111 protein-coding genes and 8 pseudogenes (1 of these 119 running past the window's edge) are annotated in these 115343 nt (G+C 52.0%); 24 read left to right on the top strand and 95 right to left on the bottom strand.

Going from position 1 to position 115343, the window contains the following annotated elements; genetic code table 11:
* Positions 1 to 1512, bottom strand: partial view of a hybrid sensor histidine kinase/response regulator gene (locus LIZ87_RS08650; RefSeq protein WP_178313688.1) — the 5' portion only. Its footprint begins 1422 nt before the window's first position; the window shows 1512 of its 2934 coding nt (coding positions 1-1512); its start codon is at positions 1510 to 1512; its stop codon lies beyond the left edge, outside the window.
* A gap of 191 nt (positions 1513 to 1703) precedes the next feature.
* On the bottom strand, positions 1704 to 2048 hold the full coding sequence (locus tag LIZ87_RS08645; RefSeq protein ID WP_178313686.1) for a winged helix-turn-helix transcriptional regulator: 345 nt from the start codon (positions 2046 to 2048) through the stop codon (positions 1704 to 1706).
* Between the two features lie 177 nt (positions 2049 to 2225).
* On the opposite strand from LIZ87_RS08645, the gene LIZ87_RS08640 reads away from it, so the two are divergent.
* Positions 2226 to 3161 carry a radical SAM protein gene (locus LIZ87_RS08640; protein WP_178313684.1) on the top strand — a complete coding sequence of 312 codons (936 nt, stop codon included), beginning with the start codon at positions 2226 to 2228 and terminating at the stop codon, positions 3159 to 3161.
* Between the two features lie 33 nt (positions 3162 to 3194).
* On the opposite strand, the gene LIZ87_RS23070 is transcribed toward LIZ87_RS08640, so the two are convergent.
* Both LIZ87_RS23070 and LIZ87_RS08630 read right to left on the bottom strand, forming a co-directional pair.
* On the bottom strand, positions 3195 to 3452 hold the full coding sequence (locus tag LIZ87_RS23070; RefSeq protein ID WP_178313682.1) for a DUF1810 family protein: 258 nt from the start codon (positions 3450 to 3452) through the stop codon (positions 3195 to 3197).
* A gap of 142 nt (positions 3453 to 3594) precedes the next feature.
* Positions 3595 to 4683, bottom strand: coding sequence for an NAD(P)H-dependent amine dehydrogenase family protein (locus tag LIZ87_RS08630; protein WP_178313680.1), 1089 nt, complete (start codon positions 4681 to 4683; stop codon positions 3595 to 3597).
* A gap of 148 nt (positions 4684 to 4831) precedes the next feature.
* On the opposite strand from LIZ87_RS08630, the gene LIZ87_RS08625 reads away from it, so the two are divergent.
* Positions 4832 to 5671, top strand: a complete 840-nt coding sequence (locus LIZ87_RS08625) for a MerR family transcriptional regulator (protein ID WP_227146439.1) — start codon at positions 4832 to 4834, stop codon at positions 5669 to 5671.
* A 226-nt stretch (positions 5672 to 5897) separates the two neighbouring features.
* On the opposite strand, the gene LIZ87_RS08620 is transcribed toward LIZ87_RS08625, so the two are convergent.
* Positions 5898 to 6260, bottom strand: a complete 363-nt coding sequence (locus tag LIZ87_RS08620; RefSeq protein WP_178314686.1) for a VOC family protein — start codon at positions 6258 to 6260, stop codon at positions 5898 to 5900.
* 206 nt (positions 6261 to 6466) lie between these two features.
* Between LIZ87_RS08620 and LIZ87_RS08615 the strand changes: the two genes are divergently transcribed.
* On the top strand, positions 6467 to 6886 hold the full coding sequence (locus tag LIZ87_RS08615; protein ID WP_227146436.1) for a hypothetical protein: 420 nt from the start codon (positions 6467 to 6469) through the stop codon (positions 6884 to 6886).
* Between the two features lie 57 nt (positions 6887 to 6943).
* Positions 6944 to 7156 (top strand): annotated as a pseudogene (locus LIZ87_RS23065) (hypothetical protein); the annotation flags it as partial.
* A gap of 74 nt (positions 7157 to 7230) precedes the next feature.
* Here LIZ87_RS23065 and LIZ87_RS08610 read toward each other — a convergent pair.
* The 14 genes and pseudogenes from LIZ87_RS08610 to LIZ87_RS08545 form a co-directional block, all read right to left on the bottom strand.
* The gene (locus LIZ87_RS08610; RefSeq protein ID WP_227146433.1) at positions 7231 to 8376 is read right to left on the bottom strand and encodes an SIS domain-containing protein; all 1146 of its coding nucleotides are present in this window, start codon (positions 8374 to 8376) and stop codon (positions 7231 to 7233) included.
* 73 nt (positions 8377 to 8449) lie between these two features.
* On the bottom strand, positions 8450 to 9304 hold the full coding sequence (locus tag LIZ87_RS08605) for a carbohydrate ABC transporter permease (RefSeq protein WP_178317411.1): 855 nt from the start codon (positions 9302 to 9304) through the stop codon (positions 8450 to 8452).
* The gene (locus LIZ87_RS08600; RefSeq protein WP_227146431.1) at positions 9301 to 10209 is read right to left on the bottom strand and encodes a carbohydrate ABC transporter permease; all 909 of its coding nucleotides are present in this window, start codon (positions 10207 to 10209) and stop codon (positions 9301 to 9303) included. The genes LIZ87_RS08605 and LIZ87_RS08600 overlap by 4 nt, the downstream gene beginning before the upstream one ends.
* Before the next feature lie 95 nt (positions 10210 to 10304).
* Positions 10305 to 11729 (bottom strand): ABC transporter substrate-binding protein, encoded by a 1425-nt coding sequence (locus LIZ87_RS08595; RefSeq protein ID WP_227146429.1) that lies wholly within the window; start codon positions 11727 to 11729, stop codon positions 10305 to 10307.
* 98 nt (positions 11730 to 11827) lie between these two features.
* Positions 11828 to 12658 (bottom strand): HAD family hydrolase, encoded by an 831-nt coding sequence (locus tag LIZ87_RS08590; RefSeq protein ID WP_178315359.1) that lies wholly within the window; start codon positions 12656 to 12658, stop codon positions 11828 to 11830.
* Positions 12659 to 12662: 4 nt separating this feature from the next.
* Positions 12663 to 13568: a sugar phosphate isomerase/epimerase family protein gene (locus LIZ87_RS08585; protein ID WP_178315357.1), complete on the bottom strand. Its 906-nt coding sequence runs from the start codon at positions 13566 to 13568 to the stop codon at positions 12663 to 12665.
* A 35-nt stretch (positions 13569 to 13603) separates the two neighbouring features.
* On the bottom strand, positions 13604 to 14008 hold the full coding sequence (locus tag LIZ87_RS08580; protein ID WP_178315355.1) for a secondary thiamine-phosphate synthase enzyme YjbQ: 405 nt from the start codon (positions 14006 to 14008) through the stop codon (positions 13604 to 13606).
* A 29-nt stretch (positions 14009 to 14037) separates the two neighbouring features.
* Positions 14038 to 15177 carry an SIS domain-containing protein gene (locus tag LIZ87_RS08575; RefSeq protein ID WP_178315353.1) on the bottom strand — a complete coding sequence of 380 codons (1140 nt, stop codon included), beginning with the start codon at positions 15175 to 15177 and terminating at the stop codon, positions 14038 to 14040.
* Positions 15178 to 15346: 169 nt separating this feature from the next.
* Entirely contained in the window at positions 15347 to 16057 is a 711-nt protein-coding gene (gene deoD, locus LIZ87_RS08570) for a purine-nucleoside phosphorylase (protein WP_178315351.1), read from the bottom strand.
* 17 nt (positions 16058 to 16074) lie between these two features.
* A pseudogene (locus tag LIZ87_RS08565) lies at positions 16075 to 16281 on the bottom strand (adenine deaminase C-terminal domain-containing protein); the annotation flags it as partial.
* A 63-nt stretch (positions 16282 to 16344) separates the two neighbouring features.
* A complete protein-coding gene (locus tag LIZ87_RS22570; RefSeq protein WP_227146427.1) occupies positions 16345 to 17463 on the bottom strand; it encodes a nucleoside 2-deoxyribosyltransferase in 1119 nt (372 codons plus the stop codon).
* Between the two features lie 15 nt (positions 17464 to 17478).
* Positions 17479 to 18444 carry a nucleoside hydrolase gene (locus LIZ87_RS08555; protein WP_178315345.1) on the bottom strand — a complete coding sequence of 322 codons (966 nt, stop codon included), beginning with the start codon at positions 18442 to 18444 and terminating at the stop codon, positions 17479 to 17481.
* A 412-nt stretch (positions 18445 to 18856) separates the two neighbouring features.
* Positions 18857 to 19882, bottom strand: coding sequence for a LacI family DNA-binding transcriptional regulator (locus LIZ87_RS08550; RefSeq protein ID WP_227146426.1), 1026 nt, complete (start codon positions 19880 to 19882; stop codon positions 18857 to 18859).
* Between the two features lie 231 nt (positions 19883 to 20113).
* Positions 20114 to 20857: a hypothetical protein gene (locus LIZ87_RS08545; RefSeq protein ID WP_227146424.1), complete on the bottom strand. Its 744-nt coding sequence runs from the start codon at positions 20855 to 20857 to the stop codon at positions 20114 to 20116.
* A gap of 261 nt (positions 20858 to 21118) precedes the next feature.
* On the opposite strand from LIZ87_RS08545, the pseudogene LIZ87_RS22375 reads away from it, so the two are divergent.
* The 3 genes and pseudogenes from LIZ87_RS22375 to LIZ87_RS08535 form a co-directional block, all read left to right on the top strand.
* A pseudogene (locus LIZ87_RS22375) lies at positions 21119 to 21298 on the top strand (response regulator); the annotation flags it as partial.
* Positions 21299 to 21316: 18 nt separating this feature from the next.
* A complete protein-coding gene (locus tag LIZ87_RS08540) occupies positions 21317 to 21682 on the top strand; it encodes a LytR/AlgR family response regulator transcription factor (RefSeq protein WP_264467946.1) in 366 nt (121 codons plus the stop codon).
* A gap of 619 nt (positions 21683 to 22301) precedes the next feature.
* Positions 22302 to 23081, top strand: coding sequence for a sensor histidine kinase (locus LIZ87_RS08535; RefSeq protein WP_227146421.1), 780 nt, complete (start codon positions 22302 to 22304; stop codon positions 23079 to 23081).
* 82 nt (positions 23082 to 23163) lie between these two features.
* Here LIZ87_RS08535 and LIZ87_RS08530 read toward each other — a convergent pair whose 3' ends face one another.
* From LIZ87_RS08530 to LIZ87_RS08520, 3 genes are all read right to left on the bottom strand, one after another.
* Entirely contained in the window at positions 23164 to 23850 is a 687-nt protein-coding gene (locus tag LIZ87_RS08530; RefSeq protein WP_227146420.1) for a hypothetical protein, read from the bottom strand.
* A gap of 96 nt (positions 23851 to 23946) precedes the next feature.
* Positions 23947 to 24564, bottom strand: a complete 618-nt coding sequence (locus LIZ87_RS08525; protein WP_227146417.1) for a class I SAM-dependent methyltransferase — start codon at positions 24562 to 24564, stop codon at positions 23947 to 23949.
* 615 nt (positions 24565 to 25179) lie between these two features.
* Positions 25180 to 25527: a hypothetical protein gene (locus LIZ87_RS08520; protein WP_227146414.1), complete on the bottom strand. Its 348-nt coding sequence runs from the start codon at positions 25525 to 25527 to the stop codon at positions 25180 to 25182.
* Positions 25528 to 25597: 70 nt separating this feature from the next.
* Between LIZ87_RS08520 and LIZ87_RS08515 the strand changes: the two genes are divergently transcribed.
* Positions 25598 to 26197, top strand: coding sequence for a TetR/AcrR family transcriptional regulator (locus LIZ87_RS08515; protein ID WP_227146411.1), 600 nt, complete (start codon positions 25598 to 25600; stop codon positions 26195 to 26197).
* Here LIZ87_RS08515 and LIZ87_RS08510 read toward each other — a convergent pair.
* The 4 genes from LIZ87_RS08510 to LIZ87_RS08495 all read right to left on the bottom strand — a co-directional run bounded on the left by LIZ87_RS08510 (position 26169) and on the right by LIZ87_RS08495 (position 29388).
* Entirely contained in the window at positions 26169 to 26753 is a 585-nt protein-coding gene (locus LIZ87_RS08510) for a hypothetical protein (protein ID WP_227146408.1), read from the bottom strand. The two genes, LIZ87_RS08515 and LIZ87_RS08510, sit on opposite strands and share 29 nt — an antisense overlap.
* Positions 26754 to 26802: 49 nt before the next feature.
* Positions 26803 to 27663, bottom strand: a complete 861-nt coding sequence (locus tag LIZ87_RS08505; RefSeq protein ID WP_227146405.1) for a DegV family protein — start codon at positions 27661 to 27663, stop codon at positions 26803 to 26805.
* 78 nt (positions 27664 to 27741) lie between these two features.
* Positions 27742 to 29097 carry a radical SAM protein gene (locus LIZ87_RS08500; protein ID WP_227146403.1) on the bottom strand — a complete coding sequence of 452 codons (1356 nt, stop codon included), beginning with the start codon at positions 29095 to 29097 and terminating at the stop codon, positions 27742 to 27744.
* Positions 29098 to 29136: 39 nt separating this feature from the next.
* Positions 29137 to 29388, bottom strand: a complete 252-nt coding sequence (locus tag LIZ87_RS08495; RefSeq protein ID WP_227146400.1) for a hypothetical protein — start codon at positions 29386 to 29388, stop codon at positions 29137 to 29139.
* A 963-nt stretch (positions 29389 to 30351) separates the two neighbouring features.
* Here LIZ87_RS08495 and LIZ87_RS08490 point away from each other — a divergent pair.
* The 8 genes from LIZ87_RS08490 to LIZ87_RS08455 all read left to right on the top strand — a co-directional run bounded on the left by LIZ87_RS08490 (position 30352) and on the right by LIZ87_RS08455 (position 36290).
* A complete protein-coding gene (locus tag LIZ87_RS08490; RefSeq protein WP_227146398.1) occupies positions 30352 to 30783 on the top strand; it encodes a hypothetical protein in 432 nt (143 codons plus the stop codon).
* A gap of 206 nt (positions 30784 to 30989) precedes the next feature.
* Complete coding sequence (locus LIZ87_RS08485) at positions 30990 to 31556, top strand: hypothetical protein (protein ID WP_227146395.1); 567 nt, start codon at positions 30990 to 30992, stop codon at positions 31554 to 31556.
* Between the two features lie 91 nt (positions 31557 to 31647).
* Entirely contained in the window at positions 31648 to 31989 is a 342-nt protein-coding gene (locus LIZ87_RS08480) for a hypothetical protein (protein WP_227146390.1), read from the top strand.
* Positions 31990 to 32382: 393 nt separating this feature from the next.
* The gene (locus tag LIZ87_RS08475) at positions 32383 to 33009 is read left to right on the top strand and encodes a DUF2975 domain-containing protein (protein ID WP_227146388.1); all 627 of its coding nucleotides are present in this window, start codon (positions 32383 to 32385) and stop codon (positions 33007 to 33009) included.
* Positions 33006 to 33215, top strand: coding sequence for a helix-turn-helix domain-containing protein (locus LIZ87_RS08470; RefSeq protein ID WP_227146385.1), 210 nt, complete (start codon positions 33006 to 33008; stop codon positions 33213 to 33215). Before LIZ87_RS08475 ends, LIZ87_RS08470 begins: the two co-directional genes overlap by 4 nt.
* A gap of 128 nt (positions 33216 to 33343) precedes the next feature.
* Complete coding sequence (locus LIZ87_RS08465) at positions 33344 to 33685, top strand: hypothetical protein (protein WP_227146382.1); 342 nt, start codon at positions 33344 to 33346, stop codon at positions 33683 to 33685.
* A 233-nt stretch (positions 33686 to 33918) separates the two neighbouring features.
* Complete coding sequence (locus LIZ87_RS08460; RefSeq protein ID WP_227146380.1) at positions 33919 to 35604, top strand: recombinase family protein; 1686 nt, start codon at positions 33919 to 33921, stop codon at positions 35602 to 35604.
* Between the two features lie 284 nt (positions 35605 to 35888).
* Positions 35889 to 36290 carry a hypothetical protein gene (locus LIZ87_RS08455; protein WP_227146460.1) on the top strand — a complete coding sequence of 134 codons (402 nt, stop codon included), beginning with the start codon at positions 35889 to 35891 and terminating at the stop codon, positions 36288 to 36290.
* Here the strand turns inward: LIZ87_RS08455 and LIZ87_RS22860 are convergent.
* The 19 genes and pseudogenes from LIZ87_RS22860 to LIZ87_RS08360 form a co-directional block, all read right to left on the bottom strand.
* Positions 36202 to 36611, bottom strand: a pseudogene (locus tag LIZ87_RS22860) (DUF1349 domain-containing protein). The gene LIZ87_RS08455 and the pseudogene LIZ87_RS22860 sit on opposite strands and share 89 nt — an antisense overlap.
* A 39-nt stretch (positions 36612 to 36650) precedes the next feature.
* Positions 36651 to 36884, bottom strand: a pseudogene (locus LIZ87_RS08445) (DUF3795 domain-containing protein); the annotation flags it as partial.
* A 366-nt stretch (positions 36885 to 37250) separates the two neighbouring features.
* A complete protein-coding gene (locus LIZ87_RS08440; RefSeq protein ID WP_227146377.1) occupies positions 37251 to 38417 on the bottom strand; it encodes an iron-containing alcohol dehydrogenase in 1167 nt (388 codons plus the stop codon).
* 14 nt (positions 38418 to 38431) lie between these two features.
* Entirely contained in the window at positions 38432 to 38752 is a 321-nt protein-coding gene (locus LIZ87_RS08435) for a carboxymuconolactone decarboxylase family protein (RefSeq protein WP_227146375.1), read from the bottom strand.
* Between the two features lie 14 nt (positions 38753 to 38766).
* Positions 38767 to 39171 carry a cupin domain-containing protein gene (locus LIZ87_RS08430; protein WP_227146372.1) on the bottom strand — a complete coding sequence of 135 codons (405 nt, stop codon included), beginning with the start codon at positions 39169 to 39171 and terminating at the stop codon, positions 38767 to 38769.
* 21 nt (positions 39172 to 39192) lie between these two features.
* Complete coding sequence (locus LIZ87_RS08425; RefSeq protein WP_227146369.1) at positions 39193 to 40296, bottom strand: aldo/keto reductase; 1104 nt, start codon at positions 40294 to 40296, stop codon at positions 39193 to 39195.
* A 13-nt stretch (positions 40297 to 40309) separates the two neighbouring features.
* Positions 40310 to 40552, bottom strand: coding sequence for a flavodoxin (locus LIZ87_RS08420; RefSeq protein ID WP_227146367.1), 243 nt, complete (start codon positions 40550 to 40552; stop codon positions 40310 to 40312).
* Positions 40553 to 40915: 363 nt separating this feature from the next.
* Positions 40916 to 41413, bottom strand: a complete 498-nt coding sequence (locus LIZ87_RS08415; protein ID WP_227146364.1) for a hypothetical protein — start codon at positions 41411 to 41413, stop codon at positions 40916 to 40918.
* A 150-nt stretch (positions 41414 to 41563) separates the two neighbouring features.
* Positions 41564 to 42949, bottom strand: coding sequence for a recombinase family protein (locus tag LIZ87_RS08410; RefSeq protein ID WP_227146362.1), 1386 nt, complete (start codon positions 42947 to 42949; stop codon positions 41564 to 41566).
* A 101-nt stretch (positions 42950 to 43050) separates the two neighbouring features.
* Positions 43051 to 43473, bottom strand: a complete 423-nt coding sequence (locus LIZ87_RS08405; RefSeq protein WP_227146359.1) for a recombinase family protein — start codon at positions 43471 to 43473, stop codon at positions 43051 to 43053.
* Positions 43466 to 45091, bottom strand: a complete 1626-nt coding sequence (locus tag LIZ87_RS08400; RefSeq protein ID WP_227146356.1) for a recombinase family protein — start codon at positions 45089 to 45091, stop codon at positions 43466 to 43468. Before LIZ87_RS08400 ends, LIZ87_RS08405 begins: the two co-directional genes overlap by 8 nt.
* Positions 45084 to 46796, bottom strand: a complete 1713-nt coding sequence (locus LIZ87_RS08395; protein WP_227146353.1) for a recombinase family protein — start codon at positions 46794 to 46796, stop codon at positions 45084 to 45086. Before LIZ87_RS08395 ends, LIZ87_RS08400 begins: the two co-directional genes overlap by 8 nt.
* A 14-nt stretch (positions 46797 to 46810) precedes the next feature.
* On the bottom strand, positions 46811 to 48445 hold the full coding sequence (locus LIZ87_RS08390; RefSeq protein ID WP_227146351.1) for a recombinase family protein: 1635 nt from the start codon (positions 48443 to 48445) through the stop codon (positions 46811 to 46813).
* A gap of 100 nt (positions 48446 to 48545) precedes the next feature.
* Complete coding sequence (locus tag LIZ87_RS08385; protein ID WP_227146349.1) at positions 48546 to 48794, bottom strand: DUF6870 family protein; 249 nt, start codon at positions 48792 to 48794, stop codon at positions 48546 to 48548.
* A 186-nt stretch (positions 48795 to 48980) separates the two neighbouring features.
* A complete protein-coding gene (locus LIZ87_RS08380; protein ID WP_227146347.1) occupies positions 48981 to 49886 on the bottom strand; it encodes a radical SAM protein in 906 nt (301 codons plus the stop codon).
* 67 nt (positions 49887 to 49953) lie between these two features.
* A complete protein-coding gene (locus LIZ87_RS08375) occupies positions 49954 to 50733 on the bottom strand; it encodes a DUF6551 family protein (RefSeq protein WP_227146344.1) in 780 nt (259 codons plus the stop codon).
* A complete protein-coding gene (locus LIZ87_RS08370; protein ID WP_227146342.1) occupies positions 50730 to 51653 on the bottom strand; it encodes a hypothetical protein in 924 nt (307 codons plus the stop codon). Before LIZ87_RS08370 ends, LIZ87_RS08375 begins: the two co-directional genes overlap by 4 nt.
* Positions 51653 to 52126: a type II toxin-antitoxin system PemK/MazF family toxin gene (locus tag LIZ87_RS08365; protein ID WP_319638574.1), complete on the bottom strand. Its 474-nt coding sequence runs from the start codon at positions 52124 to 52126 to the stop codon at positions 51653 to 51655. The genes LIZ87_RS08370 and LIZ87_RS08365 overlap by 1 nt, the downstream gene beginning before the upstream one ends.
* Before the next feature lie 415 nt (positions 52127 to 52541).
* Positions 52542 to 52826 carry a helix-turn-helix domain-containing protein gene (locus LIZ87_RS08360; protein WP_161930639.1) on the bottom strand — a complete coding sequence of 95 codons (285 nt, stop codon included), beginning with the start codon at positions 52824 to 52826 and terminating at the stop codon, positions 52542 to 52544.
* 498 nt (positions 52827 to 53324) lie between these two features.
* On the opposite strand from LIZ87_RS08360, the gene LIZ87_RS08355 reads away from it, so the two are divergent.
* Positions 53325 to 53684, top strand: coding sequence for a helix-turn-helix transcriptional regulator (locus LIZ87_RS08355; protein ID WP_227146340.1), 360 nt, complete (start codon positions 53325 to 53327; stop codon positions 53682 to 53684).
* A gap of 64 nt (positions 53685 to 53748) precedes the next feature.
* Here LIZ87_RS08355 and LIZ87_RS08350 read toward each other — a convergent pair whose 3' ends face one another.
* The 19 genes from LIZ87_RS08350 to LIZ87_RS22565 form a co-directional block, all read right to left on the bottom strand.
* Positions 53749 to 53925 (bottom strand): cysteine-rich KTR domain-containing protein, encoded by a 177-nt coding sequence (locus LIZ87_RS08350; RefSeq protein ID WP_154465351.1) that lies wholly within the window; start codon positions 53923 to 53925, stop codon positions 53749 to 53751.
* Positions 53926 to 54005: 80 nt separating this feature from the next.
* Entirely contained in the window at positions 54006 to 54929 is a 924-nt protein-coding gene (locus LIZ87_RS08345) for a hypothetical protein (protein ID WP_074661661.1), read from the bottom strand.
* 4 nt (positions 54930 to 54933) lie between these two features.
* A complete protein-coding gene (locus LIZ87_RS08340) occupies positions 54934 to 55422 on the bottom strand; it encodes a DUF6935 domain-containing protein (protein WP_227146337.1) in 489 nt (162 codons plus the stop codon).
* Between the two features lie 18 nt (positions 55423 to 55440).
* Positions 55441 to 56178 carry a hypothetical protein gene (locus LIZ87_RS08335; RefSeq protein ID WP_227146334.1) on the bottom strand — a complete coding sequence of 246 codons (738 nt, stop codon included), beginning with the start codon at positions 56176 to 56178 and terminating at the stop codon, positions 55441 to 55443.
* Between the two features lie 333 nt (positions 56179 to 56511).
* Positions 56512 to 58110 (bottom strand): hypothetical protein, encoded by a 1599-nt coding sequence (locus tag LIZ87_RS08330; protein ID WP_227146332.1) that lies wholly within the window; start codon positions 58108 to 58110, stop codon positions 56512 to 56514.
* A gap of 23 nt (positions 58111 to 58133) precedes the next feature.
* A complete protein-coding gene (locus tag LIZ87_RS08325; protein ID WP_227146329.1) occupies positions 58134 to 59300 on the bottom strand; it encodes a hypothetical protein in 1167 nt (388 codons plus the stop codon).
* Between the two features lie 14 nt (positions 59301 to 59314).
* Positions 59315 to 60643: a TPM domain-containing protein gene (locus LIZ87_RS08320; RefSeq protein WP_177991333.1), complete on the bottom strand. Its 1329-nt coding sequence runs from the start codon at positions 60641 to 60643 to the stop codon at positions 59315 to 59317.
* 16 nt (positions 60644 to 60659) lie between these two features.
* Positions 60660 to 61772, bottom strand: coding sequence for a hypothetical protein (locus tag LIZ87_RS08315; RefSeq protein WP_227146327.1), 1113 nt, complete (start codon positions 61770 to 61772; stop codon positions 60660 to 60662).
* 32 nt (positions 61773 to 61804) lie between these two features.
* On the bottom strand, positions 61805 to 62335 hold the full coding sequence (locus LIZ87_RS08310) for a hypothetical protein (protein ID WP_074661642.1): 531 nt from the start codon (positions 62333 to 62335) through the stop codon (positions 61805 to 61807).
* A gap of 24 nt (positions 62336 to 62359) precedes the next feature.
* Positions 62360 to 63337: a DHH family phosphoesterase gene (locus LIZ87_RS08305; protein WP_227146325.1), complete on the bottom strand. Its 978-nt coding sequence runs from the start codon at positions 63335 to 63337 to the stop codon at positions 62360 to 62362.
* 71 nt (positions 63338 to 63408) lie between these two features.
* The gene (locus LIZ87_RS08300) at positions 63409 to 64290 is read right to left on the bottom strand and encodes a hypothetical protein (protein WP_227146323.1); all 882 of its coding nucleotides are present in this window, start codon (positions 64288 to 64290) and stop codon (positions 63409 to 63411) included.
* On the bottom strand, positions 64287 to 64604 hold the full coding sequence (locus tag LIZ87_RS08295) for a hypothetical protein (protein ID WP_227146321.1): 318 nt from the start codon (positions 64602 to 64604) through the stop codon (positions 64287 to 64289). The genes LIZ87_RS08300 and LIZ87_RS08295 overlap by 4 nt, the downstream gene beginning before the upstream one ends.
* A 143-nt stretch (positions 64605 to 64747) precedes the next feature.
* Entirely contained in the window at positions 64748 to 66604 is a 1857-nt protein-coding gene (locus tag LIZ87_RS08290) for a DUF5067 domain-containing protein (protein ID WP_227146318.1), read from the bottom strand.
* Between the two features lie 33 nt (positions 66605 to 66637).
* Complete coding sequence (locus tag LIZ87_RS08285; protein ID WP_227146317.1) at positions 66638 to 66979, bottom strand: DUF5640 domain-containing protein; 342 nt, start codon at positions 66977 to 66979, stop codon at positions 66638 to 66640.
* 30 nt (positions 66980 to 67009) lie between these two features.
* On the bottom strand, positions 67010 to 67909 hold the full coding sequence (locus LIZ87_RS08280; RefSeq protein ID WP_227146314.1) for a DUF4428 domain-containing protein: 900 nt from the start codon (positions 67907 to 67909) through the stop codon (positions 67010 to 67012).
* A 46-nt stretch (positions 67910 to 67955) separates the two neighbouring features.
* Entirely contained in the window at positions 67956 to 68363 is a 408-nt protein-coding gene (locus tag LIZ87_RS08275) for a hypothetical protein (protein ID WP_074661621.1), read from the bottom strand.
* 99 nt (positions 68364 to 68462) lie between these two features.
* Positions 68463 to 69878 carry an SPFH domain-containing protein gene (locus LIZ87_RS08270; RefSeq protein ID WP_154465349.1) on the bottom strand — a complete coding sequence of 472 codons (1416 nt, stop codon included), beginning with the start codon at positions 69876 to 69878 and terminating at the stop codon, positions 68463 to 68465.
* Positions 69879 to 69921: 43 nt separating this feature from the next.
* A complete protein-coding gene (locus tag LIZ87_RS08265; RefSeq protein WP_227146311.1) occupies positions 69922 to 70242 on the bottom strand; it encodes a zinc ribbon domain-containing protein in 321 nt (106 codons plus the stop codon).
* Positions 70223 to 70777, bottom strand: coding sequence for a zinc-ribbon domain-containing protein (locus LIZ87_RS22565; protein WP_081352012.1), 555 nt, complete (start codon positions 70775 to 70777; stop codon positions 70223 to 70225). The genes LIZ87_RS08265 and LIZ87_RS22565 overlap by 20 nt, the downstream gene beginning before the upstream one ends.
* Positions 70778 to 70962: 185 nt before the next feature.
* Here LIZ87_RS22565 and LIZ87_RS08255 point away from each other — a divergent pair, with 185 nt between their 5' ends.
* From LIZ87_RS08255 to LIZ87_RS08225, 6 genes are all read left to right on the top strand, one after another.
* Positions 70963 to 72597, top strand: coding sequence for a histidine kinase N-terminal 7TM domain-containing protein (locus tag LIZ87_RS08255; protein WP_227146309.1), 1635 nt, complete (start codon positions 70963 to 70965; stop codon positions 72595 to 72597).
* 152 nt (positions 72598 to 72749) lie between these two features.
* Positions 72750 to 73886: a sensor histidine kinase gene (locus LIZ87_RS08250; RefSeq protein ID WP_227146306.1), complete on the top strand. Its 1137-nt coding sequence runs from the start codon at positions 72750 to 72752 to the stop codon at positions 73884 to 73886.
* Positions 73883 to 74536 carry a response regulator transcription factor gene (locus LIZ87_RS22560; protein WP_177991370.1) on the top strand — a complete coding sequence of 218 codons (654 nt, stop codon included), beginning with the start codon at positions 73883 to 73885 and terminating at the stop codon, positions 74534 to 74536. Before LIZ87_RS08250 ends, LIZ87_RS22560 begins: the two co-directional genes overlap by 4 nt.
* Positions 74537 to 74691: 155 nt before the next feature.
* A complete protein-coding gene (locus LIZ87_RS08235) occupies positions 74692 to 75075 on the top strand; it encodes a hypothetical protein (RefSeq protein ID WP_154465347.1) in 384 nt (127 codons plus the stop codon).
* A gap of 45 nt (positions 75076 to 75120) precedes the next feature.
* Positions 75121 to 76470 carry an ABC transporter substrate-binding protein gene (locus tag LIZ87_RS08230; protein WP_227146303.1) on the top strand — a complete coding sequence of 450 codons (1350 nt, stop codon included), beginning with the start codon at positions 75121 to 75123 and terminating at the stop codon, positions 76468 to 76470.
* Positions 76471 to 76488: 18 nt separating this feature from the next.
* The gene (locus LIZ87_RS08225; protein ID WP_227146300.1) at positions 76489 to 78168 is read left to right on the top strand and encodes a helix-turn-helix transcriptional regulator; all 1680 of its coding nucleotides are present in this window, start codon (positions 76489 to 76491) and stop codon (positions 78166 to 78168) included.
* Between the two features lie 309 nt (positions 78169 to 78477).
* Here the strand turns inward: LIZ87_RS08225 and LIZ87_RS08220 are convergent, their stop codons facing one another.
* The 4 genes from LIZ87_RS08220 to LIZ87_RS08205 all read right to left on the bottom strand — a co-directional run bounded on the left by LIZ87_RS08220 (position 78478) and on the right by LIZ87_RS08205 (position 81169).
* Complete coding sequence (locus tag LIZ87_RS08220) at positions 78478 to 79893, bottom strand: relaxase/mobilization nuclease domain-containing protein (protein WP_227146297.1); 1416 nt, start codon at positions 79891 to 79893, stop codon at positions 78478 to 78480.
* Positions 79894 to 79917: 24 nt separating this feature from the next.
* Positions 79918 to 80586 (bottom strand): CHC2 zinc finger domain-containing protein, encoded by a 669-nt coding sequence (locus LIZ87_RS08215; RefSeq protein ID WP_227146294.1) that lies wholly within the window; start codon positions 80584 to 80586, stop codon positions 79918 to 79920.
* Positions 80587 to 80676: 90 nt separating this feature from the next.
* Positions 80677 to 80871, bottom strand: a complete 195-nt coding sequence (locus LIZ87_RS08210) for a hypothetical protein (RefSeq protein WP_227146291.1) — start codon at positions 80869 to 80871, stop codon at positions 80677 to 80679.
* Positions 80872 to 80875: 4 nt separating this feature from the next.
* Positions 80876 to 81169: a hypothetical protein gene (locus LIZ87_RS08205; RefSeq protein ID WP_227146287.1), complete on the bottom strand. Its 294-nt coding sequence runs from the start codon at positions 81167 to 81169 to the stop codon at positions 80876 to 80878.
* Between the two features lie 168 nt (positions 81170 to 81337).
* On the opposite strand from LIZ87_RS08205, the gene LIZ87_RS08200 reads away from it, so the two are divergent.
* Entirely contained in the window at positions 81338 to 81568 is a 231-nt protein-coding gene (locus LIZ87_RS08200; RefSeq protein WP_227146285.1) for a PF20097 family protein, read from the top strand.
* Between the two features lie 140 nt (positions 81569 to 81708).
* On the opposite strand, the gene LIZ87_RS08195 is transcribed toward LIZ87_RS08200, so the two are convergent.
* The 27 genes and pseudogenes from LIZ87_RS08195 to mobQ all read right to left on the bottom strand — a co-directional run bounded on the left by LIZ87_RS08195 (position 81709) and on the right by mobQ (position 115343).
* Positions 81709 to 82038 (bottom strand): plasmid mobilization protein, encoded by a 330-nt coding sequence (locus LIZ87_RS08195; protein ID WP_227146282.1) that lies wholly within the window; start codon positions 82036 to 82038, stop codon positions 81709 to 81711.
* Positions 82035 to 84578, bottom strand: a complete 2544-nt coding sequence (locus tag LIZ87_RS23060) for an SNF2-related protein (protein ID WP_330664572.1) — start codon at positions 84576 to 84578, stop codon at positions 82035 to 82037. The genes LIZ87_RS08195 and LIZ87_RS23060 overlap by 4 nt, the downstream gene beginning before the upstream one ends.
* Positions 84579 to 89494: 4916 nt before the next feature.
* The gene (locus LIZ87_RS08185; protein WP_319638575.1) at positions 89495 to 89779 is read right to left on the bottom strand and encodes a TnpV protein; all 285 of its coding nucleotides are present in this window, start codon (positions 89777 to 89779) and stop codon (positions 89495 to 89497) included.
* A gap of 935 nt (positions 89780 to 90714) precedes the next feature.
* Positions 90715 to 90924 (bottom strand): transposon-transfer assisting family protein, encoded by a 210-nt coding sequence (locus tag LIZ87_RS08180; RefSeq protein ID WP_227146279.1) that lies wholly within the window; start codon positions 90922 to 90924, stop codon positions 90715 to 90717.
* Positions 90921 to 91535 (bottom strand): YodL domain-containing protein, encoded by a 615-nt coding sequence (locus LIZ87_RS08175; RefSeq protein WP_227146277.1) that lies wholly within the window; start codon positions 91533 to 91535, stop codon positions 90921 to 90923. The genes LIZ87_RS08180 and LIZ87_RS08175 overlap by 4 nt, the downstream gene beginning before the upstream one ends.
* Entirely contained in the window at positions 91528 to 91833 is a 306-nt protein-coding gene (locus LIZ87_RS08170) for an immunoglobulin (protein WP_227146275.1), read from the bottom strand. Before LIZ87_RS08170 ends, LIZ87_RS08175 begins: the two co-directional genes overlap by 8 nt.
* Positions 91830 to 93095, bottom strand: a complete 1266-nt coding sequence (locus LIZ87_RS08165) for a DUF3848 domain-containing protein (protein ID WP_227146273.1) — start codon at positions 93093 to 93095, stop codon at positions 91830 to 91832. Before LIZ87_RS08165 ends, LIZ87_RS08170 begins: the two co-directional genes overlap by 4 nt.
* Before the next feature lie 4 nt (positions 93096 to 93099).
* Positions 93100 to 93510 carry an XF1762 family protein gene (locus LIZ87_RS08160; protein WP_442912185.1) on the bottom strand — a complete coding sequence of 137 codons (411 nt, stop codon included), beginning with the start codon at positions 93508 to 93510 and terminating at the stop codon, positions 93100 to 93102.
* 46 nt (positions 93511 to 93556) lie between these two features.
* Complete coding sequence (locus LIZ87_RS08155; RefSeq protein WP_227146268.1) at positions 93557 to 95668, bottom strand: DNA cytosine methyltransferase; 2112 nt, start codon at positions 95666 to 95668, stop codon at positions 93557 to 93559.
* Positions 95665 to 97767, bottom strand: a complete 2103-nt coding sequence (locus LIZ87_RS08150) for a DNA topoisomerase 3 (protein ID WP_227146266.1) — start codon at positions 97765 to 97767, stop codon at positions 95665 to 95667. Before LIZ87_RS08150 ends, LIZ87_RS08155 begins: the two co-directional genes overlap by 4 nt.
* A gap of 77 nt (positions 97768 to 97844) precedes the next feature.
* Positions 97845 to 98327 carry a hypothetical protein gene (locus LIZ87_RS08145; protein WP_227146264.1) on the bottom strand — a complete coding sequence of 161 codons (483 nt, stop codon included), beginning with the start codon at positions 98325 to 98327 and terminating at the stop codon, positions 97845 to 97847.
* 220 nt (positions 98328 to 98547) lie between these two features.
* On the bottom strand, positions 98548 to 99111 hold the full coding sequence (locus LIZ87_RS08140; RefSeq protein ID WP_227146262.1) for an MT-A70 family methyltransferase: 564 nt from the start codon (positions 99109 to 99111) through the stop codon (positions 98548 to 98550).
* A gap of 68 nt (positions 99112 to 99179) precedes the next feature.
* Positions 99180 to 100478, bottom strand: coding sequence for a CD1107 family mobile element protein (locus LIZ87_RS08135; protein WP_227146260.1), 1299 nt, complete (start codon positions 100476 to 100478; stop codon positions 99180 to 99182).
* Entirely contained in the window at positions 100465 to 100770 is a 306-nt protein-coding gene (locus LIZ87_RS08130; protein WP_227146258.1) for a DUF4315 family protein, read from the bottom strand. The genes LIZ87_RS08135 and LIZ87_RS08130 overlap by 14 nt, the downstream gene beginning before the upstream one ends.
* Positions 100771 to 100826: 56 nt before the next feature.
* A complete protein-coding gene (locus LIZ87_RS08125; RefSeq protein WP_227146256.1) occupies positions 100827 to 101216 on the bottom strand; it encodes a hypothetical protein in 390 nt (129 codons plus the stop codon).
* A 24-nt stretch (positions 101217 to 101240) separates the two neighbouring features.
* Complete coding sequence (locus LIZ87_RS22555; protein ID WP_319638573.1) at positions 101241 to 103160, bottom strand: C40 family peptidase; 1920 nt, start codon at positions 103158 to 103160, stop codon at positions 101241 to 101243.
* A complete protein-coding gene (locus LIZ87_RS08115; RefSeq protein WP_442912186.1) occupies positions 103153 to 105534 on the bottom strand; it encodes a VirB4-like conjugal transfer ATPase, CD1110 family in 2382 nt (793 codons plus the stop codon). Before LIZ87_RS08115 ends, LIZ87_RS22555 begins: the two co-directional genes overlap by 8 nt.
* Complete coding sequence (locus tag LIZ87_RS08110; RefSeq protein ID WP_227146252.1) at positions 105476 to 105949, bottom strand: PrgI family protein; 474 nt, start codon at positions 105947 to 105949, stop codon at positions 105476 to 105478. The genes LIZ87_RS08115 and LIZ87_RS08110 overlap by 59 nt, the downstream gene beginning before the upstream one ends.
* Before the next feature lie 18 nt (positions 105950 to 105967).
* Positions 105968 to 106243, bottom strand: a pseudogene (locus tag LIZ87_RS08105) (VirB6/TrbL-like conjugal transfer protein, CD1112 family); the annotation flags it as partial.
* Between the two features lie 102 nt (positions 106244 to 106345).
* On the bottom strand, positions 106346 to 108178 hold the full coding sequence (locus tag LIZ87_RS08100) for a reverse transcriptase/maturase family protein (RefSeq protein WP_227146249.1): 1833 nt from the start codon (positions 108176 to 108178) through the stop codon (positions 106346 to 106348).
* Positions 108179 to 108831: 653 nt separating this feature from the next.
* Positions 108832 to 109422: pseudogene (locus LIZ87_RS08095) on the bottom strand (VirB6/TrbL-like conjugal transfer protein, CD1112 family); the annotation flags it as partial.
* A 9-nt stretch (positions 109423 to 109431) separates the two neighbouring features.
* A pseudogene (locus LIZ87_RS08090) lies at positions 109432 to 109512 on the bottom strand (Maff2 family mobile element protein); the annotation flags it as partial.
* A gap of 91 nt (positions 109513 to 109603) precedes the next feature.
* The gene (locus LIZ87_RS08085) at positions 109604 to 111268 is read right to left on the bottom strand and encodes a recombinase family protein (RefSeq protein WP_227146246.1); all 1665 of its coding nucleotides are present in this window, start codon (positions 111266 to 111268) and stop codon (positions 109604 to 109606) included.
* Positions 111269 to 111274: 6 nt separating this feature from the next.
* Positions 111275 to 111472 (bottom strand): hypothetical protein, encoded by a 198-nt coding sequence (locus LIZ87_RS08080; protein WP_227146244.1) that lies wholly within the window; start codon positions 111470 to 111472, stop codon positions 111275 to 111277.
* 253 nt (positions 111473 to 111725) lie between these two features.
* Entirely contained in the window at positions 111726 to 113024 is a 1299-nt protein-coding gene (locus LIZ87_RS08075) for a virulence-associated E family protein (RefSeq protein ID WP_227146447.1), read from the bottom strand.
* A 13-nt stretch (positions 113025 to 113037) separates the two neighbouring features.
* Entirely contained in the window at positions 113038 to 113685 is a 648-nt protein-coding gene (locus tag LIZ87_RS08070) for a CHC2 zinc finger domain-containing protein (protein ID WP_227146242.1), read from the bottom strand.
* Between the two features lie 71 nt (positions 113686 to 113756).
* Positions 113757 to 115343, bottom strand: a complete 1587-nt coding sequence (gene mobQ, locus LIZ87_RS08065) for a MobQ family relaxase (RefSeq protein WP_227146240.1) — start codon at positions 115341 to 115343, stop codon at positions 113757 to 113759.

Here is a 115343-nt window from a genome sequence, read left to right as displayed (position 1 = left end):
ATCCTTAAGCCTTTCCTTATCATCAATATTCATAGCCGCTACGGCAGTCATACCCATAATAGCATTCATTGGCGTACGAATATCGTGGGACATCCTGGAGAGGAAATCACTCTTGGCATGATTTGCCGCCTCTGCTGCCTGAAATGCTTCTTTTAAAGCCGTCCGGTTTCTAAGCTCCTCCCTTTTTAATTCCGTTACATCCTGAATCGCATATAGGATAATGGTTGGAACACCATTTTCCCGTTCCAAGCTTAAAATTGATATATGTTCCCAACACTGGCTCTCCCGCTGAATCCGGTACTCAAATTGCAGATATGGGGTATTTTCGTCCATATGCAGCTGAATATAATCCTTCGATATGACAGTCGGCATATCCTCCGCACCGTCTTCTACAATATACCGGGGCGAGAAATAGGCCGCTAAATCCGAATACTTTCCCTTTTCCAGATGTTCCTTATCCCTGTTCTTAAGGTATTCATAGGTATCATTTTTCAGATCCACTACAACAAACCGGGTAAATAAATTTGTCACTCCATCAACAATACGGGACATTTCCTGCTTTTGTGATACCAGCAGCTTCTTTTGCTTCCAATTTAGAAAAATCAAGCCAAGGATATATATGCTAAACGCAAAAATCAGACAGCCTTCCATCTGTATTCCAGCAGCATTGGCTTTTTCTATCATATTATTTGTAACCGCAGACGGAAATGTCTGCATGAGCATCCAGTCATTCTGGGAAATTCCTGTAAGATACGCATTCCCTGTCCCCTGTTTGCCATCATACCTGTAACCGCAGGACTCATGTTTTTCAAAGGCCTGCCGGATGTCTTTAAGAGATTCCTCCGATACCTTTATGGTTCCTGGCAACGCATCAAGCATGTTTTTAGGAGCTTTATCATCACCGAAGCTGGAAATAACCGTTCCATCCCCTGTACAGAGATAGGTTTTTGCCTGTGTACCAAAAAATTTCGTAGAAAGAAGCCTCCGCATTCCTTCTTCCCCATATATTCCATTTAGCACTCCAATAATTTCATCCTTATAACGCAAAGGCGTATAGAAGCTCACCAGCGTTTCATTCGTAATTCTGGATTGAAGGGTCACAAATACACCAGAGTTCCCTTTCATTCCTTCTATATAATATTCTCGGTCTGAAACATCTGCCTTTTTACCTTCAAATGTAAGATCTATCCCGTTTTTGTCTACGAATTCCACATACTCAAAAACTGAATTCTCAGCCATATCCTTCAATGCGTTTGCATCTACCTCTGGCGATTCCAATGACTTTCCATACAAATACGCCATGGTATTAATACTATTCTGCGCGCTTGCCAAAATGTCATCAATCCGTTCTGCCATCTGAACCGTGACATCCTCCACATAATTTTCATTTTGCCGGATAATACGCTCGTTATTTTCCTTTGTAAAAATAACGGATATAAAGACAACAAACGCTAACAGAATACAGGCAAACAGAATCTGCATCCACATTTTTCGGTTATTATCAGACTGCATTTTTCATACCTCTTATCACTTTTTACGTTTTGAATTATTTTATAAGCGTTCTCCCTCTTACAACACGGGCTATATAACTCAGATAATTACTTGAATTATATATTAATTCATAGAAAATTTCCACTCTTCTGTCTTGGATTTTCGCTCATTTTCCGAACATTGGAACTGATGGAACCTTCTGAAACGTACACCTATATATCTGCCCCGTAAAAGGGCAGGTTCTCATCTCCCCAGGCCTTCATACAATCAAGGACGGACAAAAAGCTTTTGCCAAGCTCTGTCAGGCTGTACTCTACACGCGGAGGCACCTCACAAAAGTCATGGCGGACGATGAATCCATCAGCCTCCAATTCCCGAAGCTGTTTCGTCAAAGAGCTTTCCGATATCTCCCCGATCTGGCGGCGAAGCTGTCCGAACCGTCTAATATCACATTTGCCAATATACCAAAGAAGCTCAATCTTATACTTTCCGCCCAACAGCTTCTGCACCGTAGAAATTGTCTTGCACCGATTGACAGCAGATTCTGATTTCCTCATTTGCTTCATCTCCCTTGTATCATCAGCATAACACGTTTCACGCAAATTATAAAGGTACTTCAAAAAAGTACCGTACTTTTATTTTTGCTGCGTCCTGCTATAATATTCTCAACGAGACAGTCATGTGCAGGTTTGCCTCGTTGCCCGCACATAATCAATCCATATGAGGTGTTTATTATGCATTACACAGGAACTATTTGGCGCCCTCCCTATGAGGCAGAATCGCTTCTGCTGGAGGTGACAGCAGGCTGCACCCATCACAGGTGTAAATTCTGCACGCTGTACAACGATTTGCCCTTTAAATTCAGGATGTCGCCCATGGAAGACATTGAGAGCGATTTACTGGAAGCGCAGATGCTGCGCACAAATCCTTATTCAAGGATGCTGACCCGTCTTCAGGGAAAGGACAGACCGGAGCCATTCCGGCGTGTTTTCCTGACCGGAGCCAATCCCTTTGTCTTGAAAACAGAAAAGCTGCTTCAAATTGCAGAGCTCATCCGAAAGTACCTGCCTTCCGTTGAATCCATCGGCTGTTTTGCCCGCATTACGGATTCGGTAAAGAAAACAGATGAAGAGCTTATCAAACTTCGGCAGGCCGGATATAACGGGCTGACCATCGGAGTAGAAACCGGAGATGATGGGGCATTGGCTTTTATGAGGAAAGGCTATACTTCCCAGGACATTCTGACACAATGCAAAAGGCTGGAGCTGGCGGGAATCGAGTACGGCTTCTTCTACCTGACCAGTGTTTCCGGAAAAGGGAACGGTGAATCCGGCGCGAAAGCCACCGCGAAGATTTTCAATCAGCTGCATCCGTTTCTGGTAGGCCCCAACATGCTGACCATTTATCCCGACTCCGAACTGTATCAGGAAATTCAAAATGGAAGCTGGAAGGAGGAGGGAGAACTGGAAAAATACCGGGAGCTGCGAACTCTGGTAGAAAGCCTGAATATTTCAACATACTTCGCCGCGATGGGAGCCTCCAATGCTTTTCAGCTCAGAGGCAGGCTTCCGGAGGATAAAGAAAAGCTGCTGGCAGCTCTTGACGGGATTATTTCTGAAGTCAGCGAAGAAGAGCTCCGGCATTACAGAACGAATCTGCCGCACCTGTAAACAGCACAAAATAACTTGTTGATGACTTAAGCTTTAAGTTATCCGGATATCCCATAATCTGTCCCGGATCGCTGGATTCAAGCAAAAGCAATGCCCTCTTAAATAAGCATTCTCCATATATGCTTTTGCCTCCTCCATCGATCCAATCGCATAATATTGGGAAATGGAGCTGAGTCCTAGCTCTGCAATCTGAGGGAATATATACCAGATCCAGCGGCTTCTCTTGTGTCCCTTCCGGATTTCTCCCAATGCTGTTTCATAGTTTTTTGATGCGTATATCAAATGACGCATAAAAAGTAAAGCCGTAGATAATATTTTGCCGGACTATTTCCCTGCAATGTCGTATTTGACACAGGAAAAACGGTCCGGCATTTTAGTTGTCGGGCAGGCGGCTCCTTTACTGCAAAAGTCCGCCCGCCGGGCGCATGAAGGCTTACTTTGTTTTCACGTAAGTATTCAGATCATGGACACAATATTCATTGTAAGGATATTTGTCTGTCGTTACATAACCGGCAGGTGCGTCGATTAACTGCGGAATACGGTTCACAATGGTAGCACATGTCATTTCTACTGTGGCCGGGCGGTTTACAGAAACCGTGGTTTCCGGTTCTCCCATAAAGGTCCAGTCATTTCTGTCAAACTCATCCGGTGCAAACACTTTGCCCACACATTCTGTCACAAAGGTAATGCCCTCCTCTGTCTCAGTAGTAACGACTGCACGCATACCGGTGGGGTCTCCTGCTTTAATAACCGCATTTAACGTGGTGGAGAAAAGGTCTTCGGTATGGGTGGTGGGATAGCACTTCTGGGTCTGTGATGTAATATGCAGTCCCATTTTGCTGCAGAGCCAGCCGTTCTGATTCCACATGTAGGACGGAACATATTTGCCGCTTTCCACCAGCTCCTTCAGCTCATCGGCAGGCATATGATTGATGCTGGCGATTTCATTTTCAAAGCGCTCCTGAGTGAAGCCGGCGCCATGGCCTTCTGCCAGCGCAATGCCATAGTCCTCTACATTGTACCAGCTGCTTCCTAAAATCTTGGTGATCTTAAAGGAAGAACCAGCCAGATTGGTAACCATGGTGCCCCATACCAGATCACAGTAACCGACACCTGTTAAGGTACAATTCCCCTGCTTCGCCAGTTCGTCCAGCTTATGGGTGAGCGCCGGGGAGGAATTCCATGGATATAATGCTTCTTCACAGGTAGTGATGGCATTAACACCGTGTTTTGCGCAGATTGTAAAGATTTCTTCAAGCTCTGCCACCGTGCTTCTGGTTGCAACGATGCAGACATCCGGCTTGAGAGCCCCCAGCAGTTCATCTGCCTGGTCTGCAGATGAAATCATGATGCCGGTATCCGGATAACCATCGCCGACGATTTCAGCCGCATCCTTTCCTAATATGGCCGGATTCATATCAAAGGCTGCAACAAGCTCTGCACCTTTATCAATCGCATAACGGATCAGATATTTTCCCATTTTTCCACAGCCATATTGTGCAAACGTAATTTTTCTTTCCATACAGAATCCTCCTTGATTATTTATGCCTTTATTTTACACCTTATAGTAAGTATAAAGTCAACCAGAGAACCTGCCAATGACAGGTTTTCTGGTTGTAAATTCAGAGGATCCATTATATGATATATAATAGCAAAGGAGGAAATGATGTATGCAGGAAACTTTTTTGAAAATCGGGGAAATGGCGGAGCTGAATCATGTCAGTACTCAGACGCTTAGACTTTATGCTAAGAATAAACTTTTGGAGCCTCAATATCTGGATCCCGATACCGGCTACCGATATTACACTTTGGAGCAGTGTGCGAAGCTGGATCTGATCCGGGCACTGAAAAGCTGCCGCCTGTCGCTGGAAAAGATCAAAGAGATTTTTGAGCTTTCTTCCGAGGAAATGCTTCTGCAGGTATTGGAAGAACAGACAGGAGCTTTGACAGAGGAGCTTTACAATCTGTCTGTCAGCCGAAACAATCTGATCCGTATTCAGAAAAATTTGCAGGTTCTCAATGCATTGCCTCCATTCGGACAGGTATTTTTTGAATATGTCCCGGAGAGGAAAATCGATGTGCAGCAGACGGAATTTGACTTTTTTGCACAAGGCGATAAAGGATATGAGCATATGCTCCGCCATATGCAGAACTATCTGCATGAGCATCGGCTTCCTCCGTCTTATTTTATCAATGTTGGGACTATCATGGAAAAAGAATATTTTATGAAAGGGACCTATACCTCTCATTCAGCCTTCATATTTGTCGATGATCTGTATCCGGATACGGACAGTATTCGTCTGATTCCGCAAAGCATGTACATGTCAGTGGCTTCTGACAATACCTCCCTTGAGTTAGAATATGCCCAAAAACTATATGAGGAAATGAAAAAGCACGGCATGGTGCCATGCGGCGATTATATTTGCGAGGTGCTTACGCAGTTTCCGCTGCGTAATTCCAGAAAGCTGATTTATAAAATACAGGTCCCGATCCGGAGCCAGTCCGTCTGAAAGTAGGAGAAGCCTAAGGAGTGCGAGATTCCAAAAGCCCCAAAGCCTCGATATTCTCACTGGTAAGTTCATAGTCACCGTTCCGGTCCGCCGGCAGCCTTTGCCTCTGCACAACAGGATGGCGCGCTGATTAGGTCTTTTATTTTTTGCTCCTTACCTTTTCTATTAGCCTCCAATGCGTTTCAGCTCAGAGGCAGGCTTCCGGAAGATAAAGTTTGCTATCCCATTACATTGGTGTTCCCACTTCGATCAAATTACCATCAAGATCATAAAAACGGATCACTTTCTGCCCCCAGCTATGCGTCATAAGCCTGTTGACATATCTGATCGAGGGGTACAGCTTCTCAAGCTTTTGAACAAACGCTTCTATATTACGTTCTTCAAAATATAGTTCACAGGAATTGTTCTCCGGGATAATTTCCTTTTCGAGAAACCTTTTCCAGATTTTTTCATCCTGAAGCACAAGACCTTCTGTTAAAATCATATTGCCATCATTGTCCAGAACCATTTCAAGGCCGAACAAGTCATGATAAAATTGCTTTGATCTTTCAATATCTTTCACAACAATCAATATATTTTTTAGCCTCATCGCCTTTACCTCCTCACCAAATCCCGCCCTATTGCTCCAACTGCCTATGTCAGCTGATCCTGATTTTCTCATTTATCTCAACTTTCTCGTATAATCAGCATAACATATCCCACACAGATTATAAAGGTACTTCAAAAAAGTACCGATTAATAATTGTATCAATATATCCACCAGAACCAACCTCACAGGTTCTTTTATTTAGTCAAATGCAGGAACATACCACAGACCTTCGTCGGAATACGCTCCAATCAGGCAGACAATTCGGCTGGTCAGTTTTTCATGAATTAACTGTATTATGCAAGGTTGGTTTGGAATATCTAAGTTTAGGACAGCCTTTTGACTCCTTATCCGGAGGAGAATTACAGCGTTTAAAATTAGTCGTAGAGTTAAGAGAACCGAAGCCTATATATGTATTGGACGAACCTACGACTGGTCTACATTCCAAAGATATTCAAATGATGTGCCAGGCCGATCGGATTATTGATTTGGGATCGGGAGCAGGTGATGAAGGTGGACAACTGTTATTTCAAGGAACGCCAAAGGACTTTTTTAAATGCCAAAAGCCAGTTCCAGCAAAATACTTACAAAATTTTGTTAAAATGAATGAAAGATTATTGAGAAACTAAAATGAGTTTTCTGTCGGTTGTAAAGAAGCTGACAGGATGATATAGTTTAGGGACTGGTTAAGAACACATGAAGATGATCGAGAAAAATACGCTTCCGTAAAAAGAGCTCTTGCAGAAAGAGTGGCCGGGATTCTGTGCCGCTGTCTGTGTACCCCAGAAATTCCAGAAGATCTGCCGCATTCATCCGAACTTCAGGCCTGCCATCCCGGCCGGGGATATCCTTCCAATAGCAATAGGGGCAATCCTCTGTACAGCCATTATAAGGGTTGATGTATAGATACCTATGAGCTGTCATATGGACGAGCTCCTGCTCCGTTATGTGCGTTTCAATGATCTCCATACTCTCACTTTTCCTCTCTTCTGCCAAGCTCATCCAACAGATCGCTTCCGCTTTTCGTCGTTCCGCGCCCATCCTTAAAAATCTCCCAAGGCCCCCTAAAGCCCCTCGAATACTCCTCGCCCTTAAGCCTGCAATAGTATCCTGTAAGAAGCGATGGGACGGTCATCTGCAAAAGCCCTCCATTGACGGCATTTAAAGCAGGAAGATAAACGGACCGGCTATCCGGATCATTCAGTATGTCCCGGTCATCCGTGACAACACAGGCCGGCCGTTTTAGATGCTTCATATAGGAAAGCGCCTCCACAGCCCTTGAATATCCAGGAGAATTCTTTGCAAGAAAAAGAATGGTCCCGATCCTTTCCGGGGCAGCCATAAAAAAGTTGCAGTGCAGCCACTGCTCCGTATCCTCATCTACGGCCATAAGACCGGCCTGCCCCATCATCTCGATTTTCCCCAGAAAGGCCGCTCCCCTTTCATAGCCGGAGCCCACAAACTCAAACTGCTCCAGAGCAGGATTCAACTGTACATAATCCCAGGCCATATCATCGATCTCAGGAAGGGATGCCTCAAGCTCCTCCATGGAACCTGCCAGTATCCCGCGGACCAGCTCCCCCTGCCCAGCATTCCCCGTCAGGGCGCAGCCAACGGCTAAAAGGGCCGCTATCGTCATTGCGTAGCCTCTTAAGGGAAGGGGCCTGCCAAATTCAGGGCTGCTGATATCAAGACAGCTGTCACAATAGCGGATCAGCTCCCCGCGGGTATTTGAAGTTAAGCCAATCGCCGCCGCTCCCTGCTGCCTGCAGGTTGCCACCGCCTCATTCACCCTTGTGACAAGGCCGGAATTGCTGATGCCAATTACAAGGGTTCTCTCCCACTCTGACATTGGAAGCTGCAGAAAGCGGGCGGCCTCAATAGCGGGAAGGGCCGTCACCTGCCGTCCCGTCAATTCCCGGAGCCCACAGGCCACAGACAGACTGGCTGCATAGGAATATCCGCAGCCTGTCAAAATGATCTGGCCGATGTCTTTCTGTCTTAAAAAGGCCGCACTGTTCTTTGCCTCTTCAAATATGCGCCCAAGCTCATCCCCGATCAGGCCAGGTACTGAAAAGATGTGCTCACGTATTGGATTGTAAAACGCTTCCTTTTCCACTGCCACTGCCTCCTTGTGCTGAAAAAGAGCTGCCGGAGTCCGGCAGCCTCTTATGCTCTCATAATACCATTTCTTATCCCTTTACAGACCCGGACTGCATGCCTCCCACAATACGCTTCTGGAAGATTAGGAAGATTATAAGAGTGGGGATCAAAATAATCATCGCCCCTGCCATTGTTCCTCCGTAGGATGCCTCCTCCGCAAAGTTCAGTGTTTTTAAGCCCACCTGGACTGTGCGCATCTCGTTACTGGAATTGGCCACGATCAGAGGCCACAGATACATATTCCAGGTGCTGATAAACGAAGAAATAAACACGGTTACAAGGATCGGCGTAGAGATGGGCAGCAGGATATTGAAGTAAAACCGCAGATCGCCGCAGCCGTCGATCTCAGCCGCTTCATGGAGCTCCTTTGAAACAGTCATAAAATGCTGGCGCATCATAAAGACATTGTTCGCAGATACAAAATACAGCAGCATGATTCCCAGATACGAATTAACCAGTCCCAGTTGGGAGATCGTAAAATAGTTGCTTGTGAGGATCACATCTCCCGGAATCAGCATGGTTCCCAAAACCAGATAGAACAGCACCGTTTTGCCCGGAAAATCCAGAAAAGCAAAGCCAAACCCGGCCAGAGACGCCGTGATCAGGCGGACGATACTGCACACAAGGGAGATAAAGAGGGAATTCAGCAAAAACCTGGGGATCAACGATTTTGTCCAGGCAGCATTGTAGTTGCCCATATAAAGTCCCTTTGGCAGCAGCCTTGGCGGCCTGGAGAGAATCTCCGACACACGCATGAAGGACAGTGACAGGCAATAGAGAACAGGCGCTATGATCAGGAGGCCGCACAGAACTGCAATTACCTGAATCACGACGCTTTTTCCGTGGTTCTTTTCCCTTGATCCATTTGACCTTTGTTTCATCATGAGTAATGCACCTTCTTTCTCTCCAGAACAAAGCTGAGCAACAGCACGCCGAAGGCAATGATAAAGGCAAGTACGGCCGATGCATAGGCAGAGCCATAATTATAGATATAAAAGGCCTTGCGGTACATATAATAAATCATGGTTGAGGTTGCACTGTTGGAGGTTCCTCCCTGAGTCAGGGCAATCACCAGATCGGACATCATCATACTGGATGCCAGATTGGTGGCCAGCAGATAAAACAGAGTAGGAGAGGTCAGCGGGATATATACATTGATCACCTGAGCCCACACAGAGGCCCCATCCAGCCTTGCACTCTCAAGCAGATCCTCAGGCACATTCCGCACAGCGGCCAGGAGGAAGATAAAGGCCATGCCTACATGAAGCCATATACCAATCATGCACAAGGTATAGACCATGACATTTTTGTCTGTCAGCCATCCCACATTCAGGTTCAGATAATGGTTGACCGGGCCAATGTTAGGATTCAGCATCAGGTTGAATATAGTGGTCGCCACTGACATGGACACTGCCATGGGGAGCGCCAGACAGGTTTCATAGAACCGGGACAGCCTTCTTGTTTTACAGCAGAGCATTGCAAAGAAATAAGCCAGCGCCAGCGTCACCGGCACGGTGATCAGCGTGTAGCGCACCGTATTTTTTACAGATTGCCAGAACTCAGCGTCGGCAACTACCTTTGTGTAGTTTTTAAGGCCGGCGAATGCGACGACCTCGTTGTTGGCATTGATTGTAAAAAAGCTTAAAATGATCGTTTTTACAAACGGATAATAGCTAAATACAACGATCAGGATCAGCGCCGGAAGGAGGAAAAAATAGCCTTTCAGCTTTCTCTTTGATGATCCCCCATTCCATCTGCGCGTTTTACCGGAAATATGATCATTTCCCATGGTCTTCCCCTTTTCTTTTGGTGCGTTTTGCAGGATACCTCATGACCAGCACACTGCCGCCACATAAAGGTTCATGACGGCAGTATGCCATTCCACTAATTCAGAGGGTTCGCCTCATTATACTCATCCAGGGCTGCATTGCAGCGGGAAGCCATTTCCTCCACAGCCTCATCCACTGAGATCTCCCCTGCAGAGAACTTTGCACCGACCTCCTGGAAAATGGTTGTAAATTCCTGCTGGGTGGGAGCCAAATGCTCCTGAACCTTTGGATTGGAGTTCTTTAAGGCGTCATAGAATACTACAAAATATGGATTTTCCTCTACATACTCCTTCATTGGCTCATAGTCGAAGGTCTGTTCGTTTACAGGAACGGTTCCTGTCACAGAGCAGAATGCATACTGCTGCTCAGGAGCAACCCAGAATTTGATGAAGTCCCAGGCTGCCTGGATCTTTGCTTCGTCACCCTTGTTTAAGATGTAGACACTGGTGCCGCCAGGAGCCACGCTTCCGGAATCGGATTCGCTGACCTTCGGAAGCGGAGCAACGCCAAAGTCAAAGCCCATCTCCTTTGACATGGTGGTCACACTTCCCAGGGCGCTGTTGGAGGAGCAGAGCATTGCGCTTAAGCCGGAGCAGAATTCATCGCGGGCCTGGTTGCCGGACTCAATATACTGTACGGCTCCCGTATCCAGCACTTTCTTCCATTCGGTCAGGAATTTGGCCATGGTTCCGTCCGTATCAAAGGTAACCTTTGTCATGCGGCCCGCGCGGCCCGCTTCATTGTCGCCGATAAAGGAATACTCTCCCTGCCCGCTGATCCAATGGTTGAGATATACGTTTGAAACGGCCAGGGTGATCGCATACTGTGAAACGGTTCCGTTGCTCTCAACCTTTAACAGCTTTTCAGCCATTTTCGCCATGTCGTCAATGGTTGCCGGAGGGGTCTCAGGATCAAGGCCTGCCTCTGCAAAGGCTGTCTTGTTCCAGAAAAAGCCCATGGTGGAAGCGTGGAACGGCATGGAATACAGTGTGCCGTTGTAGGTATAGGTAGTCAGCAGGGATTCCAGGATATCTGCATCAAAGCTGTCATCCTTTGCCATCAGATCCCCAACGGGAACTACCGCCTCCACAGTGCTCATATACTCCACATCGCCGGCAAAAATCTGGATCAGATCCGGATAGTTGGACGTATCCTTTGCCTGTACCAGCGTTTTGAAGGCGCTGACTGAGTCGCTCTGATAAACTGCGGTGATATGAATGCCAAGCTCTGCCCCCGCATTTGCGTTAAAATCGTCCACGATCGTCTGCAGCACTTCCCCCGCAGATCCGCCGCGGTTATGCCAGAATACAAGCTCCGTTGTTCCTGAAGAGGCAGAACTGTCTCCTGAAGCGGCGGCTGTCCCACCGCTCTGTGCCCCGCCGGCAGCAGCCGTACCGGAAGAGGTGGAATTTCCACCGCAGCCTGCAAGAAGACTGGCACTCATTGCCACAGCCAAAATTGATGTCAAAAATCGTCTCATGTGTTTTCCTCCCTTATATGGATTTTTTATATGGAAATGCCTTCGCATTTCGTTTCGTTATTTCTCAGCGGTCTTCCTTAAGGAATGAGGGGACTTTCCTATGGTGTTCCTGCATGACTGCCTCCGTATTCCGAAAAGCACAGTGCTTTGATGGCCTCTGCCACTCCTAACGCATAGGAGTTCCTTGCAACGTAAACGGCTTTTTCCTTCACCTCAGGCAGCGCATTTGCCACCGCTACGCCATAGCCTGCCAGCTCAAGCATTTCAATGTCATTCCGGTAATCGCCGCATGCCATTACCTGTCGTAAGGGAATGTTCAGGATACCCGCAAGCTCTCTGACTCCTGTTGCCTTATTGCAGTTTTTAGGACCCAGCTCTACTGCTTTGCTGGAAAAGGTGGTAATCCAGTAAAGCTCCCTCATAGGCTCCAGACGCTCTGTAAATTCCTGTATCACCCCTGTTCGCTCCTCATCCATGATCATTACCTTTTGGAATCTTCCATGCTCCCAGTCAATGGATTCGAAGGGAAGCAGCTCGGTAAAACGGTTTCCAAACCGTTTATGTTCCCGTACATATCCTGTTTCCCTCAGGGCACGCTCATGCTCTGTTGTAGAAATGGTCACGGTCAGCCCCAAAGCATCTGCTCTTTTGATGATATCCCGGACAGGTTCAATGGAAAAGCCATGGTCCGTCAGGCATTTGCTGCCCTGAATGATATAAGCTCCGTTGCCTGCAATACAGGGCGCATCAATCTTTAACTTTTCCATAAAGGGCTTTACAAGCTCCGTGGTGCGCCCTGTGGCCAGGGCAAATATGATCCCCGCCTTCCGGCATGCTTCAACTGCACGGATCAGCTCCTGCGGGATCGTCTCCGACTTGTCCACCAGGGTTCCGTCAATATCGCTTACAATTAATTTGATTCTGTCCATAGTATCATCTCTCTCCCTTCGTCGGCTGGCCTTCATCCTCCCCGGCCAGCTTCAGCAGGTAATTGCCCACCTCAATGGAGTAGCGGATCGCGCTGGGCACCAGCTCATCCGGCGTATGCTCTGTGTATCTGTGGATTTCAAATGCAAAGTCTCCCTTATATCCAATGGTTTTCAGCGCTTTCATAAAGGGCTTCCATTCCATTACGCCCGTAAAGGGAAGAAGGTGATCCGCCTTGATGTCAAAATAGTCGGAGATGTGCGTGGACTTTAAGCGTTTTCCGATCACCAGGATCTCCTTTGCGGGATCTAAGCCGCTGATCCCCGCATGCTCCACGTCATAGCAGATCCCCACGTACTGGCAGTCAAAGGAGTCTACCAGATCAATGAGATCCTCAATGGAAGCGGTATAGCGCTTTCGGGGTGCAATATTCCAGTCCCACAGGTTTTCAAAGGCAATCCCCACATTCCATTTTGCGGCGTACTCCAGAAGGGGAAGAAAATATTCCCTGTTCTTTTTCTTAGAGCTTTTTCTCATCTCTCCGGAGGAATAGTCCGTCCCTGCATGGATCGCCACCCAGGGAATCCCCATTCTGGCAGCGCACTCGATGGAGCGGTAGATCAGCCGGTCCTTCTCCTCCCGGTCAGGAACGTTGTCGTCACAGAAATTATAGAAGGGGGCATGGGCCTGACCGAAGGTGATATCGTAGGCCGCCGCTATGTTCACAATCCTGTCGATCCACTGGAGATAATGGTCTGTGACGATGGGAAAGCGAAAATTGCAGTAATCCAGAAAGCTTAAATCCATCCGGCGGTATCCTGCCTCCCCGCAGTAGCGCACACAGTCCTCCAGCCGCCCCTTTGTTCCGTCTGCCCGGTTAAAATAAATGTTGGATGATGTCGATAGCCTCATATTGCTCCTTTATCCTTCAATCGCCCTGTCTGTCATCAATCACTCATTACCTTTACAAAATATTCCCTGTTTCTTGGCCCGTCAAACTCCAGGAAGTATATCCCCTGTGAGTGTCCTAGCAACAGCTTCCCTTCATGGATGGGGATGCACAGGTTGACGCCAATCAACGAGGATTTCACATGTCCCGCCGCATCCTGGGGCGTGTCATGCTGGTGCTTAAAGTCAATGCGGGTGGGAATCAGACGGCAGATCTCATCCTGAAGGTCCAGAAAACCGTTGGGATCCCAGAAGGAGGTGATGGTCAGGGCTGCAGTGGTATGGGGGATCGTGATCACACAGAGTCCTTCCTCCACTTGGCACTCCTCCACAAACACCTTGATATCATCGGTCAGCGCTACTACATCCCGCTCCTTTGTCTGAATCTTGAAATTTTTCAGCATAATCTCATTCTCCTTTCTGTTGCCCTCGGTCAGTCCAAAACGATCTCACTATTTATGATTCCCGCTCCCTGGTCCGCAAAGCTCCACGGACCCTTACAGCCACGGCCATATTCCTCGCCAGTCAAGACATTTATATATCCTGCCAACAGGGCGCAGGGAATAAAATTGGTAAGTGAAGCCGAAAAGCTGTAGGCAGTTGACGGGAAAATTCCTGTCTTTGCCTTTGTATCTCCGAAAAGCCCCGGATCATCTGTCAGGACCCAAGTGGGCCGTCCCATATCGTCTGCCGCATGCTTCACCATCTCACGAACCCGCACAAGACCCCTGTTTTCCTTTGAGCACACGACCACTGTACCGGTCCTGTCTGCCTTTCTCAAGAAAAAGTTAAGGTGCAGCCATTCCTCAGCGTTGATACACATTGCATATGCTCCATCCGCCTCAAAGGCTTTGGCGTGTCCATACCAGGCCGCAGCATAGTCCGTTCCGGCACCCACGAAGTCAAAGGCTTCCATTTCCTTCCACTCCTGAGCCATCTTTAATGCCTCTTCATCCATTCTTGGAAGAAGCTGCTCCAACTCATCTGCCTGGCGCAGAAGATCTCTGCGGTAAGCATTTGCCTGATCCATGGTAAAACGGCCACGAACCTCCCCAAAACGGATGGCAAGAAGCAGTAAAGCCAACACAGAGACGAGGTACGAACGGACACCGGGGCCGCCCTCCTGCTTTGGGATGGCCAGGTCAAGGATCCTGGAAACGCTCTTTCCCAGAAGGGACTCCCTGTTTCCCGTTACCCCCAGGGCAAAGGCGCCAGCTTTTACGGCTCGCTGGATTGCTTCTCCGACGCGGGCTACGGTTCCCGAATTGCTCACCGCGATCACCAAGGGATTTCTCGGCGCAAAGCCCAGCTGGCTATCTGCATAATAGCGGCTTAAGTCCAGGGCCGGAACCACCTCGGTGGGAACCCCTGTCAGCTGCTCAAAGGTATATTTTGTTGCCATGGCTGCAGCGTGGGAATCGCCGCAGCCTGTGAGAACGATCTTCTGAATGGAGAAGATCTCTTCGAAGGATAAAATACTGCGTGTCTTAGGCTCCAGATCTTCGTACTGCTGCCTTAAAAGCTCCGGCAGGCTCATCGCCTGTCTTCTCATTGCATTATCAAACTGATTCATCTCTTCACCTCTGTTGATTAAATAATTCTAGTTCCCATTTCTGTACCTCTGGCTGGCTAAAAGCAGAGCCCCCATGTATCTCCCCTTCCAAAAGGATCAGATCTGCATGGTATCCCGCTTTTACAAGCTGATCATGGAAATGGATGTCTATGCCGCAATTCCCTCTTTGCTACAGCGCAGCTTCCAGGGCCACCTTCATCATATTGGTGAAGGCGCACTGCCTCTCCTCGACCGTTGCCTTTGTGCCAGTGGGAAAACTGTCTGATATGGTAAGCATGCAGGCTGCTTGGCGCTTTAACACCTGCGCATTGTGGAACAGGGCAAAGCTTTCCATATCCACGCAGCGGCAGCCATGCTTTTTATAAATTGCCCTGTAATCATCCACATTTTCCTCCGCATAAAATACGTCGCTGGAATGTACTATCACAGGAGTAATCTGAATTCCAAGGTTCTGTGCTGTCCGCAGTATCCTTTGGTTCAGGTCAATACTGGGGTAAAGAATATCTGAGGTACAGCCGCTCTGGGTCCGTGCAAAGCTGCTCTCGCTCCAGGCACTGTCCGCAAGAACAATGTCATACAGCTTTAAATCCTCCGTGTAAGCGCCTGCTGAACCAATCCTGATAATCTGCTTTACATCATAAAATTGGTACAGCTCATAGGAATAGATTCCCATGGAAGGCATTCCCATACCGCTGGCCATGACAGAGAGTTCCTTTCCCTTATAGTACCCTGTGAAGCCGTATACATTTCGTACATCCGTCACCAGTCTCGCATCCTTTAAAAATGTCTCTGCAATAAATTTGGCCCTCAGCGGGTCGCCGGGCATCAGCACAAGCTCTGCGATCTCGCCTTTTTCCGCTCTGTTATGAGGCGTTCCCATACGTTCACATCCTTTCTCTAAAACACTGCTTTTACAATTTCCTGCCTGTCCACGTCAATTACACCGTATGTGTTCAGTCTAAGCCTCGGTATCACCGGAAGGCTTACAAAGGCCAGGGTCATGAATGCATCGATCCCTTCAGAAATTCCCAGCTTATGTGAAATATCCTTCAGCTCCTCAAGGCGCCTGTCCGTCTCCTCCAGCGTAAGCCGTGACATCAGACCTGCATCGCAATATCAGCCTCTATAACCGATTCTGTAAACACATTGATGATTCCAGAGATATGCTTATATCGCATATGCTTTTTGCTCCCATTTCTCTAACAGGTCTTCTGCTACAGTCTTTATGATCTGTTCAAACTTTCCTTCCCGGATATCCATAGAGCATGCAAACATCAGGTTCAGCGGATAATCAAAATTCTCTACATTTGCTCCTGTCATATCTCGGAACTCATGGGCTTCACCAAGGTTGGGGACCCTATCCTTCATATAACGTGTATCATCCATGTAACCATAGAGCTTTTTCCCTAGTTGAAAGGCCATGCCGCACTCAAAGCCTACATCGTTGCTGCACTCATATCCTCTATAATCATTCAGATTAGCAATAATGGCATCACAATTTCTAATATGCTGCTGATAATTGTCGAACAGATTTGTTGCAGCTGTGTAGGATGAAGTAGTCTCTATTTTTTTTACTCCATCTGCCCAATCAATAGGAGCGTAAGCTTCCAGTCCATATTCCCCACAGATCTGTTTCATTCGGCTATAAATTTCAGCAGCATTTTTTTCATAACGCTCAGGACCTGCTAAATAGACCATTGGCCGCTCGCATGATTTGCGTGTCCGGGCCGTTGTGAAATTGGCCTGATAGCCTCGTATCCCTTTGTATTTCGCATCCTCTTCCAAATCTATTTGTAAGGTCTTCAAACAGTCATAAAAATCGCCTTCTACGATCTTAGTAGAGCCTATAACGCAAGGGGAGAAGGGCAATTCTTTATAGGGAGCCTCCCTACCGTGCTCATCATATACCTTACCGTCACGTAGAACATATTTCTGATCCTTCCATGCTAATGGTCTTTTATCCCTTGTATAGCCATAGCATTTGGCGCCCTTTGCGTAGGCCATCCCAATTTCATAAATGGTCCCGCTGTCCGGTTCTGACCCGCGGTATGCCTCCAGATCAGCTATAATCACAGTTGTATCAAGCATAATTTCTTTTAAATCTGCAAAAATACTTTGTGCATGATCCTGCAGATTTTCACTACTCATATCCAGAGGATGGTCATTGGGGAGCGTTACCCCAAAACCGAGAGATTCTGCTCGTTTTCTCATAGCAGCAAGCATTTCTGTTCCACCTATGTAAAAACATTCAGGTCCCGCAATATAAATCCATTCTTTTTCCGACACAACAGCACCTCCTTTCTAGCCAAGAACCAATTCCATTAACATGTTTAAAAATTTACTGTAATCCGCTTTTTTTCCTATTTTAACTAAAGGAAGGTGGGACCAGACATGATGATGCCTGTAATCCACAACGGTATTTCCTAGTGTCAGGCCATCTTTTGTCTCAACTCCCACATGAGCCTCGAAGGTCTCTACTATTGTTTCATCAATGGCATATGCTACCGCCATACAGTCGATTACAGTGCAATAAGCCTCAAAGCCCCGCCCATTCACAAAATGGATTGCATTATAAAGGAAATGGGCTTCCTTTTTATCACTTAACCTCAGGCGTTCGATATCCTTTTCTGTCAGGTTCACATCAAAGTGTGTTGCCACATCTAATCCTAATGCAACTAGATCAATACCGGAATTATATACGATAGAGGCGGCCTCCGGGTCTACATATACATTCCACTCGCTTTGCGGCGTATCTCCCGTGGCGTTTGCAAAAGCATAAGCATTTAAACCAAACATGCCAGAAATCGCATAAATTCCGGCAATCATCCCTTTGATCTCCGGAGCCTTCTTCAGAGCCATAGCAATATTGCTCATGGGCGCAGTCGAAACAATATATACTTCTCCTGGATTTGCTTTTATTACATCTATGATCAGATCAACCGCATGTTTTTCGCATAAAGGAGTAACAGGATTAGGAAGAAAATTCTCTGCCTGTCCGTCTTTACCGTGAGTGAAGGGATCTTTTGGGATGTCGCGAAACATGGGTTCTGCCATTCCACGGGCTACCGGAATATCCGTTCTTCCCAACAGCTCCAGCACTTTTTGTGCATTGGCTGAAGTCACATCAACAGGATAATTGCCGTTTACGGTTGTAATTGCCATAACCTGCAAGGCTGGCGATTTCACTGCCATTACAATAGCCATGGAATCGTCCATACCCGGATCACAATCTAAAATGATTTTTTTCTTTAATTCCTTTTCCTCCATATACTTATTACCTCCTTTATTTTGTTGTAACATTTCACCCAATATTTTTGTCTGTTTCGTCTGATATGATAAGACTGTCACACAGCAGCGCGCTCTCTGACATAAAGAAACCGGCAGCTTGCTTTTCTGACCAGACTAACAGCCAGATCAGGATTTTTCCATCTAATTACGAAATGTTTCTACGGCTACGCTTCTCCTTCTTGGCTTTGTGCTTTTTGAACCAACGGAATATTGCTATCTAAAATCAATGGTAAATTTAGATAAATATTTTAAATTTATTATACCATTTTGTTTATCTTTGTCAATAAAGTTTTTCAGGTTTTGTATGATATTCATATGATAAAAACAAAATAAGGATGAGAACAAAATTTATCATCATTCTCATCCTTATCTGCTTACTTTATTCAATCATTTAATTGATTTGTTTATCTTTCACTGATTTGCGCTCCACAATACTGGGAGTAAAATAATAATTTCGGTATGGCATTGGTTCATCTATCTCAGTCTGTGCAAGGCGTTCTGTCAGAACCTCAATCACTTTTGAAGCCATCATATCACTATTTTGATCAACACTAGTCAAAGGAACCTTCATCAGATCGCATAGAGCCGTGTTATCATACCCAATTACGGAAAGGTCGGCTGGTATGGAAAGACCATGCTCCTCCGCATAAAGATACACGCCGTAGGCCATCAGGTCATTGCCGGCCATTATTGCTGTTGCTCCCTGGGCTAATAGCAGCTCCGCTCCTTTGCGCCCACTCTCAATATCGTAATGTCCATAATGCACTAGCTCATTATTATAAGAGATACCGGCAGCGGACAGCGCTTCGCAATAGCCATTTAATCGTTTCCTGGCAGTGTAGATATTTTCCTCTCCAATTATGCATCCAATTTTGGTATGCCCATGGCTAATCAAATATTCTGTGGCAATACGGCCCCCATATTTATTGTCTGCAGTTACAAAATCGCAAAAAACGGAGTATGCTGCCCTGTCAAGCAGTACAATAGGAGGGCCGCTCTTTTGGAAGGACTTTAATGCTTTTACATTTTCTTTATTCATTGTCCTGGGAGGAATGACAATAAGGGCATCTACATTTCGTGTGATCAGACTTCCCAGCGCAGAATAAAAATGCTGTACATCATCACCCGTTGTACATTGGTGAACGATATATCCCTGTTCATAGGCACATCTGGAGACTTCCCCAGCCAGGTGGCTGAAAAAAGGGTTTCCTCTATCAGGGACTACCATACCTAAAACTCCTGCCTTTTTTATCTCTGCAAAATCGGAACCCATTTCCAGTTGAAACCGCATTTCTCTGGCAATCCGCAGAATGTTTTCTTTTGTCTCTTCCGTGATCCTTGATGGGCGATTATTCAGCACCAGCGATACTGTACTCGGAGACACCCCTGCAGCTTTTGCTATATCTTTTACCTTCACTCTCAATATAAATCAGCCTCCCATGGAGCTATTTTGATAAATAAATTTACCAAAATTATACCTTGTTTTTGCTTAAGCGTCAACAGGATATATCATTTTAGAGAGGTTGGTGTTTCCAAACCCACAAAGTGTTCTTTCCATTCATCCTCCGTTCCGCCAAACACATTAACCACAGCGAAAATTACTCCCTGGCTCCCTGTTCTGTCTTATTTTTCCAATTTCCGACTACACCTAATTAAAAAACCTCGTATCCTTTGATCGGATCACAAAGCCATTTTCATTCTTCTCCGGAGAAACAACAAACGTTACCGTACCCACATTGCTTTCCCCCTCAAAATCAATGGTATATGTTACAATGGTATCTGTCTCCGCTTCTTCCTCTTTGGCAGTTTCTGAAAATGTATATTGATAATCCGGGAAATCGGAAATGCCGATATAGTAATATCCATCCAGATAATAGAAAGCAGTCTGTCCTTCCTCCATATCCTCAAAAGCAGGTTTTATATCCGGCAATTCCGCACCAAAAACCAGCCTTGCATGATCCTCAGCTTCCTGCCGGCTTACTTTCACAACGTTTTCCTCCACTCCCAAATCTTCCCGGTATACCGTTTCCATCTGTCCTGATAATGCGCCTGTATAGGAATAGAACAGAAAATCACACCAAAATTTATCATCCCTTACCGTCTGTGCATTAAAATCATTTAATTCCCTACACATTTTTGCCAGAAATGCCTTATTGTTGTCAGTAAGTTCAAGAATATCCCTCACCTGTATCTGTGATTCGGATTCTGTTGGCGCAGCAGTTTCCCCGTTGTCTGATTCTAAAGGCTCTGCGGTTTCTAAGCGCTCTGTATCCCAATTAGCCGCTGCCGCCTGCTTCTGTTCTGTCAAATGGCGGTCACAGCCGGACAGCAACACCAGTATCATAACACAGGATAGCAGGATTCCTTTTGCACCAGTTCTTCTTTTTAACATTTTTTTCCTCTCTCTCGGATTATTCTATGGAGTCTCCTGCTTCCTATTATCCCATCATTTTTCGGGATTGCAACCCAACTTGTGCGAAACGACATATTCTTCTTTTCTCTGGTCATTCAACAACCAAAACATGCAGGAAAATGTCTTTTCATACATATTTTTTGCATTTTCCGGACTATTTGATTATACTAAAATCGTGGTACAAGCTGCCCTGAATTAGTTCTTTTCCCGGATGGAGAATCTCTTTTAGCCGACAGGGGAAATAAGGATATTCTCTTTCTTGATATAGAGATGCCCGGTATCAACGGGATTTACGTTGGAAATGAATTGAAGAAAACAAACGACAAGCTCATTATCTTTATTGTAACCTCCCATTCCAAATATCTGGATGATGCCATGCGTTTTCATGTCTTCCGCTATCTTTCAAAGCCTTTAGACAAACAAAGGTTTTTCCGTAATATGAAAGAGGCCGTTGACCTGTACCATGCCATAACATTCAAGATTCCTATTGAAACCAGAGAAGGGGTACATACGTTACCCACTTCCTCTATTATCATGGTGGAAGCACAGGGCAGAAAAATAATCGTACATACTACTTTCCGTGACTTTGAATCTGTCCACAACCTGCAATATTGGTCAGAACTGCTGCCCCAAAACTGCTTTTTCCAAACACACCGCAGTTTTATTGTCAATTTTGAACAGGTATCAAATTTTGACCATACCCTTGTATATATGGCAGACAGCCAGTTTCAGGCCTACTTAACCAGGCGGAAATACCATGCATTTAAAGAAGCCTATCTCCTTTATCTGGAAAGCATGCGATAAAAGGCTTGGGCTATATGGAGGTACAATATGGAACATATAATTTGCTTTTTCTTGATTTTCCTGACTGAAGCAATGATACTGCGTCAATATGCCTCCCGGTGTTTTTCTGCGAAGCATCAGCCGGCAATCCAGCTGGCTGTACTGTGCAGTCTTTACATTGCCCTGTTTGCTGCGGCATTATTGGGTTCAAAATGGCTGAACACAATTTTATATCTTGCTGCCAATTTCATCTTTTTATTTACGCAGTATGAATTAAGCTGGTATCCCGCCTTTTTCCATTCCTCTGTTCTGACAGCCATTATGATGACATGTGAACTGATGGTATATTATGTCATTCTGTATTTTGTGCCGCGCTTTTGGGAAAAAAATGAGATTCATGCCCTCACAGTCTTTTCTGTATGCTCCAAACTGATATTTTTCACTCTGATCTCTGTTCTTCTCCATCTGTATTTTTTACAAAGACAGAGACACAATAACGACCAGCATGATCGTTCAGATTTGTTTCTGATACTGCTTCCCATCACCTCTGTTTTTATTATGTTTACCTTTATAAAAATCAGCGACTTCTGCAATCTGTCTCCGGCATTAAACTGGATGATAACACTAAGTGTCATTTTTTTTGCTGGCAATCAATCTTCTGGTGTTCGCATTTAATCAATACAATCAGGAGAAGCATCTGAAATATACCCAGATGCAGTTATTACTCCAAAAGGAATCCGATTCCATACAATATTATGAGATGCTTCTCTCACAGCATGAAAATCAAAGCATCTTAATACATGATATCAAAAAACATCTGCAATCTATCGATATACTGAATGCTGAAAAGGAGCATGATAAAATTGCCATATACATTCACCAGCTGATGCAGTCTTCCGATTTAAAGGAATCCCCACGGCTGTGCGACCATGATATGCTGAATGCAATCCTGTCCAGGTACCAGCGTCAATGCCAGCAAAAGCAGATTGCCTTCTATGCCGATATCCGAAGCAGAATCGTGGATTTTATCACAGCTGCAGACCTTACTTCCCTTTTTTGCAATTTATTAGACAATGCGGTCGAAGCTGCGGAAAATATCCCTGATGCCTATATCGAAATCAGCGCCTGCCATCGGGAGAAAACACCTTTTGTCGTGATAACTGTTGTGAATTCCAGCAGAAAAAATCCTCTTTCAGGGTCCGGACGCAAACCAGCCACCAGTAAACCTGACAAATGTAAACATGGTTTCGGCATAAAAAGTATCCATAAAATAGTCCTTAAGTATCAGGGAGAAATTCAGATGTATTATGATGGCGAATCACTGACTTTCCATACTATTATTACATTAAAGCAGCCTTCCTCTGCTTTCCCAGGGTATCATCCATCAGGCTATCTGTCTGAGCGCTGTATGGCACAATAGCCGCCACGCCGATCACTACTCTTTCAAGGAATGAACCCATGGAGCATATAGTTTTATTTTTAAGACTGCAATTTTCATCAGTTCAATTTTCCAAATTGTGAAGCCGTTTCCATTCTTCCCACCTCTGGTCATTCATCAGCAGCTTCCAGGCGCCACGGTAATCCAGCCCAAACAAATCGAACCTGCGCATCAGATTGCTCACAACCTGTCCTTCCGGCCTGCTGGCCCCAAGGCATCCTCCGCCTGGCAGAACCTTTTGGCTTCCCTGATAATCTCTCTGTGCATTTTCCGATGTCCTGTATCGATCCAGCAGTTTTACATAAATGCTCTGTAAACGCCGATCCGAAATTCTCTCCAGGGCTTGAATTGCATAAATTAATAAGTATGGATCCTGTTCAACCGACAAGAAATCTAAAAAATAATCTACTACTACTTCTTTGCCGGATAACGCTCTGATACAATAAAATAACACGGTCTTGTCACTTCTGTCCAAGTCCTTTTGTACAAGCGCTTCCTTTAATCTTCCGGCATTGATATCCGGGCAGTCCTTCAGGGCCTTAATAGTATAGCATGCATCCCGGAAGGCATCCCCGCGCAGCTGCGGCAGCTTTTCAAGAATCTGCTCCTGCCACTTCTTTTTGATATCCCAGTCCCCTTCATAGGTAATGACAGAAACAGCCTCTGCATAGGCGCCGTACTCCCACAGTTTTTCAATCTGCCCGGCCATTCCCTTTACATGGAAATGTGCCAGCATCTTGATCAGCCGCATCCACTCCAGCTCCAATAATTTTTACCTCGCTGTATTCTGAGTTCGGAACATGATTTCTGTAAGATTACTCTCATCATCAACGCGGCAAACCGGAAGTTATCTTTTAAAATCTATCTGTACCAGTTTTTTCCCATTAGGCAGCATATGCTCCAAACTTCTGATTGCATGATAATCGATTTCGAGCATCGCATTCTTTAATGTCTGTTCTTCCATTTGATGATGCACCTGTTCCAGTCCGTCAAACACATGCAGATAAGGGGAATCTGATACCCAATTATCCTCCATATTGATTTGAATAATACATGAAACATACTTTGGATCTGCCTGCCTGATTGCTTTCTGAAAGCACTCATATCCAATATACTCGATCAACAGATTGGCAATAACCATATCTGCTTTTGGCAGCTTATCTGTTTCATCTATCAAATTGATACACAGACATTCCAGAAGACCGTCCAATTGCGGATACCTTTGAACGACCGCTTGCAGATAAGAAGAATTGATGTCAACTCCATATACTCTTTCAAACCTGTCCTTCTGAATATGTTCAAGACCATTACCGCCTGCAATACCAAATATCATTACACTGGAAATGGGATAAGTATCAAATTGACCTTTCATCATTTCGTTCATAGCCTGCAGCTGCATAACGGAATCAAGCTTCATATGATTTTCATAATCAGTTAATGGAATTCCTACCCACGGATTTTTCATTTTCAATCTTCACCTCATCAAACACCAATTTGCCGGACTTAGCCTGCATAAGCATCCACAGGACTATTTGTATATTGAAATAATTCGTAATATTATAACATACAGACAGGTCTGTTTCAAGATTATAGGTTTGACAGACATCTGCTCTCTTTCCTTCCACTTCCCGGCAAGCATCTGCCTCTGAGTCTTAAAAAATACGATCATACTAATAAGAAACGGAAGAAAATATGTTGACAGCCTATATAAAATCACCGCCGATGACGCTGCGATATGCCCAATATACGGAGAAAATACTAAAAGAAAGGCAAATTCCGCCGGTCCCATACCTGCCACATTCAGAAGCGCCCCACCAAAAGCATCATCATGGCGGACAATGCCTGCACCTGCCAGAACGAGATTCCCTCACCACCCAACAGACGAATACATAAAAATGGAATACTGTACATCCAGCCCAATCTTATCAGATCTAAAAACAGCACCTTTCTCCGGCAGGAACGGTTATGGAGAAGCTGCTGTGCTTCTTTATAAAGCGATTCCAGATTTGTACTCCATATATTTTTCCTTTCCGTCCACTTTTCTGTGGATGGAAGTTTGCCGATACTCCAGAGCGCCAGCCTAAAGATCCGGTTCCAGGTACAGATAAGAATCAGAAAAACGATAATGAGCGTACATACCGCAGCAGTACAGATAATAGCCCTGCATCGGCATTGTTCCAGCAGAAAATGTAGCAATATTGGCAAACACACCCAGAAACACTACCGCCACTCCCTGATAGAACCGAATCTCCGGAAATGCACTGCGAAGCAATGAAAAATAAGCTGCTGCATCCAATAACTGATACCCTACGCTCATAATAAAAAGAAGAACGACTCCCACAGGCGGAATGGAAAGAAGCCCTTCTGCAATCGCCGGATAATCATCCCGAAAAACAAAGGTAATCAGCAGAAAACTATCTTCCCCCAAAAAGCAACATTGTAAAGTCCATTATTTTATGATATGCTTGCACTATATTCAGAAAAGTGAGTTGATACTTATGAATCGAACCAAAACTGCCATCGTATCCGCATTCTGGCAATTATTAGATGAAAAATCTTACAGTCAGATTACGGTAAAAGATATCGTTACCCGATGCCTGATCAACCGCAATACATTTTATTACCATTTCCATGATATCCCTGATCTTCTGGAATATTCTTTCAAGGACGAGGCAGACCGCATCATTCAGACATACAGCCGTTTCGGATCTCCCCTTGACTGCATCACACCCTTTGTAGAAATCGGAGCAAAACGTAAAAAGGCCCTTCTCCACATCTACCGCTCTGTCCAGCGGGAAATCTTTTTAAAAGAAGTGGAACGTTTATGTCTTTATACTGTAAGCGAGTATGTCAATACGGTTACTGACGATCTGACCCTACGCAAAGAAGACAAAGAGCTTTTGATCCGTTTTTATAAATGCACCCTGGTCGGAACCATCCTTGACTGGATGGATCACTCCATGGACTACGATCTCCTGAAAGCCATGGAACGAATCTGTGATCTGTTTGCCGGCACCGGCAAGCAGGCCTTTTTAAAATCCGTAAAACCGGAGCGCGCCATCAAAAGCTCTAACAAAAGCCAAACAGCAGTCCCGTAAAACCGAATACAACAACTGCCACAGCGCTTCCTGTCAGGAATTCCGATATTGTATGGCGTTTTAAATACACTGATGCCCAAAATTCAATTAAATAAAGAATCAGGCAGGCAGCAATGGATTTTCCGCCAAAAAAATAGCACAAAATCAGATAAGGAAGAACACAACTGCAAGCATGTCCACTTGCCCTTATCCGAAAGCCGCGATTTATGATTGTCAGCACTATGGCCGCTGTAAGATAGGAAACAAAAATCCACATCAGGGCACCGGAAACACCCTTTACCGTACCATAAATCACAGCCGTCAGATAACCGCATAAATTCATGATAAATGCCATCTTCCTCTGGTATTCTCTCTGATCATTGCGAAATTCCGATTTTATCTGTGAAATCGGATATGCACAGGCTGGCAGAACAGTCAAACATCCCATCGACACGATAATGTCCGGCGGTGTACCTATGATAAAGCCTAACTGCCGGTATAAGATTCCAAGCATAACAAATGCCAAGAACGGCGGTACCGTTATAATTCGGATCATTTTTGCTGCCTTTTCTTTCATGTCCCTTCTCCTTTTATCTGTCTTCTCATATCAGCGGCGACCTTCGTTTCTACCCTATCTTCCGGCTGATTCCCATTCCAAAGGCTCCGGGGCCCACATGACAGCCAATACTGAAGGTCAGTGGATCATAATGGATCTCTTCACCAGGGAAAGCCTCTTTTATCATTTCTAACCATTCCCAATCACCCTCTTTGTCAGAAAAGCTTCCTGCCGCACCGACAGAGATTTCAATTCCTCTCTCATGAAATTGGTCAACACTCTTTTGCATTGTTTCAATCAGCCGTTTTTTACATGTTCTGCTGCCTCTTACCTTTGCATATGCATCTACTTTCCCACCCTGGAGCGTTAGAAGAGGCTTCAGACTCAGCAAGGTCCCCATTGCCGCCGCAGCCGGCGTAATCCGTCCACCCTTTTTCAAATATTCCAGTGTTTCCACGCCTACATAGATTATAGAATCATAGGCTGTCTTTTCCAGTTCTTCCCGAATTTCTGCTGCTATACATCCTTTCTCTGCAAGCCAGAGCGCATCCTTCACAGATTGTTTCTGAGTTACAGAAATACGATGATTATCAACCACCTGAACTTTTCCGTCATATTCATCTGCCAGCATTCTTGCAGTCTGGAAGGAGCTGCTAAGACTGCTTGACATTGGAATATATACAATTTCTTCATATCCGGACTCCAGAGCCTTTTCCCAGGTTTCCATTATATCTGCCGGAGCAGGCTGTGATGTAGAAATCGGCTTATGTTCTTCCAAAAAACGGTAAAACTGCTCATGAGTCATATTCTGTCCTTCATAATAGGTTCTTCCGTCTAAGATCACCGGCATAGGAATCACATATATTTCGTTTTCCCATTCTTCATTCCCTAAAATTCCGCTGTTACTGTCAGTTATAATTGCTGCTGCCATTTTAAGTTCTCCTCGCTCTATATTTGAAACATGTAAAACTGCCGTAGTTTCCTGAAAAAAGCCACAGCAGTCTGTAAATCACTCTTTATCGCTTTTTGCCGTCTCACTGGCCTGCCACAGTTCATCTGCCACCGGTTTCCAGCAGGCAGCATAGGAATCACATTTTGCACACAGATGGTCTGCCGATTCCGGCGACTGTAAATCCGTAGAATGGGCTCCGGACTCTGCCACCATTTCTCTTAACTTCTCCGGATTCTCCAGCATAGGACAAGGACGCAGCATATTCTCATTAAAGGGCTGCCTCGTATAATATGCCATCATCATCGGGGACTGCAGCGCATCCAAAAGCGTCTTTTTCCGGATGTTGGAATCCGAATAGTGGACAAATACACAAGGATCGATGTCTCCGTTGGCATTGATATGTAAGTAACGTCGCCCGCCGGCAATACAGCCGCCCACATATTCCGCATCATTCTGGAAATCCATGGCAAAAAGCGGTTTTGTGGCGCGGTAATGACGGATTCGCTCATAGGTCATTCTCCTCTGTTCCGGTGTAGGCATTAACTCCAAAGAAGCGTCATTTCCTACCGGCATGTAATGGAAATACCAGATAAAATACACGCCCATTTCAATCAGTTTGTCATAAAACGCTTCTGATGTGATGGAATCAAAATTCGCGCTGGTATAACAGGCAGAAATACCATATAGCAGTTTCTTTCTGCGCAGCAGATCGATAGCGGCCATGACCTTCTTATATACTCCGTCTCCACGCCTTCCATCTGTAGCCATCTCAAACCCTTCCAATGAAATGGCCGGAACAAAATTTCCTACCCGCAGCATTTCATCCGCAAATTTTTCATCAATTAGAGTTGCATTGGTAAAGCATAAGAACACGCAATCATTATGCTTCTCACAAAGGCGGATCAGATCCTCTTTCCGTACCAATGGTTCCCCGCCAGTATAGATATACATATAAATTCCCAGCATTTTTCCCTGATCAATGATGCTGTCAATTTCCTCATAAGTCAGGTTCAGTTTATTGCCATACTCAGCTGCCCAACAGCCTGTACAATGCAGATTACAGGCGGATGTTGGATCTAACAGGATCGTCCACGGAATGTTGCATCCATATCTCCTTCTGGCCTCCTCCTGTTTCGGCCATCCGGCTAAAGCCGCATTGATGAAGAAATTAACCGCCGTGGTTTTCATCACATAAGGATCTAAATCATACAACAGGCGGCGGATAAACGGGTAATAGGGATGCTTCGGATCTGTCATCGCTTCCCTTACCATTTTTCTGGGTACAGGAAATTCTCCCCCGGAAAATTTATCTGCCCAATCCATCAGTTTTAAAAGATTTTTTTCAGGCTCCTTATAAACATAATTTAATGCCTGCTCCAGTCCGAACTTTTTTAATGTTGTTGTCACATCCATACTGTACCTCCTATGTACTTTTTCATCATTTGCTGCATGTTACATATTTTGTTGTCCTTCCTCCTGATATGAGTGGCCGCTTATGATCATGACTGTACTCTTTACCAGCAAGTGATTCATAAAGCCCTCTGCCAAAATGGCACAGCCATTCACAATACGTGAAGGGGCTCCCCAAAATGATTTTATTACCACCACTACTCCCAGCGCTCCTGCAACGATTGCACAGATCAAAATGAAATGCCAGGTTTCCAGACCAAATTTTTTTGAATCCTTTGATGTTTGGATTGTCATAAGTCCGTCTAACAGAATCAGCATTCCCAAAGCCGGCTGCAGGTATTGCCAGACCTTCAAATTGCATAAAAGGACAATTGCACCCAGTACAATCAAAAACAATCCGCATCCCAAATCATATTGAAAAGCCAGGCAAAACAGGTCGTCAGATAAATATCCTATAATCTTTATAATGCCATAGGCAATCAATATGATTCCGCTGCATATGATTAACTCTTATTAGGAACACGAAATCGAAAGATTTTTGACGTAAATGCAAGAAAATAGATTGAAACTATCACATTACGCAGAAAGTCGTCCTTGAAAATAGGACGGCTTTTTTGCGCGATATGGCCGATGCCCACTGGGGGCCGCCCTGTTTTGGTTATCAAGGCGGCCCCCAGCAGACCCTGGCCATTCCACCCGCAAAATCAAATTATCGCGCGGTAACTTCGAGACATTTTGTCCCAAAGCAATCGTTGTCCCCGCGCATTTTTACATAGGGGCTCTGGTGGTATATCCCCCGTCGCCGCCTACTATTGAGCACAGCCGGGAGTGGGCAGTCAAGGGTGCGTAGTACCGCCGCTTGCGGCGGCTTGCCCTTGACGGCCCGCCCCGGCTGTGCTACCCCTCCGGCGCGGCGGGGGATATATCCTCCAGAGCCGCCCCCTTTCCCATGAATGGGAAAGGGCGGGGGGATAGGGTTGAACGCGCTGTAAAACCGCTTATTTTCCACGGCTGGACTGTTAGCATTTAGGCGTTTGAAACCCGCTTGTATCAAGGGTTTCCGGGCGCGTTCGGCAAGGGGGTGGTATGTTTATATGTCCTGTGCCCTATTCGTTCCACAAAAGCTAACATAGAGGGGTACTTTGAGACATTTTGTCCCAAGGATGAGGGGCTGGACAGTTATGCAAGAAAGTGTTATACTTAATTTCTAAAATAAGCTCGTTACTAACAAATTGGAATTGCTGTGGAGGGGCGGATATGAGAATCTACAATAAATCAGCATTTTTGTTTGGAATACTTTGTGCAGGTGGATTGTTCCTTTTTGCTTTAGATATTATATCGGTTGATTGGTGGCAATGGGTACTCACTATTGCTATTTCATGCAGATATTTGTATATTGGCTTGTCCAAGACAGCCAATAAGCAGGCAGCTGCCATTCGTCAATCTTATAAAGAAACTGCTATTAGGCTTTATGGTAAGTATGCTCTCATCAAAACAAATTTACCGATTATTCTCACAGTTTCCTTTTTTGGCATTGCTCTATTTATCCGAGTTGCTTTTGATTTTATAACTTCCGTTGGTGTTGTAACTATCTTTTGTATTCTGCTGACAATTTCAGTAGTATATAGCATTAGTTTAGACCGAGCTATTCAAAACACTATAAGAGATGAAATAGACACCGTACAATGAATTTGGGGGTTGAAACAAGCTGACACATTAAAGACAGCAGGCGTTTGTCTTGCTGTCTTTTCATATGTCCTGCGCTCTATTCGTTCCACAAAAGCTAACATGGGCGGCTGCGCTTTGAGACATTTTGTCCCAAAGGCGCGGGGATGGACATTCCCATCGAGATATGCTATACTTAATCAAACAAATTTGAATGGGGGTATAGTACAATGGAGATTATAAAAGAACTGCGTGAGGACTGCAATTTGTTAGCCTTGCTGAGTACTGCCTGTGATGTGGAGATACTCCCAATGTCTAAGGCTCCTGAAAATGAATTTGGACATTTAACATATAATATTCCCGGAACAACATTTGCCCAGGCTGGTAGTGGAAGTGAATATATTTTGCTGGAAGATGGGTCTGTCGGCTATTGGGGAAGCGAAGGTGCGTGTGGCCGGATTGCAGATAGCATGCATGACTTCTTTGAATTTGTGATACGTTGCCCCTATTGGCAGGATTATCTTTGCGAGGAAGTTTACCCAGATAGAGAAAAGCTGGGAAAGTTTGCAAAAGGAAATTTTGAAAGGCTTAAAGAGAGTTTCAAGGCGGATGGCTTTGACCTATCTGAAGCACAGCAAAAGTTGGCAGATTTTTTGGGGCTTGAGAAAAAAGTTGATGTCGTGGATATTCTAATGCGATTTTATTATTGCACAAAGCGAGAGCCCCGTTTTATTCAAACCTATACAGAAAATGATGGAAGTTCGCATAGTGGTACAGGTTCGCTGTTTAATCGTTGAATGCCTCCTTACTAATACCTTACAATTATTAAAGACAGTAAGTGTTCTGCCTAAAATGGTTACTAACAAGTCGGGAACTGAGGAGGTAGGAATGTTGAAATACTTTGTTAGTGAGGAAGAACGTAAAGCATCCCACAGCACTTGTTATTTTGAATTTCAACAAGGATATTACCATGACAAATGTTGGCTACCGGATTCTCTCAGTATCAGTGACACGCTATGGGATAGATTTAATTTGTCTGAATTATTTGGACGTGTTATTGGAGAGTTTGACTATTATGGCATAACAGTGGTCACGAAAGCACAGTGGAATGACATAGTAAAAATCTCTCAAGATACATATTCTTCTTGGCGCGAAATCATTACAGAGGCTATTCCGTGGGTGGACAGATGTTTCAAAGGTCACAAGGTGTTCACCATTCTGGGAATGTAACTTTTAGTTTGTGAAATAAGCTAACGCATTAAAAACAGCAGGCGCTTTGTCTGCTGTCTTTTTATAAGGAACCGGCGCGACAGCGGCGGTTCCGCAGCCAACCTCTTTGGGACATTTTGTCCCAAAGAGCCGGGTTTGGGGAGGCTCCCCAACAAGCATTTTTGACGGCCCCCGGCCAGTCAAAAATGGCAAGTGTGGCTACACTTGCCCTGCTTGCCGTTTGTGCGCTCCCCAAAAAATAGCAAAATAATAGCGTTCGTACCAGTAGGCTTTGCGATATGGTAGCGAGTTTTCTTCTCGATAAAATATGTCAATAATAATTTAATGATAAACATTAAATTATTATTGACATATTTGAATTTCTTTGCTATCATAAGACCGAGGTGATAAACTATGAAATTCATTCAGAAACTCGCAAATGAACGGTTTGCAAGACCTGCTGCTCAGTTAATGAAATTTGCTTGTTATTTTGTAATCTGTTTCTATGTCTTATGTACTGTTCTCAGTTTTATGGGGCGTCAAACTTTTTTCCTGCATACAAAAGCAGGAACCTTTGAACGGGCAATTTACGCAGAGGAAAATCACAATTCACATTCTCGCAGTATGACTGTCCATACAAAGGATGATATTCATGTATGGACGAATGATAATGACCAGATTGAGCCAACAATTCAGATAGGTCTTTCTTTCATGTATGCCATCAATATTGTCCCCATGATTTTTGCTTATTGGTTTTTAAGCCGCGTATTTGCCAATATAAACAAAGGGGAAATTTTTACAGAGCAAAACTCCTCTTATTTGCTTTATTATGGGTTACTCCAATTTTCGGTGGCTGTTTTTGTTCCATTTATCAAACTGTTGATTTGCTGGCTTATCAACCTTGTATCTAATGGCCGAATGTCCATTTCTACAGGGCAGACTATGTTTAATATGCTTATCCCCAGCATCGCTTTTATTGTAGCTGCATACATCATCCATTATGGGGTGCATTTGCAGGACGAGGTGGATCATACGCTATGATTATTATTCGGCTTGACCGGGTGCTGGCGGACAGAAAAATGAGGCTTAATGACTTGGCGGCCCAGGTCGGTATATCTAATGTCAATCTCTCTTACTTGAAAACGGGAAAAGTAAAAGCTGTTCGGTTCAGTACGTTAGACGCAATCTGCAAAGTTCTAAAGTGCCAGCCGGGGGATATTCTTGAATATATCGAAGATGAAGATTAAAAAATGTGACTTTGAGACATTTTGTCCCAAAGGTGAGGGGGATAAACAACAGTAACAGTAAAAGAATGTGCTATACTTGGTTTCCCAGTAAACAGATAAATTCCCAATTTAATAAGGAGTGTGATTGTATGAAAAAGAAGGTACTATTTGTTTTTGCAATAATCTTGATTACTGTACTATGTGTATCTGTCTGGTTCTACGGATATTACAACCGGAAAAGTAACGACAATATTCCCTCAAAAGAATTGATGGTTTCCTATTGCCAAAACCAAGGTGTAGATTATGCAACAGAACAATTACAAGGTTACAAGTACACACAGTTAATAGAGGTATGGGGAGAACCAGATAGCAGTCTGTCGGGGATGTGGGGTGATATTTGGGAAACCAATAACACGTATAACCTCATTGTTTATTATGACCAAAACGGAGTTGTTGAGCACGTTCATGTCGCGGCCAGGAATGAAGATTAACAAATTCATATTTTTGTAAAATTGTTACCGTATCAAGGACAGCAGAAAATTTGCCTGCAGTCTTTTTCAAGACAAGTAGATGGTGATATAGCTATCCTCTTTGGGACAAAATGTCCCAAAGCTGGGGTGGTACTTTTTACAGTGCCACCCCCTTTTCCTGCCCGGCGGCATCCTTGCCGATACCCCTAATCGGAGTTATAATATAACTGTAATGTGATAGGGAAGGAGGACAAATGGCAAGGCAAAAAAACAGAGGGTATCAGCAGATTTTAACCCCTACCTATACGGCCCGGCACTGGAAAATGGGCGGCTATATCCGGCTCTCCCGCGAGGATTTGCAGAAAATCAACCGGGGACTTGACGATAGCAACAGCGTGAAAAATCAGCGCGACATACTCAACGATTTTCACTTCAACCATGCGGAAGAATTTGAAAGCTACACCGAGTATGTGGACGATGGGCACACGGGAACCGATACGGAACGCGAAAGTTTCCAGCGGCTTTTGGGGGATGTGATGAACGGAAAAATTACCTGCGTTGTGGTGAAAGACCTCTCCCGTTTTGCCCGGAATTACAGTGACGCCGGCAGTCTGATTGATAACCTTTTTGTGCAAATGGGCGTCCGCTTTATCAGCTTGGCCGAGGGCGTGGACAGCTACCTAAACCCGGATAGCGTGAACAGCATTATTGTGCCGATAACCAATGTGATGAACGACCAGTATTGTTATCAGACCTCAAAGAAAATCCGGCAGGTTTTTGATTACAAGCGGCGCAACGGCCAGTATATCGGCTCTTTCGCCCCCTATGGCTACATCAAAGACCCAAAGGACAAGCACCAGCTTATTGTGGATGCAGATGCGGCTGAAATCGTCAAGCGCGTGTATTCCATGCTCCTGCAAGGCTCGTCTAAAAGGGCCATCGCCTTGTATCTGAACGAACACGGCATACCCAGCCCCACGGCCTACCGCCGGAAAAAGGGCCTGCCCGTTTCCTCGGCTGTGGCGGACGACCCCATGTGGGGGGCCCGCATGATACATGAAATCCTCACCAACCCCATCTATACCGGGGATTTGGTACAGGGCCGCCGCCGGGTGAAAAGCTACAAGGTACACCAGATTGAGGCTGTGCCGGAGGAAGAATGGGTGCGCGTTCCCGATACCCACGAGGCCATCATCACCCACGAAACCTTTGACAAGGTGCAGGCCCTGCTGGTACGCGATACCCGGACATCCCCCAAAGGGCGCGAGGTTCATCTGTTCAGCGGTTTTCTGAAATGTGCGGACTGCGGGAAATCCATCACCCGCAGCCAGAGCGGGAAAAATATCTATTACGCCTGCTCCACTTACAAGAACCGCTCCCGGACGGCCTGCTCCATGCACTCTATCAAGCACAACCGTCTGGAGGCCGCCGTTCTGTTCGCTATCCAGTATCAAGTGAACACCGCCGTTTCCTACTCGGAAATGATAACCAACATCAACTCGGCCCCGCTGAAAAAAAGTCAATCCCACCGTCTTAACGACCAGATAGCCGCAAAGGAAAAGGAATTGACCCGGATAACCCGCTACAAGCAGTCACTGTATCAAGATTGGAAAGACGGGGAAATCACCCAGCAGGAATACCGGGATATGAAATCCGATTATGAACGGCAGGCCGCCGAGCTTGCGGATGTGCTGGCCCGGCTGAACGCAGAACGTGCGGAGCTGGCAAACGGCGTTGACAAGGAACATCCCGCGCTGGTAGCCTTTGCAAAGTATCAAAGCATCGAAACGCTGACCCGTGAAATCCTCACGGACTTGGTAGACCATATCAAGGTTTACGAAAACGGCAATATCAGCGTTCATTTCAAGTTCGCGGACGAGTTCCGTAAGATTGCCGAGTACATTGAAATCAACACCACCGACACCGCCGAGGCGGGCTGACCCCCGCCAAAAGCAAAAACCCTTTTGACAGTGTGTTTTCCTAATAGGAGTTAATCATATGCAAACTGCCATAGGTGGCAATTCAGGCAGCACCATATAGAGAACTCCAGCGATATAAAAAAGGATAGATATTAAAATGTATCCGTTTCGCGCAATACAAAGTTTCTTCAGAGTTTTCACCTCCTGCACAAATAGATTTATGTCATCACTTTAGTTTTTCTTCTGCTCTGTTTCAATGGGCATTTGCCATGCCGATGTCCAAAATTCAGACATTTATGCTCCGAATGTCTGCATTTAGCCTTCTTTGGGGCGCCAAATATTACGCTTCCCACGGATTCAATGAAATTATCCATGTAAAATCTGCCGGATGTACACCAGAAATCGAAATCATGCCGATTTTACTGCAAAAAAAACTGCTCCACCTTTTAAGTGAGCAGTTTGACAAAAAAGCTTATCAGATTGTATCTTCCGGTACTACCGGAAGCGCCAGGAAACTGGCAGACGCCATGATTAACGCAGGTATTGTGAAAAACGAAATCACTGCCCATGCCATCGGCACTACCACACTCCATCCTTCCCGATGCCCTCCTGGCCTTCTTAGCCAGATAGCGCTTCATCTGGTGCTTGGCCATCGTGTGCTTTCCATGCACATTCTGTTATTTTCATATCCGAAAACACCGCTGTAAAAGATGATTCCTCTGGACTGCAGGCATAAATGCCAAATTGAATCTTTCCACCGCCTTTCAGCATATGACACACACGCATCTGATTGAAGTTCTCACCGTCAAGAGAGCATTCAATACAATAATCGTCCTCTCTGCGGCTGAAGCGATACCACATAATTTTCCCATATGCAGCACAGGGGCGTTATCATTTCGAAAATGATAGTAGGTTCTCTGCCATAGATTGGTGTGAGGTTTGGTTGTGATTTCTATCTTCCCGTCCTCTACAAGAAAATCCAGTGGTCTCCTTGTCCATTTAAGACTATTTACATCAAAAGTAATCATATCTTTAGTGAGAAGTTGTCATGTTATATGGCCGATCTCCTATCCTCTCAGATTTTTCAGCGCTTCAGGATTATATAAGAGGACTGTCCCAACAGCCTGACACGTTTCCATTTCCGGGCAGTCACCACATGTCGTCACGCCTTTTTTCAATGCGCACTGACGAATGCCGCAAAGCCTGTCACAGAATACCGTTTTTATCCCCTCAGTGCGGCAGCCCTGACAGTTGATATGCTCCGGCAATATAGGAGCATTATTTAACCCCGCCCATAATTTGAGGAACGGGCAGCTGAATATGGCGGAAACTTAAATCTTGATGGAGAGTATGAGTGGGTGAACCTGTCGGGAGAGAGGTGTGGTGATGCCATTGGAACTAAATCAGGGAGATATTTTAAAGATCGAACGGATTAAACATTATTACATAGCAAAAAGGTACTGCTCAACCGTATTGATGATTAGGCAGTACCTTATATTTTGTAGTGTTTTCAAATCTCTTTAACTGTCCGCTTCTGATCAGATTCCTGTCAAAAAATTCTCCGCTTTCATCTCTGTAGCTTTTAGCAAAAATACGATAAGATTTTTACTCTTCTTTTCCGATAAATTTTGACAACACAATTAAAATCATAATCATTAAATTACATCTCAAATACTGGCTTTCAGGATATCGAACACCTCATTACGGGTCAGTATTTTATATCCGCCTTCCATAATGAAAGTTCCGTCTGCAATACCTTCCAACATATCCTCCGTAGCACCCAAATCACGCAAATTCATCACGAGTCCCAGCTCCTTCATCCAGCTCTCCATACAAGAAAGCCCTTCCGCAGCAATCTGTTCATCATTTTTACCGTTTTGATCAACATCCCACACATTCACTGCAAAGCGGCGGAACTTGGCAAGCCCATAAGGACAAATATACCGATAGTATGCCAGAGAAACAGCAGCCAGTGTCATGCCATGTGTAGCATCGGTGTAGGCACCTACAGACTGACCGAGCATATGCACCATCCAGTCAGTAGCTTTCCCCTGTGCAATAAGGGTGTTGAGCGCCCATGTCGCTGTCCACATAATATTGGATCTTGCTTCATAGTCCTCCGGATTCTGAATGGCAATACGGGAGCTGTGGATAACCGATTTCATCAATGCCTCGCTGATATAATCGCTGGTATTGTCATCCTCGCCGGAAAAATACTGTTCACAAATATGATTGAAAATGTCATAAATACCGGCCACCATCTGACGTTTTGGAAGTGTAAAGGTAAATCTGGGATTCAGAATCGCAAACTTCGGCATCACATTATCTCCAAACACATGACCGATTTTTAGCTTCTGTTCACGGTTCGTGATGACTGCGCCGCCATTCATCTCACTTCCTGTTCCTACCATAGTCAGAACACAGCCAACCGGAACAATCGGACAAGCAGGCTCCTCAAAGCGAATATAATATTTCTCCCAGGGGTCTTCATCACAGTGAACAGAAACAGAAACTGCTTTCGCATAGTCACAGCAAGAGCCGCCTCCCACGGCCAGCAGAAAATCCACCTGATTCTCTCTGGCAATCCGAACACCTTCCATCAACTTTTCTACTGTGGGATTCGGCATGACGCCGCCATCCTCCACGACCACTTTATTATTGGCCTTAAGAATATCCATTACCTGGTCATAAATTCCATTTCTCTTGATCGAACCGCTTCCATAAATCAATTGAACGGTCTTTCCATATTTGGGAAGTTCTTCATTAAGATAATGCAAAGATTCCTCTCCAAAATAAAGCTTTGTCGGGTTAGAATAAACGAAATTTCCTAACATGATATGATTCCTCCTTAATCTTGATAAATCTCTTTCGCCAGCCGAAATGCTGCCCATGCCTTTGGCCAGCCTGCATAAAAGGCCGCATGGGTTAAAATCTCTGCCATTTCTTCTTTGGTTACACCGTTTTTCTTTGCCTCACGAATATGAAATTCAAGAGAGCTATCCAGAACACCATTTGCCATAAGTGCCGTTACCGTAACAATACTTCTATCCCTTTCTGACAGCTTATCCTCTCTTGACCACACCTCACCAAACAGCACATCATCGTTCAGTTCGGCAAATTTAGGTGCAAAATCCCCCAAAGCATCTCTGCCTGCTGTTACTTTTTTCATAGTTACCCTCTCCTTTATTTCAATTTGCTATATTCCTGTTCCGCAACTTCTTCCAGCCATTCATTAGAGGCTCCCTCTGCCGGAACCTCAACAGCCAGGTGGGAAAACCAACTGTCTGGGGCAGCTCCGTGCCAGTGCTTCACCTCTAGCGGAATGTTGACAACATCTCCCGGCTTTAGTTCCTGTGCAGGCTTGCCCCATTCCTGATAATATCCCCGTCCGGCAGTGCAAAGTAAAATCTGACCGCCTTTGTGGTGGATATGCCAGTTATTGCGGCATCCCGGTTCAAATGTTACATTGGCAATACCAACACGCTCGGTAGTCAGCATTTTGAGATAGCTTTGCCCTACAAAAAATTGGGCATAAGCATCATTTTTATCCCCTAAAGGAAAAATCTGTTGAAATTCGTCTGCTCTCATAATTTAATTCTCCTTTTCAAATTATTTATGGAAATATGCTGCAATGGTCTCCATTCTTGAAACCTGATCCACATGGAACGGACAGCGCGTATTGCAGTGCCCGCATTTTACACAATCAAACGCTTTCTTTTCCAGCTTCTCATAGTGACTATGAGCGAGACTGTCTCCAGCCCTGGACAAATCATAATACTTATTGATCAGACCGATGTCCAATCCTGCCGGACAAGGTTTACAGTGATTGCAGTAAACACACTTACCATTTGCATCCTGGGGTGCAAAATTGCCGATGACAGAATAGTCCGTTTCTTCCGAATCCGCTTCCAGGAAACCGAGGATGCGGTCCAAATCCTCTTTCCCACGAATACCGGGAAGAACCGTCAATACTCCCGGTTTATCCAGGGCATATTGCAGGCACTGATATTCTGTAAGCGCCTGACCAAATGGGGATGTTCGAGCATCCAAAAGCTGCCCGCCGCTGAAGGCCTTCATAACAGAAATGCCGACGCCTTCCTTTTCGCATCGGCGGTACAGCGCCATTCGTTCCTCCACATTGCCAATTCCGTAAGCACCTTTGCGGTAATCGTAACCGGGATTAATGCTGAACATCAGCATATCCAGGATTCCCATATCCAGCACACGATTGGCAAGCTCTGGCGTATGGGAGGACAGGCCGATGTGACGAACCACTCCCTGACTCTGCAACTCCTGAATATAGCGGATCACACCCGCCTTTTCCACTTTTCTCAGGTCTGCCGCCTCATCGATGCAGTGGATAAATCCAAAATCAATATAATCCGTTTGCAGGGCGTGAAGCTGCCAATCAACAGAGCGTTTGATCGTATCCAAGTTCGTTGTCCAGCCGTATGTACCCGTGGCATAATTTGCTCCAAAATGAATCTGGAAATATGCTTTTTTCCGATTTCCTGCCAATGCACGGCCATAGGCTGCAAAGGGTTTTGCCTCGGCAGAGGCCATATCAAAATAGTTGATGCCCCGCTCCAAGGCATAACGAACGGTTTCTTCAATTTCCCGTTCACTGGCTGCCTGAATGGAACTGGTGCCAAGTCCTATAATACTGATATTATCCCCTCCGTGGGGCAGCCCTCGATATTGCATTTGTTTCATATCGTGTCCTCCTTTAATCCTCCAAGCCCTTAAGCCATGTAATTAAATCCTCTTTTGCAGAAGCGGTATCATCATCCTGATAAACATGAAATGCATCCTCAGAAATAATCGCATCTGGAATGTCTGCGGTGATATCCTTTACACTGCTGGCAAGTCCTCCTGTTCCATGTGAACAGAACAGATAAACCTGTTTTCCACTGAGATCATGCATATCAAGAAACGAATGAATTGCCATTGGACAGCTATACCACCACACTGGATACTAAAATGTAGCCTCCCTCTGGAACCCATTGAAAACACTGGCTTTAACGCTATACAAAAATGTGTTTTGTGTTCTTTTTTACCTGATTTCTGATAGCGCTGTCACCAGTTCCCTGATACTTTCATTCTACTATCTGCCATATCTTTTTTCAAATACCTGCACCGCATGGATGGCATATGCCTGCGGAGCATGTCAGCCATCATTCCTTTTCTTCCTTATAATGTTATAAAAACTCCCACAAAAGCGGAAGTCTCAAAAAGTTTTGAAGTATGAATGAAAAGGTTATAACTGCAAGAGCCAGCAGGATCTCGCCTGCCGGCCCTATGTACATTTTTACATAATAGAATTCTGTTTTTATTATACATTTTCCATCTCTTCACATATTTCCTTCATACTTTCTCTTAAACAGAATTCCTCATTAATCTTTGTAATAACAAGAATCATAATCTTTAGCAGTCTAACATAATCTACAAATTGTGTCTTTTCGTTTTCTGGATAAGTGCTATGTGCATACTTGTTACGCAAATCAAGTCCATTACTATAAGAGGATTTATTCAACTCATAATTAAGATAATCCTGTTCCGGTTCTGAGAAAAGGCTATTTCCTAATCTCAACTCACCATTCCTGATCCATTCATCAATTATTTTTTTCAATTCATCATCATAGTATTGAGGACAAATCACATCATGATCATATAAGTCTTTGAAAATAAAAACTTTAGGCCCATTTAATTTCAAGTAACTATCTGGTTGCTCTATCACTATCCCCCTTTCAATAAGCCAACGAATATTCTTTTGTTGATGTTCAAAAAAATCAGAAAACAATATATTCTCTTGGATCAGCAAATCACACAAACGTTTGTATCTGCTTTTGGTTTTCTCTATATAATATAAATGACTTTGGTCAGAAAACAGAAAAAACTGCTCATTTTGAATATCATTGCTATTTCCATATGATTAGCTCCTATTAGGAAAACACACTGTCAAAGGGGTATGTAGCGGGGGTTAGCCCGCTACTGCGGGTTTTGTGGTGTTGATTTCAATGTATTCTGCGATGCGTCTAAATTCATCCGCAAACTTAAATCTCACACTAATGTTTCCATTCTCATAAACCTTGATATGATCGATCAGCTCAACGAGAAGTTCTCGGGAAAGCTGGTCGATATTTTGATGTTTTGTAAAGGCCACCAGTGCAGGATGTTCACTCTTTACACCGTTTGCCAGTTCCGCCCGTTCAGCGTTCAGCCGGGTCAGTACATCCGTAAGAGCGATGGTCTGTCGCTCATAATCGGCCTTCATATCCCGGTAGTCCTGCTGGGTAATTTCCCCGTCTTTCCAGTCTTGATAAAGGGACTGCTTGTAGCGGCTGATTTTTGCCAGTTCCCGCTCTTTCGCAGCAATCAGTTCTTCCAAACGGATGGACTGGCTCTTTTTGACCGGGGCGGTGTTAATGCGGGCAATCATTTCCGAGTATGAAACAGCCAGATGGACTTGCTGTTGTACCGCAAAGAGGACAGCGGCCTCCAGACGGTTATGCTTGATTGAGTGCATTGTGCAGGCTGTCCGGGAGCGGTTCTTGTAGGTGGAGCAGGCATAGTACACATTATTGTTGTTGCCTACGCTCCGGGTAATTGCCCGCCCGCAGTCAGCACATTTCAGAAAACCGCTGAACAGGTGGACTTCCCGGCCTTTTGGAGAAGTACGGGTATCCCGCTGTAAAAGGGCCTGTACCTTATCAAAGGTTTCATAATCAATGATTGCCTCATGCGTACCAGCTACTTCCACCCATTCTTCACGGGGAACGCTTTCAACCTCGTGTACCTTATAGCTTTTTACCCGACTGCGGCCCTGCGCCAAATCCCCGGTATAGGTGGGGTTCGTCAGAATGGAGTGGATCATACGGGCTCCCCACATAGGATCGTCATATCCTCTTGTTGAAACGGGTATGCCCTTTTGCAGTTTATAAGCCGAGGGGCTGGGCACGCCGTGTTCATTCAGATACAAAGCGATGGCCCGTTTCGATGTCCCTTTTAGGAACAAAGAGAAAATAAGTTTGACGATTTCAGCGGCATCGGGATCGATGATTAACCGGTGCTTGTCCTTTGGGTGCTTCACATATCCATAAGGAGCAAATGCGCCGATGTACTGACCGTTGCGCCGCTTGTAGTCAAATACCTGGCGAATTTTCTTTGAGGTCTGGTAGCAGTATTGATCGTTCATCACATTTGTAATCGGGACGATAATACTGGAAACGCTGTCCGGGTTGAGATAGCTGTCCACATTTTCAGCAAGACTGATAAAACGGACACCCATCTGAACAAACAGGTTATCAATCAGACTTCCCGCATCGCTGTAATTTCTTGCAAAACGGGAAAGGTCTCTTTGTGTCAACTAAACACCAAATTTTTTACGGATGCCGGAGGCGGTTGTTGGCCTTTCTTTTGAAAGACCGCCTCCGGCATCCGCTTTATGCGAAAGGGAAAACTCACTCGTCAAATGGCCCCGTCCTGCATAGCCTGCTTTGCCCGCAGGAGCCGCCCCACTTCCCGGTTGGAAAGTTCACCGTTCAGGCAGACGACCTTCACATTATGTTTCCCCAGCCAGCCAACATATTCGAGCGTGTTCCAGATGTCGCGCCCCAGCCTTGTGGCGTTCAGGACAAGCAGGATGTCCATCTCCCCCCGGAGGACGGCATTGGTGATCTCAGCCATTCCAGAGCGGACCATTGTTGTGCCGGTTTCCTGCTTGGCGGTGCAGCCCACGACCTCATAGTGGTTATCCTTGGCAAAGGCCGTAAGTTCTTCCTGTTGCCTCCTCAGTGCAAAGGCGTTCGGTTCCGCCGTCCGGCAGTATATCCACGCCCTGGGCGCTCTTGCGACCCGCATATAGACCGCAACATTTCTCGGTTTATCCATTATGTCTTTCCTCCTCTTTGGTATTAGAATGGCCTCCAAACACATCCCGGAACTTCCATACGATCTCGATCTCGGTAGGGGAGGACACCAGCACTTCCTTGATGAATGTCTGCGCCAGTTCCGCCGTCAGTTCCGTAGCCCCGGCAAAGGAAGTGAACACATCATCCTCCTGCGCCTTATCCTGAAAGGCCAGATGCTCCAGTTCAGACAAAAGCTGTTCCTGTTTGTCCTGCTCGGCACTGGCGGCGGCGAGTTTGCTGTCAATGTCCGCCCGCTGTCTCAGGTAGGCATCCTTTGTCAGCGTACCGCCGCTGTAATCCTCATAGGCCCTGAACTTCTCCTGCCTGTACCGTTCCTGCTGCTGTTCCAGCTTTTGAAGCTCCGCGACACAGGCGGCGATACGCTCCTTGCGGGTCAGCATCAAAGAGGACTTCTGTTTTTTCTGTTCCTGGCACATCTCCAGCATCTGCATGACTGCCCGGAACACGATGCCCTCGATCTCTTTCTCGGAGAACAGCTTTCCCTTTGGGCAACCGCTGGCATCGTCCGCCCTGCTCTTGGTGCATCGGTAGTAATATCCGGCTGAACTGTGAACACGGCTCAATGTCCGATGGCAGTTTCCGCATTTGAGAAGCCCTTTCAGCGGATACTCCTGCGGCGTCCCTTTTGCCCGCTTCGGTCTCTGCCGGATGATCTCCTGCACCCTGTCAAAGTCCGCCTTGCTGATGATGGCGTCATGCGCCCCTTCATAGATGATCCAGTCCGCCTTATCCTGCGGGACTGTCCGCTTTTCATGGAGGCTGGCCTTGTATCGCTTGCGCCCCACCAGCGCCCCGGTGTATTCGTACTGGTGGAGTATGTTCAGCACCGAGGCCGCCGTCCAGCCGTTCTTTTCGGAGGCTTTACGGAACCGTCCGCTCCCCGGATTTTTCTGCCGGAAGTAGGCGCCGGGGGTAAGGATGCCCTCGCTGTTCAGTCTGCGGGCAATATCTGTATTGCCAACGCCCTGCAAAGCCATGTCGAAGATGCGCCGCACCACCGCCGCAGAGTCCTCGTCTATCACCAGTTTGTTCCGGACCGTGGGATGGAACCGAAAGCCATAGGGAGCAAAGCTGCCTATGTATTTGCCCTGCTTCATCATGATGATCTTCGCCGTGGTGGTCTTGACGGACAGGTCCTTACTGTACGCCTCATAGATGATGTTCCGCAGGACCACATCCATGCCGGAGGTCACGCCCTTGTAATCATCGCTGTCGTAGCCGTCATTGACGGAGATATAGCGGGCGCCCAAAAAAGGAAAGACGCACTCCAGGTAGTTGCCCATCTGCGTATAGTCCCGGTGGCATCTGGAAAAATCCTTTGTCACCATCACATTGATGGCCCCGGTGCGTAGCTCCTTCATAAGCGCCTGGAACTGCGGACGGTTTGTGTTGGTCCCGGTGTACCCATCGTCCACGAACTCCGTCCGGGGAGCAGCTTTCAGTTGGGGGTGGCGGTCCAGAAACTGATGGATCAACTCCCGTTGGTTGCCAACGCTGTCGCTCTCGGCCTTTCCGCCCCCGGTATCTTCATCCGCCAGCGAAAGCCGGATATAAATGCCCACCCGGTAATCAGTCATCGCCGCCCGCCTCCTTTATCTGTTCCACGCATTCCAGCATGGCGTAAAATACATCATTGTAGTTAAACACGACCTCGATACGGCCCCCGCCGTAGACAAGTACCTTCTCGATTATCGCGTCTACGACCTCCTGCGTCAATCCTGTCATCCCGGCAACGCCCCGCATCATGGTGAGCCATTTGTTGTCCGGGGAGATGGACTCCAAGAAACGCTCCCGGCGCTCCACAGCCTCGTCCAGCAGGCGGTTCAGGGCTTCGTACTGCTCCTCATAGGTCTGCTTGGCAAAGGCGTATTCCTCCTCGTTCAGGATGCCCTCGACATAGCTCTCATACAGCCCCGCCCGTTTCTTTTTCAGGGCGTTCAGCCGGAGCTTGACGCTTGCCACCGCCGCCTTGTGCTTCTCCCGGACGCTGGCCTCGCCGGAGCCGCCCCGCATGGCAAGCAGGAGCTTCTCATAATCGAGCGCCACCTGAAGCTGGTCCCGGATGGCGTTGAACACCTTCTCGTTGAGGGCGTCCTGCCGCATGGCGTGTTTGAAGCAGGTCCCATGCCCCCGCCGCACATGGGTACTGCAATCATAGACCCCACGGAACACAACGCCCTTGCACTGGATACGCTGCCGTTTGTAGTACATCCGCTTGCCGCAGTCGGCGCAGAATATCTTCCCGGCAAAGAGGTCGATCATGCCCGCCCGGATGTCCGCCGACCACTCCATAGCCGTCTCCCGGTGGGCGCTGTCCTCCCGCATCTGCCGCTCCACCGCCTCAAAATCCGAGGCGGAGACGATGGGCGGGTGTGCGTCAGGGACTACGATCCACTTGTCCGTTTCGGTGACGTGCTTTTTCAGCCCCTTGTAGAGCGCCGTCTCGGACTTCCCGCAGACCATCTCCCCGATGTACGCCCGGTTTTGCAGGATGCCCCGGATGGTGGAGGGACACCAGCCCTCGCCCTGGATGTTATCGCCGTTCCGGGTGCCGGCCCTGCGCTTGTGTCGCTCCGGGCTTTCTATGCCCTCCGCTTTCAGCCGCTCAACGATGGTGTAGACCGATACCTCCCGCAACTTCCACTCAAATATCTGCCGGACAACAGCGGCGGCGTCCTCATCCACCACATAGGCGGTCTTATCCCCGTTCCAGAGGTAGCCGTAGGGGAGGTTGCGGTTGCGGAACCTCCCCGTCTCCATCTGCGCCCGGAGCGCCGTGGAGACCTTCTTGGAGATGTCCCGCGAGTACATGGCGTTCACCAGGTTTTGCAGGCTCACCGACAGGGACTCCATCGCGTTGCCGCAGGTGAAGTTATCGAAGTTCTCCTTCACGGAGATGAACCGCGTCCCCAGCGCCGGGAATATCTTCTCCAGATAACTGCCGGTCTCCACATAGTCGCGCCCGAACCTGCTGAGATCGCGGACCACGATGCACTGTATCTTCCCCGTCCGCACATCGTCCATCAGGCGGTTCCACGCCGGACGGTCGAACACGGTCCCCGTCCTGCCGTTGTCCGAGTAGACCTCCGTGAGCCGGAGGTGGGGGCATCCGTCCAGATAGTCCTCGCAGACGGCGATCTGGTTTTGCAGGGAGTTCCCGTCATCGTCCTTGCCGCTGTTCTCCACCGAGAGGCGGGCATAGATGGCGGTGGGGAGCGCCGCTGCCTCCTTTTTGACTTCTGCCACAGGCTGGGCCTGTGCTTTTCTGCTCTTTCGTGCCATTTTCTCTCTCCCTCTCAGCCCACTGCCGGAAGCGGGCAGTCCTTGTAGTTTTTCGCCGTCTCCATCGCCCTGGCGAACTCATCCCGATACCGAAAGACGATCTCCACCTTTTTGTCCTCATAGATGAGTATCCTGTCCACCAGAGCCAGCAGGAGGCGGCGGTCAAGCTCCTGCACGTTCTCATACTGTGCAAAGACCTGTACCCATGCCCGGTTCTGGCTGCCCATCGCGGCGGCGTCCTGCTGTTCCCGTTTCAGCCGCTTCAAAGCCTCCTGCATCTCCTCGATCAGCCCCCGGTAGTTCTCCCGGAAGTCGGTGTACTCCGCCTTGTTGATGATGCCCTCCACGAAGTTCTCATAGAGGCCCAGCTCCAGCTTTTTGTACCGCTGTATCTCCTCCTCCAGCCGGGTCATCTGCGCCTCATAGCTGAACACCCTGCGGTCCCGCTGGGGGAGGCTGTCGATGAAGCACAGCACCTTATCCAGGTGAAGCACCACCTCGATCTGGTCGTGGATGGCGTGGAACACGATGTCCGCCAGCTTCGCCTCGCTGAAGGAGTGGGGGCTGCACTGGTGGGTGCGCTTGTTGTTGCCGCAGTTGTAGTAGACATACGCCTTGCCCTTTGCCTTATGGGTCTTGCGGATCATAGCCCCCTCGCAGTCCCCGCAGAACAGGTAGCCGGAGAACAGGTCGTGTTTGTCGCTGTCCCCGGCACAGCGCATATCCCGGCGCATCAGCTCCGCCACCGCCTCGAAGTCGGTACAGGAGATGATCGGCTCGTGGGCGTTCTCTATCCGCACCCAGTCCGCCTCGTCCTTGGGGCGCGTCACCCGTACCTTGTGGTTCGGCGTCCCCCGCCGCCCCTGGATGAGTACCCCGGTGTAGACGATGTTGGAGAGTATCCGCTTCACGGTCACATACTCCCACTCCGGCCGCTCCTTCGTGCGGAAGGCCGTCTCGAAGCGGACGCCCTGCATCCGCTTGTACTCCATCGGCGTGGGGATGCCGCTGGTGTTGAGCCTCCGGGCAATTTTCAGGATAGGGAAACCGTCCTTATACATCCCGAAGATCATGGACACGACCTCTGCGGCGTCATCGTCCACCAGCAGGCGGTTCTTGTCCTGCGGGGCTTTCCGATACCCGAAGGGGACGAAGCTGCCCACATACTCGCCCTTCTTGCGCTTGACCTCCAGGCTGGTGCGTATCTTGATGGATATGTCCCGGCAGTAGATGTCATTTACCAGGTTTTTGAAAGGAAGAGTGATGACATCGGTACTGCTTCCGGGCGCCATGCTGTCGTAGTTGTCGTTGATGGCGATATAGCGGATGCCCATCGCCGGGAAAATTTTCTCCAGGTAGTTCCCGGCATCGATATAGTTCCGTGAGAACCTGCTGAGGTCCTTGCTGACGGCGCAGTCGATACGCCCGGAACGCATATCCTGGATCATCCTCTGAAAGCCGGGACGGTCTGTGTTGCTACCGGTCTCACCGTCATCAATGTAGGTGTCCACCAGCTCCAGGTCGTCGTGGTTTTCTATGTAAGCCAGACAGATGGCCCGCTGGCTCTGGATGCTGTTGGACTCCATACGGTCAGCATCCTCTCTGGATAACCGGGCGTAGATCCCGGTTTTATAAATCTTTTGGGGCATAGGGAGCCTCCTCTCCTTTTTAGTCAGCCAGCCCCGCCCCCGGCGGGGTACCCGGCTCTGCAAAAATCATAGCGCCGGGTCCCCAAAATACACAAGGATGTCAGGCCCCGGCAAGGTAAAGGGAGTTGATGCGCTCCTCAATGCTCTCGCCCCTGTCCGCAAAGCTCAACTTCACGACCACCCCGCCGTCCAGATAGACATAGGGATTGCCGAGCTGCTCGATCCACGCCCGGATGCGCTCCTCGGTGGGGGCCTCCGGGTCGATACGGACCGTACTGCGGTCACGGAGCGCCGTCTTATCCACCTTGCGGAGGTCAACATCCTTCATCGCTCTCATTGTTTCGGTCATGGCAAACCTCCGATCCTCCGAAAAAAGCCCGATGCCCGAAAAGGCTTTCCACCCTCCGGGCATTGCGGCCTATGGTCCCTTTCAACATCTTATGGGTGGGACAAACCTTTGTAGAACAGGGAAAAGCGCCCGCCCCGGAGGGCAGACGCTTCTCCCAGATTTTCAAAACTTCCTCAGCAATGCGTCTTATCCATCCCCGCCCAGCTTCTTCACCGGCTCATAGTCCGCAAAATGCTCCACGGTACGGAAAATCCTCTTGTTGTTCACCCACCGTTGGAGATGCCGGGTGATGGGCGGCGCCGTGGGCCGTTCATAGACCATGACATAGGGGTCATACCCCATGCGGCGCAGGGTGTCCACCCGGTAGAGGTCCTGCTCATGGGTGCTGTTGTAGTTCGTCAGCACATAGACCCGCTTGCGCCGGAAGTCCCTGATCTTGGACAGCTCCGAAAACCGCTGAAAACGGCCAGTCAGGTCAACATTGGGATTATCCCATGCGAAATGAACGGTTTTTGTGCGGACTTTATTCAGAAGCGCCACATTGTCCGGCGTGATGAGGCGGATGTCCAGCCCCTGGGAGAAGTCCACCAGGGCGCGGCTGTCGGCAAGCTGTCCGATCAGCCGCTCATGGTCGGGACAGGCCAGCAGATTGGCGTCCATCAGTTTGATCTCCCCCTGCCCGTCCCAGAACTCAGAGAGGTCTGCCACATGAACGCTTTTTGCGCCCTCCTTCCCGGACACCGCGCAGAAGCCACAGCGGTTCGGGCATCCCCTTGTCAAAAAGCCGTAGGCCGTATCCGGGAACTGCGGATAGAGGCCGTAGTCAGGGCGGGTATGCTCTACGGCGTCCGGCAAATTTGGCCCCGGACCGTAGCCGGTGCCGCCACAGACCAGCTCATCGGCATTGGTGACGGTGATCCTGTCCTTGGAGTAGGTGTCCGTGAACACCCGGCTCTTATAAACAAGGTCATACCGCCCATCTGGTGTCCACCACTCCACATCGTCCCCCTGGGCCTTGTGGTAGGCGGACAGCTTCATCAGGCACAGGTTCGGCCACCGATGGCTGTCCACATCAATAAGCCCGATCTTCAAAAGCCCACCTCCTTGTGGAATAGCAAAGAGCGCCCGCCCCGGAGGGCAGACGCTCCCATCATCTGTCTCAGAACTTCATGGGCAGGGCGGTCTTTGCGCTGGAGCCATTGTAGATGCGGTACACCTGGTAGAGATACCGCTTGTATCCCGGCAGGCTCGTCATGGCCCGGCCTTCCCGGAAGATCACTACCGGGTCAACCTGGCGCAGCCGCGTCACCAGCCGCCTGCGGCTATACTCCCCGTGATAGAGGTACACGAACTCTACCACGCCCTGCACCGTCTCCGCCCGGAGGGAGTCCGGGTCGCCCTTCCATGCGTCCACGATGGCCTGCATCGCCTCCCGGTACACCCCGTCACCGACCTTCTGGAACAGGCCGAAAGCGGTGCTGATGCAGGCCAGCCGCTTCGCGCCCCTGGTCTGCTTATAGTCCACGCAGAGGCCCACGGCCTCCGTTGCTTTCAGGAACGCCATAGCATCCTCATCCCCGCCGAAGATGAGCGCCCGGAACCTCGCCCCGGCGGTCAGGCTGGCGGACGCCCCCGTCTGCTGGGCGAACAGCAGCGCCTCATCGCTCTCGGTCAGGCCGTAGAACACCTTGCAGCGGATGGGCAGGTCCCGCCCGCCATTGAGCAGTTTCCGGGCGGCGATGGTGTGCTGGCCGTCGAACACATAGTAGCGGCCGTCCCGGCAGCTCACCTTCGGCTCGTTGGCGATGCGCTCATCGAACTCGGCGGCGATCCTGCGAACCCGGTCCTCGTTCAAAGTGCGCTGGTAAGTAGTGCGGGGGATCACCAGCTCCCGGCTGTCCAGCACGACTTCCCGGCAAAAGAGATTTTTCGTGTTCATTCTGTGTGTCCTCCCTCAATCTTTGAGATATATTGTTTCATTGTCTGCATGATACGGATGACCTCCTGCTTATAGCGGTCATCCGATAAGAGCCTTGGGTACTCCTGGAAGAAATGGTCACATAGCTCGGTGAACGAGACGACCTCCGCCTCTATGGAATGGAGCAGGGACTCCTCCGTGGTTGGCACCTTGGGTCGTTCCATCTCTGCCGATATTTCCCGTATCTGCTTCAGCGTAGACTGCTTGGTACTTGCCGGTTCGGACTTGTGGTAAACGGGTTGGGGCTTTTCAGGTTCCTGCTTTGTACTGCCTTTTGGCTTTTTCAGTGCGGCGGCAAGCTGGGGGCGCGCTGACCGCTCTGCCTTTGCAACGGCGGCTACCGCTGTCTCCGTGGGCTTGATTGTTCCCGTGAGTATCTCCTGTTTGATGCCGGGAAGGGCTTCTTCGGCGGCATCCACCCCCTGCGCGTACCAGCCAGCCCGCATAACATAGCTTTCACTGGTACTGGTGTCATTCGCTATTTGGGCGCGGGTTTTGTGGGATGAGGGCAACGGTTCATTTTGAACCGTTGCTACCCGTTCGCCACCATGCGCCATCTTCTCCGCCTCATACCGCTGTCCGATCAGGTATTTCTTCTGCTGGGGTGTCAAGTTGCGCCTGCCAAGCTGGTTCTTGCATATCCACGAAAGAGCCTCATAACGGTTGGTAAAGGACAGCTTATGGACTGCGTAGGTCAACTCCGGGTGTTTCTGGATGATCTCATAGCGGTTATGGCCGTCCAGGATCGTACCGTCCCAAACGATGAGCGGCGAAAAGACCGCCCCGTCAGACAGGATGTTCTCCTCCAGCAGGGTGAACTCATCCTCTGTCAGCGGCGGTATCTTGTCCCGGAACTCCGGGTCGATGATGAGCCTGTCCATCAGGACACCTCCGTTCCCACAATGGGAGCATAGTCCTTATCAAGCCCGACACTTACCAATAGGGCGGCGTTGACCCGCCTCATCTGTTCTCTGGTGAGCCTGCCCACATAGCTCAGCACCCGCCGCTTGTCGATGGTGCGGACAACCTCCGACATAAAGAGGGACGGCGCAAGCCCCTGGGCATCATCCAGCACCACATGGGTCGGCTGCTTGGGTTTCTTAAAGGTCCTTCTGGTCACGGCAATCACAATGATGGTCGGGGAGTGGTAGTTGCCCGTGTCGTTCTGGATGACCAGTACTGGGCGGATGCCGCCCTGCTCATGGCCGGTCACCGGGTCCAGGTCGGCGTAGTAGACCTCGCCGCGGTGGAAATCGTGAAAATTACGTTCCATATGGATACCTCCTTCTACTGGTATGTAAAGGAGCGACCCAGCGCGGCAAATGCCGTCTCCAGACCGCCCCTCAAATTTCATAAAGCGTGTTTTTGATCCCTATTTGTCCCCGACACCCCGGAATCACGGGAATCATCAGGCTCGTCAGCTTGCGAAGCTGCTCTCATAGGCGTCTAACCTCCCCGCCTTCTTTGTGGCCGGGCCGCGAGTTACGGAAGTATCATGATCGCTGTCCGTTGTCATCGCCAAACCAAGAGCAACTTGGCATTTTCAGTCGGATGGATCGCTCCTCCCGGAACCGGGGATCGTGGCGCTCCGCTGTGCAGGCTATTCCAGACAGTAACGTGGTCTTGTCTCCAAGACTTCCTGATGACTGCATATTCAGTTTTCAAAGTCCACATCAGCGGGTCGCCCCGGCTGATGGTTTAAGTTTAGTGGAAAACGGGCGGTATTCTTATGGCGCAGGAGTACCACTCGCTGATACTCTTTGTATCAGTTAAAGACTATCCCGTAGGCTCTCCAGAGTGTGGATAGCAGCTTCAAGCTCTCCCCGCAGTTCTTTTTCCGTGATTTTTCCAAGTACCAGATAATCCAAGCTGGCGTTAAAAAACATCGCAAACTCGGTCAGGACATCCAAAGAGCAACTGCGCTGTCCAGTCTCAATCTTGGCCATATGGACTGTGCTGAGGTTCAGCCTTTCAGCTAACTGTTCCTGTGTAAGTCCTTTATCCTTACGGAGTTTCTGAATCCTTTTCCCGGTATTAAGCGCGTTGTAATGCATAGCATAAATCTCCATTTCATTTGTGAGTTTCAGAACGGATAGCCGTTTCAAATTGTCTGATTTACAAGATTTGGAGATTATGGAAAGCGGGCATAATACCAGCAGTGCTTGCCCACAAAAACACCTTCATTCGTTTCGGAGAATGGAGGTGTTTTCTGAGAACAGCTAAAAATGGCAGTATACTCCACCCCGCAGTCCTGGAAAATTGGTCTCCATTCCAGATTGCAACTGTCCTGCTCATTGGAAAGCTGTTCGATATTCAATTAGCTGTCATAAGGGATGAGCCACCGTGATCAAATGGTGCGCCAAACAACAGCAGGAATGAGTTAGTATTTATAAGTCAAATTTGTTGCAATAAAATTCTGATATATCTGCGTGGTTCATTCTAATGAACCACCACACTTCAAGAATGGTGCTTTGTAATGTATCATTTAATGGCTATACAATGAATTTCACTCAAAGATGGTATATTGTAAAATACCTTTGAGGTGACATACAATGTATGAATTTTCCCGCCCTCTTGGCGATACCATTAAGAAAGCCCGAAAAAGCAAGGGGCTTTCCCAACGCAAAGTAGCTGATATGGCAGATATTGAAGTCCGAACGGTTATGCATATCGAAAACTATGAAGACAACCCCAAAATGGTGGCGCTCTATGCGTTGATCCGTGCCCTTGAAATTGACCCGCGGGAGATTTTTTACCCAGAGCAAAACTGTGATGCGCCCACTGTGGAGCAACTGGGTTTGCTGATCGCCCAGTGCAGTGAGCAGGAAGCTCAAATCCTTCTTCCCGCAGTCAGAGCCATCTTATCGGCCATTCGGAATCAAAGTGATCTTCTGGTCGGTGCGATTACATAAAATAAAAACGGAGAGACTGCGCCCCTATAAAGAGGAAGCAGGCTCTCCGCTTAAAGCGTCTGGCTCATTTGCTCATAACCATTTTCAATTGTACAATATCAACACGAAATTCTTTTTTGCACTGCGGACAATAAAGAGGAAATCTGATAAGGATCGTATCCTCATTTACCTTGGTTTTTGTTTTAGCCCCGCAGATTGGACAATGCACCCAATGGGAGCTTTGTTGTTCCTGCTCTTTCATGGACAACACCGCCTATTCATAGGAATGCTTTCGATATGTTTTTTTGCTGCCATCCCAATTTTTTAGACATCAGGGCGGTCTCATATCCGCCTGTAGTAAGCAAGAGAAGCCCCTGAATTGCCGTTCTTTTCAAAAGAGAAGTATAATTCCAGCGTATCAGGATCGGTGATGGCAACGAAATACGAGACCCCTTCCTCCTCACATAGTAGCTGAACAGACCAGGCCTCGTTGGGACAGCCGTAGTACAACAGTTCATCCAAGAATTTGACCTCCATATTCCGCTCATGCGCCTCGTTTCCATTTTCATCCATTCTGTCAAAATCCGCAGTGAGATCCGTGGTTGGAATATTGCTGTCGTAGATGCGGGTAAAGCACAGCGTCGAGACAATGCCCTCATCCGCCGCACTGTACCGCCACCCCTCGACTTCTCCCTCGACCATCTGCCAGCTGCCCTCCAGATCGGACATGGCAAATTCCGCGCCCGGAATGGAAGGCTCACTACCCAACTCCAGCCATTCATCGTTGATCTGGTCATAGGTATAGATTGTGTCGCAGCTGACAGCGTAGTAAATTTCCTGCACAAAATGAGTTTCATGGTCAGTACCCAGGGAGATGATCCGGCAGTTCTGCCCGTTGACAGTCTCCTGAAGCCCTGTGTCCAGCATAACCATGCCAAGTTCGAGGTAATACCGGACAATCTCGGTTTCCCGCAGACGCTCAAATGCCTGCTCGGAGGCCGGATACTCCGCGCCCGAACCACTAACGGAAACTGCGGCAGCTTCCTTGTCAGATGGAGGAATCATATCTGGCTTACCATCCGGAACCGCACTGCTTTCGGAACTGTCTCGGTTCATATCACCCGTCTCCGTCTTGGATATTTCCGGCAGCTTCCCGCCGCTTCCGGCTGTTGGAAGCGGCTGTGCGGCATTATTTGCATCTTTGCAGGCAGTCAGGCTAAAAATCAGGAGAAGCGCCAGCAGGATGCCTATCCAGCATTGTTTCATATTCTCACCCCCAAGGATCGCATTCCGCGAGGGACCGTATCCCGCTGAGGATGCTGGAATACTCCCAGAGATACCACAGGCTGCCCTTTTGCCGGAGCTTGACCGGCCTGGGAGAATCCGCCCCCGCTGTTTTCAGGAATACCCGGATATACCCGGCTTCTATGTCCTGGGGACGTAGATCCGGAAGCACATTCAGTACATAGGGCTGTGCCGGGGTATAGTTGTTTTTAGGTGCCGCTCCCTCAAAGTAGGCCAGGGGCAGATAAGGCTTATCCCGCAGGCGGTCCCGGAGAAACTGGCTGTCGTAGGGAGTCATGGGTCTGGGACCCCGCAGCATATTCATTGCCTCCACCCCGGCATCCCTGTCCTTTATGTATAGCTGTAATGCACACAGGAACATGGCGCAGGTGTTTTCCGGCTTGGAAAGATCCATCTGCGGACACGTTTGGAATTCCTGCAAAGTAGCGGGGATCATGTTTAATGTGACTGGCATTTTTCTGTCTCCTTTCTTTCAAAAACGGCTAAAAATCTGCGTACTGGTGGTGTGGACTCCGTCTGTATCTTTGAGACGCACTTGAAGCAGCAGGGTATCCGCATCCAATACTGTGACGTAAAATTCTTCTTCTGCGTAATTCTGGTATATCGTCTCAACGCTGAACAGCTGGAGACGCCATGCCTCGTTCTCGCATCCCTCATAAATTGGGGTCTCCTGGTATTCCACCGCCATGGCCTGTGCCTCCCTGAGATAACCGGGATGCCACTCGTCATAATAGTCCACACCGTCCGGCTCAGTCTCGTCCCAAGAACTGTGAAAAGTCAATCTGCGGTCAATCTCCATTTCGCTGGCCGTGAAATTCCAGACCTCCGGATCCCCTTCTGTGACAGTCTCGCCGGAAACCATGCGCCATTGGCCGAACAGGTCCGCCATGCAGTATTCCCCGCCCTTGGCCGGCATGGGCTGCCGCTCCATCCAGAACTGGTCGCCCAAGAAATCCAGCATCAACTGGCCATCCGCCATATGGCCTTGGGCAAAAACCGTGTCTTCGTTTGTCCCGTCAGCTTCCGTACTCAGAAAAAAGCCACCGCTGCCATCCGAATACCAGAAGCAGTCCGGGCCGATTCCGAGCAGAAGGTGGTACACACCGATATAGTCAAAGCTCCGGGGCTTCCATTCCCGATACCGGGCACCGCCGCCCTCCAACAGGTACAGTTCTATAACCCAATCATCCTCCGGCAAAGTCCCTTCCATCGTCTGGCCTTCCTTTGCCATTATGTACCGTACAGCCTGCCAGCAGGTATTCGTCCACGGATCTTCAGTATCTTCCGGTTCCGAAGTGTTTTCGGGCAAGGCATCCGAATATGTGCTGCTCTCTTTATTGATAGGCGGCAGCGCACTGGATGGGCCGTTCTCACCCATTTTTCTCCCGTTTCTCCCACACGATGCCAGTACCAGCGGCAACAGCAGACAAAGCAACGCTGCCGCAAATCTACTGCTTCTCATATCTATCCTCCACGTCTTTTCATCCACTCGTTATACATTTAAGTTGCAAATGTTTTCGTTCGTGCGTATAACATCGGACGGTTACATCTCAAGGAAGAACAGCCGTCCGAAAACATCATCTATGACATCCTCCATATCTGCGTAGACCTCGTGCCACACGTCAAAGGCATAGAGATAGGTATAGCCATCCGCCTCCGTCATAAAGATTTTCCAGTGAAATGTGTGATCATTTTCACTTGTCGTATACGTCAAAATATAGACGGGGTGTCCCAATGCCTCACTGTAGCCGCTGTTCTTTTCGACAGAGAGATCTTCTGCCTCATACATCGTCAGATGCTCGATACTTTTTACTGCGTATTCTTCCATGGACACTCCATTCCTGCGGCCGCCTGGATAAGCGCAGTTTATGATCAATATGGAACCGTCCTGTGTCATATCCTCATAGTAATAGCCCCCATCAGGATAGTTTTCCGTTTGAAGGACAGTCATGTGGGTAAATGCGGGTCCTCCTGTGGTAAGCACATGAGGGTTGACGTTTGCTCCCTGTTCCATACCTCCATTGTCTCCGCCCTGGTCTTCGCCCTCAAATACAATGGCCCATCCTCCACATCCATCAATAAAAGGATCCCCTTGAACATGGGTCAATCTGAGTGAGGATGTGCCTGGCCCGTCCCCCCGCTCACAGATCCAAACGCCGCATATCTCATCATGGAGTTCTCCCGGACCATATTGTCCCCACAGATCGTTATCCTCAATGCCCTCTACAAGGCACAGCTCGAAAACCACGCACTCCGGCCCGAACTGGACCATCGCCTCATCCGGCCTGCTCCAGGTGCCTTCGTACAGAGCAATCGGTTCGCTGTTACCGCGGCCATAGCTGTAGGTAAGATTTCCCCCGCGCCCGATATTCAGGTTCAGGGAGATACCGCCTCCTAATTCCGCCGGAATCACGGCGGACCATATACCAATAAGGTCAGGATTATGATACATGGTAAAATCAAAAATTTCAGACGGGCCTGACAGCGAACCATCGTAGAGCCACAGAGAGGGCTGGTAACTCAGGCTTCTCCCTGTACTGTCCACAATCTCCACATCCAGGCTGGGCATAATATCGCTGAGGTTGCCCAAAAGGAGGATAGGATCCCCGCAGTCGCTGCGGTAGAGTACCTGGTCGCTTTCGCCAAGAAAATCGTTGTCCTCGTTGATGTCCCATGTATTGACCGCTGTGGAAGCTTTTGGGTCTGTAGGAACGATACAGTAGACCTCATATCCACCCTCCGGGTGGGCAATCCACCGTTCAGGCGGTATCTCCTTAATGAATGGATACGCATCCAGATATTGCTCCGCCTCCTCTGATGCCAGAAAGGCCGCAATATCTTCCCCAGGCTCCAGGGCGGCGCCCAAAAAAGCTACGGAACAGATACAGCCGTCCGCCTGCGCCCCTTCACGCAGGTCATCCAATACTTTCCCTCCTTCGACAGAAAGCCAGGCGGCTGCCCCTTCACTGGCGGCGGAACCGGATGCTCCGCCATCCTCTGTGGGGGTATTGATAGCTCCTTTACCGGGTATTTTCTTGTCCTGATCCAGGGGGCCGTTCCCTGGCGGAACCTGCTCCCTGCCGCAGGCGGTAAGGGACAGAATCAAAACGAATAAAAGTGCAAATATGCGTCTATATTTCATGCCATTGTTCCTTTCCGGTTTATTTATCCATAGGAGCGTATCAGCTCCATGGAACTCATGTCATTATCAAAGAAAGGCGGACGCATTCCGTTGTCCCTGTCCTGCTGGATATGCAGGTAGTCCCCGGACGGGTCAATCAGGACAGGAAAGACGCCGCTGGCATCGCTGGGAAGATTTCCTGCTCCCGTGGAGACAATTAGCTGTAGACAGTCATCCACCATCCGCCAGACGCCGGAATAGAGCAGTTGATATTCCTGCCCATCCTCGGACTGGCAATACAGTTCGGCAATGCCCGCATAGTCCAGATCACCGTCTCCGCCAAGCAGGTTCAGAGACCATCCATCGCACACCCAGCAGGTATCTGCCAGTCCTTCCTCCGTGGGCGGCACCCACCAGTCATCCCCTGTCGGTTCCCAGCCGTCCGGATCGCCCCAATAATCCAGACCCGTGACATTGCCAAAGAGGGTGAAGTCCATGACCAGGGGGGCATAGTCCTCGCCTGTGGGAACGATCATATCACCTCCAACCTCCACGTCCCATACCGGATACCATGTCACCAGACCTCCTGCGCCACCGCTGTCGCTGGCAATGATCTCTATATCCGGCTCATCCCGAAATTCCTCATAACCTACAAATACCAGCACCGGCTGGGCATACTCTTCCCGGTAGAGGACTTCATCCGATTCGGGCCAGACTCCGTTGCCCGTGGATTTCCATGTGACATGATTCACTGACAGGGTGGTCCTGTCGTCCCTCGGCACGATGCAGTAAAGGTCCCCATAGCCGGGACCCAGAATACGCACGGGCGGGATTGTCCGGATAAAAGGCATCTCCTCCATCAATCCGGGCGAGTTGTCCCACAGCCATTCTGTCAGGGAAGTGGTGTCATCCGCCCCCCTACAGCCAAGGTATGCTGCGGCTATTGCTGCCTGCGGTGCGTATTCCGCCATAAATTCCCGCAGCCAGGCCAGTGCCTCTTGCTCCGTTCCCTCGTCTGGTGCGGCAGACATATCCTTATCCGGCTGTCTGCCGTCGGCCAGCACTCGTTTGCCGGTACTTCCATCGGCTGGCATGGACGCTGCATCGCCGCTGCTGGTGTAGTCCTGCGGCTTACTGCCGCAGGCGGCGAGGCCAAACAGGAGCAGAAGCGCCAGAAGGGCGGACGCGGTCTGCGTTATCATTCTCCTCATGAATTTGTTCCTCCTTAGAATTTCCCGCTACGGCCCGAACCGCCGCCACCGCTGCAGCTACTACTGCTGCTACTGCTGCTCGAACTCTTCTGTTCGATCTTGGTACGGGTTTGGGTGGTGTGCGTGTAGCGGTCATAACTGTCTGCCAGGCGCAGCCCGCCAGGAACAATGTATTCGTTGGCCTGCGCGTTCTGCCGGACATTGTTCATCTTCCGTTTCAGCACCATGCAGACCGCCAGCGCCGCCAGACAGGACAAAAACGTCATCAATCCAATTCCCCACAAGGGGTTGGCCCGCACCGGATGCCCGGCATCCGCTTTGGCAAGATACTCATCGCAGGAGTCCAGGTAATGGGAAATGCCGCCATACCAGTCATCATTGCCAAAGTCGCCTAAAAAGCTCTCTTCCAGCTGTTCCTGTCCGTATTCGTTAAAGGCGTATCCGGCACTTTTACCGTAGACAAACATGGCGTAATCACGTTCCGCCATGCTCAGAAGGATCATGATGCCATCCCGCCCATCGCCCATTCCGAAGCTGTTTTGTTCGGAGTGATAGATCTGTGTGGTCACATCATAGACATCCCCGGAGCCAAAATCCTCATAGTCGTCCACAAGAACCACATAGACGCCGCAGCCGTGCCGCCGGGAAATGTCCCCGGCCCGCTGCTCCAGTTCCTCCCACTGGTCAAAGGGGAGCAGGTCGCTGATGTCAAAGATATAGTACATCGAGGTGCTGTCCGGTTCCTCCGCCTCCTGACCGGACGGCCCTCCAGTCATTTCATAGCCGCTGTCTCCCGGTGCGAAAAAGTCCGCCACGAATTCTTCCATAGCGTCCACTGCCTGGGAAAGCGCCACGGCGCTCATATCCATATCGCCAGACCATGCCCCAGGCTCCATGCCGGATTCCACTGACAAATAAGGCTCCACTGCTTTGGTAAGATCGTAAAGCCAATCCCCATAAAGCAGATTTTCATCCGTACCGCCCAGATAGACACACCAGTTATCTGCGGCCATTGTATAGGTGTCTCCGCAGGGCGTAAGCAGCAGGGTCAGCGTAATACCGGAGTGGTATTTTCCATAGCCATATTCATACTCTTCGTAAATACCTTCCGCTGCGTCAAGCACGGTATCATAATCACTTTCCGTCAGAATATCTACCCGCAGGTCAACACCATACCGCTCTGTGAGCGCGGGAAGCGTGACCTCTCCTGCATACCGCAGCGGTTCCGACCCTAACTGCCCTGTCTCATCGTAGATCACGCCGTAATCTTCCGCTGCCGCAGCCGGGATACAGAGGGTCAGCGCCAGTAGCACCGACAGCACAAAACTCGCAAATTTCTTCATATCCGATCCCCCTTATCTACAAAAGCGTGAACAAGACTGAGCTCAGCACCGACAGCGGCACAGCGATGGCGGCGAACAGCGCCCAGAATCTGCCGCGGCTCACGGGCAGCTCACCCACCAGCCTGCCAGTCTGGCCGTTCATGGCAAACAGAAAATCTTTTCCGTTCCACTTGGTATTAAGCATCCAGACCGGCATGAGCGCATAGTGGACTTTGCCGCGCTTGAGGGAAGTACTGCCCCCCTTGGACGTGCAGGTATTGTAGCCCTTCACGGTATCCCGCAGTGCGGCGGCCAGCGTGTTCTCGCAGCGTTTGTCAGCCCGCTCCCGGCTCTGTTCTACCGTCACATCAAACTTGTCAGCGAGAAAACCGGGCAGATATGCCGTGGAAAAGGGTTTCAGTTCTGTATAGTCATAGGGTTCAATGGAATCCATGTAGTCGTCCGGCATCTTGCTGGACGCATCCACCGGGACCTTTTCAAACGCGACGGAACCGGAACGGAAAACGTCATAATGTTCTGTCTCGGTGACCTCATAATCGCCGGAGCGGTAGGTACGGGAACGTGTGGCTGCATACCGGGCATCACCCTCCGCCTCGCCGTCAAACATCCAGAAAGGGACGTAAACCCCCTTGATCTCCTGGATGTGGTTCCCGGCGGTAAAGGATTTTGGCAGAAAAACCTTGCCCTTATAGTGCTTTTTAAGGGCCGCGACCGCATCCTCCTTGCTCAGCTTGAATGGAAGCACAAAATCGGGCCGCAGTGTACCGCCGAACTGCCCTGGCACTACGGTGGGGTTCCCGCAATAAGGACAGGATGTGGCGGCGGTACTTTCATCACAGATCAGCTCCGCTCCGCAGGAAGGGCAGTTATAGGCTTTCATCTCTGCGGCATCCGCGCCCCAGTCACCGCTCAGGCCGGAGGTGTCCCAGCCGTCATCTTCCGCGCCTTTGGTCTGAGCGTCCTCGTGGGCTTTCACGGCCTGTTCTTCTTTCTGCTGGTACAGCGCCTCTATCTCGGAGACCTCGTAGGCGCTCCCGCAGTAATCGCACTCCAGTTTCCCGGAGTCCCCGGCAAAGTGCAGCGGGCCTGTGCAGGCCGGACACTGGTAATTTGTTACTTGTGAAGGCATCCTTTATCTCTCCTCCTACTGGTTTATCTTCTTCAGATCAGCTTGGATCCGCAGTATTGGCAGGACGAAGCCCATCCGGGCCGTATGACGTTCTCTCCGCCGCAATGGGGGCAGGTAACCGTTTCGTACTGCTCTTTCTGGGCAACTTTGTTAAAGGCTGTCAGCATGATACGCTTGTTAGGCGTATCAAGACTGATGTTTTCTAAGTATCCTTTTTGGATCATATGGCGTACCTTACGTTCCACGTTCTTTCCGCCAATGGCTCTGGAAAGCTGGTCAAAGGAAATCTCTGGCTCAGGGCTGGCGAAGAAGCATTCCGCAAGCCGATGGGCAAGCCGGCTGGCGCTCTGGCGGCGGACCGGGCCAAGCGTACCCTTCCAGATACATAGGACACCCATTGAAAGCATGAACAGCTCCGCAAGCACACTGCCCAGGTCAAACTCCAGATCCACCTCGAAAACCGATGCCGCAATAATCACGCCCAAAAGTGCGAATGCCGCCATACGGATAAGTTCCCCCGTCCTGTAGCCCAGCCGAACTTTTTCAGTCAGGTAAAGCTCCATATCAAACCTCCTCAATCAAACTGTTCACGACAGGACCCGTAAAAACGAGTCCCGGATGGTGTCTTTTGGATACCGCCCCAGCAGACACTCCTTTTCTTTCCGGATCATCCCGCCAGCCATCTCCGCATGGCCGCCGCCATCTCCATAACCGTGGAGCGCATCACGGACTAAATGCCCCGCATGGACAGCCGGATCCTCCGAGCGGACAGAAAACTTGATCCCATCCTCCCGTTTGGAGAATACCACGGCGACCTCCACCTCCTGCAGCGCCAGGATGAAATCGGAGAGGATCGCAATCAAAGCGTCCGGGCAGGGAAAGAGGACATTGGATATGCCTACCTTGTCGTAGACCTCAATGCTCTCGATGGCCGCGCCATATGCTTTCAGATCGTTGAACTCCATGTTGTTGCGCTCCAGCCGCGCCAGCGTTTCCTGGTCACACAGAGGGAACAGGAATGCGAACATTTCAATATCCAGTTCCGTCACGCCCCGCGTAAACTGCAGCGTGTCCATTTTCAGGCCATAGAGCAGGGCAGTCGCCGTGTGCCTATCCGGCAGGCACGGAAGCTGTTTATAATACTGGGCGATGATCGTGGCGCAGGCCCCAGTGGGGCGGATGTCCTGGTAGCGGTATTCAATTGGCACAAAAGTGGGGTGGTGGTCGATGCAGGCCACCTCATCCCCAACAAAATCCGTGATATTCCCACAGTGCTTCTGCGCGTCCACACAGATCACATAGTCTTCCTCGGCCATGTCCGGACGCAGCTGCTCATAGGGGAACATCTGGATCTGGAACGCCTCCAGCATCTTGGACGCGCTCAACTTGTCGATCCTTCCATCGTAGCAGAGGGTAGAGGGGATTTCATGCTGGGCCAGAAGGCGCTGTAAGCCGAAGGCGGAGGCAATGGCATCCGGGTCTGGGAAATTATGGGTCTGTATGTAGATATGCTTGCCGTGGCATAACGCCGCAAGCTGGTTAAAGTCGTTCATTTTCGTATTCACTCCTATCTATTCAACGGTTGCCGCCGGCCTGTCAGCCCTGACCGTTTTTCCTTTCGTGCGGCAGTGTCAGCTTATCTTTGATAGATTCCCACTCCCGCAAGACGATAGAACGCATCAATCAGTTCATTACCAGCATCGATCGGGGCATATATGGAGCTGCCGTCTGTGAACTCAAATGACGTCCGGTATGTGGTTTCGTCAAGGGCGAATATGTCGTTGTCCGGCGGCTCTTCATACTCTTTCACTCTTGTAACGAGCTGCTTCTCCTTTATGATGCGGAGTATCTCCTCCGCATCGCTCTCTCCGATCCGCTGGTTTTCCACTTCCATGTGAGCGCCATCGAGGTTGAGCGCAGCATCGAATGAAAAGAACCAATCATCTCCTTCTTTTTCGATGGTAAACGAATAGGAAGAGGAATGATCCATACAGCTGCTGTGGACGGAAACAGCCCTGATCTCAATTTTCTCAGCTGCCTCATAGTGCCTGTCGGCAAGCGCATAGAGATAATCGAGCGTCTTATCACCGAACGCGGTTTCTTTGTCTATACTGCTTCCATCAGTGAATGTCATTCCAGAGATGCGCATCGGCGCATCGGATATGTGAAAAAAGCGTATCGGCTCACGGTATTTTCTGAGCCGTTTTATCTCGCCTTCCTCACGAATGATCTCAAGGAATCCTTCTGCATCTTCAGGCGGGATCTGGACGGAACTGAACGATGCGTAATGCTCCTTCCGGCTTCCCACATAGCAGCTTGCAGAAAAGAGCCAGTTCTCGTCTTCCTTTCGCAGTGCAAAAGAATACACGGGGTATCTTTCCATGCCAGAATAAGAGGTATAGAACGAAACAACCTCATCGGCAGTATAGTTTTTGCTTCCGCTGCATCCGAAAAGTCCGGAAAACATCGAGAGGGCTGACACGATAATCATCACTTTACACACATTTTTCTTTTTCATAGTTCATTAACCCCAAAGAGATTAAAACGGTCTGCCGCACTTGGTGCAGAACTTTCCCTTGTTCTCCGCTCCGCAGGAGCAGGTCCAGCTAAAGTTGTCCGGTGGTTTGGAGATCCCGCACTCCGTACAGTTTTTTCCCGCAAGAGTTTCATTTCGCCCGAGGTGTATACGGTTTTCAGGATATGAAAATTATCAAACAGGACTGCGGTTTCCGGATATTGATACACGGCCTGATTGCTGTTCTGTCCGCAGGCAGCAAGCCCCAGCATACCCATCAGAATACTTATCGCGGCAAAACCCGGGGTTAATTTCACGGTAGTGCCTCCTCATCTAAAATAGCCATACGGCTCCCGCCCCAATTGGGACGGGAGCCGATCCCATATGATTGTTACCCGCTTTTTCCCGCCGCTTTTTGGAGTGACGCAGGACACATACCGCCGTCCGCCGAAGACCCGCGCTACTGGAACTTCATGTTGGTGAGAATGATGTCGGGCATCGTTCCCTGGACGCAGTCCATATTCCGCAGGCCGATGGAAAGGGCGCAGGTGTCGTCAATCTGCGTGATATACTCAATCCATTCGTAGCCGATGTACTTATAGGTGCGGCCGTGGAAGGTGATGCCGCCGATCACGCGGTCTTCTATATCCTGATAGTTTTCGAACTTCTCCTTGTAGAAGTCGAAGTCCTCCAGCTTTTTCCTGACCTCAAACCGGATGCTGCCTGCGCCGAACGCGGTGGGATCGTCGTTTTCCACCAGACAGCACTTCCCCTCGTCATACGACCACCCGCTATCCGGAACGGTCGTCTTGATTGTTATGTTGATCTCATCGTGGGCAAACATGGCAACCTTCGCGGAGAAGTCCTTCATCGTAGCGTTCGCAGAGGCGGCCTTGTTCTCTTCGGCGGCCTCTGCCTTCACGATGTCGAGATACTTCGCGATGGCTTCCTTGCCGGAGAAGCCGCTGGTGTTGAAACCGCTTACCTCATAAACGCCCGTCTCCTCTTCCTTGAAATTGACGTAGATGAAATGCGAGTCATTGTCCGCAGAGATCCACTTATAGTAGCGGTAGTTTGCCTTCATGTGGTCGCTGTACTCTTCCTTGACAAACTCACCTTCCACGCCGAAGTAAGCGACAACCTCCTCGTAGGTGGTGTCGAAAATATTTTTATTGACATCGTTCATCCAGACATAGCCCTTTTGCACCTGTTCTTCTGTCACGATGCCGTCCCCTCCGGCTGTGTTTCCACCCAAATTCGATTCCGGAGCGTCTGAATCAAGGCTGTCCGGCATTGGCTTGCCCGCCTCAATCAGAGGCAGATACCAGGTATCATAAAGATCAGGCAAATCCTCCTCGTCCACATCGACCCAATAGGTTCCCCATGGGCGCAGATAGATATCATAGTGGAATTCATCCCCGCTGTTTTCATAATCACCGTCAATGTGGATCATGTCTCCGTAGTCCGCCAGCCCCGGATCAACAATCCAGTCCGCGTGCTTAAGCGCAATATCCGTGAAGGAGCCGCCCTCGGACATCATAGTGCCATATATACTGGTCCCATTGCCACTGAGGCTGACCGATGCGGAAACCATAGGCTCCGATTTTGTGTAGTCCCCATCCCAGAGGATGACGGTGCCCATGCCGTCTGCACCGATGTCAACGGCGCCACAGATATCCCACCAAGCGCCCTCCATACCCTTATCCTCGTAGTAGCCCGAACAGCCCGTCATAATCCACCAGCCGTACCAGTCGCCATTCCACCAGTCGAGCAGCGAGTCTCCGGTCCCGGCAGACTGTGCCGTACCGCTCCCAGCTGATTCCCGGCTGAGTGTGGACGGATCGACGGTGATTTTACCGTTTTTGTCGCCGAACGCCTCCTCAAATGTCACTTCGACCTTGCTGGTCGTATCCGCCAGCACAAAGGCTGTGCGGATCTCAATGGTCGCACCCGGCGCGACATCCATAAATTGATCTTCGATCACCGTAGCATCATAGGAGTCCGGATTGGAATAGACGATGGCAACCGCCAGCTCCACACCGTTCTGCATGGCTGTTTCGGAGATCGACCAGAGATAAGAATGACTGTCCTCGCCGTTGTTCGTAAAATCCAGCGTCAGAACGACCGCGTCGTTTCCATCCGAATCCTCCATGATGCACGCGCCCTTATAGAGCAGCTCATAATCGCCGAGCTTGAGCAAATTGGAGTCTGCCAACTCCTTATCTGTCGATTCCTTATCTTTACCACAGGCGGTGAGACCGAGCAGCATCAGCGCCGCAAGAAGCAGGCACAAAAGTTTGGTCTTTGTTCGTTTCATATTTCCCTCCAAAATTTGCGGAACACAAAGCTGCTATTTTTTTGCGAAGGTTCCGCTGATACCGTAGCCGGAATTTTCGTTCATGGTGAGGCTGCTGCCATCCACAGAGAACGTGTAGGTAGACGGATCGCTCCAGCTCTCCAGCGTTACCGTAAGCTGGTCGCCGTCAATGGTATAGGTGCCCTTTTGTTTCATGTAGGAATTCTCCATGGTGCATTTGCCTTTCCCATCGAACGTCCATGTGATAACGCCGTCATCACCCAGGTCGGCCGACCATGTGCCGGAGAGGGCGTCCTTGCTGCCTCCACAGGCGGCCAAACACAGAACCATCGTGAGCGCCAAAAGAAGCGCCAAAGTCTTGCTTAATTTTTTCATCATCATGCTCCTTTGTGTTGTGTATTTGTTCTATCCATTGACAGCGCCGCCGCAAAATTCACAGCAGCCGCTGGCATCTGGTGTGGTGGTGGCTCCACAGAACGGACAGGTCAGCGCCGTCTTAGGAGCTGCGGCTACGACCGCTTCATTCCTTACCTGCTCCCGAACCTGGAGCAATGCATCCCGGATCTCGCGTCCCATTTCCTCATACTGCCGGTACTCCATACTGGAACGGACCTCATCCGCATTGGATGTCCGGGAACCGCCCATGAAGGGCCGTGCGCCAGGGCGGGAGCCTCCAGGAATACCGGGGCGGATTGGCCCCGCACCTCCGGTGCGGAGACCGCTGCCCTTGACACAGGGCTGTGCATCCGGCCCGTCCAAAAGGGTTTCCTCATCATTGTCAACAGAAGAACCGTTCAGCTTGAAGCGGATTTCATTAAAGTATGGGTTGTTGACATTAATTACAATGTAGAAATCATAAGAAAAGGCGTAGCGTCTGGGGGAAAAGCTCTGCCGTTTCCCCTCCGCATCCTTATACTGGATCTCTGTCTTGCTCTCGTCAATGTCCAGCTGGCAGCCAGTCACATCGGAGAAGGACAGTACATCCGGGTTGGCCTCCTGCCAGTTCCGGACGGATGTGACCATGAATCTCCCGTCATCCTCGTCCAGCAGGACTTTCATGCCCTCGCCCAATGTGCGGGTCACCCGGAACGCCGCCACTTTCTCCTGGTTGGTTTCCCGGTAAGCCAGCTGCTCTTTGATCTCCTCCACGGTGCTCTGCCTCCGGTCACTGAACCAGGGGGAGAGCTTTGCCGCGCAGTTCTTACAGCAGTTCCCATCCTCCAGCTTCCGGTTGCCCAACAACCCGATCTCGCCGCCGCAGATGGCGCATTCCTTTTTCTCAAACAGTTTTCCGAACAGTGCCATAATAATCTACCTCCTCGGTGTACGCCACCTCTTTCCTTTATGGTGTTTACTCCAGGGGGCCATTCTTCGTCTGGATGGCGCCATAGATATACAGGCCGGGCACAAGCAAATTCAGGATCAGGCTGGTAAAGCTGAACTCTCCCCCTGCGACAAGACCGATGATCATAGAGATGATGCTCAAAACGGCAATGATGATGCCCCACTTGATGCAGGCTGCCGCTTTCTGCGGCGCATTGCAGGCACCGATGCCCTTAATGCCCGCGATAAACTGAATGACAGATGCCAGCGTTACAATAATGGAACTGGCATAGAGCAGGCCGGTACCTTCGCCAGTCTCCATGAGCGCCGCAAGGGCACTGATGCCGAGAATGGCGATGATGCCCGCGATGACACCGATGACGCCGCCGATAATCATGAGAATGGAAGTGACCTTCAAAAATTTTTGACCTTTCATGTGTATAATCCTCCTGTTTTATGTTTTGTTAATCGTTTTAGGTGTTATGTCTGTTCGTCCAGCAATCGTAGGGTCAGACTATGGCTTTTCGGCCTCGTTTCATCCCTGGATGTCTCCGTCATCAAAGGGATCTCCGCACTCCGGGCAGAACTTGGGCGGATGGGCGGGGTCGTCCGGCTCCCAGCCGCACTTGTCGCACTTGTACTGCGGTACGCCGGCAGGCTTAGGCTTGCCACACTCGGCACAGAACTTTCCTTTGTTCACCGCTCCGCAGGAACAGGTCCAGCCGTTTGTATCCGCAGGCTTGGGCTTCCCGCACTCCGGGCAGAATTTTCCGGTGGCTGTGGCCCCGCAGGAGCAGGTCCAGCTATCCCCTGCGGGTTTAGGGACGGGCTTGGGTGCGCCGCATCCCGCACAGAACTTGCCGGTATTTCCGGTCTGCCCGCAGGAACACGCCCATCCCTCCATGGCAGGAGCCGCCGGAACGGGTTGCTGTACCGATTGCTGCTGACCCATCTGGAAGAGGCTTTGGGCGTTCATGCCGCCGGCCTGACCGGCCATCCCCATGCCCATGAAAGCCATAGCGGGACCGGCATTGGGGTTGGCGGCTGCCGCCTGCATGGCGCCGGCCTGTGCGCCGACAAGATGCGCCGCCGCGCGGGTGGGGTCCATAAAGGCCGTATTGCGCTGCAGCTCCTTGATCATCTTTTCGTCTTCCTCGTTGGCCTTGACGCTGGAAACGCCGAAGGATACGATCTCAAGACCCCGAAGATCCCGCCACTTTGCGGACAGTTCCTGGTTCAAAGCATCTGCCAGCTCTGTGGTGTGGCCTGGAAGGGCAGAGTATCGAATGCCCATATCGCTGATCTTTGCGAAGGCGGGCTGCAGCGCGGTCAGCAACTCGGTTTTCAGCTGGCCGTCAATGGCTCTGCGGTCAAAATCCGCTTCCACATTGCCGCAGACATTGGTATAGAACAGCAGAGGGTTTGCCACCCGATAGGAATACTCCCCAAAACAGCGGATGGCGATATCAATGTCGATCCCCGCCCGCTGGTCCACGACACGGAAGGGGACGGGAGAGGGCGTGCCGTACTTGTTGCCGATCAGTTCCTTGGTGTTGAAGTAGTAGACGCGCTGATCCTTGGGCGCTTCGCCGCCGAAGGTGAACCGCTTGCCGATGTTCTGGAACACCTGCCCGATACTCTCCCCCAGGTCGCCCGAAAAGATGCTGGGTTCCGTGGAGGCGTCGAAGGTGAATTCGCCGGGTTCAGCGCATACCTCCACCACCTTGCCCTGCTCCACGATCATCATGCACTGGCCGTCGGCCACGGCGATCACGGAGCCGCTGGTGATAATGTTGTCGCTGCCTTTGGTGTTGCTGGAGCGCCCAGAGGCCCGTTTCCGCCCCTTGACCGCCAGCACGGTAGCGGGGATTGCCTCACAGTAGAAATACTCCTTCCACTGATCGGCCATCACGCCGCCTGCAGAGCCTAATGCCGCTTTAATAAGTCCCATAGTTACATCCTTCCTTTCGTGATTTATTTCTCTTTACTGACGATTAAAATCCTTCATTTCTTTCTTTGCGCTTTGCTGTGAGCATTGCCCCACAATTAGGACAAAAGATTGCGTTGTCCGAAAGCGCTGTTTCACATACTGGACAGCGACGGTGTAAATTAAGGTAGAACTGATAAAGAGTTTCCTGGGGAAGTCCACTGCCGCATTCTCCACAAGTTTGCTGCTCCGCAGAGACGGTTGCACCGCAATTAGCGCAGACTTTAAGCAGCTTCATAGCTTCTGGCCCAAATCCATATTGCTTCATGCTTTCCAGACGGATCTGCTCAATTTGCTGCCGTGTCATCTTATAACCCTTCTCCTCCATATTGAAGCCGTTTGCCGCAGCGTGGACAAAATATTTCTGCGGAGGTAATCTCTTTGCCGCAGTGGGAGCAGTAACGAGGCGGATCTTCCCACGGCGCACATTCCACACATTCCGCCACATCAGCGTTATACATGGCATTCGATACCCATTTGCCGCACTTGTGACATCGGTTAAAATATTTCCGTGCGTCTTCCCATGCGGTCTCCAATTCCTGCTCCTGTGTCTCTGCTTGGATAGGATCGGTCGTATGTAACAAAGCACCTGTGATGTCACAAAAGAAGCTGTACCGATTTCCTCCCGAGTCGGCGATCACCTTGTAGCGTGCTGTTTTATGGGTAAGCGCCATCAAATCCCTCCTTTCTTTTCTTTGACCCTCGATTAAGTCATGGTTATATGGTATAATAGGAATCAAAGGAGAGCGGCCTCTGTTTGTTGGCAACGTAGTCAGAGGCTTTTCATTGGAGACAAAGCCCATACCCTCCTTCGGCATTGCCTGCACCCATAATTTAAGCGATTTCCACACTTTTGTCCCCACCCCAAACCCCCGAAAGGGTAGGGTTGAAAAGAAAAAATCTGATTTTCTTGCCACCCCGAACCGAAAAATGGGTAGGGGAAACAAAAAATCAGGTTTCTTTCAAGGCTAAGACTGGAAATGCTGTAAATGAGATACCAAGGAAAATACGGTGATGAGAGTTGTATTTCGCGGGGAGGTGTCCACGCATGACTAAGCAGAATCAAAGAACGGGAGTCCTGGTAGCTGTGCTGATCGTCTGTGCTATCTCTGCCCGCGTTTTGGGAAAGTTTGATGTTTTTCCCGTACCGCTGGGTTTGGTCCGCACGATCCTTTATATCAGTCTGTACATTGGCTGGGGTCTCTCTGTCAGCCATCGCATTTTACAAACACTGGTGCGCCGCTATATGGTCGGCGTTTCATGTCTGACCGTCTTCTGGTTTGTTATACGGTCAATAAAATATTTTTTTGTGGTCGCTCCTGATGCGATCCGGCATCTATGGTACTGGTACTATTGTCCTATGCTGTTCATACCTCTGCTTTCCGTGTTTGTTTCCATGTCGCTGGGTAAGCCGGAAAGCTACCATCTGCCCAAATGGACAAGACTGCTCTATCTTCCCACCCTGTTCTTTCTGCTGCTGGTACTGACAAACGATCTCCATCAGCTTGTTTTCTCCTTCCCGACCGGAACGGTTTGGAGCGATACGGATAACGGATACGAGTACGGATATTATTTTGTTATCGGGTGGGAGATCATCTGTGCGCTGGCCGCCTTTGTGATCATGCTCATCAAATGCCGTTTGGCGCAAAGGAGAAAATACTTACCGGCGCTTCTGCTGTCCTGCTCCATTCTATATGCCTTTATCTACGCCAGCGGAGCCAGGTGGATGCAAGTGATAGGCGGAGATATTACAGCGGTGCAGTGCCTGATGTTTACCGCCATACTGGAAAGCTGTATCCAGTGCGGATTGATTCAGACCAATACTGGCTATGATGAGCTGTTTAAGGCCGGGACCTTCGGCGCCCAGATTGCTGATCACGACCATAAGGTCCGCTACGCCTCCGCAAATTCGCCTGTGCTTTCTGAACAGATCATGTGTACGGCAGAGGCGGGCGCTGTTAACCTTGATAAACATACCCTGCTAAAAAGTTACCCTATCGAAGGCGGTCATGTGTATTGGCAGGAAGATATAACAGATATTACCATACTGCTCAAAAAGTTAGAAGAAAACAAGGAAACCATTGCAGAAAGCAACCATCTGGAACAGGAAAATTATCGTATCAAGCTGGAGATCCACACCTTGCGGGAAAAGAATCGGCTCTATGACCTTTTACAGGAAGAAACCGCTCATCAGATCGATTTATTGAATGACCTGTTTTATCTATATGACGAAGAAGAAAATCCGGAAAAGCGCCGCAGTCTGCTTGCGAAGATCACTGTAATCGGCGCTTACATAAAACGCAGAGGCAACCTAATCTTTATCCGTGAAAAAACGGAAACCATCGATACCACAGAACTGGCCCTTTGCATGGAGGAATCCTTTTCAAATTTGAAACTGATGGGGGTCGAATGTGAAGCGGACATTCCGAAGGGCAGCAAAATCTTTACCCAGGACGCAATCCTGGTCTACGACTTTTTTGAGAAGGTGATGGAGACCGCTATAGATGATATGAGCTTTGTTTGGTTGAAAGCGCGTATTCTTGCAGATTCGATCATCCTCCGTCTGGAGGTGGAATGCGAAAGCTCCCTTGCAGATTTTCGGGATACCTGTGAAAGCTGCTCCTTTGAGGATGGCGTATGGCGCTTTATCCTCCGCATCGGAAAGGCGGGTGGACAAACGTGACAACATTCTATTTATCCTCCGAAATGGAACAGTCCGTATGGATGATCTGCCTGTTCTTTTCTTTGATATTGGATGTGTTTCTTTTTCTTGCATCCCCTGACCGAGGTGGGAGCAGACGGTGCAGGCTTCTGAACGCCGGGGTATTTATCGCTTTGCTGATCCTGCTGTGCATTGCCGGGGATGCCTTTGACAAAAAGGCCGATGGACTTCCTATCAATCCTTTGCTGCCATTTCCAATGTGGTCGCTGTGGTGCATCGCTGGCATGGTGGGTACTTTGCTCCTTGGTCAAACCGCTGTGTTGATCCATCGGAAAGGCCGGACACTTAGCCACAATTCCGTGAAGCAGGCAATCGATATGTTGCCCAACGCGATCTGCTATTTCACCCCATCGGGTGATTTCAAACTGTGCAATCTACAAATGCACCGCTTGTTCCACATACTGGCGCAAAGCGATCTCCAGCACTTCGATGAATTGCGGCAGGCACTTACAGAGTGTGATAAGAAAAGCGGTGTTGTAAGGCTACCGGATGAAGAGCAAACCTATCTGTTCCCCGATGGTAAGGCTTGGCGCTACTCCCAGACGGAGATAACGGTACCAGACGGTACAGTTTACACAGAGGCGATCTTCTCAGATGTGACTGAACTTTACGAAAAGGGACTGAGACTCAAGGAACAGACTGAGCAGCTCAAAAAATTCTCCCGTGACTTAAAGATTCTTTCGGATAATGTACTGACATTGACAAAGGAAACGGAAGTCCTGTCGGCAAAAACCAAACTGCATGACCAGATGGGGGCGGGGATCATTGCTATGCGGCAGATTTTGCAGCAAGAGCAGGTATCCCAGGAGGCCGCAGACAGCCTTCTATTGTTTCAAAAAGCAATCAGAACCATTAAAAATGACAATGAATACCCCCAGGAGCGCGGGGAGCTTGCGGAATTTTTGCGGGATGCCAGTACCATCGGCGTAAAGGTAGAAATGGCTGGCGAATTACCAAAGCAGGAGGAAATATATCGCATATTTGTGATCGCCATGCGGGAATGTCTCACCAACGGCGTCCGCCATGCGGATGCAACGGCCCTTTATGTCACCGCCCGGCAGGACGGAAACAACATTTCCCTGCGTATCACAAATAACGGAAAGCCCCCTGAAAGCGTCATTGTGCCGAGGGGCGGGTTACTCAACCTTCACCGCCATGTTACGAACTTAGGAGGTACGATGGAAATACAGTGGTCACCAGCCTTTACGCTGATAATCGTCATGCCCGTAGAAAAGGAGGCGGCAGAGTGAAACAGGTGTTAATTGTAGAAGATCAGCGGATGCCCCGCAAATATATGGAGAGAATGATCTCCGACAGTGAAAAATATGCCCTGGCAGCCAGTATAAGCGGCGCGGATGTTGCACTTGCCTATTGCAAGCGTCAGATGATCGACCTGATCTTGATGGATGTCTGTACTGCTGGAAACAAGGATGGCATCGAAGCTGCCGCCGAGATCAAAGTGGCGTTCCCAAACATAAAGATCATCGTTGTCACATCAATGGTCGAGGTCGGTTTTTTAGAAAGAGCCAAAGCCGCAAAGATAGACAGCTTTTGGTACAAAGATTTAAGTCCCGAAGACCTGATCGATGTCATTGATCGCACAATGGCAGGAGAACATCTCTTTCCCCATGAAACGCCACAAGTGAAATTAGGTCTTGTAAGCAGCACCGATCTGACTGCAAAAGAAATCCAGGTACTGCGCCTTGTATGTGATGGTCTGGAATACAGCGAGATCGCCCAGACTCTTTCTATCACAGAGAGGACCGTGAAATATCATGTTTCCAACATCCTGCAAAAAACAGGCTATGCCAACAAGACCCGCCTTGCCATAGCAGTTACAGGCAAAAAATTTATTATTCCGAGCCTCCCGGAGGATCTGGACTTTGACATAACCAAATAACAGAGCACACAGCTTTATTTCCCGGTTTCAATGAAGCCGGGAAATTTTTTTGAGAAAACTTCAAAAAACTGTACTCAGGGACAGTGCGAGAAAATGGCTTCTTCGCTATACTGGTATCATCAAAGGATTCAAAATGATTGATAGGAGGCCGCCTTATGCGAAGAATCGTGATTGATATGCAGAATGTCCTGTTTGCGGACGCAGTAGCCGAAGCCTTACGCAACTTTGATTCCAATCTGGAACCAGTCATGAGCGAGAGCCCGGACAAAACTCTGTCGCTATGTGATGCTGTGCTTGCAAATGTTCTGATTATGGAAGTTACCGTATACACATCCTGGACACTGGAGGAGCGGCTAAAAATCCGAAACGCTCTGAAAAAGGCTCAGCCAGATTGCAAGATCGTGCTGGTGGTGGATGAAAACACAGAGAAAAAGCTGGCGGACAGGGTGCGGCAGGCCAAGAAGGACGGTCTGGTAGACAATTTTATTTACGGTTCCGTTTCTTCCAGCTATCTCTCCGCTGTCATTGACGCACTTTAGGACAGAGGCTGGTGAGGACCATGCAGGGTATAGGAGGACACCAAAATGAAAAAATTATGTATTTTCTTTCTCACCATCATACTGCTGGTGGGCATGACCGGCTGTGGAAATAAGGTTACAAACGATCCCATCACATTGACGATGTGGCACGTCTATGGAAGTCAGACAGAATCGCCGCTCAATGTAATGATCGATGAGTTTAACCAAACGAAGGGGAAAGAAAGCGGTATTGTTATTTCTGTTGTCTCCGTCACAAATTCTACCGCTATTGACGATGCGCTGATTGCCTCTGCCAATAACGAACCGGGGGCGGTTCCCATGCCGGATCTGTTCACGGCCTATCCGAGGGTGGCAGAAGAGATTGGGCTTGACCGGCTCTTGGATTGGAGTGGTTATCTTTCAGAGGAAGAACGCTCTGCTTATGTGGATGAGTTTCTGGCAGAAGGCGTTATAGATGGACGGCTGGTTATGCTGCCCATCGCCAAATCAACAGAACTGTTATTCTTAAACAAGACGATATTTGACCGCTTTGCCGCTGACACAGGAGTATCGGAAGAAGAGCTTCTCCATTTTGAATCTCTCTTTGCTCTGTGCTGCCAATACTACGATTGGTCAGGCGGCGCAGAGATGTTCCAAATTAACGACTTCTATCACTACTTCCTGGTCAATGTCTCCGGGCTGGGCGGACAGTTCATTCGGAATGGAAAGCCGGACCTGTGCAGTGCAGAATTTGAACAAGCCTATCTGCCAATGGCCCGTGCGGCGATCCATGGAGGACTTTGTACTGGTGACGGTTATGCTTCCGACCGCTGGAAAACAGCCGAGGTTATCAGCAATATCGGTTCCACAGCAGGGATGTTGTATCTGAGGGACTATGTAACCTACCAGGACAATACCACCGAAGAAATTGAAACAGCGGTATATCCCTACCCCACCTTTTCTGATGCCTCGCCAGTGGTTATACAAAGGGGAACTGGTTTGTTTTCCATGAAAAGTGAGGACGAGCGAAAAAATAGAGCCGCCGCCATTTTTGGAAAATGGATCACACAGAAAGAACACAATCTGGACTTTGTGATTGCTTCCGGCTATTTGCCGGTTACGGAAAATGCCTTTTCTGCTCTGTTTTCAAATATAGATATGATTGAGAATGAGAAATCCCATATGCTCTATGGTGCGGTGGACCAAATGTATGGCTCCTACTCCTTTTGCCCTTTGCCGCTGTATGACGCTTCCGGCAAAGCGCAATCCAGGTTTGAGGAGACCGCAAAGAGCATATTGTCTGCTGCCCACCGGGACTATATCAGCCGCATAGAGCGCGGGGATGACCCGGAGACAGTGATGTCAGAACTCCTTGACTCTTCGCTTTCGGAAATTCAGGAGGCCGTAGAGCGGTGACACAAAAGGGGGAAAACCATGATACTACGCCTAAAAGAAATCAGATCAGTACTGGAGGCGGCTCAGACGCAGAGCGTTTCCATGCGCCGCCGCCTGATGCTCTATCTTTTTACCATAATGCTCTTTTTTGCGTTCTTGATTGCTATGCTATTGTTCCTTTTCGGTGCAATCGATCCTATTGGATATGAAATTGAGCGGGCTTTAAGCAATCAACTTGAGAACTCTGTATACTCCCTAGAGCATCAAAGCAATGATCAGGCAGCCTATGTGCTTGCCTTTTCCCAACAGATAACAGCGGCAGTCAAAGACGAACTTTCAGATGCTGGGATTACCTTCAACGAACTTCGCAATACTCCTGACGCACTGGAGTCCATGCAAAACAGGCTCTTTGATGTCGTCAGCAGCAATATGAAACTTGCACCTTGCAGCGGAGCATTTTGCTTTTTGAAAACAACGGTCAACGATGCACTGCCTAATAAAAGCTATAATGGGCTGTATCTAAAGTTTGCAAATCTTTATGCGGAAAACACAATCCATAATGATGTTTGTCTTTTTCGTGGATTTTCTACTGTCGCACGAGAAAAAAACATCAATCTCCATAGTACATGGCAGTTGGAAACACAAGAGGGGTTATTCCCGGAAATCGATGGAGTGATGTCCGGCAAAAGCGAGAGCATCTCCGGCGCCTTCTTTCTTACATCCGTTTATAAACTGCCTGACACATGGGAAAGTGTGCGCTTTCTCTGTATACCTGTTTTAGATTCTGGTGGCAACACGATTGGTGTGTGCGGCTTTGAGATCAGCAGTCTGTATTTTTCGCTTTCCCATAAGACGATGGGAAGCAGCCAAGCACATATCTTTTGCGCTTTGCTGACGGAAGATTCGGATTGTTATGTAGGGCAGATCGCCGGGAATCAATCTGGTTATTTCCCACCAATTGAAAATTCTTTTTCTGTTGAGAACGGATCAAGCCTGACTACCTTCCATAGCGGAGACACTGAATTTGTTGGTAAGACCCAGGAACTAACAATAGGGACTACTGCCCATATGGTTGCTGCCATGCTCCCTGCCACAGAATATCAGGCGCTTGTGCAGACGGTGCGGCTCAAAATTGCCGCATTCTTGTTTATCGCTTCTTTTGCCATTTTGGTCTCCATTCTTTGGGGCAGCAAAAAATATGTTGCACCCATATTAAAAGACTTGGAACAGATTAAAACTAACACAGACCGGACGCAGAGCGAGTCTCATGTTTTGGAGATTGAGGACCTCTTTGCTTTCCTCGCAGAACAGGACCGAGAACACGAGGCAGCTTTATCCGCTTTGAACCAAGAGCGACTGGAAGCTGAGAGCAGACAAGAACGGCTGCAAAGCAAACTGGAACAGACCAGCAGTGATCTTGGGTCCGCGCAGGCAGAAATTGCCCGACTTGCCTATTCCAGAAAACAAGAGATCGATCCCGACGATTTTCAGTATTTTTTGGAAGGGATTAGTCAACTTACTCCAACAGAAAGAAAGGTCTTTGATCTGTATCTTAAGGGGAAAAACGCAAAAGAGATCATTGCGATCTTAGGAGTTACAGAAAATACATTAAAGTTTCACAACAAGAATATCTACAACAAACTGGGAGTTTCGTCCCGGAAACAACTCCTTCGTTATGCCACTTTGATGAAACAGCAGGAGGAAAATGATCAGCAATAACGCTTGAGAATCAGCAGTTGCGCTACTTGGCAAGCAGTGCATTTGTTCCCACAAATGCTCGAAACAGACATCCGGCGTTGCCGCCAGATGTCTGTTTCTCTGCTTGTTGGGGTAGCACCCCAAACCCCTTGAACAGCCCCGTTGCCGGGGCTGGCTGCGCGTTCGGTTCCCGAACGCTGTTGTCCCTGCTCCGCAGGGACAGGCGGGGCTTGCGCCCCGCTTGGAGCCGGAAACGACAGTCCCTGCGTTTCCGGGAAAAAAGAAAAAAGCGGGGCTGGCCTACATCCCTGTAAGCCAGCCCCGCCAAGATCATCTGTGCTGATCGGTGCGCTGTTCCTCCTTGCGCCGCTCCTCCATAGCCGCCTGTTCCTTCTCCTTTTCCAGAAGAACAGCCGCCACTTTCTGCGCCACAAGATACTCCTGCATCTCCGTCCTTGCCTTGCGGTATGCCGGGTACGCCGCCCGTTTCTGCTCCAGAAGCTGGGCATACTCGGCGTTCAACTCCTTGACACGGGGGAGCTTTTTCAAGCCGAGCTGTTCAAAAGCCTCCTTCGCCGCCTTGTGGAGCGTGATAGCCTCCCGATGCCCCTCAAAAAATTTTTTACTGTACCCTGCCTTGCGGTAGGCCACATAGACCTCCCTGGTCTTGGAGTAGTTGATGATGTGTTTTTTCAAGGCGGCGATCTCCTGCATCCGCTGTTCCGCCGCCTTGATGGAGTCCCCCAGACCATTAAACTGAGTGACTGCCCCATCCGCCCTCGCCGCCAGCTCGTCAAAGCTGTTTATCTCGTTCTCCTGCAAAAAGCACATGACCTGTGCCATCTGTTTCAGGTTAAAGAGGGTCGCCCACCGCTGGTATCCAGCTCCCTTCCCCTCGTTCAGCTTCGCTTGGATATCAATGAGAAGGGAAAACTTCTTGTCGTGGACCTGCTGACTTTTCCCCGGAGACCGCTCCCTGCGTTTCCCGGCAATAGCGTCTTTCAGATCGTCCACCGTATATCCATCGCCCAGCGAACTGAACCGGGCAAAACGGTCCTGCCCCCTGCATCGGATAGATGGCCGCTTGCCCGGTTTGTACTCGCACCCGGCCTCCTTCAGGAAAGAGATCAGTTCTTCAAAGTCCTTTGGCTTTCTTTGTAATGCCGCATCAATGATAGCCCGCAGATCGTCACGGTTGGAAGTCCGCTTGGGGTACTCGGTGCGCTTTTTCCGTTCCCGGCAGGGGCGCGGCTCTATGACAGAAAGCCCATGCTCCAGACACAAACGGTCACTGACTTTCTGGAGCGCCAGCCCGGACAAAAAGAAATCCCTGAACTTCCGGGTGCAGTCCAGAGCGGTGGAATTGAAGATGATATGATTGTGGATATGCGCCCGGTCGGTGTGGGTGGCAACGATAAAGGCGTGTTTCCCTTTGGTGAAGCGCATCCCCAGCTCATAGCCGATACGGTTGGCCTCCTCCGGCGTGACCTCTCCCGGTTTGAAGGACTGGCGTATCTGGTAGGCGATGACATCATGCTTCTGGCGGCGGCCCGTCATGTGTTCGTACTGTCGCTTTGACAAAAGGAACTCCTCATCCGCTGTCCGGGCATCGCACTCATAGCTGGAGATATATCTGCCGCCCTCGGTCTTTTCCTCATTTTTGGAATAGTCCGTCCTGTCCGCCAGCGTCTGGGCGATGGTCTTACCTCTGTTGATATGGAGCGCAATCAGCCGTGTCGCCGCCATAGCCCACCTCCCTCATTCAAAAACTTACATTGCCAGTTCCTCCGGGAGCTTTACACTCCGCACCTTTCCGGGGAAGCTGTCCCTCTGCGGATCGGCTGTCCCCCTGCGGTCGAAAGCGGCGATCTTCTTTTCAAGGCCGCCCAATTCCTTCTCCTTTTCCTTCACGATGGCGGTGCGCTCCTCCAGAGTGCCGGAGATCAGCTCGTCCAGCAGATATTCCACATAGTCCATTTTCTGCAAGGCTTCGCAGAACAGAGGATGCCAGTCCTCGTCCTCCGGCTTTGGTGCGTATTGCTCCTTCCAGTCACGGAGCAGATGGAGGTACTCGCACAGTACACGGTAACAGCGGTTCTCCTTTTTGCGGTACTCCTGCGCCGCCGCCAGTTTGGAAATGACGGACGGCCTCCTTTGTGGCTGCCATGTTTGCAGGCCCTCATACCGCACCCCAAAATCCTCCGCCAGCTTCTCGGCGGCTCTTTTGGGGGAGAGGTCGAACAGCTTGCCCACAAAGTCGATCACATCCCCATCCTCCTGACAGCCGAAGCAGTGGAATCGCTTATCCACCTTCATGCTGGGCGTTCGGTCATCGTGGAACGGACAGCAGGCCATGCCGTTGCGCTTGACCTCAATCCCGTAATGCTCCGCCGCCGTTATCGTTGGTACGGCGTCCTTGACCGCTTCAAATAAATTCATTGTCATGCCCCCTTTCCCGGTATGTAAAAAGGGCAAAAAAGAAGGAGCGGCAATCGCCGTTCCCTCCTGTGCGCTGGTTATCAAATTGTCCTATCCATAGATGTCCGTCTCACCGCCCTCACGGGAAAGCAGACCGCTCAGAAAATCCGCCGCTTCGCTCATGCGGTCATGCTCGTTCCCATAGGTCCACTCGGTCACGGTATCGCCGTACATCTGCCCCCGCATCCAGTCAAGCAGGACCTGCGCCTCGTTCTTCGGAAGATCCATCTTCGCACATCCTTTCAAAGATTTATGAGTGGAGGAAAGCCCCAAGGCTGCCGGCCCACTCCCCAGCCAGTTCCACCAGGAACATGGCGGAGAACTGGAGCGCCACGCAGACAGCCTCCACGCCGAACAGGATCGCCACATTCATCCAGTCATGGACGCACACCTGATAGATGCCGCAGGCCAGCACGACCAGCATGAACAGCCCGACAACATAAGTGGAGAGATTGGATGCCAGTTTACCGATGATATGGAGCGTGTAGAGCGCCAGCATCAGGGGGAGCGCCAGCAGTTTCAAAGGGAGTTTCAGAAGCCTCATATCGTGTCCCGTCCTTTCCTGTTTCCTGCATACAGTTTACCGCGTCGGCCCGCTGTCCGGCAAGGATGCCGGGTATGTAGAGGTTTATTTATCAGCCACATCTTGAAGTGCAAAGTTGTATGTGGTATAATTCAACTCGACAAATCGAAATTTGGAGGAGAAAGTACTATGAGATGTCCATATTGTCAAAAAGAAATGCAACCGGGCTATATTCCTAATGGGGGTCAACCTGTGCATTGGATTCCGGACGGCGAAAGACCATCGGTTCTCTCTTTTTCTGTTGCAGAACAGGGAGTTTCTCTGGTCAATCAGTTCAAACCGTTAAAGGCGAATGGATATAAAGCGGAAGCACATTATTGTTCTGATTGTAAGGTAATCATTGCACCAACAAAAGACTGATTATGGAGCGATAAATTCCAGTTTATGGGGCAGTTATCCATTGGTGGGTGGCTGCCCTTTTTGTTGCCATACAGTGAAAAATATGTAAAGGGCGCGGATTACTCCGCGTCCTCTTTCCATGCTTTAGAGACCCATGCCGTTCAGCGGATATTGGCAAGGTGGGCAAGGGACTGTCTGGACAGTTCCCATATCTCCTCCAGCCGGGAGCGCAGGTCCTCGATGTCCGCCACATAGATGCTCCCTGTCTCGTTCGCCCTTTTCGCATACTGGTTCAGGTTGGTGCTGCACCGCTGGAGCAGGACAATGAGCTGGCGCACATCCGCCAGGTCCAGCTTCACGCAGATACCGTCCAGCGCCATCTTGCGGACATAGGCGCTCATGTTCAGGATGCCGGCCTCCTCCATCTTGGAGCGGATGCGCTCCTTATCTTCGGGGGAGATACGCACCTTCAGTTCTTCCTCTTTCTTCATCCGCGCTCCGGCTCCTTTCCGGGCTTTTTGTCCGGGGGTATCTCCGCCGCCCGTTTTTTCAGGTCCTCCAGAACAGAGGGCCGTTCGCCCTCGCCGACCTCCTCGCTGACTTCCGCCTCATCCTGGGTGATGCTCTCGTCCATGCTGAGGGCGGCGTCCAGCTCCGCAAGCCTCGCACTCTTTTCGGCAAGCTCCGCCTCCTGGGGGAAGGGCTTTGTCAATTCCACCTGTGCGGCGGCCTGCTGGCTCCGCAGGTTCTCCAACTGCTCCTGTCCCCGCTCCAACCGTCCGGGGATACCGGCAAGGGCATTGTCCAGACGGGTCAGGTTGCCCCTGGCGTCCGTCCCCAGGCTGACACGGTGGCTCATCTCGCCCTTCAAGGTGATCTGGAACTGCTTCTCAAAGGTGTCATAGGAAAGCTCCATCTGGAAGCCCCGGTAACTGCCGATGGGGATGCCCTCGGTGCTTTTGATTTCCTTGCACAGCGCAAGGATAGCGTCCCCGGCATCCGCCTTTTCCGTGTAGTGCCTGCCGCCGACCTCCATCCCCACAAAGCCCTCCTCCGGGAGCGGGTGGGCCTCCGCCGTCCTCATATCCGCCTCAAAGCCCCGGTTGCGGCTCTGCTGGGCCTCGATCTCGGCGGGGAAGTATTTCAAAAGCTGGTCCTCCAGCCGGAAGTGCTTGCTCTGGTAGTCGGCCCGGAGGACTTTCAGCTTCGCCACATCCACATCAAGGTCCATCTTCTCACGGATCAGCGGATTTCCGGCGCACAGGGCCTTGATCTCCGCATAGGAGAGCGCCTGCTCGTCCACATCGTCACAGCTTCGGACGGGGGACTTGCTGGTCATGATCTGCGAGATGAATTTCTGCTTGTTCTCCAAAGTCTGGTAGAGGTAGGCGTCAAAGGTCCCCTCCGTCACATACTGGAACACCTGCACCTGTTTGTTGCGGTTGCCCTGCCGGATGATGCGCCCGTTGCGCTGGGTCATGTCGGCGGGGCGCCAGCCCACATCCAGGTGGTGGACAGCCACAAGGCGGTCCTGCACGTTGGTCCCGGCGCCCATCTTCTGGGTGGAGCCGAGCAGGACGCGCACCTCCCCGGTCCGCACCTTGCCGAACAGCTCCTTCTTCTTCGCCTCTGTGTCGGCGTCATGGATAAAGGCGATCTCCTCACGGGGAACGCCTGCCGCCACCAGCTTATCCCGGATGTCCTCATAGACATTGAACGTGCCGTCCCCCTTGGGCGTGGAGAGGTCGCAGAACAATAACTGGGTCAGCCGGTCCGCCTGCCCCTCCTCCCAGATATGGAGGACATTCTGGACACAGGCGTTCAGTTTGCTGTTCGGGTCATCGGGCAGGAGCGGGTTCATCAGCCGCTGGTCGAGGCCGATCTTGCGCCCGTCCGAGGTGATCTTGAGCATATTGTCCACCGAGGGGTCCACGCTCCCGTTGTGGACGGCGGCGGCCCGTTCGGACAGGTCGGCCACCATCTCTTTCTGTATCTCCGAGGGCTGCACCACCACAGTCTCAAACTTCGCCTCCGGCACAGGGAGGTGGAGCTGGTCGGCGGTCTTGATGTCGGCCACTTCTTTGAACATACTCATCAACTCCGGGAGGTTGAAGAACTTGGCAAACCTCGTCCGGGCGCGGTAGCCCGTCCCCTCCGGGGCCAGCTCTATGGCCGTGGTGGTCTCGCCAAAGGTGGAGGCCCACTGGTCGAAATGGGTCAGCCCCTTCTGCCGGAGCGTACCATGCTGCAGATAGCGCATCATGGTGTAAAGCTCCGTCATACTGTTCGACACCGGGGTCCCCGTGGCAAAGACCGTACCCTTCCCGCCGGTCAGTTCGTCCATATACTGGCACTTCATGAACATATCCGAGGACTTCTGCGCCTCGGAGGTGGAAAGCCCCGCCACGTTCCGCATCTTCGTGTAGAGGAACAGATTTTTGAACGCATGGGCCTCGTCCACAAAGAGCCGGTCAACACCTAACTGCTCAAAGGTTATCACATCGTCCTTGCGGTCGGCGGCCTGCAGCTTCTCCATCCGGGCCTCTAAAGACCTCCGGGTCTTTTCCAACTGCTTGATGGTGAAGCTCTCGCCCCGCATAGCCTTCATCTCCGCAATGGCGTCGGTGATCTCGTCTATCTGCTCCTGCAAGATGCGCTCCTGCCGCTCGGCGGATATGGGTATCTTCTCAAACTGCGAGTGGCCGATGATAACGGCATCGTAGTCCCCGGTCGCTATCCTGGCGCAGAACTTCTTGCGGTTGGCCGTCTCAAAATCCTTTTTGGAGGCCACCAGTATCTTCGCGCTGGGGTAGAGCCGCAGGAACTCGCTGGCCCACTGGAGGGTCAGGTGGTTCGGCACGACAAAGAGGGACTTCTGGCACAGCCCCAGCCGCTTCGCCTCCATAGCCGAGGCTGCCATCTCAAAGGTCTTGCCCGCGCCCACTTCGTGGGCAAGCAGGGTGTTCCCGCCGTAAAGCACATGGGCGATGGCGCCCCGCTGGTGTTCCCGCAGGGTGATGTCCGGGTTCATGCCGCCCAGGACGATGTGGCTGCCGTCATACTCACGGGGGCGGGTGGAATTGAACAGCTCGTTGTAGGTCCTGACTAAATCCTCCCGCCGTCTGGGGTCACGCCACACCCAATCCCGGAAAGCGTCCTTGATGGCCTGCTGCTTCTGCTGGGCAAGGGTGGTCTCCTTCTTGTTCAGCACCCGCTTCTGTTTCCCGTCTGCGTCCTCGATGATGTCATAGATGCGGACATCCCGGAGGTTCAGCGTGTCCTCCAAAATGCGGTAGGCGCTGGCCCGGTCTGTGCCGTAGGTCATATATGCCGTGACATCGTGCCGCCCTGTGGCGTTCTTGCCCGTGACCTGCCACTCGGCGGTGGAGGGCGAATACTTCACCTGGACCGCGTTCCGAAGCCGCCACGGGGTGTCAAAGGTCTCCTCCATGAACTGCTGGATATAGTCCTTGTCGATCCAGGTGGCGCCCAGGCGCACATCGATCTCGGAGGCGTCCAGGTCTTTGGGCTGCGCCTGTTCCAGCGCCGCCACATTGACAGCGTAGGAGGGGTCGGTGGCCGCCGCCATCCTCGCCACCATCAGCTTGTCCCGGACATTGCCGGAGAGGTAGTCGTCAGCGGTGTGCCAGCCCCGGAGGGGGGCATCCGCCAGAGCCTCACGGGGGTCACGGAAAATCACGCCCTGTAACTCATCGGTGATACGCCCGTACTCTCCGGGTGTCCCCAGCAGCTCGGACATGAACCGCAGATCGACCCTGCCCCGCTCCCCGATGGAGACCGCCAGCGCCTCGCTGGGCGTGTCCACGCTGGTGATATGGCGTTCCGGGCGGATGGTCCGTTTGGTGAACATATCCGCCTTGCTCTCCAGCCGCCCGTCCTCGTCAATGTTCTCCAGGGAGCAGAGCAGATAATAGGATGAGTCCTCGTCAAACACCCTCGCATTGGCGCTGGAGTTGATGGTCCCGAACTTTGCGTAAAAGGCATCATAGGCGGCGTTCAGTTCCGCCTGCTTCGCCTGGATGTCCCCGTCCGGGTAGTCCTCAAGCTGGTACTGGATCAGCTCGTTCACGATCTGCCGCAGGCCGATCATCCCGGCCACGCGCCCCTTGGCCGTGTCGCTCAGCTCCACGGGCTTCATGACGCTGTTCTCCCGGAAGTAGACATCCCCGTCCACCAGGGCATAGGAGAAGTTCTTCACATCCGGGTCGGCGGGGATGGCGCCCCGTTCCGCGGCCTCGTCCGCGATGTCCGCCCCGTCCCGCTCCACGGCCTGATAGCTGCCGTGGATATGGGAGACAGCCTCCCGGAGCTGTTCCGCAAGGTCGGCGCCGGGGGTGGGGGCAACGGTGCATTCCTCCCGCCCGTACTGTGTGCTTTCGGTGGTCAGCTCGCCCAGCACCATCTCCGGGTGGTCCACGAAATAGCTGTTGAGGGTAAGGCCCTCCGGGGTCCGCCCCAGGTGTACCCAGTCGGGCTCGATGTCGATGGGGCGGTCCCGCTTTTGCAGGAACAGGATGTCCGACACCACCTCCGTCCCGGCGTTGGCCTTGAAAGCGTTGTTGGGCAGACGCACCGCCCCCAGCAGCTCCGCCCGCTGCGCGATATACTTCCGGGCTTCGGGGCTTTTGGCGTCCATCGTGTAGCGGCTGGTGACAAGGGCCACCACGCCGCCCGGACGCACCTGGTCGATGGCCTTGGCAAAGAAATAGTTGTGGATAGAGAAGCCCAGCTTGTTATAGGGCTTGTCGTTCACCTTGTAGTCGCCGAAGGGGACATTCCCGACACAGAGGTCGAAGAAGTCCCGCCGGTCGGTGGTCTGGAAACCGGCCACCTTGATGTCCGCCTCCGGGTACAGCTTCTGGGCGATGCGCCCGGTGATGGAGTCCAGCTCCACACCGTAGAGGCGGCTGCCCGCCATGCTGTCGGGGAGCAGGCCGAAGAAGTTGCCCACGCCCATCGAGGGTTCCAGGATATTGCCCGTCTGGAAGCCCATCTGCTCCACGGCGTCATAGATCGCCCGGATCACGGTGGGGCTGGTGTAGTGGGCGTTGAGGGTGGAAGCTCTGGCAGCGGCGTATTCCTCCGGGGAGAGGGCGGCATACAGTTCCCTGAACTCGCCTGCCCAGCTATCCTTTTTCTCGTCAAAGGCGTCCGCCAGACCGCCCCAGCCCACATAGCGGGAGAGGACTTCCTGCTCCTCCTGGGTGGCATCCCTGCCGTCAAATTCCAGTTCATGCAGGAGGTTGATGGCATCCATGTTGGCCCGGAACTTCGCTTTGGGGCCTCCCTCGCCCAGATGGTCGTCCATGATGCGGAAATTGCGGGCGGCGGGCTGTGCGGGCGGTTCCGGCTGTTCCTGTTCCGGCTCCCCGAAATGCAGCCGTTCAACGACCACATCAAAGGGCAGACCGTTCTTGTCGCTGGGGTAGATGGTCTCGGTGGTAGCGGTCACTGCCGGCTCCGGCTTCGGACCTACCTGGTCTGAAGCTGGCCTTGCATCTAACTTGTGCGCGTTTTGCGCCCAAGTTGGGTCCGGGTGGAGAACCGATTGGACTTGTTCCCGCAATCCGGGGGTATCTTTCAGTTCGGCCCCGTCAATGAACGCATACGCCTCGCCCCATGTCTTAAAGGAAACGGGATGCCCGCCTGTCAGGTCTCCCGCCCGAAAGATGAGGGGGTCCAGGGTGGTGCTGGAAAGCGGGTCATAGAAAAAGCCCGCCGTCTGCATGGCATCCACGATACGCCGCTGTTCAGGCTCCAATGCGGCAATGGCCGTTTCCGTCTGGCTCTGGTAGTCCGCCGCCCATTTATCAACATCCGCAAAGGGGTTTTCTTCCTTATTGGCCGTATGACCAGGCTGCCGGGTCCCGACCTCAACATCGGGCAGATGCTTCGCGTTGCGCTCGTCTGCCAGCCGCTGTCCTTTTGCATACTCCCTCAGAAAAACAGGGAGATCAGACTCGTTACGGTAGACGACCCAAGTACCTCCGTTCAAGCCTTGGCTATCACTTCCCCAAATCCTGTGATAGTCCGGGTGTTCAGCCATGAACGCCTCAACCTGATCGGTTTCGTAGTCGTAAAAATAGCGGAAGTATTCGCTGTTACCGCGGGGATCATCCTGTTCCGCGCTCACTTCCGGGATAAAAAGATGGGCATTGCGCTCATCCGCCCAAAGCATCCGCTCCAGGCGCTCCTTGCTCTCGACACGGAAGATGGGGTATGCCAGCGTGGGGTCACAGAGCTGGACATCAAACAGCCCAATCTCCTCCACAATGAAGGCCGTATCTTCCAGATAGACGGTATCGCCCACCTGATAGGCCGGCTTTTTCGCACTGTCCTCCGCTGTTTCCGGGGGAGTGGGTACTGCATCTTCCCGCACATCCTCCGGGGTCTTGTCCTCCGGCATCTGCCCCGCCTCGGCATCAAGGACAGGCTCTGCGTGGACTTCCTCCATGACCTTCTCCGCATTCGGGCGGTGTGAACGGAGCGCCGCCTCCGCCTCCTCAAAGGATGCAAAGCCGCCAGCCGTTGCCGCGGCGGAACGGCTCTGCTCATCATACCCGTAGTGGTTGTAGAACTGCCCGTTGGGATACTGCTGGATAATGATGGTCTCATCGCCGTTAAGATAGTTGGCGGCTGTCTGTACCGCCTCTTTCGGCTGGGCGTCCCGGATGCGTCCAGTCCGCAGGCTATGCTCGAACGCCTCCCGGTCCATGAACACATGGTCCTGCCCCGGCCCGTCAGGATAGACATAGAAAACATCGTTATCCGTGATGCTCGTCAGGATGATCTCCTTTGTACCGTCCTCGGAATAGATGGTGAACGGGTCTCCAATGCCATATTTTAGCGGCGGCAGTTTTGCCTCCTCCGTTTTGAGCCAGTCGGCAGCCTCCCGTTCCGCTACATCCTGCTTGACCTGGAGCAGATAGTCCTCGGCCTGCCACTCGCTGGTGAACTCCTCGGACACGCCCTCCGGGTCAACATATATCTCCTCCCGGATGTCATCCCAGACGGCATAGCCTTTATCGGTCTCGATCAGGAAGAACCGCTCCGGGGCGGCGTAATTGCTGCCGTCCGCCATTCGCGCCGCCTGTGCCAGCATCTCATGCTCATGTGATGCCCCGGCAGTCACCTCCGGCGTGGACTCCAGCATTTCATAAATCCTGTCAAGCAGGTTTTGGCGGAAACGGTCATGGTATTCCGGGGCGTCGAAGTACAGGCGCATAAAGGCAGGGTCCTGGACGGTGAGCGCCGCCCGGTCGATGGCCCGCAGTCCCTCCATCGTGGCAGTCTCCCGGTCATTGTTGCGGTAGGCGTTCCGAAACGCCGTATCGTCCAGGAGGGCATCTGCGATGACAGGAAAATACCGCTCATAGATTTCCTCCGGGGTAGACGGGAAGCTGTGTCCGGGCGCAGGGAGGGGGATGCCGCCAAAAGCGGAATAGTCCCGCTCCATATCAGCATAACGCACCTTTTCCGATGCGCTCAGGTAGTGGCCACCCTCGATCCATTCTCCGATCCTCTGCTCCACCTCAGGCCAGCGCAGGCGGACTTCCGTTCCCTGGTCGGCGTTGCGGACCACCAGCCCCTGGGGGCGGTACTGGATATTGCCGTGAGTTCCGTCAAAAAACTGCCAACTGCGTCCGCCGTCCGTCCCATACTCGTTTTTCAGGTACTCGGTACGGTCTGCGGGGGTGCTGTCACCAGCATAGAGGACAGCGATACGCAGCTTGCTGTCATGATGGCCGGAGCCGTTACGCAGGATGCGCTCGATCTCCTCATCGGGGATAGCCAGGGCGGGGGCGGGCGGCTCTATCGGGGCCTGTTCTTCCCTGGGCATAGCAAAAGCGGAGGGCTTCTCGCTCTCCGCTTCGCTGTCGATCAGGGATATTTGTTCCATCTCGGAGGGGAACAGGCCCTCCAGCGTCAGTTGTTGATAAGTTCCGCCGTCACGATCTCCTCCGCCTGCGCCTTCAGTGCGTTCATGTGCCGCACCCAGTCCATCTGCCGGGTCTTTTTGTCCGGCGCCGGGTCCGCCGCCAGCAGTTCCTCCATCAACTGCTTCATCCGGGCGGTGGCCGTCTCCTGCACCTCCCACAGGTGCGGGAACAGTTTCCCGGTCAGGGTCAGGTGGTTGTAGAGGAGCCTGTTGTTCTCCTCCAGGTACGCCCTCCGCATCCTGCCGTACTTGCCCAGCGGACGGTCCTCCATTTCCTCCAACTGGATGTCCGGGATCAGGTAATCCCCGGCCTTCGTGTAAGTCAGTTCTGTCATTTTTCCGGCTCCTTTCCTCCGTCTGTTCAACCTGTTTCGTCCTTTCGTAGGTGCGGATCGCCCGCTCGACCTCACGGAACACCTGAGAGGATGCCTCGCTGACCGCCGTACCCAGCACATTGGACGCCGCCTGGGTATTGAAGTCGAACACATCCATGAAATCTTCCGGCTCAAAACAGCTCTCCGGGTCCTCCACGCAGCGGGAGCAGAGCATATACTTGATGCTGGTCTCCGCCGCCCTCCGAAAGGACACCCCTACGTTGAACTCATCATACCCGTAAAGGAAGGAACCGTCAACGATGCCGAGGATGGCCTCCTTATTTTCCTCCCAGTATTCTTTGGCGAGGCGGGAGGCGATGCCCCCGATCTGCTCCTCCAGCCCCGCGCCGGCCCCCACGCCGTAGGCCCGTTCCAGCGCATCCTGCACAGCGGGGACATACTCCTCCCGCATGGACCAGAGGTTGACCGGGCGGGAGTTCTCCCGTTCCCCGGTGTCCGACACATCGAACACATAGCGCAGCTTCGGGCGGCTGCCCGTGTTGTCCACCAGGGCGATGCCCTTGGAGCCGCGGCGCACATAGCGGCGCATGGTCCTGTTCCAGAGGTCATACTCCGCGCAGGCCGTGGCGTCCGGGCGCTGCTTGTAGATCATGAGCTGCTCGTTGTAGGGATATTTGTAGAGCCGGGCCGCAGTGGTAAGGAAGGCTGTCCACTGCTCCCGGCTCCCGGTCACTTGTCTGGCGGCTTCTTCCGCCATCTGGGTGTAGTAGGCGGCTTTCGAGGGGAACGGTATGACCGCCGCCCCGTCCGCCCGTAAAGGCTCGTTCAATGCCATAGGTTGCCTCCGTTTCTTTCAGATTTGAGTGCTTGGGTCAGACATCCGGGTACAGGTCCAGGCTGTCAAACTCCACGTCCGTCATGCCGTCCAGCTTTTCCAAGACGTTTTTGGAGAGGCGGCCCAGCCGCCGCTCCGAGGGCGTGAGCTGGAGGCGCATGGCCTCCAGCTCCGCGATCAGCCCCGCCCGTGTGCCGGGGTTGTAGAGCATCATCATGATACGCTCGTCCCTTGTGAACTCCTTCATCGCTCATCCCGTCCGGCCTGTTTCTGGGGCGGCCTGCGCTCCGTCTGCTCAGCGCCGGAAAGGGCTTTCAGCGCGTCCAGGACAGAGTGCCGCTCCGTTTCAGGCTCATCCTTTCTCCCGTTGTTGATGATCCCATCCAGGGAGTTGTAATCGTCCTCCATCGCCATCTCAGCGTTCTTCAGGTAGTTCTCCCGGAGGGCGAAGTCCTCCAGCTCCTTAAAGCCGATGGAATCCACATAGTGGCAGGATACCACGCCGCCCACCTTTAACGCCACGATGTCGCTGACCGACAGGCTGTGTCCCCGGAAGTCCTCCGGGTGGGCGGTGTTGAACTGGACATAGAGCGCCTCCAACTGCGCCATCACCGCCTCCGGCGTGTCAGGCGCCTTCGGGAGGTCTCCGTGGTAGACCACCTCATAGTGGTCGATGTCCGGCTCCTTCCCCTGCCGCTGGAGGCTGGAATAGGACTCGAACCGCTCATAGAGGGTGTCGTCCGTGTGCCGGAGTTGCAGGATGGCGTAGGAGTCGGTGGCGCTCTCCATAAACGCCGTCAGGTGGCCGGGGTCCTCGTCCACGCCGTTCACCTCGTCCCATTTTTTGATGTCAGACATTCTGTTCCTCCTTCCTCAAAAAAGGCAGGCCGTTCTCCTTTGCGTCCTGCCTCTGCCGCTGCCGGCGTTCCTCGCTGTACGGCGGGCGGATGCCCACGCACCGCTTGGGGATGCGGTAGGTCACGGACCGCCCCGGCCCGGAACGCTCCAGCACATAGTCCTCCGGGAACCGCTGGGAAAGCTCCCGGAGTTTATTGATGAGCCTTGCGTCATGGGTGTAGACCTCCGCCGTGTCCAGTTCATTGTCCCACAGGATGATGGTCTCCTGTTCCGCAAGGGTCAGTTTCAGGCCGCTCACAGGCTGGCCTCGTCCCGCTTCTTCGCCGGGGCGGGGGCAGGGTGTTCCTTTGTGCTGGACTTCAGGGCGGAAAGCTGGCCCAGGACGGACTCCCGCTTCTCGGCCTGCGCCTCCTGCGCCCGCATAGCCGCCTTGTCCATGAGCATCCCGTAGTCGGTGGGCGTCATGGAGCGGCTCCCCAGCTTGTTCTCCGCAAGGACCATATCCCGGACTTCGTTGATGGAACAGCCCACGACCTCCAGTTCGCCACTCTTGGTCTCGTTAAACTTCTCATCGTACAGGTGGTAGTCCCAATGGCCCGCCCCGCACTCCACGGCGAGGTACGCCCTCCAGCCGATCTTCCACGCCGCCTGTTCCGCATCCAGCACTGGCTCCGGGCGGCAGACGCCCCCGCCTCGCTCCAGCACCTCGGCGAACTGGCAGATATGGTAGACCTCGCTCCCGACATAGGTGTGGTATTCGTCGATATACTCACACCTGGCGGAAAAGGTGCGGTCAGGATACTCTATCTCGATCTTCCCACCGTTGGGGAGGCGGAACTGCTCGTCATAGCTGCTGTTGATGAAGCGGATGTCATCCTTCGGCAGCGTCTCCGGCTCCCAGATGGAACGGCGGCGGATGTCCGAATCGCGGAAGTCTTTCAGGGAGGTCAGGCCCACCTGTGCCACATCGCTGCCGCCCAGCGGCCCGCTTTGCAGCCCCGCCGCTCCAATAGCGGCTGTCCGCGCCGCCGCAAGATGGTCGTGGGTGGGGTCGATGCCGTCCAGCACATCGTCCAGGCTGATCCTGCCCTCGGCGGTCTTTTGCCTGGTCTGCCTGTCAAACACAGTGTACTCAAAGTCCCCGCCCTGGACCTCTTTCAGGTGGAGCAGGGAGGAACGGTCAACAAGGTACACGGCCTCCAGTTTTCCCTGCGTCTCCATTTCCGTCTGGACAGCTTCCTGCACCGCCTGTTCCATACTTAAGGCGGCCACCCGGTCCTCGATGCTCTCACGGACCACATCCATATGCCCGGTATCGGCCATCTTGGAGAAGGTCTTGTAGATGTCCGCCATCGTGTCCGGGGAGGCCAGCAGCGCCCTCGCCTGGTCGTCAGGCAGTTCCAGCGCCTCGATCTCCATCAGGATGTCCTCCCGCACCGCATACTCTACGGCGTGGTTTAAGATGTCGGCGGGCGGCTGGTCCATCAGCCACGCCCGGAACTTGTCCTGCTCCGCCGATACTTTCTCATACAGTTTGCTGCTCAGTTCCGTATCAGCCATTCTATCAGTCCTCCTGTCTCAGAATTTTTACCCATCTTGTTTTCATCTGGCGGGGATACTGCCCGCTGTCCTTCGGCCTGCGGCTGCCCGTCCACTCCACGCCCCCGGCCGGCCCCTCGCACACGAAGCCGGAGGCTTTCAGGGACGCACCGCACTCGCTGTCCAGGATATAGGTGATGACCTTGTGGTAGCCCATCGCCCTCGCCGCCCGGACCGCCGCACCGTAGAGCATACTGCAAGCGTTCCTCGCCCCATCGGTGCAGAGGCGGTTGACCTCCAGCGTGTAGCCGTCATCCAGGAAGCGGCTCACCGGGCGGCCGCAGATGGCGACACCGGCAAGCCGCCCGTCCTCCTGTACGCCGATAGAGAACTTGTGTCCCGCCGTGGGCTTATGGTGGCGGTGGTGCTGGCGCACGAACTCGTTCGCCTCCCGCAGGGAGACGGGGACCAGCGACAGCATATCACTCACCGTCCACGGCGTCACGGATGCCCTGCATGATATACGCCACGCAGGGTACGGCCACGCTGTTGCCGAGCATCTGGTAACGCTTCGTGTCGCTGATGGCCTTGCCGTCCGCGCCGGTCTCTGTCCACCCGTCCGGGTAGCCCTGCAAACGCTCCGCCTCGGTGGGGGTGAGCCTTCTCACGCAAAGCCCGGTGCGGACGGGGTTCTGGTAGTTCAGCGAGTAGCCGCCGGAGGCCGCCTTTGCCAGCAGTGTGCCGCTGACCTCATCCGTCTCCCGGAGGTTGCGGCAGTCCACGGCGGCGGCCCCGTCCGCATCCTCCACCACAGCCACGCCGCCCTGATTGCAGCAGGGGTTCCCGCCGTTTAAGTCCAGCGTCCGGGAGGTGTCCGTCTCATAAAAGCCGCTCCTGGGGTTGTCCGACAGCATCCCGCCGGAGTGGTAGGCGCCGATGACATAGGCTTTCATCACGGCGCTCTGCTGGCCCGCCAGAAGGGTGGGGGCGGTCTCCTCCTGGAAACCGATGCTCCCGGACTGGCTACCGGCTTTGTGCTTGAAGCCCGCGCTCACCACGCAGAAGTCCAGTTCGTTCCCCTGTCCGGCAGGGCGGGAAAGCCCAGCGCCGGAGGCACAGAGCGTCCCGGCGATCTGGGGGTGGGCCAAAACAGGCTGTTCCGGCTCCGGACCATCGGGCTGGACAACATAGGGCTGTTCACTGGCGCAGTTGAGCGTGGGCGACAGTTCCTGCAAAATCTCCGCATGGCTCTGGCCGCTTGAAGCGCACAGCACCACATCCCGCTCCCGTCCGCACCGCATCCCTGTACCTTTGTAATAGCTGGCAAGCAGCGTCCCGGCAAGGTTGCCGTTGATCCCGACCATAGCATCGGGCGGGAGTCCCGGAGCGGTGACAACATGGGGGCTGCCCGCCCCGCAGAGGGTGGGCTGGACGGGCTTCAGGGTGGAGCGGTTCGTCCTGCTGGTGATCTGCTGGAGGTCAAAGCCAGCGGCCACAGTGGGCGGCTGCCCATCCTGCCCGGTCGCCATGCAGACGGCGTGGCGGTCGATGGTGTTGAGGGTGAAGGACACATTCTCGTTGATGCCGTCTCCCTGCGGCCCGTTCCCGTCCGCCCTGCCGATCATGGAGCCCTGGATGGCGTATGCGGTGATGGGCAGGTTGCCGTGGGTCTGGCTGCGGAGGGTGGGCGACACGCCGCCCTTCTCCACGCTGAGGGAATCGCCGCCCTGGTCGTTCAGTATCTCCACCGCATCCTTGGGAGCAAAGAGGTACTGGTCGTTCCCGGTCGCCAGAGTGCCGCTCTTTTCCACCTGGAGCAGCGGCCCCTTGCCGCCGCCCTCACAACCGCAGCGGATACGCATGGAGATGGCGGGGATCACATCCCCTGCGCCTGCTGCTCCAGCGCCAGCCTGAGCATAGGCGGCAGCTCCTTGCCTCGGCGTTCCGCCCGCCGCAAAATACCCTGACAGGCTTTTGGGGACAAAGAGTATCTCGCCGGCGCGTGTTTCTCTAAAATCTGCGATAAGAAAGATGCGCCGGCGCCGCTGTGCTGTTCCGAAGTATTGGGCATCGTACACGCACCAAGCGAGGTCAACGCCTCGGCCTCGTACCATCCCGGCGTTTGCCCACCGCCCAGAACCAGGCATTGGAACTTCGGCGTCTGCGAACGCTTCCAGCACAGCCTTAAAGTCACGTCTGGAAGAACTTGACAAGGCTCCGGGGACGTTTTCCCAGAGCGCGAATTTCGGGTATTCTCCATTGGTCGCCTCCTGCATTTCTCTGATGATCCTGATGGCCTCCAGAAAGAGGCCGCTCCGCTCCCCGGCAAGTCCGAGACGCTTGCCCGATGCCACGCTCAGGTCCTGGCAGGGGGAGCCAAAGGTGATGATGTCCACGGGCGGCAGGGAGCCGCCGTGGAGCTTCGTGATGTCGCCAACGTGTTCCATGTCCGGGAAGTGCTTCTTCGTCACGGAGACGCACTCCGGGACGATCTCGCTGGCCCACAGGGGCCTGATCCCATAAAAAGAGGCGGCATAGGGGAAACCTCCTATGCCGTCAAACAGGGAACCGAGCGTAAGCTGCTCTCTATTCAATTCTTCTTTCCTCCGCTACTTTTTCCGCTGTTGTCGAACTCCATCTGGAACTTCGCCCGGCCGTCCTCCTCCGTGGTGAGCAGGACATCGGCGTTGTAGGTCTTGCCTGTCCGCTGGCTCTTACAGTCCTTCAGCTTCACCCGCCCGTCCTTCACCAGCTTCTCGGCCATGCCAGCGGTCAGGTGCTTGCCGATCTTCTTGAAGTAGGTGTTGTCCTTCCAAAGGACGAAGCGGCACTCCCGGTTAGCGCAGAACCAGCCCTTGTCACGCTCCGCCACATCCGCCCCACAGTGGGGGCAGCTCCCGATCACCATACCCTTACCAGGCATATCCATCTGTACTCCTTTCACCGTCTCATAGTTCTTTACAAGGTCAGTCACCATTCCGGTGATCTCCCGCATGAAGTCATCCGGGGCATAGCCGCCCTTCTCGATGCCCAGCAGCTTCTCCTCCCACTCCGCCGTCATGGAGGGGGACTGTATCTGCTCCGGCACTACGGCGATCAGGGCGCGGCCCTTATCCGTGGGGACCAGCGCCTTGACCTTCTTGTCGCCTTTGCGTTCCACAAAGCCCTTCTGCACCAGCTTCTCGATGATGGCGGCGCGGGTAGCGGGAGTGCCGATGCCCTTGCGCTCCACATCTTCGTACATCTCCTCCGCCCCGGCGGACTCCATGCTCTGAAGGAGAGTGTCCTCCGTGAACCGCTTGGGGGGCGTCGTCTTGCCCTCTTTCAGCTCCACTTTGGCGAGGGGCAGCACAGCGGCCTCCGAAAGGGCGGGGAGGGGCGGCGCATCGTCCCCGGACTTCTCCTCATCAGGGGAGGCAGCATACGCCCGCCAGCCGGGGTCCGTGACCGTTTTCCCCTTGGCCTTGAACGGATGTCCGGCGCACTCCAGTGTGACGGCGGTCTCCGAATAGCGGCAGGGGTCGCCCACAGCACAGACAAGGCGCAGGGCGATCAGATCCAGCACCGCCAGTTCCCCGGCGGGCAGCTCCGCAAGGTCGGCGGCCTCCAGCGTTTTCGTGGGGATGATGGCGTGGTGGTCGGTGACTTTCTTCCCATTGATGACCTGGGCGGCGTTCACCGGCGCGGGAGCGTCCGGGGAGATACCCCGCTTTTTCTGCACCATCCCCACCAGCCCCGGCAGCATCCCCGCCATATCCTCCGTGAGGTAGCGGCTGTCCGTCCGGGGATAGGTGACGAGCTTCTTCTCATAGAGGCTCTGGGTGTAGTCCAGGGTCTGCTTCGCCGTGAATCCAAGCTGGCGGTTGGCGTCCCGCTGGAGGGAGGTCAGGTCATAGAGTGCCGGGGGCTTCTCGGTCCTGTCTTTGCGCTCCACATCCTTCACTGCCGCCGTCCCCGCCGAACGGCACTCCTCCGCGATCTTCTCCGCCTCGGTCTTTTCCTTCATGCGCTCTCCGTTCACCGCAAAGCCCTCCGGCACAAGCTGGACGGTGTAGAACGGCTCAGACTGAAAGCCGCTGATCGCCGCCTCCCGGTCACAGACCATCGCCAGCGTGGGCGTCATCACCCGGCCCACATTGAGGGTGGGGCCGTACTTGCATGAAAAAAGCCGGGTGGCGTTGATGCCGACGATCCAGTCGGCGCGCTCCCGGCACAGGGCAGCCTCATACAAGGCGTCGTATTCCGTTCCCGGTCTCAGGCTGGCGAAGCCCTCCCGGATGGCGGCGTCCTCCATAGAGGAGATCCACAGCCGCTCAAAAGGTTTCCGGCATTTGCACTGGTGGTAGACGAGGCGGAAGATCAGCTCGCCCTCCCGTCCGGCATCGGTGGCCTCCACGATGGAGATAACATCCTCCCGACCCATCAGCTCCTTCAACACCTGGAACTGCTTTTTGGTGGACGGGGACACCTGATACCGCCACTTCTCCGGCAGGATGGGCAGGTCCTCCAGCCGCCACTTGGCGTAGGTCTCGCCGTAAGCCTCCGGCTGGGCCAGCTCCACCAGATGACCTACGCACCAGCTCACCAGATACCCGCCGCCCTCCAGATAGCCGTCACACCGTTTCGAGGCGCCCAGCACCTTGCCAATGCTCTGCGCCACGGAGGGCTTCTCGCAGATCACAAGTTTACTCATAGGCAGTAGCTCCTTTCCTTATTTGGGGTAAAAAAATAAGCGGCCTGCCACACGCAAACCGCTAAAAATATGCTGTTCTATTGCAGTTCTTCCCAGGGTTCCAGCCCCATTTCCTCCCAGGTGACGCCATAGGGGGCGCCCCCGGAGGTGTATCCGGCGATATAAAAGAAGCGGTCATCCTGCTCCGGCAGCCGCTGCTGTTCCTGCGCCGCCAGCCTCGCCTTTTTCCGTTTCCGGGCGGCCCGCTTGATCGCCAGCTTCTCCGCCTCGGTTTTCTTCACCTTGGGCTTCGGCGGTTCCGGGAGGCCGTTCTTCTCGATCCGCTCCGCAAATCTGGCCTGCTTTTTCAGGAAAACATCATGGACCGTCTCATAGGACAGGCCCAGCCCATGTCCCTGTATCTTGGTGAAAGCCGTCTTTGCCAGCTTCTCCAGGTCAGCATCAGCGGGCATCCGCCCATGCTCCTTGTAATGGGCGCAGACCACGCCGAACATGACCTCGGATAACTTCTGTTTCTGTTTTGCTTTCAGGTCTTTCCATTCCCTTGCCCTTGCGCCCATACCCGTCACCTCCCGGCATTGCCGCACTCATTGTAGCATGGATACGGCGTATGCGCCATAACTATTTTGGAGGCCATACATATAGAGCAATGTCAGGCACATCCCCAGCATCAGGAGGACAAGGAACTCAAAAAACTTCCGGGGGTCGATACGCACAGCCACACCTCCTTAAAATGGGCGTGGGGCTGGCTCTTGCACCACCCCCACGCTCCATGCCCGGTCAACCGTTACGTCCTTCCATAGAAATATCACTGTTGACCTCGTTCCCCCAGACATCCCAGCCCTCCGGCTTTGTCCGGGCGAACAGCTCGATCCGGGGGACATCGCCCATGAGCCGGACGATGCGCTCCCGCGCCTCCTGGGGCTTTTTGCTGTGTTCCTCGATGTGGGAGAGGATCACCTGATGGACGCCGGCGGACACCCGGCTGGGGTTCCCCTTCGTGGCGAGGAGGCAGACCTCGGCGTTGGCCCGTGTCCAGTACCCCAGCCCCCAGAACAGGCTGTCCGCCTTTCTGTTCTGCTTGACCCAGACGAAAGCCGCCGTCTTGTAGGTGAAGCCCCAGCTATCCAGTACGGCCAGCCCCTCCCGCAGGCAGGGGAACGTCACCCACAGAAAAAGAGCGCAATCCTTATCCGCCAGCTCGCCCACGGGCAGGTCTTTGATGGCGTCGATGCCCATCGTGGGGTAGTGGTTCTCCGCACTGCGCCCCATCCCTTTGGCGGAATACGCCTTGAACTGCCACGGCGGGTCAGCATAGATCACACTGTACTTTTTCTTCTCCATAGCGCCTCCCAATGGCCGGAGGGCATGAAAAAAAGCGGCTCCCGCCGCCTTTCTCACGCGCCCCCGTCTTACACAGGTTCATCGTCCTCTGCGTCAAAACCGCCCCCGTCCTCATCGTCAGGGCCGGTGTCCTCCGGGAGGCCGTAGTCCTCCTCATCGTCCAGATAATCTGCGTCCGGGTCAGGCTTTGCCTGTTCCTTTTTCTTCCCCTTGAAGAACTTGGTATAGGCAAAGAAGCCGCCTCCGCCCAGGAGCGCCAGCACAAGGATAAGGGCGGGCAGGGGGTTCACCCTGGGCGCGGGTTTCTCCGCATCCGGCTCGTCCTCGCCGTCCCCATCCTCCGGGGGCTGGGTCTCAGCGGGCGGCTGGACCTCCGGCTCAGGCTTGGTGTACTTCGCCGCCGTGTCCTCGTCCATCAGGGCCAGCAGGTCCGCCTCGTCCACCAGGTTCAGGAAGTGGACAGTCTGCTCCCCCTCGTCATCCCGGTCGATGATGAGGTAGAAGGTGTTCCCGGCCTTTGTCACCAGCGTGATGAACTGCTTGCCGGAACCGTCCGCATGGGCCTCGTCATAATCGTCCACCAGCGTCAGGTTCCCGTCCGGGGTGAGGGCGGCGGAGGGAGGCTCTGCCGTGTCGGTACTCCCCATGCTCATCATCAGCAGGAGCATCATCATCAGGGTGTCCTCGTCAAAGCCGCCGCTTGTGTCAGGCGCATCCTGCCCCCCATCCGCAGGCGGGGCGGCAGGGGCCTCCTGTTCCGCCACATCCAGATAGTCCTTGTAGACATACCCGGTAGCCTCCGGGACCACGACCTCATACCAGTCGCCGCTCTCGCCAACGACCTCCACCTCCGTCCCCCGGAGCAGATGCCCGATCACTGAATGCTCCAGGCCGGAGCCGGAGCGGAGGTTCAGGTAGGTGTCGCTGCGGACATTGACTGTGCCGATGGTGACGGTCTCAGGCTCTGCCCCGGTGTCAGCATCCGCAGCAGTATCAGCGTCCCCGCTGGCATCAGCGGCGGCATCGGTATCCCCGCTGGCATCAGCGCCCATCAGGGCCTCCATGATCTGCTCCATGCCCTGGGCGGAAAAGGTGATCTTCCCGTCCTCACCGATGCTCACGCCCTCCGGCAGGACGACCTTTGTGCCAAGGGTGACGCCATCGGGCAGGGCGGGGCTGTCGGTCTCCGTGGCGTCCCCGTCCTCAGTGGCCCCGTCCGTTCCGGCGGGGGCGGTCTCCACGGCCTCCGTGGGAACGTCCCCGCTGGTGGGGTCCGGGGCAGCCTCCGCCGCAAAGCAGACGGCGGAGAGGTTGCCCATCATCAGAACGCCCGCCAGAAGGCCGGCGATCATGTTATTGATCTTCATGCTGTTCATCCTCCTTGATCTCAGAAATGTTGTTGTCACGGCCAGACAGCGTATCCGGCGCACCCGCCCCCGGCATGGCAGCCGGGGAGGGGAACAGCCCGTTTTGCAGGGCTTTCAGGACCGCCGCAAGCTGGTCCGGGGTCATGTTCTGCGCCCGCACCATCTCATGGATCTCCGTGTTCTCCTGCTGGATATACTTCTGGCAAAGCTCCTTGTACCGGGCATCCCACTGGTCGCGCTTTTCCTTTGCGCGGTCACGGTCCGCCCCGATCCTGTCCAGTTTCTCGCTCATATCCGCTCCTTTTGGTTGTGCCTGAAACGCCCGGAACGGGGATGCGGGTGTCCCCGCTATCTCTCCATACCGGGGGAGTGCCTCTCCTTTTTCGTTTCAGGCGGTTTCTGTGTTGCCGCCTTTCTCTCCGCAAGGTCCTTTATCACCGATGCCCGCCCTGCGGCCTCTTTCTCAGGAGCAAAAGCTTCCCACTCCTGTTCATCGCACAGCGCCTGCAAGCGGCCTTCCGCTGACGCGAGCATATCCTTCAGGATGGCTATCCGCTCCTCTATGCGGTCGGATGCGTCACTTGCGCCGCCGGTCTCCAGCATGAACCGCTCCAGGCTGTCTTTTTCGCTGGCGATATACTGTTCCAGCTCCTCGCACTCCGCCATAAGGCTCCCGATCGTATCATCAGGGTATGGCGCCTCCTGCGACTTGCGCTGGTCTTTCTCCATCTCGTCCATCTTGTCCATCACCGCCTTTCTGTTTTACCTGATGCGCCCGAAGCACAGGAAATGGCTCTGCCAGTAGTTACTTTCGGTACTGGCGTAGGAGATGGGATTTCCGCAGTGGATCATCATCCCATCGCCCACATAGATGCCCACATGGGTGGCGTCGCTGGGGTCCGGGGCGTCATAGGTGTGGTGGAAGAAGATCAGGTCTCCCGGCTTCGCCTGGTCGGGCGGGATGATGTCGCAGATATTTTTCAGTCCCTTTGCCCCCAGCCGCCCCACGTTCCAGCCGTTGCCGCAGTGGTTGATGACCCACGACACAAAGCCGGAGCAGTCAAAGGAGGTGGACGGGCTGGAGCCGCCCCAGACATACGGATAGCCCAGATACTTCTCCGCCTCGGTTATCATCCTGCGGAACCGCTCATCGGTCAGCGCCTCGCCGGGGATGTCATAATCCGTGTATTCGCCCTCGGCCACGCCGTACACATCCTCCCCGAACAGCTCCGAACGGTTGCCGCTGGTCGTCATCAGCACATCGTAGCGGTCGGCCTGCTCCGTTGTCAGCCCGGAGGCCCGGATCACCGCCCCCAGCCCCTTGTTCGTCAGCTTCACATTGAGGATATAATAGTTGTACGGCACTTCCACATCGTAGTCGTTGCCCTCGCTGTCCGTCCTTGTCTCTGTGCGGTATCGCACTTCCACCTCCGGCGTGAGGGTGAGGGTGTACTGCTGGGCGAACAGGCTTTGCAGGGTGCTTTGGACCTCCGCCCTGGTGTAGTCCTCAAACAGGACGGTGAGGTAGGAGGCCAGCTCATAGGGGTTGTGGCCGATCTCCGCCAGGTCGTAGCGGTACTCGTCATAGCCGGGGTGGGTGCTTTCGATATTGCTTATCTGACTATTCAGGGCGGTCTCCAGCGCGGAGTAATCCGCATCCGTCCCCGTGATGTCAGTGTCCTCCGCCGTATAGGAGGTCCCCAGCACAGCGTTCCCGCTCCCGGCGAACATGGCGGTACAGGAGGAGAACATCCCGGCGATGAGCATGATGAGCAGCCCCAGGGCGCCGGCGATGAGGATGGCTTTGGGATGCTCCTTCACGAACTCGATCCCTTTATCCACCACAGACTTCGTTCCCTCGGCGGTCTTTTTGCCGCCCTTCGCCGCCCCTGACGCCGATGCCCCGGCCCTGCCGCTGGCTTTGGCCTCCATATACCGCTTTTTCAGTTCCTGCTTCTGCCGCCACCTGGAGATGGGGTTGGAGGAGGGGCTGGGGTCATTGTGCCGCTCCCGCTGGTACAGGGCCTCCACATTGGCGTTGTCCGACTTCTTCTCCAGCCTCGCCGCCTTGTCGTACTGTCTCAGCTTGTGGCTGTACTGGCGGTTGTTCACGATGTTCCCGGTGTTCCGCACCGTGGACTCCCCGCTTTGCAGGGCGTCCGCGCCGGAGTTGCCCTCAGCCTCATTGTCCGAACGGCCCACAGCGTCCCGGACGGTGTTCCTTGCCGCATAGAGGGCAGCGGCGGGGGCGTTGACCGCCGCCCGGCCACCCACTCCCGGCTTCTGGGCAGTGACTTCCGTCACCTCGATGCGGAGCTTGTCCCTTGCGGCTTTCGTGGACTGGCGTTCCGGGCGCAGCTTATCCGAGAACCGCTCCGCGGTGGCCTCTACCTTGCCGCCCCTGGCGGTGGTGCGGGGCTTTCTTTTGGATGGGGCCTTTTCCTTTTCCCGGTCCGCCTTGGAGGACTGCCGGGACTGGTGGAGCTTATCCGACAGCCGCTCGTCCACGGCCTCGGCCCTGCCGCTGTCACGGGTGATACGCACACGCCTCTTTGTCGGGAGCTTCTCATTTGCCCGGTCCGCTTTATCGGCGGCTTTATCAGCCTTTTTCGCCGCCCTGCGGATGTCCCGGTCAGAAAGCTCATCCTCCGTAAAATGGAGGCGGTGCGCCTTGTCAGCCATTGTCCGCCTCCCGTTCCTTGACCTCCGTCAACTTGGTCGTCATGATCTTGTAGAGTTCCAGGTCGGTGGGGAAACGGTCCACAAAGGGCAGGATGACATTCCCGAAGAACAGCAGCCCCTCGCCCTCGCCGGAGTGGGTCACATAGGAGAGCTGGTGCGGGGAAATGTTGAGCTGTTTCGCCAGGATGGTGCGGTCGCCCGCCGCCTGGTTGAGCATGATGATGAAGTCGCTGTTCTCGAAGATGTTCTCCACTTCCCGGCTGGAGAGCAGGTCCTTCACATTCTGGGTGATGCCGGTGGGGATGCCGCCCCATTTCCTGAACCGTTTCCATATCTCCACGGAGTAGGCCGCCGTCTGCTCCTCTTTGAGCAGAAGGTGGAACTCATCCATAAAGTACCGGGTGGCCTTGCCCGCGCTGCGGTTCTGGGTCACGCGCCCCCACACCTGGTCCTGCACCACCAGCATCCCGATCTTCTTCATCTGCTTGCCCAGGTCCTTGATGTCGAAGCAGACGATGCGGTTCTCGATGTCCACATTGGTGCGGTGGTTGAAGATGTTGAGCGACCCGGTGACATAGATCTCCAAAGCGGTCGCCACATGGCGGGCCTCCTTTTCCTCCTGCTTTAAGAGCGCCTCATAGAGGTCCTGCAAGAGGGGCATATTCTCCGGCGCGGGGTTCTCAAAATACTTCTGGTATATCTGGTGGACGCAGCGGTCGATGACCGTTTTCTCCACGGGCTGGAGGCCCTCCTTGCCGCCTACCACCAGCTCACAGAGGGAGAGGATGAAGTCGGCTTTCAGGGCGATGGGGTTGTCCTCCTCAGAGTAGTTCAGATTGATGTCCATCGGGTTGACATACTGCGTACTGGACGGGCTGATCCTGATGATCTGCCCGTTGAACCGCTGGACAAGGGGCGCGTACTCCGCCTCCGGGTCACAGATGATGACATCATCGTCCGACACCAAAAAGGCGTTGGCGATCTCCCGCTTGGCGGCGAAGGACTTGCCGGAGCCGGGAGTGCCGAGGATGAGGCCGTTGGGGTTCTTCAGGGACTTCCTGTCCACCATGATGAGGTTGTTGGAAAGGGCGTTCAGGCCGTAGTAGAGGGACTCCTTCCGGTCCTGGAACAGCTCCTGCGTGGTGAACGGGATGAAGATGGCGGTGGAGCTGGTGGTGAGGCCCCGCTGTATCTCGATGAGGTTCTGCGCCAGCGGCAGGGAGGACATCAGGCCCTGCTCCTGCTGGAAGTCCAGCCGCCGCAGGACGCAGTTGTGCTTCTGGGCGATGCTCTGGGACTGGAACACGTTGGTCTCCAGCTCCTGCTCGGTGCGCCCGGTGTTCATCACCAGGAATGTCACCATGAACATCCGCTCGTTCTGGCTCTGCAATTCCTTTAAGAGCGCCTTGGCGTCCTTTCCGTAGGTGGCGAGGTCGGAGGGGATGATGTCGATGTCGTACCCGGCGCGGACCGCCTTTTTCTGTTCCTCGATCTTGCTGCGGTCCAGCTCCGTGATGGTGTGCTTCACCGTCTTGATGGCCTTGTTCTGGTCGATGGACTGGATGTGCATGGTGACGATCTGGCTGGAGTCCACATCCAGGATGTCCGCCAGCATCCGGTCGCTGATGTCCGAGGCCGTGATGGACAGGAACGACATGGCCCCGTACATATCCCCCACCTGGAAGGTGCGCCGGCCCTTGAAGGCAAAGGCGGCGGGGGCGATGAAGTCCTTCACGGACAGCCCGGACTCCACCAGCCATTTCCACTCAAAGGCGAACGGCTCACGCTCCCCCATGTGGAACATGGAGTGCATCAGGCGCAGGCGCTCCTTCCCGTTCAGCACCGTGGCGGTCACGCCGATGCGCTTGAAGTTGTTGAGCAGGTCCGTCTCCACATGGTCCAGCCGGGGCTTCGCCTGCCGCATGGACGCCGCCTCGATGCCGAAGGTCAGGTACTTCGCCTTGGTGAGGCCGTTGTTGCCCCTGGCAAGCTGGCTTTTCAGCATCTGGCTGTACTCCGCCCGCACACTGTCAAAGGCGTCCCCCGCCGGCGGGATGCGGACGGACTTCTCGAAGCTCTCCGCATCGGTCGCCATGTTCATGAAGGACAGCTCAAAGTGGATGGAGCTGTCGAAGAAGTTGAGGAAGCTGCACCACTCCTCAAAGATGGCGGTCTTGTCCTCCTGCTGGGCGAGCTGGTAGTTGATGTCGTTGAACTGGACGGTCTTGGTGTAGTAGTTGTCTGTCACACGGCAGATGCCGTCCGGGAACATCCGCTGGAACGGGATGGACTGCTGGGCGGTGCGGGGAGTGCCGTCATCCCTGCGGGCCTTCTCGATGATGGCCCTGATCTGCTTTTTTTCCGCTTTCGTCAGGCTTGCGGGAAGGGCGATGGGGTCCGCTTTCCCGCGCCCGCCTTTCTGCGTTCTGAACAATGGCCTGTACCTCCTTTTCCACTTGGTCCTGCCGCATGAGGGCAGAGTAATAGTTGTTGGTCGCATAGGGGCGCACCTTCGGGCGGATGAACTTCGCCTGGATGAAGTGCCGCGCCACCACCTCCAGCGGCTGCCCGTCCTTCTCATACATGGCGAGGAAGAACAGCGGGAGCATGAGGACGATCATCCCCATGACGGCGAGGCTGGTGTTGCCGGAACGCTTCATCAGGAAGAACGCCGGGACGCCGATGAGCGCCGCCGCCCCAAAGCAGGCAAGCTGCCGTTTCGTCAGCCCAAAGAACACCTTGGACTTTACCCGCGTGAGGTCGCGGGGGATAGAGATATACGCTGCCATGAAAACCTCCTTTCCCGGTCAATGGGCGTTCAGCACACTCCGGGCAAGGCCCCCGGTCTTGAACAGGGTGAACACTAAAAGGACGGTGTACCCCACGACGCCCCAGAGGGAGGCGACTATATCCGAAGTGAACGAGATGGACTGTATCAGCACAGCGTAGATGCCGACACAGATCATGATGAGGAAGCCCTGGAAACCGAGGGCGAACAGGGAGCGGAGGTAGTTCTGCCCGGTCTGGCTCTGCTCCCGGCTGCCGAAGGTGGACAGCGGGATGGGCGCAAGGCTCGTCATCAGTAGGGTAAGAACCCGACGCCTTGCCATATTGCTATGGCAGGTTTCCGAGAACTCCCCTCCGAACCGGACTTACACCTCTCGATGTATCCGGCTCTCCAGATGTCAGTCTAACTTTCCTGCGTGTAACTTATCGTGACAGTCAATGCAGAGTGCCATTGTCTTGCGCTTACGCCCAATCATGGCGATTTCCCATTGTTTTCTGCCACTTAAATCTTTGAGTTTTCGTATATGGTGTATTTCAAGCGGCACATTCTCTGCGCCACACCACTCACACCTGTTTGCTTGCAGTCTTTTTATAAGGCTATTACGCCCATAATTCTCAAAAATTCTTGCTACTATATCAGGATTTCTGCTTTCTACTTTAGTGTCCCGGCGGAACCCATTATTGTAAAACAGTACCTTTCCGACCTTGCCGTTTTTCTTCGGATATTCCACAACAAAATCTTTTCCTTGACGGTACTTGCGGATAATTCTGCTGATTCGTGTCCGATATTTTCCAGCAAAGGTTTTGAGCATACTGTATCTCATTACATAGTAGAAGTTATTGAGTACAGACACGTTGTTTGCAAGTCGGTAGTAGTTATACAATCCACGAATTTCTGCGTTGTACTGGTTTAGGATTTCCAAATCGTCCAAGTGCAACAGGCGAGTGCGCCGGACAGGTTCCCAAACCTCTTTGTTTCCATTTTGTTTGTCATATTTAATCTTGAGGGCATTGTAGGAGAACAGTCGTTTTACCCACTTATCATGGGGAACATAGAGCAAGACTTTTCCATTGTTTACCCGTCTGGTAGCCCCGGTTTTGGTCTTTTTGTTGTATTCGCCTTTGGCGATTGTGACCTCATATCCCAAGAACTTCGCAGAGTCATGCCCATGAGTAATCAATGTCTTTTCCTCGGACATTTCCAGATGGAGTTTGTCCCGGATAAAGCAGCCTACATCTTGTTTAATCTGTTCTGCGTCCTCTTTGCTGCCGATAACTCCGATTAAGAAATCATCGGCGTATCGGATATAGCAAAGCCGTTTATAGCTATCGTCCATCTGGTCGCTATACGGTATAGATTTCAGACTACGCCGCAGTTCCCGGATTTCTGCAATTAAGCCCTCTTTTTCTTCCACGCTCATTTTAGAGATATTTCTTTTAAGCCTTTGTTCTTTCCCCCGGCAGGCATCCAATTTCTTCTTGAACGCAGGATTGATTTTACGGCGGTTTCCGCAGTTGAATTTCTCTGCATACTCTGCCATATAACTGTCCAGTTCGTTCATGTAGATGTTTGCAAGGATGGGGCTGATGATGGAGCCTTGCGGAGTGCCGGAATAAGTATTGTGATAATTCCAATCCTCCATATATCCGGCTTTCAAGAACTTCCAGAGCAGACCGATGAAATGTTCGTCTGCAATCCGCTTTCGCAAAATAGCAATCAACACATGATGGTCTACGTTGTCAAAACAGCCCTTTATATCTCCCTCAACGAACCACTTTGTCCCCGTAAAATATTTCTGCACATATTTGAGTGCCGTATGACAGCTTCTGTTTATACGGAAACCGTGGGAATAATCGCTAAAGGTTGGCTCATAAATACTCTCTAAGATGAGCCGCACCACCTCCTGTATCAGTTTATCGTCGAATGACGGTATCCCCAGAGGACGCATTTTCCCATTGGATTTCGGGATATACGTTCTCCTTGCCGGGTTAGGCTGATAACTAAAATCCCGCATCTTTTCAATGAGGGCGTTTATCCTTGCCATTCCCATTCCGTCAATGGTTTTGCCGTCTGTTCCGGCTGTCATGTTGCCTGGTTTCGCCTGTATCCGCTGATATGCCAGCAGATAGAATTGTGGATTGTACAGGTTGCGGTATAACCGCTCGTACTTGTAACTCTTGTTACACGCCTTGGATTTTAGGCTTTCCAACACATTTTCAGGACTTCTCATAATGCCTCACGCACCTTTCCTTTTTATGAATTGGTTAACATCCTGCCTCCCTTCGCCGTGTAGACGGCTTTCCCGCCCTCAGACTACTACGGAGACTCCGTTGCCATGCCGGATATTCAGCGTCATCTTTCTTGGGTTTTTACCCCTTGAAATTTATCGCCTTGCGGCATTACGCATAGCCGGATAGTTCCGGCGTTCCGGTTTAGGCAATCTCCAGTTAGACACTTTGGGAAAAGCGTATTGTGATGTCGGTAGTGGGTTTTCGTCCTTTTCCGCTTACTGCGGCTGGCTGTCATAAGTATCGTGCGGTCTGTGTTTACCTGTCACATTCCGCTATGACATACGGCGAATACAACCATCCTGCGCCGCCGGGTCGAGTATCCCGCTTCGGACTGCCCTTAAAGCAGTTTAGCCTTGCTCCTCATTCACAATGTTGCGTCTTGCCGCTCAGTCGTGGGTAGATGGTTTTCCCAACTTGCGATTTTTCCGATACGCTATTGTCCCCCTTGTGGTTTCCCTCCGGGGTAAATCGGATGACGCTAAAGTGACGCTTTTCACGTCTTTGATACTTTTCTTTACCGGCTTGCTAAAGCCGGGTTCCCAAAATGCCCGCACACCGCCTTTGGATGAAAAGCGGCGCTTCTGGACGCGCAATATATTTCAATCATTCTTCCGTACACCAGAACGAAAATGATGATCCCCATGATCTGCATGGTCAGCCCGATTACAGAGGACTGGAGCCACAGGCCAAGGAGCGGCCCCAAGTCCATGCCCTCCAGCGTGGTTTCCAGCTCCGCCAGCATATCCGGCGTAATGTCGGTGGAGCCTTGGATGAGCCCCGCCGCATCCGCAATCACGCTCTGCGACACATCGAACACCGCCATGACAATATCAAAGGTGTTGGAAAGAATGAGGATGGCACAAGCGGTTTTGAATACCCATTTGTAGATATTCGCCACATCAAACTCGTGCATATTGTTCTTTTCCAAAAGCATCTGTATCAGCTCGTAGGTGGCAACAAAGGTCAGCACCAATCCGGCAATCGGCAGGATTACCGTTTCGGAAAGCTGGCGGATGAGGGAGAAAACCCCGGCGTTCCATGCCGCCGGGGTAGTCCCTACCTGTACCGCAATCTCTCCGACTTTGGCATTGACGGTATCAAAGAGCCCTTCGAGGTTCCCCATGATGCCGCTGATCAACAGCTCTTTCAGCCAGTTCGTGAGCCAGTCGGTGAGAAAATCCATAAGCCCTCCTTAGAACAAGCCAGACAGCAGAGGGATCAGCGTGGTTCCCAAAAGGATGATGCCGCCGCCAGCCATGAGCTGTTTCATACCCAAATAGGTGTAGGAAACCGGCTCGATGGCGGGCGGCGGCGTGTCAAGAAATATCTATGGAGTTTTTTTAGAACCGCCCCGGCGGGGCAGGTCAGGCTGTGACCTGCTCCACTTCCGGGAGGGGTTTGAGATTAAAATGAATTTCGATAGAAATGTGTCTTGTTTTATCGCTGTCTATGCTCTCATGGACAACGATTTCTTTAATCAGGCGATTAAGGGTAGCTGCGTCCAGTTCCGTGATGTCGGCGTATTCCTGAATGGCTTCTACCCACTGGCGGGCGTCATACGCAAGCCGGATTTCATCGGCCAGCTTCTTCCGGCCTTCCTCAACCCTTGCTTTCAACTCGGCCTGTTCCTTCTGCGTCTTTTCCATCAGCAGATTGAAGTTCGCTTCGCTGATACGTCCGGCAACCATGTCCTCATACAGCCGCAGAACCATCTTTTCCAGAACATCAATGCGTTCCTCGTCTTTGGCAAGGGAGCGTTCCAACGCTTCCCGCTGGCCTTTCTGCTCGGCTTCGCAGGTGTCGGACAGCTTCCCGGCAACGGCTTCCCCGTCCATCAGGGCGGCTCTGGCGCACTCCCGGATTTTGTTCAGTACAAGCCGGTACAGGGTGTCGTATTCAACCCGGTGTTGGGAACAGTGCTGTTTCCCGTAGGCATTGTAGGTCTTACAGGAATAAATCTGCTTCGGGTGCTTCTCATTGGTGTAGCGGATTGTCAGCGACTTCCCGCACTCGCCGCATTTGATAAGCCCCGCAAACAGGCTGATTTCCCCGGTCTGGCGGGGGCGCTGCCGGGATTTCAGCTTGCGCTGCACGATGTCAAAGGTCTTGCGGTCAACAAGCGGCTCATGCTGGTTCTCCACGACAATCCATTCCTCCGGCTTTTTCTCCCCGATGGTGCCGATTTTGAAGCGGTATTCCTTCTTCTGGGAAGCGATAGCGCCGGTGTAGACGGGGTTCATCAGGATGTCCTTAATCACGGAGAAGTCCCAGATATACCGCCCGTTTACCGGGTCTTTCTTTTCACACTTGGTTGACACGTTCCGCAGCCCCCGTACCCGATTCCAGTAGGTCGGGCAGGGGATTTTTTCTTCTTCCAGCCTGCGCCGGATGTAGTTGGGGCCGTGTCCTTCCAGCGCCCATGCAAACAGACGCCGGACAATGGGAGCCGTTTCCTCGTCAATCAGCAGGTGGTTTTTGTCCTCCGGGTCTTTCTGGTAGCCGAAGGGGGCAAGGCAGCCGGTAAACTGGCCTTTCTGGGCTTTCAGCAGATAAGAGGAATGAACCTTCTTGGAAATGTCCTTGCTGTACATCTCGTTGAGGATGTTCTTGAACGGCGCAATGTCGTTGTTGTCCCGCATGGTGTCGATACCGTCATTCATAGCGATATACCGGACGCCGTGGCGGGGGAAGAAATCTTCAATCAGGAAGCCGGTCTGCAAGTAATTCCTGCCTAACCTCGATAAATCTTTCGTTATCACAAGGTTGGCCTGCCTGCGCTCGATGGCTTTCAACATCCGTTTCAGGTCGGGGCGCTCCATGTTCAGCCCCGTGTAGCCATCGTCCTGATAGATTGCAACAACCTCCCATCCCTGCTTCTCGCAGTAGGTTTCCAGCATATCCCGCTGGTTTGCAATGCTGGCGCTCTCCCCGTCAAGGTCATCGTCCTTGGAAAGCCTGCAATAGATGGCCGCCCGGAAGCTGCCTGCCAGTATTGCGTCCATGCCTGTATATTCCATTCCGTTCATCATAACCGTTTACCCGCACAATCCAGACGGAACACGGTCACTCTGAACCTTGCCTTTATTATACTCTAAATCTTGTGTTTTCGCAAGATATTCTTTATCATTTCTCTGGCTGTATTTCTGTGCAATCAGGCTCACGAAAACGTCCGTAGCGTCCAGTTCGCCGTCAAATACTGTTGTGACATGGATTTCAGTTTTGCTTTTTGCCATAGGCAGTTACCTCCATAAATGAAATAAGCCAGACAGGAGAAGGTCGGCAACGAAGTCCGGCAACGGGCTTCAAAAAACCTCGAAAACAATCTCTGTCTGGCGGGTTATTGTTTATTTACTTTTTCTTTTATTTTTCTGTTGCTTTGGTTGTCAGAGGGGAGAAAAGCCCGCAGTTATGGGCTTTTTCCCGGCAACCGGCTCGGCAACGGGATAGCAACGGGGTCGGCAACCGGCTGTGGTTTCCCCGGATTTTTCAGAAGGGAAGTTCCATCTGCTCGGTCACTTCCACAAATCCGTCCGGCGTTTTTTCACGCCCGTTGTCAGCGCCCGTTGCCGGGGCTTCCCGTTCCCAGCCCTTTTGCCTGCCATATCCTTCAAATATCCGAGGATTGGAGAAATACTTCCATCCCGTGATACAGTGGTTCATGATGTCGTTGACTTCCCGGATTTCCCATTGCTTCGGCTCGTCAAAGGGGTGGTTCAGGGCTTCCTTGAAAAGCTGCTTGGAGCATACGGCGCTGCCGGTGTAGCGGTCAAGGTACGCCTGTATCATCCCGGCCTTGGTGTCCTCCGGCATGAAATCCCGCTGGTGTTCTTTGAGGTACTGTATCATTTCGGGTGTAAAAGACAGCTTAAAATCGCCGTTTTTGTAGGTTGTCATGGCTTCCGCCCATACCTGTTCGATATAGGCTCTGGAAGCGGCTTCATCGTCCAAAATGTGTACCTCGGCCTGTCCGGGGTAGACCATGACCGGCAGGAAGCGCCGGTTCCCGGAACGGTCAAGGGGCAGGAAGTCCAACGCATTGGAAGTCCCGCCAAACACGCATTGCCGCAGCCTGTCCTCCGGGTGGGTTTCATAGGGGATTTTATAGACCTCCTTCTGGCGGCTGAGGAAAGACTTGATTTCCTCTATGCTCTTGGCGTTGGCGGTGGCAATCATCTCCGACATTTCAATTATCCAGTGGCCTTGTAGCTTGCGATACACGTTATCATCGTCCAGCTTCCGCAAATCATCGGAAAACCACTCGTCTTTTACGGCCAGCAGCCGAAAGAAGGTGGATTTCCCGGCTCCCTGACCGCCAACCAGACAGAGCATGACCTCAAACTTACAGCCGGGGCAGAAAGCCCGGTGGATGGCTCCCAGCAGGAACAGCCGCAGGGAATGGTAAGTGAAGTTGTCCGTATCGGCTCCCAGAAAGTGCCGCAGGCAGTAGCGGATACGCTCTTTCCCGTCCCAGACAAGTCCGTTCAGGTAGTCCCGGATGGGATGGTAGCTGTTGGCGTCTGCGGCCAGATCGGCGGCGTCTGCTATCTTTTTCTCGCTTGTCAGGCCGTAGGTATCTTCCAGATACAGCCGGATATATTTCATATCCGTGTCGGTCAGGGCTTTGCTGCCGGTTCTGTGTTTCCTGCCGATGGGCTTTAGAAGGTCAATGCGCTCGGTCAGGAGATTTTTTGCAACCGCCCCGGAAAGAATGGGGTCATACTGGAACACGGTCAGGCAGTTGTGGATACTGTTCCGCACGCCGCCTTTCTCGGTGCCCTCCAGCATGGCCTTGACTTCCTCAACGCTCCGGGGCGGGGGTGCGGCTTCGATGGTGTCCGTCACGGCCTGCCGCAGTTCGGGCGGCAAGGTCTGCCATTCTCCGCTCAAGGTTCCTCACTTCCTTTCCGTAGCTGGCAATCAGGGCAGCCCGTTCCCCTATGTCGGAGAACAGCAGCACATCCAGCAGATATTCCACATGGGATTGTTTCTGCAAGGCTTCCACGAAAAGCGGGTGCCATTCTTCCTCCGGCGTCTTGGGGGCATAGTCCCGCTTCCAGCGGCGCAGCAGATTGTGATAGTCGGACAGTACCCGGAAACCGTGGCGCTCCATGCGCTTAAATTGCTGTTCCGGGCTTTCCTTCCGGGGATTTCGCTTCGGGCGGCTCCTGCTTGGTGGCTCCTTATCCTCATAGGGGATGGAGAAGTCCTGCGCCAGCATGAGGGCGGCTTCCTTGGGGCTGACGTTTTCCAGACGGGAAACAAAGTCAATCACATCCCCGTCTGCCTGACAGCCGAAACAATGGAAGCGCCGGTCAACCTTCATGCTGGGGTTTTTATCGTCATGGAAAGGGCAGGCGCACATCCCGTTTCTTCCTACCCGGATACCGTAATGCTCGGCGGCCTGCCGGGTGGTAACAGACTGCTTTACGGCTTCAAATACGTTCAATAGGCAAATCCTCCTGAAAATAAGAAAAGCGCCTGTCATTCTCACGGGGAAAATGGCAAGCGCCTGATTGGTTAAAGTTCCATATCCTGTTTTTGCTGGCGGCGGGGCTGCTGGCGTTTCTCTGCCTGTTCCTCCCGGATACGCTGCTCCCGGCCTTTGACTGCCTGCTGGATGGACGGTTTCTTTCCCGGCTCTGCGGTCTGGCGGTACTGCTCGGATGGCAAAACCTGATTGAGCCAGTGGCGCACATCCCGCAAAATCTTTACATCCTCCTGTACGGCAGTCAGCGCTTCCGTCTTGGAAGCGATATTCTCTGAAAGCTGTGCCTGTTCCCCGGCCAGCTTCTTTGTGCTGTACTTCGCCCCATCAAGGTGAACCTTGAAATACCGCAGGGCAGCGTTGTAGGCGTCCAGTTCCTCCTTATGGTCGGCGGCATATTTCTCCTTGGGTTTCTTCCAGCGGATAGCGGCATATTTCGCATGAACCGGCTTGTTCGCTTCAAAGTTCCCGATATGGAAAAGCAGCCGGTCAATCTCTTTTACACGCTTCTCCATCGGCTTGATTTCCTCACGGATGGAAACGGCCTGTGCGCTGGCTTCATCCAGATAGGCGTCAAGGCTCTCTACGGTGGAAATCTCTTTCTTCCGCAGGAAGTCAAGGGCTTCCATGACCTTGTTGAAATCTTCAACGGTTCCCTTTAGCTTTCCCTTGGAAGTCCAGCCGGTACGTTCCTCGCTCCGTTTATCCAGATACCGGGAAAGCAGTTCGGGGATGGTCGGTTCCTTTGCCTGTTCCAGTGCTTCCAGCAACGCCGCCTTTTTCTCTTTCAGGCCGGACAGCCAGCCCTTTAAGCTGCGTACCATCTGCCGGATAGACTGCATGAGGGAATTGGCGGCTTTGATGTCCCGGTTCAGGTTGCCGATGTTGGTCTGTATGCCTTTCTTCTCCAACTGGCTGACCGCTGGCCCCATGTGGACGGTGGGGATTTTATCAATCCCCTGTCGGGCATAAGAACGAAGGTCAAGGCGCTCCGGGCTGCCGATGGCTTCCAGATAGCGGTTCGCCGTGTCAGCCCAGCCCTGCCGCCATATCTCGGCGTACTTCTGGTCGTTCCAGTCCACGGTGTCCTCCTTGTGGCTTTTCCATCTGCCGGACGCAAGCCGGATACGCTCGCCGTTCTCGTCAAGGTCGTAGACCTTCCGGCTTTTAGGGAGCCATTTTCCGGTTTCGTCCATCGCCCGCATGGTAAGAAGGATGTGGGCGTGGGGATTTCCGTCCCCCTTGTCATGGATGGCAAAGTCGGCAATCATGCCCTTGGAAACGAAAAACTCCCGGCAGTAGTCCCGGATAAGGTCGGCGTACTGTTCCGGGGGAAGTTCCCTCGGTATGGCAAGCACGAACCTCCGGGCAAGCTGGGAGTTCCATTGTTTTTCTATGGCTTCGGCGGCGTTCCACAAGGTATTCCGGTCTGCGTACTCCGGCGGGGCATGGGGCGGCAGCATGATTTCGGTGTGGACGATTTCGCTTTTATGGGAATAGTATTTCTGTTTCTGGTCGTATTCGGAAAACAGCCGTTCCCCGCTCTGATAGGCGGCAGACGCAAGATAACGTATAATTAGTTTCGCAAATTCAATTTCATAAAAATAGACATGGTCTAT

It is taken from the genome of Lacrimispora sp. 210928-DFI.3.58, assembly GCF_020554865.1.
Lineage (GTDB): Bacteria > Bacillota > Clostridia > Lachnospirales > Lachnospiraceae > Enterocloster.
Note: the sequence above shows the minus strand (reverse complement) of the source record. Positions and strands in the feature narration are given on the sequence as shown.

What these genes read in the sequence shown, in the direction of transcription:
- LIZ87_RS08525 (WP_227146417.1), bottom strand. Translation starts at nt 24,564, where the DNA reads ATGAAAAATCCGTGGGTAGGAATTCCATTAACTGATTATGAAAATCAT.
- LIZ87_RS08230 (WP_227146303.1), top strand. Translation starts at nt 75,121, where the DNA reads ATGAAAAAATTATGTATTTTCTTTCTCACCATCATACTGCTGGTGGGC.
- LIZ87_RS23070 (WP_178313682.1), bottom strand. Translation starts at nt 3,452, where the DNA reads ATGCGTCATTTGATATACGCATCAAAAAACTATGAAACAGCATTGGGA.
- LIZ87_RS08625 (WP_227146439.1), top strand. Translation starts at nt 4,832, where the DNA reads ATGCAGGAAACTTTTTTGAAAATCGGGGAAATGGCGGAGCTGAATCAT.
- LIZ87_RS08585 (WP_178315357.1), bottom strand. Translation starts at nt 13,568, where the DNA reads ATGAGGCTATCGACATCATCCAACATTTATTTTAACCGGGCAGACGGA.
- LIZ87_RS08285 (WP_227146317.1), bottom strand. Translation starts at nt 66,979, where the DNA reads ATGAAAAAATTAAGCAAGACTTTGGCGCTTCTTTTGGCGCTCACGATG.
- LIZ87_RS08080 (WP_227146244.1), bottom strand. Translation starts at nt 111,472, where the DNA reads ATGGCAAAAAGCAAAACTGAAATCCATGTCACAACAGTATTTGACGGC.
- LIZ87_RS08640 (WP_178313684.1), top strand. Translation starts at nt 2,226, where the DNA reads ATGCATTACACAGGAACTATTTGGCGCCCTCCCTATGAGGCAGAATCG.
- LIZ87_RS08545 (WP_227146424.1), bottom strand. Translation starts at nt 20,857, where the DNA reads ATGTTAAAAAGAAGAACTGGTGCAAAAGGAATCCTGCTATCCTGTGTT.
- LIZ87_RS08475 (WP_227146388.1), top strand. Translation starts at nt 32,383, where the DNA reads ATGAAATTCATTCAGAAACTCGCAAATGAACGGTTTGCAAGACCTGCT.
- LIZ87_RS08180 (WP_227146279.1), bottom strand. Translation starts at nt 90,924, where the DNA reads ATGAAGGAGTTCACAAGGGACGAGCGTATCATGATGATGCTCTACAAC.
- LIZ87_RS08300 (WP_227146323.1), bottom strand. Translation starts at nt 64,290, where the DNA reads ATGAAAAAGAAAAATGTGTGTAAAGTGATGATTATCGTGTCAGCCCTC.
- LIZ87_RS08425 (WP_227146369.1), bottom strand. Translation starts at nt 40,296, where the DNA reads ATGAAACAAATGCAATATCGAGGGCTGCCCCACGGAGGGGATAATATC.
- LIZ87_RS08510 (WP_227146408.1), bottom strand. Translation starts at nt 26,753, where the DNA reads ATGAAAGAAAAGGCAGCAAAAATGATCCGAATTATAACGGTACCGCCG.
- LIZ87_RS08440 (WP_227146377.1), bottom strand. Translation starts at nt 38,417, where the DNA reads ATGTTAGGAAATTTCGTTTATTCTAACCCGACAAAGCTTTATTTTGGA.
- LIZ87_RS08350 (WP_154465351.1), bottom strand. Translation starts at nt 53,925, where the DNA reads ATGAAAGAGCAGGAACAACAAAGCTCCCATTGGGTGCATTGTCCAATC.
- LIZ87_RS08375 (WP_227146344.1), bottom strand. Translation starts at nt 50,733, where the DNA reads ATGAACACGAAAAATCTCTTTTGCCGGGAAGTCGTGCTGGACAGCCGG.
- LIZ87_RS08600 (WP_227146431.1), bottom strand. Translation starts at nt 10,209, where the DNA reads ATGGGAAATGATCATATTTCCGGTAAAACGCGCAGATGGAATGGGGGA.
- LIZ87_RS08345 (WP_074661661.1), bottom strand. Translation starts at nt 54,929, where the DNA reads ATGAAACAATGCTGGATAGGCATCCTGCTGGCGCTTCTCCTGATTTTT.
- LIZ87_RS08480 (WP_227146390.1), top strand. Translation starts at nt 31,648, where the DNA reads ATGTTGAAATACTTTGTTAGTGAGGAAGAACGTAAAGCATCCCACAGC.
- LIZ87_RS08215 (WP_227146294.1), bottom strand. Translation starts at nt 80,586, where the DNA reads ATGAATTTATTTGAAGCGGTCAAGGACGCCGTACCAACGATAACGGCG.
- LIZ87_RS08325 (WP_227146329.1), bottom strand. Translation starts at nt 59,300, where the DNA reads ATGAGGAGAATGATAACGCAGACCGCGTCCGCCCTTCTGGCGCTTCTG.
- LIZ87_RS08330 (WP_227146332.1), bottom strand. Translation starts at nt 58,110, where the DNA reads ATGAAATATAGACGCATATTTGCACTTTTATTCGTTTTGATTCTGTCC.
- LIZ87_RS08615 (WP_227146436.1), top strand. Translation starts at nt 6,467, where the DNA reads ATGCAGGAACATACCACAGACCTTCGTCGGAATACGCTCCAATCAGGC.
- LIZ87_RS08580 (WP_178315355.1), bottom strand. Translation starts at nt 14,008, where the DNA reads ATGCTGAAAAATTTCAAGATTCAGACAAAGGAGCGGGATGTAGTAGCG.
- LIZ87_RS08385 (WP_227146349.1), bottom strand. Translation starts at nt 48,794, where the DNA reads ATGACCGAAACAATGAGAGCGATGAAGGATGTTGACCTCCGCAAGGTG.
- LIZ87_RS08540 (WP_264467946.1), top strand. Translation starts at nt 21,317, where the DNA reads ATGAAAGAGGCCGTTGACCTGTACCATGCCATAACATTCAAGATTCCT.
- LIZ87_RS08395 (WP_227146353.1), bottom strand. Translation starts at nt 46,796, where the DNA reads ATGGCACGAAAGAGCAGAAAAGCACAGGCCCAGCCTGTGGCAGAAGTC.
- LIZ87_RS08605 (WP_178317411.1), bottom strand. Translation starts at nt 9,304, where the DNA reads ATGATGAAACAAAGGTCAAATGGATCAAGGGAAAAGAACCACGGAAAA.
- LIZ87_RS08135 (WP_227146260.1), bottom strand. Translation starts at nt 100,478, where the DNA reads ATGAAGATCAATAACATGATCGCCGGCCTTCTGGCGGGCGTTCTGATG.
- LIZ87_RS08355 (WP_227146340.1), top strand. Translation starts at nt 53,325, where the DNA reads ATGTATGAATTTTCCCGCCCTCTTGGCGATACCATTAAGAAAGCCCGA.
- LIZ87_RS08595 (WP_227146429.1), bottom strand. Translation starts at nt 11,729, where the DNA reads ATGAGACGATTTTTGACATCAATTTTGGCTGTGGCAATGAGTGCCAGT.
- LIZ87_RS08225 (WP_227146300.1), top strand. Translation starts at nt 76,489, where the DNA reads ATGATACTACGCCTAAAAGAAATCAGATCAGTACTGGAGGCGGCTCAG.
- LIZ87_RS08530 (WP_227146420.1), bottom strand. Translation starts at nt 23,850, where the DNA reads ATGCGGCTGATCAAGATGCTGGCACATTTCCATGTAAAGGGAATGGCC.
- LIZ87_RS08075 (WP_227146447.1), bottom strand. Translation starts at nt 113,024, where the DNA reads ATGCTGGAGGGCACCGAGAAAGGCGGCGTGCGGAACAGTATCCACAAC.
- LIZ87_RS08485 (WP_227146395.1), top strand. Translation starts at nt 30,990, where the DNA reads ATGGAGATTATAAAAGAACTGCGTGAGGACTGCAATTTGTTAGCCTTG.
- LIZ87_RS08175 (WP_227146277.1), bottom strand. Translation starts at nt 91,535, where the DNA reads ATGTCTGACATCAAAAAATGGGACGAGGTGAACGGCGTGGACGAGGAC.
- LIZ87_RS08205 (WP_227146287.1), bottom strand. Translation starts at nt 81,169, where the DNA reads ATGAGGCTTCTGAAACTCCCTTTGAAACTGCTGGCGCTCCCCCTGATG.
- LIZ87_RS08470 (WP_227146385.1), top strand. Translation starts at nt 33,006, where the DNA reads ATGATTATTATTCGGCTTGACCGGGTGCTGGCGGACAGAAAAATGAGG.
- LIZ87_RS08200 (WP_227146285.1), top strand. Translation starts at nt 81,338, where the DNA reads ATGAGATGTCCATATTGTCAAAAAGAAATGCAACCGGGCTATATTCCT.
- LIZ87_RS08275 (WP_074661621.1), bottom strand. Translation starts at nt 68,363, where the DNA reads ATGAAAGGTCAAAAATTTTTGAAGGTCACTTCCATTCTCATGATTATC.
- LIZ87_RS08555 (WP_178315345.1), bottom strand. Translation starts at nt 18,444, where the DNA reads ATGGAGGAAAAGGAATTAAAGAAAAAAATCATTTTAGATTGTGATCCG.
- LIZ87_RS08370 (WP_227146342.1), bottom strand. Translation starts at nt 51,653, where the DNA reads ATGGACAGGCTCATCATCGACCCGGAGTTCCGGGACAAGATACCGCCG.
- LIZ87_RS08125 (WP_227146256.1), bottom strand. Translation starts at nt 101,216, where the DNA reads ATGGACGAGATGGAGAAAGACCAGCGCAAGTCGCAGGAGGCGCCATAC.
- LIZ87_RS23060 (WP_330664572.1), bottom strand. Translation starts at nt 84,578, where the DNA reads ATGAACCCGGACATCACCCTGCGGGAACACCAGCGGGGCGCCATCGCC.
- LIZ87_RS08265 (WP_227146311.1), bottom strand. Translation starts at nt 70,242, where the DNA reads ATGGAGGAGAAGGGTTATAAGATGACACGGCAGCAAATTGAGCAGATC.
- LIZ87_RS08515 (WP_227146411.1), top strand. Translation starts at nt 25,598, where the DNA reads ATGAATCGAACCAAAACTGCCATCGTATCCGCATTCTGGCAATTATTA.
- LIZ87_RS08280 (WP_227146314.1), bottom strand. Translation starts at nt 67,909, where the DNA reads ATGGCACTGTTCGGAAAACTGTTTGAGAAAAAGGAATGCGCCATCTGC.
- LIZ87_RS08405 (WP_227146359.1), bottom strand. Translation starts at nt 43,473, where the DNA reads ATGGATAAACCGAGAAATGTTGCGGTCTATATGCGGGTCGCAAGAGCG.
- LIZ87_RS08340 (WP_227146337.1), bottom strand. Translation starts at nt 55,422, where the DNA reads ATGCCAGTCACATTAAACATGATCCCCGCTACTTTGCAGGAATTCCAA.
- LIZ87_RS08255 (WP_227146309.1), top strand. Translation starts at nt 70,963, where the DNA reads ATGACTAAGCAGAATCAAAGAACGGGAGTCCTGGTAGCTGTGCTGATC.
- LIZ87_RS08315 (WP_227146327.1), bottom strand. Translation starts at nt 61,772, where the DNA reads ATGCCTTCACAAGTAACAAATTACCAGTGTCCGGCCTGCACAGGCCCG.
- LIZ87_RS08435 (WP_227146375.1), bottom strand. Translation starts at nt 38,752, where the DNA reads ATGAAAAAAGTAACAGCAGGCAGAGATGCTTTGGGGGATTTTGCACCT.
- LIZ87_RS08575 (WP_178315353.1), bottom strand. Translation starts at nt 15,177, where the DNA reads ATGAATCAGTTTGATAATGCAATGAGAAGACAGGCGATGAGCCTGCCG.
- LIZ87_RS08590 (WP_178315359.1), bottom strand. Translation starts at nt 12,658, where the DNA reads ATGGACAGAATCAAATTAATTGTAAGCGATATTGACGGAACCCTGGTG.
- LIZ87_RS08335 (WP_227146334.1), bottom strand. Translation starts at nt 56,178, where the DNA reads ATGGAAGGGACTTTGCCGGAGGATGATTGGGTTATAGAACTGTACCTG.
- LIZ87_RS08360 (WP_161930639.1), bottom strand. Translation starts at nt 52,826, where the DNA reads ATGCATTACAACGCGCTTAATACCGGGAAAAGGATTCAGAAACTCCGT.
- LIZ87_RS08235 (WP_154465347.1), top strand. Translation starts at nt 74,692, where the DNA reads ATGCGAAGAATCGTGATTGATATGCAGAATGTCCTGTTTGCGGACGCA.
- LIZ87_RS08500 (WP_227146403.1), bottom strand. Translation starts at nt 29,097, where the DNA reads ATGGATGTGACAACAACATTAAAAAAGTTCGGACTGGAGCAGGCATTA.
- LIZ87_RS08495 (WP_227146400.1), bottom strand. Translation starts at nt 29,388, where the DNA reads ATGACAATCCAAACATCAAAGGATTCAAAAAAATTTGGTCTGGAAACC.
- deoD (WP_178315351.1), bottom strand. Translation starts at nt 16,057, where the DNA reads ATGGGAACGCCTCATAACAGAGCGGAAAAAGGCGAGATCGCAGAGCTT.
- LIZ87_RS08365 (WP_319638574.1), bottom strand. Translation starts at nt 52,126, where the DNA reads ATGAAATTTGAGGGGCGGTCTGGAGACGGCATTTGCCGCGCTGGGTCG.
- LIZ87_RS08645 (WP_178313686.1), bottom strand. Translation starts at nt 2,048, where the DNA reads ATGAGGAAATCAGAATCTGCTGTCAATCGGTGCAAGACAATTTCTACG.
- LIZ87_RS08390 (WP_227146351.1), bottom strand. Translation starts at nt 48,445, where the DNA reads ATGCCCCAAAAGATTTATAAAACCGGGATCTACGCCCGGTTATCCAGA.
- LIZ87_RS08270 (WP_154465349.1), bottom strand. Translation starts at nt 69,878, where the DNA reads ATGGGACTTATTAAAGCGGCATTAGGCTCTGCAGGCGGCGTGATGGCC.
- LIZ87_RS08195 (WP_227146282.1), bottom strand. Translation starts at nt 82,038, where the DNA reads ATGAAGAAAGAGGAAGAACTGAAGGTGCGTATCTCCCCCGAAGATAAG.
- LIZ87_RS08150 (WP_227146266.1), bottom strand. Translation starts at nt 97,767, where the DNA reads ATGAGTAAACTTGTGATCTGCGAGAAGCCCTCCGTGGCGCAGAGCATT.
- LIZ87_RS08130 (WP_227146258.1), bottom strand. Translation starts at nt 100,770, where the DNA reads ATGAGCGAGAAACTGGACAGGATCGGGGCGGACCGTGACCGCGCAAAG.
- LIZ87_RS08465 (WP_227146382.1), top strand. Translation starts at nt 33,344, where the DNA reads ATGAAAAAGAAGGTACTATTTGTTTTTGCAATAATCTTGATTACTGTA.
- LIZ87_RS08140 (WP_227146262.1), bottom strand. Translation starts at nt 99,111, where the DNA reads ATGGAGAAGAAAAAGTACAGTGTGATCTATGCTGACCCGCCGTGGCAG.
- LIZ87_RS08400 (WP_227146356.1), bottom strand. Translation starts at nt 45,091, where the DNA reads ATGACTGATTACCGGGTGGGCATTTATATCCGGCTTTCGCTGGCGGAT.
- LIZ87_RS08185 (WP_319638575.1), bottom strand. Translation starts at nt 89,779, where the DNA reads ATGGAGGACCGTCCGCTGGGCAAGTACGGCAGGATGCGGAGGGCGTAC.
- LIZ87_RS08320 (WP_177991333.1), bottom strand. Translation starts at nt 60,643, where the DNA reads ATGAAGAAATTTGCGAGTTTTGTGCTGTCGGTGCTACTGGCGCTGACC.
- LIZ87_RS08290 (WP_227146318.1), bottom strand. Translation starts at nt 66,604, where the DNA reads ATGAAACGAACAAAGACCAAACTTTTGTGCCTGCTTCTTGCGGCGCTG.
- LIZ87_RS08430 (WP_227146372.1), bottom strand. Translation starts at nt 39,171, where the DNA reads ATGAGAGCAGACGAATTTCAACAGATTTTTCCTTTAGGGGATAAAAAT.
- LIZ87_RS08100 (WP_227146249.1), bottom strand. Translation starts at nt 108,178, where the DNA reads ATGAGAAGTCCTGAAAATGTGTTGGAAAGCCTAAAATCCAAGGCGTGT.
- LIZ87_RS08505 (WP_227146405.1), bottom strand. Translation starts at nt 27,663, where the DNA reads ATGGCAGCAGCAATTATAACTGACAGTAACAGCGGAATTTTAGGGAAT.
- LIZ87_RS08490 (WP_227146398.1), top strand. Translation starts at nt 30,352, where the DNA reads ATGAGAATCTACAATAAATCAGCATTTTTGTTTGGAATACTTTGTGCA.
- LIZ87_RS08620 (WP_178314686.1), bottom strand. Translation starts at nt 6,260, where the DNA reads ATGAGGCTAAAAAATATATTGATTGTTGTGAAAGATATTGAAAGATCA.
- LIZ87_RS08085 (WP_227146246.1), bottom strand. Translation starts at nt 111,268, where the DNA reads ATGATGAACGGAATGGAATATACAGGCATGGACGCAATACTGGCAGGC.
- LIZ87_RS08630 (WP_178313680.1), bottom strand. Translation starts at nt 4,683, where the DNA reads ATGGAAAGAAAAATTACGTTTGCACAATATGGCTGTGGAAAAATGGGA.
- LIZ87_RS22555 (WP_319638573.1), bottom strand. Translation starts at nt 103,160, where the DNA reads ATGGCTGACAAGGCGCACCGCCTCCATTTTACGGAGGATGAGCTTTCT.
- LIZ87_RS08310 (WP_074661642.1), bottom strand. Translation starts at nt 62,335, where the DNA reads ATGGAGCTTTACCTGACTGAAAAAGTTCGGCTGGGCTACAGGACGGGG.
- LIZ87_RS08455 (WP_227146460.1), top strand. Translation starts at nt 35,889, where the DNA reads ATGTCTGCATTTAGCCTTCTTTGGGGCGCCAAATATTACGCTTCCCAC.
- LIZ87_RS08110 (WP_227146252.1), bottom strand. Translation starts at nt 105,949, where the DNA reads ATGGCAGCGTATATCTCTATCCCCCGCGACCTCACGCGGGTAAAGTCC.
- LIZ87_RS08145 (WP_227146264.1), bottom strand. Translation starts at nt 98,327, where the DNA reads ATGGGCGCAAGGGCAAGGGAATGGAAAGACCTGAAAGCAAAACAGAAA.
- LIZ87_RS08165 (WP_227146273.1), bottom strand. Translation starts at nt 93,095, where the DNA reads ATGGCTGATACGGAACTGAGCAGCAAACTGTATGAGAAAGTATCGGCG.
- LIZ87_RS08220 (WP_227146297.1), bottom strand. Translation starts at nt 79,893, where the DNA reads ATGGCGGCGACACGGCTGATTGCGCTCCATATCAACAGAGGTAAGACC.
- LIZ87_RS08460 (WP_227146380.1), top strand. Translation starts at nt 33,919, where the DNA reads ATGGCAAGGCAAAAAAACAGAGGGTATCAGCAGATTTTAACCCCTACC.